General features: G+C 67.2%; 103 protein-coding genes, 1 tRNA gene, 1 pseudogene and 2 riboswitches (2 of these 107 cut by a window edge). Of the genes and pseudogenes, 37 read left to right on the top strand and 68 right to left on the bottom strand.

Annotation, left to right across the window (positions count from 1 at the left end):
• Positions 1-793, top strand: partial view of an MDR family MFS transporter gene (locus ACZF5Y_RS05760; RefSeq protein ID WP_497534858.1) — the end only. It extends 923 nt beyond the left edge of the window; only the last 793 of its 1,716 coding nucleotides appear in the window; its start codon lies beyond the left edge, outside the window; the stop codon is at positions 791-793.
• A 4-nt stretch (positions 794-797) separates the two neighbouring features.
• Entirely contained in the window at positions 798-1,286 is a 489-nt protein-coding gene (locus ACZF5Y_RS05755) for a MarR family winged helix-turn-helix transcriptional regulator (RefSeq protein WP_497534857.1), read from the top strand.
• On the opposite strand, the gene rsmA is transcribed toward ACZF5Y_RS05755, so the two are convergent.
• From rsmA to ACZF5Y_RS05735, 4 genes are read right to left on the bottom strand one after another with little or no spacing between them, the layout of a single operon-like run.
• Positions 1,276-2,184 (bottom strand): 16S rRNA (adenine(1518)-N(6)/adenine(1519)-N(6))-dimethyltransferase RsmA, encoded by a 909-nt coding sequence (gene rsmA, locus ACZF5Y_RS05750; protein ID WP_497534856.1) that lies wholly within the window; start codon positions 2,182-2,184, stop codon positions 1,276-1,278. The two genes, ACZF5Y_RS05755 and rsmA, sit on opposite strands and share 11 nt — an antisense overlap.
• Complete coding sequence (locus ACZF5Y_RS05745) at positions 2,181-3,104, bottom strand: TatD family hydrolase (RefSeq protein WP_497534855.1); 924 nt, start codon at positions 3,102-3,104, stop codon at positions 2,181-2,183. The genes rsmA and ACZF5Y_RS05745 overlap by 4 nt, the downstream gene beginning before the upstream one ends.
• A complete protein-coding gene (metG, locus tag ACZF5Y_RS05740) occupies positions 3,101-4,687 on the bottom strand; it encodes a methionine--tRNA ligase (RefSeq protein ID WP_497534854.1) in 1,587 nt (528 codons plus the stop codon). Before metG ends, ACZF5Y_RS05745 begins: the two co-directional genes overlap by 4 nt.
• A gap of 58 nt (positions 4,688-4,745) precedes the next feature.
• The gene (locus ACZF5Y_RS05735; RefSeq protein WP_497534853.1) at positions 4,746-5,219 is read right to left on the bottom strand and encodes an OsmC family protein; all 474 of its coding nucleotides are present in this window, start codon (positions 5,217-5,219) and stop codon (positions 4,746-4,748) included.
• A 49-nt stretch (positions 5,220-5,268) separates the two neighbouring features.
• Here ACZF5Y_RS05735 and ACZF5Y_RS05730 point away from each other — a divergent pair, with 49 nt between their 5' ends.
• Positions 5,269-6,639 carry an aminotransferase class III-fold pyridoxal phosphate-dependent enzyme gene (locus ACZF5Y_RS05730; protein WP_497534852.1) on the top strand — a complete coding sequence of 457 codons (1,371 nt, stop codon included), beginning with the start codon at positions 5,269-5,271 and terminating at the stop codon, positions 6,637-6,639.
• A 124-nt stretch (positions 6,640-6,763) separates the two neighbouring features.
• On the opposite strand, the gene ACZF5Y_RS05725 is transcribed toward ACZF5Y_RS05730, so the two are convergent.
• From ACZF5Y_RS05725 to prmC, 14 genes are all read right to left on the bottom strand, one after another.
• The gene (locus ACZF5Y_RS05725) at positions 6,764-7,780 is read right to left on the bottom strand and encodes a PP2C family protein-serine/threonine phosphatase (RefSeq protein WP_497534851.1); all 1,017 of its coding nucleotides are present in this window, start codon (positions 7,778-7,780) and stop codon (positions 6,764-6,766) included.
• A gap of 30 nt (positions 7,781-7,810) precedes the next feature.
• Positions 7,811-8,611, bottom strand: a complete 801-nt coding sequence (locus ACZF5Y_RS05720) for a YaaA family protein (RefSeq protein ID WP_497534850.1) — start codon at positions 8,609-8,611, stop codon at positions 7,811-7,813.
• A gap of 84 nt (positions 8,612-8,695) precedes the next feature.
• Positions 8,696-8,953 carry a F0F1 ATP synthase subunit epsilon gene (locus tag ACZF5Y_RS05715; protein WP_053351964.1) on the bottom strand — a complete coding sequence of 86 codons (258 nt, stop codon included), beginning with the start codon at positions 8,951-8,953 and terminating at the stop codon, positions 8,696-8,698.
• Positions 8,954-8,955: 2 nt separating this feature from the next.
• Positions 8,956-10,416: a F0F1 ATP synthase subunit beta gene (gene atpD / locus ACZF5Y_RS05710; RefSeq protein WP_497534849.1), complete on the bottom strand. Its 1,461-nt coding sequence runs from the start codon at positions 10,414-10,416 to the stop codon at positions 8,956-8,958.
• Between the two features lie 22 nt (positions 10,417-10,438).
• Positions 10,439-11,329, bottom strand: a complete 891-nt coding sequence (locus ACZF5Y_RS05705) for a F0F1 ATP synthase subunit gamma (RefSeq protein WP_497534848.1) — start codon at positions 11,327-11,329, stop codon at positions 10,439-10,441.
• Positions 11,330-11,410: 81 nt separating this feature from the next.
• Positions 11,411-13,039 carry a F0F1 ATP synthase subunit alpha gene (atpA, locus tag ACZF5Y_RS05700; protein ID WP_497534847.1) on the bottom strand — a complete coding sequence of 543 codons (1,629 nt, stop codon included), beginning with the start codon at positions 13,037-13,039 and terminating at the stop codon, positions 11,411-11,413.
• Between the two features lie 54 nt (positions 13,040-13,093).
• Positions 13,094-13,870, bottom strand: coding sequence for a F0F1 ATP synthase subunit delta (locus ACZF5Y_RS05695; protein ID WP_497534846.1), 777 nt, complete (start codon positions 13,868-13,870; stop codon positions 13,094-13,096).
• Positions 13,870-14,421 (bottom strand): F0F1 ATP synthase subunit B, encoded by a 552-nt coding sequence (locus ACZF5Y_RS05690; protein WP_053386473.1) that lies wholly within the window; start codon positions 14,419-14,421, stop codon positions 13,870-13,872. Before ACZF5Y_RS05690 ends, ACZF5Y_RS05695 begins: the two co-directional genes overlap by 1 nt.
• A gap of 39 nt (positions 14,422-14,460) precedes the next feature.
• Entirely contained in the window at positions 14,461-14,688 is a 228-nt protein-coding gene (atpE, locus tag ACZF5Y_RS05685; protein ID WP_010157574.1) for an ATP synthase F0 subunit C, read from the bottom strand.
• Between the two features lie 51 nt (positions 14,689-14,739).
• Positions 14,740-15,564, bottom strand: coding sequence for a F0F1 ATP synthase subunit A (atpB, locus tag ACZF5Y_RS05680; RefSeq protein ID WP_156316549.1), 825 nt, complete (start codon positions 15,562-15,564; stop codon positions 14,740-14,742).
• A gap of 163 nt (positions 15,565-15,727) precedes the next feature.
• Entirely contained in the window at positions 15,728-16,198 is a 471-nt protein-coding gene (locus tag ACZF5Y_RS05675; protein ID WP_497534845.1) for a Cg1360 family ATP-synthase-associated protein, read from the bottom strand.
• Positions 16,191-17,399 (bottom strand): MraY family glycosyltransferase, encoded by a 1,209-nt coding sequence (locus tag ACZF5Y_RS05670; RefSeq protein WP_497534844.1) that lies wholly within the window; start codon positions 17,397-17,399, stop codon positions 16,191-16,193. Before ACZF5Y_RS05670 ends, ACZF5Y_RS05675 begins: the two co-directional genes overlap by 8 nt.
• Position 17,400: 1 nt before the next feature.
• On the bottom strand, positions 17,401-18,066 hold the full coding sequence (locus ACZF5Y_RS05665) for an L-threonylcarbamoyladenylate synthase (protein ID WP_497534843.1): 666 nt from the start codon (positions 18,064-18,066) through the stop codon (positions 17,401-17,403).
• Positions 18,067-18,134: 68 nt separating this feature from the next.
• Positions 18,135-19,037 carry a peptide chain release factor N(5)-glutamine methyltransferase gene (gene prmC, locus ACZF5Y_RS05660; protein ID WP_497534842.1) on the bottom strand — a complete coding sequence of 301 codons (903 nt, stop codon included), beginning with the start codon at positions 19,035-19,037 and terminating at the stop codon, positions 18,135-18,137.
• A 204-nt stretch (positions 19,038-19,241) separates the two neighbouring features.
• On the opposite strand from prmC, the gene cysK reads away from it, so the two are divergent.
• Positions 19,242-20,177, top strand: coding sequence for a cysteine synthase A (gene cysK, locus ACZF5Y_RS05655; protein ID WP_497534841.1), 936 nt, complete (start codon positions 19,242-19,244; stop codon positions 20,175-20,177).
• Positions 20,178-20,199: 22 nt separating this feature from the next.
• Entirely contained in the window at positions 20,200-20,769 is a 570-nt protein-coding gene (gene epsC / locus ACZF5Y_RS05650; protein WP_497534840.1) for a serine O-acetyltransferase EpsC, read from the top strand.
• 33 nt (positions 20,770-20,802) lie between these two features.
• Here the strand turns inward: epsC and ACZF5Y_RS05645 are convergent, their stop codons facing one another.
• The 9 genes from ACZF5Y_RS05645 to ACZF5Y_RS05605 all read right to left on the bottom strand — a co-directional run bounded on the left by ACZF5Y_RS05645 (position 20,803) and on the right by ACZF5Y_RS05605 (position 32,795).
• Positions 20,803-22,194 carry an MFS transporter gene (locus tag ACZF5Y_RS05645; protein WP_497534839.1) on the bottom strand — a complete coding sequence of 464 codons (1,392 nt, stop codon included), beginning with the start codon at positions 22,192-22,194 and terminating at the stop codon, positions 20,803-20,805.
• Positions 22,195-22,254: 60 nt separating this feature from the next.
• Entirely contained in the window at positions 22,255-22,794 is a 540-nt protein-coding gene (locus ACZF5Y_RS05640) for a GNAT family N-acetyltransferase (RefSeq protein WP_497534838.1), read from the bottom strand.
• Between the two features lie 38 nt (positions 22,795-22,832).
• Complete coding sequence (gene prfA, locus ACZF5Y_RS05635) at positions 22,833-23,906, bottom strand: peptide chain release factor 1 (RefSeq protein WP_053386479.1); 1,074 nt, start codon at positions 23,904-23,906, stop codon at positions 22,833-22,835.
• A gap of 109 nt (positions 23,907-24,015) precedes the next feature.
• Complete coding sequence (locus tag ACZF5Y_RS05630; RefSeq protein ID WP_497534837.1) at positions 24,016-26,052, bottom strand: hypothetical protein; 2,037 nt, start codon at positions 26,050-26,052, stop codon at positions 24,016-24,018.
• A 152-nt stretch (positions 26,053-26,204) separates the two neighbouring features.
• Positions 26,205-27,158, bottom strand: a complete 954-nt coding sequence (gene thrB, locus ACZF5Y_RS05625) for a homoserine kinase (protein ID WP_497534836.1) — start codon at positions 27,156-27,158, stop codon at positions 26,205-26,207.
• A complete protein-coding gene (locus ACZF5Y_RS05620) occupies positions 27,155-28,474 on the bottom strand; it encodes a homoserine dehydrogenase (protein ID WP_497534835.1) in 1,320 nt (439 codons plus the stop codon). The genes thrB and ACZF5Y_RS05620 overlap by 4 nt, the downstream gene beginning before the upstream one ends.
• Before the next feature lie 70 nt (positions 28,475-28,544).
• Positions 28,545-29,978: a diaminopimelate decarboxylase gene (lysA, locus tag ACZF5Y_RS05615; protein WP_497534834.1), complete on the bottom strand. Its 1,434-nt coding sequence runs from the start codon at positions 29,976-29,978 to the stop codon at positions 28,545-28,547.
• Between the two features lie 242 nt (positions 29,979-30,220).
• Entirely contained in the window at positions 30,221-31,648 is a 1,428-nt protein-coding gene (locus ACZF5Y_RS05610; RefSeq protein ID WP_497534833.1) for an APC family permease, read from the bottom strand.
• A 43-nt stretch (positions 31,649-31,691) separates the two neighbouring features.
• Positions 31,692-32,795, bottom strand: a complete 1,104-nt coding sequence (locus ACZF5Y_RS05605) for an alcohol dehydrogenase catalytic domain-containing protein (RefSeq protein ID WP_053386484.1) — start codon at positions 32,793-32,795, stop codon at positions 31,692-31,694.
• A gap of 156 nt (positions 32,796-32,951) precedes the next feature.
• Here ACZF5Y_RS05605 and ACZF5Y_RS05600 point away from each other — a divergent pair, with 156 nt between their 5' ends.
• Positions 32,952-34,388 (top strand): PucR family transcriptional regulator, encoded by a 1,437-nt coding sequence (locus tag ACZF5Y_RS05600; RefSeq protein ID WP_497534832.1) that lies wholly within the window; start codon positions 32,952-32,954, stop codon positions 34,386-34,388.
• Positions 34,389-34,403: 15 nt separating this feature from the next.
• Here the strand turns inward: ACZF5Y_RS05600 and ACZF5Y_RS05595 are convergent, their stop codons facing one another.
• The gene (locus ACZF5Y_RS05595; RefSeq protein ID WP_497534831.1) at positions 34,404-35,171 is read right to left on the bottom strand and encodes an LmeA family phospholipid-binding protein; all 768 of its coding nucleotides are present in this window, start codon (positions 35,169-35,171) and stop codon (positions 34,404-34,406) included.
• Between the two features lie 14 nt (positions 35,172-35,185).
• Positions 35,186-36,856 carry an arginine--tRNA ligase gene (argS, locus tag ACZF5Y_RS05590; protein ID WP_497534830.1) on the bottom strand — a complete coding sequence of 557 codons (1,671 nt, stop codon included), beginning with the start codon at positions 36,854-36,856 and terminating at the stop codon, positions 35,186-35,188.
• 105 nt (positions 36,857-36,961) lie between these two features.
• On the opposite strand from argS, the gene ACZF5Y_RS05585 reads away from it, so the two are divergent.
• Positions 36,962-37,034, top strand: a tRNA-Arg gene (locus ACZF5Y_RS05585).
• A gap of 137 nt (positions 37,035-37,171) precedes the next feature.
• On the opposite strand, the gene ACZF5Y_RS05580 is transcribed toward ACZF5Y_RS05585, so the two are convergent.
• The 5 genes from ACZF5Y_RS05580 to ACZF5Y_RS05560 form a co-directional block, all read right to left on the bottom strand.
• Positions 37,172-37,492: a hypothetical protein gene (locus tag ACZF5Y_RS05580; protein ID WP_497534829.1), complete on the bottom strand. Its 321-nt coding sequence runs from the start codon at positions 37,490-37,492 to the stop codon at positions 37,172-37,174.
• 38 nt (positions 37,493-37,530) lie between these two features.
• Positions 37,531-38,199: a Pr6Pr family membrane protein gene (locus ACZF5Y_RS05575; protein ID WP_497534828.1), complete on the bottom strand. Its 669-nt coding sequence runs from the start codon at positions 38,197-38,199 to the stop codon at positions 37,531-37,533.
• A gap of 76 nt (positions 38,200-38,275) precedes the next feature.
• The gene (locus ACZF5Y_RS05570; RefSeq protein WP_497534827.1) at positions 38,276-38,695 is read right to left on the bottom strand and encodes a GNAT family N-acetyltransferase; all 420 of its coding nucleotides are present in this window, start codon (positions 38,693-38,695) and stop codon (positions 38,276-38,278) included.
• Between the two features lie 70 nt (positions 38,696-38,765).
• Complete coding sequence (locus ACZF5Y_RS05565) at positions 38,766-39,764, bottom strand: proline racemase family protein (RefSeq protein ID WP_497534826.1); 999 nt, start codon at positions 39,762-39,764, stop codon at positions 38,766-38,768.
• Entirely contained in the window at positions 39,761-40,783 is a 1,023-nt protein-coding gene (locus ACZF5Y_RS05560) for an Ldh family oxidoreductase (RefSeq protein ID WP_497534825.1), read from the bottom strand. The genes ACZF5Y_RS05565 and ACZF5Y_RS05560 overlap by 4 nt, the downstream gene beginning before the upstream one ends.
• 102 nt (positions 40,784-40,885) lie before the next feature.
• Between ACZF5Y_RS05560 and ACZF5Y_RS05555 the strand changes: the two genes are divergently transcribed.
• On the top strand, positions 40,886-41,581 hold the full coding sequence (locus ACZF5Y_RS05555; protein WP_497534824.1) for a GntR family transcriptional regulator: 696 nt from the start codon (positions 40,886-40,888) through the stop codon (positions 41,579-41,581).
• 18 nt (positions 41,582-41,599) lie between these two features.
• Here ACZF5Y_RS05555 and ACZF5Y_RS05550 read toward each other — a convergent pair whose 3' ends face one another.
• A complete protein-coding gene (locus ACZF5Y_RS05550; protein ID WP_497534823.1) occupies positions 41,600-42,556 on the bottom strand; it encodes a GlxA family transcriptional regulator in 957 nt (318 codons plus the stop codon).
• A gap of 110 nt (positions 42,557-42,666) precedes the next feature.
• Between ACZF5Y_RS05550 and ACZF5Y_RS05545 the strand changes: the two genes are divergently transcribed.
• Together ACZF5Y_RS05545 and ACZF5Y_RS05540 are read left to right on the top strand one after the other, a co-directional pair.
• Complete coding sequence (locus ACZF5Y_RS05545; RefSeq protein ID WP_497534822.1) at positions 42,667-43,263, top strand: cysteine hydrolase family protein; 597 nt, start codon at positions 42,667-42,669, stop codon at positions 43,261-43,263.
• Positions 43,264-43,340: 77 nt separating this feature from the next.
• A complete protein-coding gene (locus ACZF5Y_RS05540; protein WP_497534821.1) occupies positions 43,341-44,147 on the top strand; it encodes a DUF1206 domain-containing protein in 807 nt (268 codons plus the stop codon).
• A gap of 21 nt (positions 44,148-44,168) precedes the next feature.
• Here ACZF5Y_RS05540 and ACZF5Y_RS05535 read toward each other — a convergent pair whose 3' ends face one another.
• From ACZF5Y_RS05535 to ACZF5Y_RS05505, 7 genes are all read right to left on the bottom strand, one after another.
• Positions 44,169-44,822 (bottom strand): dihydrofolate reductase family protein, encoded by a 654-nt coding sequence (locus tag ACZF5Y_RS05535; RefSeq protein WP_497534820.1) that lies wholly within the window; start codon positions 44,820-44,822, stop codon positions 44,169-44,171.
• Positions 44,823-44,864: 42 nt separating this feature from the next.
• Positions 44,865-46,256 (bottom strand): MFS transporter, encoded by a 1,392-nt coding sequence (locus ACZF5Y_RS05530; protein WP_497534819.1) that lies wholly within the window; start codon positions 46,254-46,256, stop codon positions 44,865-44,867.
• 62 nt (positions 46,257-46,318) lie between these two features.
• A complete protein-coding gene (locus tag ACZF5Y_RS05525) occupies positions 46,319-47,746 on the bottom strand; it encodes an L-serine ammonia-lyase (RefSeq protein ID WP_497534818.1) in 1,428 nt (475 codons plus the stop codon).
• 16 nt (positions 47,747-47,762) lie between these two features.
• The gene (gene gcvH / locus ACZF5Y_RS05520) at positions 47,763-48,149 is read right to left on the bottom strand and encodes a glycine cleavage system protein GcvH (protein WP_053351930.1); all 387 of its coding nucleotides are present in this window, start codon (positions 48,147-48,149) and stop codon (positions 47,763-47,765) included.
• A gap of 53 nt (positions 48,150-48,202) precedes the next feature.
• Positions 48,203-49,333 (bottom strand): glycine cleavage system aminomethyltransferase GcvT, encoded by a 1,131-nt coding sequence (gcvT, locus tag ACZF5Y_RS05515; protein ID WP_497534817.1) that lies wholly within the window; start codon positions 49,331-49,333, stop codon positions 48,203-48,205.
• 8 nt (positions 49,334-49,341) lie between these two features.
• A complete protein-coding gene (gcvP, locus tag ACZF5Y_RS05510) occupies positions 49,342-52,191 on the bottom strand; it encodes an aminomethyl-transferring glycine dehydrogenase (protein WP_497534816.1) in 2,850 nt (949 codons plus the stop codon).
• Between the two features lie 45 nt (positions 52,192-52,236).
• Positions 52,237-52,339: riboswitch (glycine riboswitch) on the bottom strand.
• A riboswitch (glycine riboswitch) is annotated at positions 52,340-52,441 on the bottom strand.
• Positions 52,442-52,534: 93 nt separating this feature from the next.
• Entirely contained in the window at positions 52,535-54,085 is a 1,551-nt protein-coding gene (locus ACZF5Y_RS05505) for an amino acid permease (protein WP_497534815.1), read from the bottom strand.
• 217 nt (positions 54,086-54,302) lie between these two features.
• Between ACZF5Y_RS05505 and ACZF5Y_RS05500 the strand changes: the two genes are divergently transcribed.
• The 6 genes from ACZF5Y_RS05500 to ACZF5Y_RS05475 all read left to right on the top strand — a co-directional run bounded on the left by ACZF5Y_RS05500 (position 54,303) and on the right by ACZF5Y_RS05475 (position 59,831).
• Complete coding sequence (locus tag ACZF5Y_RS05500) at positions 54,303-55,673, top strand: glutamine synthetase family protein (RefSeq protein ID WP_053351926.1); 1,371 nt, start codon at positions 54,303-54,305, stop codon at positions 55,671-55,673.
• A complete protein-coding gene (locus tag ACZF5Y_RS05495; RefSeq protein WP_497534814.1) occupies positions 55,654-56,472 on the top strand; it encodes a gamma-glutamyl-gamma-aminobutyrate hydrolase family protein in 819 nt (272 codons plus the stop codon). The genes ACZF5Y_RS05500 and ACZF5Y_RS05495 overlap by 20 nt, the downstream gene beginning before the upstream one ends.
• Positions 56,469-57,824, top strand: coding sequence for an aldehyde dehydrogenase family protein (locus tag ACZF5Y_RS05490; protein ID WP_497534813.1), 1,356 nt, complete (start codon positions 56,469-56,471; stop codon positions 57,822-57,824). Before ACZF5Y_RS05495 ends, ACZF5Y_RS05490 begins: the two co-directional genes overlap by 4 nt.
• A 43-nt stretch (positions 57,825-57,867) precedes the next feature.
• Positions 57,868-58,659, top strand: a complete 792-nt coding sequence (locus ACZF5Y_RS05485) for a 3-oxoacyl-ACP reductase (RefSeq protein WP_204374521.1) — start codon at positions 57,868-57,870, stop codon at positions 58,657-58,659.
• A gap of 98 nt (positions 58,660-58,757) precedes the next feature.
• Entirely contained in the window at positions 58,758-59,486 is a 729-nt protein-coding gene (locus tag ACZF5Y_RS05480) for a FadR/GntR family transcriptional regulator (protein WP_497534812.1), read from the top strand.
• An 81-nt stretch (positions 59,487-59,567) separates the two neighbouring features.
• The gene (locus ACZF5Y_RS05475) at positions 59,568-59,831 is read left to right on the top strand and encodes a hypothetical protein (RefSeq protein WP_497535358.1); all 264 of its coding nucleotides are present in this window, start codon (positions 59,568-59,570) and stop codon (positions 59,829-59,831) included.
• Here ACZF5Y_RS05475 and ACZF5Y_RS05470 read toward each other — a convergent pair.
• The 3 genes and pseudogenes from ACZF5Y_RS05470 to ACZF5Y_RS05460 all read right to left on the bottom strand — a co-directional run.
• Positions 59,730-60,035, bottom strand: a pseudogene (locus tag ACZF5Y_RS05470) (VanZ family protein); the annotation flags it as partial. The gene ACZF5Y_RS05475 and the pseudogene ACZF5Y_RS05470 sit on opposite strands and share 102 nt — an antisense overlap.
• Positions 60,036-60,097: 62 nt before the next feature.
• On the bottom strand, positions 60,098-61,177 hold the full coding sequence (locus tag ACZF5Y_RS05465) for a sensor histidine kinase (protein WP_497534811.1): 1,080 nt from the start codon (positions 61,175-61,177) through the stop codon (positions 60,098-60,100).
• Entirely contained in the window at positions 61,174-61,884 is a 711-nt protein-coding gene (locus ACZF5Y_RS05460; protein ID WP_497534810.1) for a response regulator transcription factor, read from the bottom strand. Before ACZF5Y_RS05460 ends, ACZF5Y_RS05465 begins: the two co-directional genes overlap by 4 nt.
• An 86-nt stretch (positions 61,885-61,970) precedes the next feature.
• Between ACZF5Y_RS05460 and ACZF5Y_RS05455 the strand changes: the two genes are divergently transcribed.
• Positions 61,971-62,621, top strand: a complete 651-nt coding sequence (locus ACZF5Y_RS05455) for a M15 family metallopeptidase (protein WP_497534809.1) — start codon at positions 61,971-61,973, stop codon at positions 62,619-62,621.
• A 29-nt stretch (positions 62,622-62,650) separates the two neighbouring features.
• Here ACZF5Y_RS05455 and ACZF5Y_RS05450 read toward each other — a convergent pair whose 3' ends face one another.
• A complete protein-coding gene (locus tag ACZF5Y_RS05450) occupies positions 62,651-63,613 on the bottom strand; it encodes an NAD(P)H-dependent flavin oxidoreductase (protein ID WP_497534808.1) in 963 nt (320 codons plus the stop codon).
• Positions 63,614-63,663: 50 nt separating this feature from the next.
• On the bottom strand, positions 63,664-64,410 hold the full coding sequence (gene trmB, locus ACZF5Y_RS05445) for a tRNA (guanosine(46)-N7)-methyltransferase TrmB (RefSeq protein WP_497534807.1): 747 nt from the start codon (positions 64,408-64,410) through the stop codon (positions 63,664-63,666).
• 138 nt (positions 64,411-64,548) lie between these two features.
• On the opposite strand from trmB, the gene aroQ reads away from it, so the two are divergent.
• Entirely contained in the window at positions 64,549-64,989 is a 441-nt protein-coding gene (aroQ, locus tag ACZF5Y_RS05440) for a type II 3-dehydroquinate dehydratase (RefSeq protein ID WP_497534806.1), read from the top strand.
• A 21-nt stretch (positions 64,990-65,010) separates the two neighbouring features.
• Here the strand turns inward: aroQ and ACZF5Y_RS05435 are convergent, their stop codons facing one another.
• Both ACZF5Y_RS05435 and ACZF5Y_RS05430 read right to left on the bottom strand, forming a co-directional pair.
• Positions 65,011-65,892: a CPBP family glutamic-type intramembrane protease gene (locus ACZF5Y_RS05435; protein ID WP_497535303.1), complete on the bottom strand. Its 882-nt coding sequence runs from the start codon at positions 65,890-65,892 to the stop codon at positions 65,011-65,013.
• Positions 65,893-65,924: 32 nt separating this feature from the next.
• A complete protein-coding gene (locus tag ACZF5Y_RS05430) occupies positions 65,925-66,311 on the bottom strand; it encodes a hypothetical protein (RefSeq protein WP_497534805.1) in 387 nt (128 codons plus the stop codon).
• A 125-nt stretch (positions 66,312-66,436) separates the two neighbouring features.
• Between ACZF5Y_RS05430 and ACZF5Y_RS05425 the strand changes: the two genes are divergently transcribed.
• Positions 66,437-68,791, top strand: a complete 2,355-nt coding sequence (locus ACZF5Y_RS05425) for an ATP-binding cassette domain-containing protein (protein ID WP_497534804.1) — start codon at positions 66,437-66,439, stop codon at positions 68,789-68,791.
• 13 nt (positions 68,792-68,804) lie between these two features.
• On the opposite strand, the gene ACZF5Y_RS05420 is transcribed toward ACZF5Y_RS05425, so the two are convergent.
• Positions 68,805-69,851: an LOG family protein gene (locus tag ACZF5Y_RS05420; protein ID WP_497535302.1), complete on the bottom strand. Its 1,047-nt coding sequence runs from the start codon at positions 69,849-69,851 to the stop codon at positions 68,805-68,807.
• A 92-nt stretch (positions 69,852-69,943) separates the two neighbouring features.
• Here ACZF5Y_RS05420 and ACZF5Y_RS05415 point away from each other — a divergent pair, with 92 nt between their 5' ends.
• Positions 69,944-71,428: an RNB domain-containing ribonuclease gene (locus ACZF5Y_RS05415; RefSeq protein ID WP_497534803.1), complete on the top strand. Its 1,485-nt coding sequence runs from the start codon at positions 69,944-69,946 to the stop codon at positions 71,426-71,428.
• A gap of 9 nt (positions 71,429-71,437) precedes the next feature.
• On the opposite strand, the gene ispG is transcribed toward ACZF5Y_RS05415, so the two are convergent.
• From ispG to rsmI, 5 genes are all read right to left on the bottom strand, one after another.
• Entirely contained in the window at positions 71,438-72,589 is a 1,152-nt protein-coding gene (gene ispG / locus ACZF5Y_RS05410) for a flavodoxin-dependent (E)-4-hydroxy-3-methylbut-2-enyl-diphosphate synthase (RefSeq protein ID WP_497534802.1), read from the bottom strand.
• A gap of 75 nt (positions 72,590-72,664) precedes the next feature.
• The gene (locus ACZF5Y_RS05405) at positions 72,665-74,089 is read right to left on the bottom strand and encodes a M50 family metallopeptidase (protein WP_497534801.1); all 1,425 of its coding nucleotides are present in this window, start codon (positions 74,087-74,089) and stop codon (positions 72,665-72,667) included.
• A 62-nt stretch (positions 74,090-74,151) separates the two neighbouring features.
• On the bottom strand, positions 74,152-75,240 hold the full coding sequence (dxr, locus tag ACZF5Y_RS05400) for a 1-deoxy-D-xylulose-5-phosphate reductoisomerase (protein WP_497534800.1): 1,089 nt from the start codon (positions 75,238-75,240) through the stop codon (positions 74,152-74,154).
• A gap of 96 nt (positions 75,241-75,336) precedes the next feature.
• Positions 75,337-76,380 carry an FKBP-type peptidyl-prolyl cis-trans isomerase gene (locus tag ACZF5Y_RS05395; protein ID WP_497534799.1) on the bottom strand — a complete coding sequence of 348 codons (1,044 nt, stop codon included), beginning with the start codon at positions 76,378-76,380 and terminating at the stop codon, positions 75,337-75,339.
• Positions 76,381-76,535: 155 nt separating this feature from the next.
• Positions 76,536-77,354, bottom strand: a complete 819-nt coding sequence (gene rsmI, locus ACZF5Y_RS05390) for a 16S rRNA (cytidine(1402)-2'-O)-methyltransferase (RefSeq protein ID WP_497534798.1) — start codon at positions 77,352-77,354, stop codon at positions 76,536-76,538.
• 113 nt (positions 77,355-77,467) lie between these two features.
• Here rsmI and ACZF5Y_RS05385 point away from each other — a divergent pair, with 113 nt between their 5' ends.
• From ACZF5Y_RS05385 to sufU, 4 genes are all read left to right on the top strand, one after another.
• On the top strand, positions 77,468-78,526 hold the full coding sequence (locus ACZF5Y_RS05385) for a DsbA family protein (RefSeq protein ID WP_497534797.1): 1,059 nt from the start codon (positions 77,468-77,470) through the stop codon (positions 78,524-78,526).
• A gap of 38 nt (positions 78,527-78,564) precedes the next feature.
• The gene (locus tag ACZF5Y_RS05380) at positions 78,565-79,866 is read left to right on the top strand and encodes an MFS transporter (protein WP_497534796.1); all 1,302 of its coding nucleotides are present in this window, start codon (positions 78,565-78,567) and stop codon (positions 79,864-79,866) included.
• Between the two features lie 97 nt (positions 79,867-79,963).
• Positions 79,964-81,283, top strand: coding sequence for an aminotransferase class V-fold PLP-dependent enzyme (locus ACZF5Y_RS05375; RefSeq protein ID WP_497534795.1), 1,320 nt, complete (start codon positions 79,964-79,966; stop codon positions 81,281-81,283).
• Positions 81,280-81,750 (top strand): Fe-S cluster assembly sulfur transfer protein SufU, encoded by a 471-nt coding sequence (gene sufU, locus ACZF5Y_RS05370; RefSeq protein WP_497534794.1) that lies wholly within the window; start codon positions 81,280-81,282, stop codon positions 81,748-81,750. The genes ACZF5Y_RS05375 and sufU overlap by 4 nt, the downstream gene beginning before the upstream one ends.
• Positions 81,751-81,791: 41 nt before the next feature.
• On the opposite strand, the gene ACZF5Y_RS05365 is transcribed toward sufU, so the two are convergent.
• Positions 81,792-82,757 carry a LysR family transcriptional regulator gene (locus ACZF5Y_RS05365; protein ID WP_497534793.1) on the bottom strand — a complete coding sequence of 322 codons (966 nt, stop codon included), beginning with the start codon at positions 82,755-82,757 and terminating at the stop codon, positions 81,792-81,794.
• Positions 82,758-82,834: 77 nt separating this feature from the next.
• Here ACZF5Y_RS05365 and ACZF5Y_RS05360 point away from each other — a divergent pair, with 77 nt between their 5' ends.
• Positions 82,835-84,625, top strand: a complete 1,791-nt coding sequence (locus ACZF5Y_RS05360) for an FAD-dependent oxidoreductase (RefSeq protein WP_497534792.1) — start codon at positions 82,835-82,837, stop codon at positions 84,623-84,625.
• Positions 84,626-84,862: 237 nt separating this feature from the next.
• Complete coding sequence (locus tag ACZF5Y_RS05355; protein ID WP_497534791.1) at positions 84,863-86,209, top strand: DUF4192 family protein; 1,347 nt, start codon at positions 84,863-84,865, stop codon at positions 86,207-86,209.
• On the opposite strand, the gene ACZF5Y_RS05350 is transcribed toward ACZF5Y_RS05355, so the two are convergent.
• Genes ACZF5Y_RS05350 through ACZF5Y_RS05330 form a run of 5 tightly spaced genes read right to left on the bottom strand, consistent with a single transcriptional unit; the run spans position 86,178 to position 92,296 of the window.
• Positions 86,178-87,398, bottom strand: a complete 1,221-nt coding sequence (locus tag ACZF5Y_RS05350; RefSeq protein ID WP_497534790.1) for a cysteine desulfurase family protein — start codon at positions 87,396-87,398, stop codon at positions 86,178-86,180. The two genes, ACZF5Y_RS05355 and ACZF5Y_RS05350, sit on opposite strands and share 32 nt — an antisense overlap.
• Complete coding sequence (nadC, locus tag ACZF5Y_RS05345; protein WP_497534789.1) at positions 87,395-88,243, bottom strand: carboxylating nicotinate-nucleotide diphosphorylase; 849 nt, start codon at positions 88,241-88,243, stop codon at positions 87,395-87,397. Before nadC ends, ACZF5Y_RS05350 begins: the two co-directional genes overlap by 4 nt.
• Positions 88,237-89,985, bottom strand: a complete 1,749-nt coding sequence (locus ACZF5Y_RS05340; protein WP_497534788.1) for an L-aspartate oxidase — start codon at positions 89,983-89,985, stop codon at positions 88,237-88,239. Before ACZF5Y_RS05340 ends, nadC begins: the two co-directional genes overlap by 7 nt.
• The gene (gene nadA / locus ACZF5Y_RS05335) at positions 89,982-91,313 is read right to left on the bottom strand and encodes a quinolinate synthase NadA (RefSeq protein ID WP_497534787.1); all 1,332 of its coding nucleotides are present in this window, start codon (positions 91,311-91,313) and stop codon (positions 89,982-89,984) included. Before nadA ends, ACZF5Y_RS05340 begins: the two co-directional genes overlap by 4 nt.
• Positions 91,310-92,296 (bottom strand): NUDIX hydrolase, encoded by a 987-nt coding sequence (locus ACZF5Y_RS05330; RefSeq protein ID WP_497534786.1) that lies wholly within the window; start codon positions 92,294-92,296, stop codon positions 91,310-91,312. The genes nadA and ACZF5Y_RS05330 overlap by 4 nt, the downstream gene beginning before the upstream one ends.
• A 318-nt stretch (positions 92,297-92,614) precedes the next feature.
• On the opposite strand from ACZF5Y_RS05330, the gene ACZF5Y_RS05325 reads away from it, so the two are divergent.
• From ACZF5Y_RS05325 to ACZF5Y_RS05310, 4 genes are all read left to right on the top strand, one after another.
• Positions 92,615-92,818: a cold-shock protein gene (locus ACZF5Y_RS05325; protein WP_053386532.1), complete on the top strand. Its 204-nt coding sequence runs from the start codon at positions 92,615-92,617 to the stop codon at positions 92,816-92,818.
• A 157-nt stretch (positions 92,819-92,975) separates the two neighbouring features.
• Positions 92,976-95,003 carry an oxidoreductase gene (locus tag ACZF5Y_RS05320; protein ID WP_497534785.1) on the top strand — a complete coding sequence of 676 codons (2,028 nt, stop codon included), beginning with the start codon at positions 92,976-92,978 and terminating at the stop codon, positions 95,001-95,003.
• Positions 95,004-95,037: 34 nt separating this feature from the next.
• Positions 95,038-96,384: a M20/M25/M40 family metallo-hydrolase gene (locus tag ACZF5Y_RS05315; protein WP_497534784.1), complete on the top strand. Its 1,347-nt coding sequence runs from the start codon at positions 95,038-95,040 to the stop codon at positions 96,382-96,384.
• The gene (locus ACZF5Y_RS05310) at positions 96,381-97,862 is read left to right on the top strand and encodes an MFS transporter (protein WP_497534783.1); all 1,482 of its coding nucleotides are present in this window, start codon (positions 96,381-96,383) and stop codon (positions 97,860-97,862) included. Before ACZF5Y_RS05315 ends, ACZF5Y_RS05310 begins: the two co-directional genes overlap by 4 nt.
• An 18-nt stretch (positions 97,863-97,880) precedes the next feature.
• Here ACZF5Y_RS05310 and ACZF5Y_RS05305 read toward each other — a convergent pair whose 3' ends face one another.
• Positions 97,881-98,441 (bottom strand): TetR/AcrR family transcriptional regulator, encoded by a 561-nt coding sequence (locus ACZF5Y_RS05305; protein WP_497534782.1) that lies wholly within the window; start codon positions 98,439-98,441, stop codon positions 97,881-97,883.
• Between the two features lie 129 nt (positions 98,442-98,570).
• On the opposite strand from ACZF5Y_RS05305, the gene ACZF5Y_RS05300 reads away from it, so the two are divergent.
• From ACZF5Y_RS05300 to ACZF5Y_RS05285, 4 genes are all read left to right on the top strand, one after another.
• The gene (locus ACZF5Y_RS05300; RefSeq protein ID WP_497534781.1) at positions 98,571-100,220 is read left to right on the top strand and encodes an ABC transporter substrate-binding protein; all 1,650 of its coding nucleotides are present in this window, start codon (positions 98,571-98,573) and stop codon (positions 100,218-100,220) included.
• 42 nt (positions 100,221-100,262) lie between these two features.
• Positions 100,263-101,306, top strand: coding sequence for an ABC transporter permease (locus ACZF5Y_RS05295; RefSeq protein ID WP_497534780.1), 1,044 nt, complete (start codon positions 100,263-100,265; stop codon positions 101,304-101,306).
• A 77-nt stretch (positions 101,307-101,383) separates the two neighbouring features.
• Positions 101,384-102,187 (top strand): ABC transporter permease, encoded by an 804-nt coding sequence (locus ACZF5Y_RS05290; RefSeq protein WP_497534779.1) that lies wholly within the window; start codon positions 101,384-101,386, stop codon positions 102,185-102,187.
• The gene (locus tag ACZF5Y_RS05285; protein ID WP_497534778.1) at positions 102,184-103,716 is read left to right on the top strand and encodes an ATP-binding cassette domain-containing protein; all 1,533 of its coding nucleotides are present in this window, start codon (positions 102,184-102,186) and stop codon (positions 103,714-103,716) included. The genes ACZF5Y_RS05290 and ACZF5Y_RS05285 overlap by 4 nt, the downstream gene beginning before the upstream one ends.
• A gap of 17 nt (positions 103,717-103,733) precedes the next feature.
• On the opposite strand, the gene ACZF5Y_RS05280 is transcribed toward ACZF5Y_RS05285, so the two are convergent.
• Together ACZF5Y_RS05280 and ACZF5Y_RS05275 are read right to left on the bottom strand one after the other, a co-directional pair.
• Positions 103,734-104,615, bottom strand: coding sequence for an SDR family oxidoreductase (locus ACZF5Y_RS05280; protein ID WP_497534777.1), 882 nt, complete (start codon positions 104,613-104,615; stop codon positions 103,734-103,736).
• A 51-nt stretch (positions 104,616-104,666) separates the two neighbouring features.
• Positions 104,667-104,933 carry a DUF7218 family protein gene (locus ACZF5Y_RS05275; protein ID WP_497534776.1) on the bottom strand — a complete coding sequence of 89 codons (267 nt, stop codon included), beginning with the start codon at positions 104,931-104,933 and terminating at the stop codon, positions 104,667-104,669.
• 305 nt (positions 104,934-105,238) lie between these two features.
• Between ACZF5Y_RS05275 and ACZF5Y_RS05270 the strand changes: the two genes are divergently transcribed.
• On the top strand, positions 105,239-105,787 hold the full coding sequence (locus tag ACZF5Y_RS05270) for a DUF6098 family protein (RefSeq protein WP_497534775.1): 549 nt from the start codon (positions 105,239-105,241) through the stop codon (positions 105,785-105,787).
• Positions 105,788-105,797: 10 nt separating this feature from the next.
• Here the strand turns inward: ACZF5Y_RS05270 and ACZF5Y_RS05265 are convergent, their stop codons facing one another.
• The 4 genes from ACZF5Y_RS05265 to ACZF5Y_RS05250 form a co-directional block, all read right to left on the bottom strand.
• Positions 105,798-106,745, bottom strand: coding sequence for a DNA topoisomerase IB (locus tag ACZF5Y_RS05265; protein ID WP_497535301.1), 948 nt, complete (start codon positions 106,743-106,745; stop codon positions 105,798-105,800).
• A gap of 103 nt (positions 106,746-106,848) precedes the next feature.
• The gene (locus tag ACZF5Y_RS05260) at positions 106,849-107,997 is read right to left on the bottom strand and encodes a carboxylate-amine ligase (RefSeq protein ID WP_497534774.1); all 1,149 of its coding nucleotides are present in this window, start codon (positions 107,995-107,997) and stop codon (positions 106,849-106,851) included.
• A 2-nt stretch (positions 107,998-107,999) separates the two neighbouring features.
• A complete protein-coding gene (locus ACZF5Y_RS05255) occupies positions 108,000-108,218 on the bottom strand; it encodes a hypothetical protein (RefSeq protein ID WP_497534773.1) in 219 nt (72 codons plus the stop codon).
• A gap of 128 nt (positions 108,219-108,346) precedes the next feature.
• Positions 108,347-110,650 carry a bifunctional alpha,alpha-trehalose-phosphate synthase (UDP-forming)/trehalose-phosphatase gene (locus ACZF5Y_RS05250; protein ID WP_497534772.1) on the bottom strand — a complete coding sequence of 768 codons (2,304 nt, stop codon included), beginning with the start codon at positions 110,648-110,650 and terminating at the stop codon, positions 108,347-108,349.
• 149 nt (positions 110,651-110,799) lie between these two features.
• Between ACZF5Y_RS05250 and ACZF5Y_RS05245 the strand changes: the two genes are divergently transcribed.
• Positions 110,800-112,332 carry a SulP family inorganic anion transporter gene (locus ACZF5Y_RS05245; protein ID WP_497534771.1) on the top strand — a complete coding sequence of 511 codons (1,533 nt, stop codon included), beginning with the start codon at positions 110,800-110,802 and terminating at the stop codon, positions 112,330-112,332.
• Positions 112,333-112,427: 95 nt separating this feature from the next.
• On the top strand, positions 112,428-113,337 hold the 5' portion of the coding sequence (locus tag ACZF5Y_RS05240; RefSeq protein WP_497534770.1) for an AAA family ATPase. Its footprint extends 80 nt past the window's final position; the window shows 910 of its 990 coding nt (coding positions 1-910); it begins with the start codon at positions 112,428-112,430; its stop codon lies beyond the right edge, outside the window.

Genomic DNA, 113,337 nt, shown 5'->3' with positions numbered 1-113,337 from the left:
CACGCCCACCCAGGCCGGCATCATGACGATCCCGATGATCGCGGGCCTGCTGCTCGCTTCGATCGGCGTGGGCGCCCTCATCACCCGGTTCGGCACGTGGAAGCCGTACTTGATCGTCGGCGCCGTGCTGCTCATCGCTGGCTCGACGCTGCTCTCGACAATTCACTACGACACCAATTTCGCGCTGGTTTCGCTCTACATGTTCCTGCTGGGTGCCGGCGTCGGTATGACGATGCAGAATCTGGTGCTCGTCGTACAGAACACCACCAACCCTGAACAGATTGGCGTCGCGAGCTCGGGAGTCACCTTCTTCCGCAGCCTCGGCGGCACCATCGGGGTCTCGGTGATGGGTGCGGCTCTCGCGACCAAGGTCGCCGACCTCATGGGATCGGACTCGATCCTGGCGAAGATGGCTGCGGCGATCAAGTCGCTCGGTGAGGAGGGTGCGTCCGTCGCCGCCCAGTTGCAGTCAGGAACGCTGCCCGAGGTTTCGAAGATGCCGGAGGCCGTTCGAGTGATCATCGAGGACGTCTACGCGCAGGGCATCTCGCACTCGTTCTTGATCGCCGTGCCGTTCGCGGTGCTCAGCCTCCTTGCGATCATCTTCCTGCCGAACGCGCCGCTCACTCGCATGACGAACTCCGAGCGCGCACAGGCTGCCGAAGCCGACCTCGCCACTGTTTCGACCGCCGAGGGCATGGCCGTGCTCACCGCCACGGGCAGTGTTCCCGTGGTCGGCGAAACCGGCGAATCCGCAGGTGCAGCCCGGTCGGCACAGTCGAGCGAGCGGTAACGTCATGACACGCACTCCGGCGCCGTCACCCATCACCGCTCGCGGCGATGGGGGCGGCGCCCGTCTCCAGGCGTTCGAGGCGCTCGAGCGCGAATTCGAAGACCTGTTCAACCAGTTCCGCCGCTCGGCCATGGCGAACGCCGCTGCGGTCAGCGAGGGCATGCTCCCCGGCTCCTACAAGGTGCTCACGTCGATCTCGCGATGCGGCACCGTGTCGCTCTCGGAGCTCACCGAACTGCTCATGACCGACAAGGGTCAGCTCAGCCGCACCGTGCGAGACCTCGATGAGCGCGGGTTGATCGACCGCGCACCGGACCCCTCGGACGGGCGGTCGATCCGACTCTCGATCAGCGACTTCGGGGCTGAGCGCCTCGCTGCCACGCGCGGCGAGAAGGAGCACGAGCTCCGCGACGCGATGCAGGCGTGGTCGGTCGCCGACATCACGCGATTCACAGAACTGCTGCACGCACTGTCGACCGGGCTTACTCCGTGAAGTTCGCCGCGGCCCGGGCGATCGCCAGGTAGTCGTCGATGCCGAGCTGCTCGGCACGCACCTGGGGGTCGATTCCGGCGGCGGTGAGGATCGCCACTGTGCGATCAAAGTTGCCGAGTACGGGCTGCACGGCCTGACGCAGCATCTTGCGACGCTGCGCGAACGCGGCGTTCACCAGATCGAAGGTCGCACGGCGCTCCGCTTCGCTGCCTCGCGGCGATTCACGGCGGTCGTACCCGACGAGCACCGAGTCGACGCCCGGCACAGGCCAGAAGATCTTGCGGCTCACCGTGCCGGCGATGCGCCACGGCCCGTACCATGCCGCTTTCGCGCTCGGCGATCCGTACTCCTTCGAGCCCGGCTGCGCCGCGATGCGGTAGCCGACTTCTGCCTGCACCATCACCAGGCCGCTGCGCAGCTCGGGAATCAATTCGAGCAGGTGCATCAGGATCGGCACCGACACGTTGTACGGCAGATTCGCGACCAGGTGCTCAGGCGGATGCGGGAAGTCGCCTGCCGTGACCTCGAGAGCGTCGCTGCGCACGACACGGAGGCGCGGATGCGCGGGATCGGCAAAGACGTCCGGTTGCATCGCACGCGCCGTCGCCGGAAGCTCGGCCGCGAGGCGATGGTCGATTTCGACCGCGGTCACATAGGCGCCGATCTCGGTGATGCCGAGTGTCAGCGACCCGAGACCCGGGCCCACCTCGACCACGCGCGCTCCCGATTCGATGCCCGCGAGCCGCACGATCTTGCGCACTGTGTTCGGGTCGATGACGAAATTCTGCCCGAGCTTCTTCGTCGGCGACACCCCCAGGCGCTCGGCGAGCTCACGGACCTGCGTCGGGCCGAGCAGCCCGGCCGAAGACGCGTCGTGGGAGGGTTCGAGCGGGCTCATGCGTTCGCCTGCGTTTCGACTTCGGCGTCCCAGGTGCCGTACACGCGCTCCGTGTTGGCCGCGAGCAGGGCGCACAGCTCGTCGAGCGGCGTTCCGAGCGTCTCGGCGAGGCGGCGCACCGTGTAGGGCAACAGGTAGGGCGCGTTCGGGCGCCCGCGGTACGGCTCGGGCGTCAGGAACGGCGCGTCGGTCTCCGCGAGCAGCAGCTCCGGCTTCGCGATCGCGAAGGCTTCGCGCAGTGCCGGGGCATTTTTGAACGTCGTGGTCCCCGCGACGGAGAGATACCAACCGTGCTCGTTGCAGAGCTTGGCGAGGCGGGTGTCGCCCGAGAAGCAGTGGAACACGGTGCGCTCGGGTGCCCCCACGCGCAGCAGCGTCGCCACGACCTCGTCGTGTGCATCGCGGTCGTGAATCTGCAGCGCGATGCCGTTCGCCTTCGCGATGTCGATGTGTGCCTCGAACGACTCGATCTGAGCCTCGCGCCCGTCTTCTCCGGTGCGGAAGAAGTCGAGGCCGGTCTCGCCGATCGCGCGCACCCTCGGCTGGGCGGCGAGGCGCGAGAGCTCGGAGAGCTGCTCGCAGAGCAGCCCCTGCGCAGCGACGCGCGGCGCCTCGTTCGGATGCAGCGCGACCGCCGCGAGGACTCGGGGATCGCTTGCCGCGAGTTGCGCACTCCACCGGCTCGTCTCAAGATTCGTGCCGACTTGCACGACTCCGCGAACGCCGACCTGCTCGGCCCGCGCGAGCGAGTCGAGCGGATCGAGCTGGTCGACCCCGTCCTCGAACTCGAGGTGCGTGTGGTTGTCGTAGATCGCGACGGGCAGCGGCTCCGGGGGCTCGGGGCGCGTCAGGTCGCGGCCGCTCGCACTCGTGCGCTTCCGGATTCCCCCGGTTGGCACCGCTGCGGATGCGTCGTTCACTTGCTTGACTCGTCCGTTTCGATGCGCGGGAAGAGCACGGCGAGCGCGTGCTGCTCAGTGCCTGCGGGCAAGGCGCCCCAGACGCCCGCTTCGCGAATCGGGCGCGCATCAAGTGCACCGAGCGCTGCTTCAGCGCCGAGCGCCGCCCAGAGCTTTGAGGTTGCAAGCGGCACCACCGGAGCCAACAGCTCGGCGAGCACGCGCAGGCCCTCGGTTGCCGTGTAGAGCACCGTACCGAGACGCTCGCGCTGCGCCGGATCTTTCGCCAGTGCCCACGGCTCCTGGTCGGTGATGTACCCGTTGAGAGCGTCGACGAGCTCCCAGACGGCGGCAATCGCCTCGTGGATTACGAATGCCTCGATGCGCGCGTCCGCGCGCTGGGCAACCGACCCGGCCAGCTCACGAATCGCTGCGTCAGCGGGCTGCTCGGCCCCTGCCTCGGGCACGCGTCCGTCGAAGTACTTGGCGTTCATCGCGAGCACCCGGCTCGCGAGATTACCGAAGCCGTTGGCAAGTTCGGCCTGGTAGCGCGCCGCCAGGTCTTCCCAGCTGAACGAGCCGTCTTGCCCGAAAGAGATGGCGCGCATGAAGTAGTAGCGGAACGCGTCGGAACCGAAGGTGTCGGTGATCTCGTTCGGAGCGATACCCGTGAGCTTCGACTTCGACATCTTCTCGCCGCCGACAAGCAGCCAACCGTGCGCGAAGACGTGCTTCGGCACCTCGAGACCGGCCGCCATCAGCATCGCGGGCCAGATCACGGCGTGGAAACGGAGGATGTCTTTGCCGACGAGGTGGTTCGCGGGCCACCGGCGGTCGAACTCGGCGTCGTCTTGGCCGTACCCGATCGCAGTGACGTAGTTGAGCAGCGCGTCGAACCACACGTAAGTGACGTGCGATGCGTCCCAAGGAATCGGAATGCCCCAGTCGAACGAGGTGCGCGAGATCGACAGATCTTCAAGCCCCTGCTGCACGAATGCGATGACCTCGTTGCGCGCGCTGGCCGGCTGCACGAAATCGGGGCGCTCCTCATAGAGCGCGAGCAGGCGATCTTGAAATGCACTCATCTTGAAGAAGTAGTTCTTCTCCTGGAGCAGCTCCAGCGGCTTCGAGTGGATGGCACACACTTTCTGGCCCTCGAATTCACCCGTGCCGTCGACGATCTCGCTCTTCGGCTTGAACTCTTCGCAGCCGACGCAGTAGAGCGCCTCGAACTCGCCCGCGTAGACGTGGCCGTCGTCGTAGAGCTTCTGCAGAAACTTCGCGACGCCCGCTTCGTGGCGCGCATCCGTTGTGCGAATGAAGTCGTCGTTCGAAATATCGATGAGATCGAGCAGCGGCTTCCACGAGGATTCGACAAGCCGATCAGCCCACTCCTTCGGCGCGACCCCGTTCGCGGTCGCCGTGCGCAGGATCTTCTGGCCGTGCTCATCAGTACCCGTGAGGAACCACGTGTCGTCGCCCGACTGCCGGTGCCAGCGAGCCAGCACGTCGGCGGCTACCTCGGTGTAGGCGTGCCCGATGTGCGGAGCGTCGTTGACGTAGAAGATCGGGGTCGTCAGGTAGAACGGGGAGGGGTTGGCCATGGGTTCCATTCTATTGGCAAGCAGCCGAGCCGGCTGTCCGCGCGGCTCTGGCTGAGCACTACGCAGATGCCACGACGATTTCGGGTTCATGGCGAACCGGGAAGTTCACGGAACTCGCGATAAAGCACGCAGCGTAGGCATCGGCATGAGCCGCGCGAGCCGCCTCGACCATCGAAGCGTCGGTGATGGTCACACGCGGATGCAGCACCACCTCTTCGAACGCTCCCCCGACGCCGCTCTGCCGCATCGTTCCCGTCGCGGCGTCGGTGTACGCGGTCACCACGACCCCGGCGCGCACCGCCATGTGCAAATAGGAGAGCATATGGCACTGTGCGAGCGCGGTGACGAGCAGCTCTTCGGGATTCCAGCGATCCCGATCTCCATGGAATGTTGGATCTGCGGACGCCTCCAGCGCCGCTTTTCCGTCGGCATGAACGAGGAGCTCGCGACCGTACTCCCGATAACCGCTGGTGCCGCTCCCCCGGTTGCCCGTCCACTCGATGCCAACCCGGTACTCGTGCAGATCCTTCATGTGTCCAGACTAAACGGAACCCCCGACACGCGAGAGTAGGATCGACTCCATGAGTTCAGCGACCAGCACCGCAGCAGTCCGCACCGAATCCACCGTGCCGCAGGAGCGCCTCGTGCGCACCGCGATCCCCGGCCCCCGCTCGCAGCAGATCCATGAGCGACGTCGCGCCGTGGTGCCGCCCGGAGTGCACAGCGTGCTGCCGGTCTACATCGAGCGCGCCCACGACTCGATCCTGGTCGATGTCGACGGCAACCAGATCATCGATGTGTGCGGAGGCATTGGCGTCACCACGATCGGGCACACCGACGACCGCGTGGTGGCTGCCGCGACTGAGCAGCTCCAGAACGTCACCCACACGCTCTTCACCATGACGCCGTACGAGCCATACGTCGCCGTTGCCGAGCACCTCGCGAAGCACGTGCCGGGTTCGACCGCTGCCGCACCGTACAAAACACTGCTCATGAACTCGGGCGCTGAAGCCGTGGAGAACGGCGTAAAGATCGCGCGCAAGTTCACCGGCCGCCCGGGCGTTGCCGTGCTCGAGCACGCGTATCACGGGCGTACGCTCCTCACGAGCAGCATGAACCACAAGGCCGCGCCCTACGCGCTCGGCTACGGCCCCCGCGTCGGCGACATCTACAAAGCACCGAACTCGTATCCCCTCCACGACGGCCTGAGCGGCGTCGACGCCGCGAAGCGCACGATCGCCTACCTCGAAAAGCAGGCCGGCGCATCCGATCTCGCCTGCCTCGTGGTCGAGCCCATCCAGGGCGAGGGCGGCTTCATCGTGCCCGCCGACGGATTCCTCCCGGCACTCGCCGAGTGGTGCCGCGCGAACGGCATCGTATTCATCGCCGACGAGGTGCAGGCCGGCATGGCCCGCACCGGCTCCGTCTTCTCGATCGAGCAGTTCGGCGTCATCCCAGACATCGTGCTCTCCGCCAAGGGCATCGCCGGGGGCCTCCCGCTCGCCGGCATCACCGGCCGCGCCGAGATCATGGATGCATCGCAGCCCGGCGGGCTCGGCGGAACCTTCGGCGGCAACCCGGTGTCGTGCGCCGCGGCCGTCGCGGTGTTCGAACAGATCGAAGAGCTCGACCTGCTCGCAGAGGCACGCCGCATCGAGGCGAATTTTGGAGGCGGCCTGCGCGAACTGCAGCAGCGCTTCCCCGCAATCGCCGAGGTACGCGGCAAAGGCGCGATGCTCGCAATCGAGATGACGCGACCCGGCACGCTCGAGCCTGACGCTGAACTCGTCGCCCGCGTGATCGATGCGGCGGCGCAGCGCGGCGTGCTACTGCTCAGCAGCGGCGTGCACAACCAGGCGATCCGATTCTTGCCCTCGCTCAAGATCACCGACGAGCTTATCGCGGATGTGCTCTCCGTGCTCGACGAGTCATTCGCCATCGCGAGCCAGTAACTCCCGATTGACGACAGAGCGCCCCGAGCCGTGACCGGCTCGGGGCGCTCTGTCGTTTCAGGAGTACTGCAGCACAGTTGCCCGGCGAGTGCCGCACGCGCAGGCCCGTACGGTGAGTGCTGGCTTAGGCCCGCTCAGCCGTCGGAGTATCCGGGAGAACCACGGGCTCAGTATCGGCCGGCTCCTCATCTGCGGCGTCGGCTTCTGCATCAGGTGCGGCTGGGCGGGCTTCTCCCGATTCGGCGCCGTCGCGTTCGGGAGTGGACACCGTACCGTCGTCACCCGACACAGGGGCCTCTGACACCGGCTCATCTTCGAGTTCGATGCCGGAACCTGCGAGGCTGCCAGTGTCGACGACATCGCCGACCGCGTGCACGTCGATCACGACGACCGTGACGTTGTCGCGACCGGCGTTATCGAGCGCGTGATGCACCAGGGCCCGAGCCGCCGCCTCGGCGGTCGGCTCAGTCGCGAGGAAGTGCTGGATGCCGATATCGGTGAGCTCTTTGGTGAGCCCATCCGAGCAGATCAGCAGCCGTTGGCCGGGAATCAGCGCGAGCGACGTGTAATCCGGAATCGGAGCCTCATTGAACCCCACCGCCCGTGTAATCACGTTCGCGTGCGGGTGCACCTCGGCTTCTTCTTCGGTGATCGCACCCGTATCGATGAGGTGCTGCACAACCGAGTGATCCACGGTGATCTGGCTGAGCGCGCCCTTGAAGTACTGGTAGACCCGGGAATCCCCGATGTTGAAGACTTTCCAGGTCGGATCGGCGTCGGTGCCGAGCACGACACCGGTGACCGTCGTTCCGGCACCCAATTCGGTGTCGCCGGCATCGAGCTCGATATCGTCGACCGCATCGCCGAGCGTGTCATCGATGTCGGTCTCGGAAACCGTTTCTCTCCCGCCGAGCTCGGCGAGCCGCCGCACGACGGCAGCTGACGCGATTTCACCCGCGGAGTGCCCACCCATGCCATCGGCGATCGCGAACACCGGTGGCGTGGTCACGTAACTGTCTTGGTTCGTTTCTCGCCTGCGACCGACATCGGTCAACGCGAACCACGAGAGCTCGAGTTCGAGGTCGCCGCCGGCGCGGTAGTTCAGACGACGTCGAACGCCGTTCTCTCCGCGAGCCGTCACAGCTTCCCTCCCATAGACACCCGAGCCATACTACCCTGCCTCAGACGCACGCACGGAGGCCCGGCCCGGAGCCCCGTGGTCGGTGACCAGGGTCACGACGGCATTTGCAACGTCGATATGCATCTCCAACTGCTCGGCAGCCGCCCAGGCGAGCAGCCCATCGATGTCGTCGATGCGCGCGGCCGAAGTGGCGAGCCGACGCACGAGATGCCCCTTCGCCGACTTGTTGAAGTGGTTGAGCGCGCGCACTTCACCGTTTTCCGCACGTTGCGCAACGTGCAAGAACCAGCCTTCACCTTCCGGCAGCGGTGCGAGCGCAGCGTAGTCCTGGGAACGGAGATCGAGAATGAAGTCGCTCTCCGTGTGCCAGCCCGCATGCTCATGCGCCTCAGCCCAGATCCGTTTCATGGGCGCGCTGAGCGTTGGGAGCCGCGAGCTCGCCGAGAGCCGGTAGGCCGGGATCGGATCGCCAGCACCGATCAATCCGAACAGCGCGGACTGCACCGCGACGTGCGCATGCAACCATGCGCGCGCCTCCGCGTCGAGCGACGCAACATCGAGCGCATCGTAGAGCACTCCGGTGTACCGCTCGATCGCCGGGAGTACACCGCTCGACTCGAGCTCGAGGTTGCGTTCCGCCTCATCGCGGTTCTTCACGCCGAGTTTCAGCGCCTTGACGGCGCTCTCCGGGTCGCTGCTCACCGTTTCGAGCGCACCGCGCACACGTTCCCGCGCCGATCGCAGGGATTCAGCGTGACGTAGCGCGGTCGGATCGAACGCGCCGGATCCACCGGTGCGCTTCGTCTCCGATGGCGGAAGCAGGAGGAGCATGGAGAACCTTTCTGGCGTGCACACACGTGAGGCCGGCCGCCACTCCCGGAGGAGGGCGGTCGGCCTCAGTGTGGTGATATCGGGTTACGCGACGGTGGCGCGACCCGCGACGATGGTGATCGTGTCGTGGTCGACCGAGAGAAAACCGCCCTCTGCCTCGACCGAGACCTTCTCGCCACCTGCGGTGGTCACTCGCACCTCGCCCTGAGCGAGCAGAGCAAGGAGCGGCTCGTGACCCGTGAGGATGCCGATCTCGCCTTCGACCGTCTTCGCGATAACCTGGGAGGCTTCGCCCGCCCAGACCTGTCGCTCAGCCGAGACGACGCTGACGTTCAACGCCATGCTTATGCCAGGTCCTTCTGCATCTTCGCCCAGTTCTCTTCCACATCGGAGATACCGCCGACGTTGAAGAAGGCCTGCTCGGCTACGTGGTCGAACTCGCCCTTGGCGATGGCGTCGAACGACTCGATGGTCTCCTTGAGCGGAACCGTCGAACCCTCGACACCGGTGAACTTCTTCGCCATGTAGGTGTTCTGCGAGAGGAACTGCTGGATGCGACGCGCACGCGCGACGGTGATCTTGTCTTCCTCGGAGAGCTCGTCGACACCGAGGATCGCGATGATCTCCTGGAGCTCCTTGTTCTTCTGCAGAATCGCCTTGACGGTGGTCGCCACACGGTAGTGATCCTCGCCCAAGTAGCGGGGGTCGAGAATACGCGAGGTCGAGGTCAGCGGATCGATCGCGGGGTACAGACCCTTCGATGCGATCTCACGCGAGAGCTCGGTCGTCGCATCGAGGTGCGCGAACGTCGTGGCCGGAGCCGGGTCGGTGTAGTCGTCCGCGGGGACGTAGATCGCCTGCAGCGAGGTGATCGAGTGACCGCGGGTCGAGGTGATGCGCTCCTGGAGGATGCCCATCTCGTCGGCGAGGTTCGGCTGGTAGCCCACAGCGGAAGGCATGCGTCCGAGCAGCGTCGAGACCTCGGAACCGGCCTGCGTGAAGCGGAAGATGTTGTCGATGAAGAGCAGCACGTCCTGCTTCTGCACATCACGGAAGTACTCCGCCATGGTCAGAGCCGACAGCGCGACGCGCAGACGCGTTCCCGGCGGCTCATCCATCTGGCCGAACACGAGGGCGGTCTTGTCGAAGACGCCGGCCTCTTCCATCTCGTGGATGAGGTCGTTGCCCTCACGGGTGCGCTCGCCGACACCGGCGAACACCGACACACCACCGTGATCCTGCGCCACGCGCTGGATCATCTCCTGGATCAGAACGGTCTTGCCCACACCGGCGCCACCGAACAGACCGATCTTTCCACCCTGCACGTAGGGGGTCAGAAGGTCGATCGACTTGATGCCGGTCTCGAAGAGCTCCGTCTTCGACTCGAGCTGATCGAATGCCGGCGGGGTGCGGTGGATGCCCCAGCGCTCGGTGACCTCAATGGTCTCGCCCGCGGGCAGGTTCAGCACGTTACCGGCAACGTCGAAGACCTTGCCCTTGGTGATGTCACCGACGGGAACGCTGATCGGGCCAGCGGTGTCGACCACTTCCTGGCCACGGACGAGGCCGTCGGTGGGCTTCAGCGCAATAGCGCGGATGAGGTTGTCGCCGAGGTGCTGCGCAACCTCGAGCACGAGCTTCGACGACTCGGTGCCATCACCGAAGTCGACGGTGGTCTCGAGTGCGTTGTAGACGGCGGGGATGGCATCGTGGGGGAACTCGATGTCGACGACGGGCCCGGTAACTCGAGCGATCCGCCCGACAACCTTGGTGGCCTCAGTCGCCACTGCGGCGGTTTCGGTCATGATTCTCTCTCTTCGTGCTGTATTAACCGGACAGCGCGTCAGCGCCGCCCACGATCTCGGAAATCTGCTGGGTGATCTCCGCCTGACGCGCGTTGTTCGCGAGGCGGGTGTAATCCCGGATCAGCGAATCTGCGTTATCGCTCGCGGACTTCATCGCCTTCTGCGTCGCTGCGTGCTTCGCGGCCGCCGACTCGAGCATCGCGTTGTACACGCGGGACTCGATGTATGCGGGAAGCAGACGATCGAGCACAGTATCTGCGTCCGGCTCGAACTCGTACAGCGGTGCCGGCCCATCAGAGGCCTCGGCGACACCCTCGACGATCTGCAGGGGCAGCAGGCGGTGCACCTGGGGCACCTGGCTGACCATGCTCACGAGGCGGTTGTAGACGAGGTGGATCTCCTGCGCTCCACCCTCGGCCGCTGAGCGACCGAAGATCTCGAGCAGTGCTTCCGCGACCTCGGCACCCGTCTCGAACGTCGGGTTCTCGGTATCTCCGGTCCAGACGCGCTCCGAAGGGCGGCGACGGAATGCGAAGTAACCCTGCGCCTTGCGTCCGAAGAGGAAGTACACGACTTCCTTGCCCTCGGAACGAAGCAATTCGCTCAGCTCTTCGGCTTCACGCAGCACCTGCGAGTTGAAGGCGCCGGCGAGGCCGCGGTCCGACGTGAAGATGACGACCGCTGCGCGTTCGACCTTGTCGGCCTCGGTGAGCAGCGGATGATCGGTGTTCGAGTGCGTGGCGACGGCCGACACGGCGCGAGTAATCGCCGTGGCGTAGGGCGTCGAAGCCTCAACGCGTGCCTTCGCCTTCTGGATGCGAGATGCCGCGATCAGCTCCATCGCACGGGTGATCTTCTTGGTCGTCTGGGCAGAACGAATTTTCTGCCGGTAGACCCGAAGTTGCGCTCCCATGTCTCTCCTGTAGTGGTTGGGGCTGGCTGGTGATCAAGGTTCGGGACCGGGGCGGCGGCTCACACCGCCGCCCCGGAGGCCCTACTTCTTGGTGACGACCAGCTGCTCCTGCTGGATCTCGGCTTCGTCGATGGCGTCGAACTGCTCAGCGAGCGTCTTGCCGCTCGCGGTGCGGAACTCGCTCGAGAACTTCGCGATCTGGCTCTCGAGCTCGGCCACGATGTCGTCATCGAGCACGTTGGTGCTGCGAAGCTTCGACAGTGCCTCCGAGTTACGCCCGAGGTAGTCGAGGAACTCGCGCTCAAAGCGCAGCACGTCTTCGACCGGAACCTCGTCGAGGAAGCCCTTCGTGCCGGCCCAGATCGAAACGGTCTGCTCTTCGACAGGGTACGGGGTGTACTGCGGCTGCTTGAGGAGCTCGGTGAGGCGAGCACCACGAGCAAGCTGCTTGCGGCTGGTCGCGTCGAGGTCCGAAGCGAACATCGCGAACGCCTCGAGCGCGCGGTACTGCGCGAGCTCGAGCTTCAACGTGCCCGAAACCTTCTTGATCGACTTGACCTGAGCGTCGCCGCCCACACGCGACACGGAGATGCCCACGTCGACGGCGGGGCGCTGGTTCGCGTTGAAGAGGTCGGACTGGAGGAAGATCTGGCCGTCGGTGATCGAGATCACGTTGGTCGGGATGTACGCCGACACGTCGTTGGCCTTCGTCTCAATGATCGGGAGACCGGTCATCGAGCCTGCGCCGAGCTCGTCGGAGAGCTTTGCGCAACGCTCCAGCAGACGCGAGTGCAGGTAGAAGACGTCGCCCGGGTATGCCTCGCGTCCCGGCGGACGGCGAAGGAGGAGCGACACGGCGCGGTACGCCTCGGCCTGCTTCGACAGGTCATCGAAGATCACCAGAACGTGCTTGCTCGCGTACATCCAGTGCTGGCCGATGGCCGAACCGGTATAGGGAGCGAGGTACTTGAAGCCTGCGGGGTCAGATGCGGGCGAAGCGACGATGGTGGTGTACTCCATCGCGCCAGCGTCCTCGAGCGCGCCCTTCACCGAAGCGATGGTCGAGCCCTTCTGGCCGATGGCGACGTAGATGCAACGCACCTGCTTGGAGGTGTCGCCCGACTCCCAGTTGGCCTTCTGATTGATGATCGTGTCGATCGCGATGGCCGTCTTACCGGTCTGGCGGTCGCCGATGATGAGCTGGCGCTGGCCGCGGCCGACGGGGATCATGGCGTCGATCGCCTTGATGCCGGTCTGCAGGGGCTCGTGCACCGACTTGCGCTGCATGACACCCGGAGCCTGGAGCTCGAGAGCGCGACGCCCTTCGATGCCGGCGATCTCGCCGAGACCGTCGATGGGCTTGCCGAGGGGGTCGACCACGCGGCCGAGGTAGCCCTCGCCCACGGGAACCGAGAGCACCTCGCCGGTGCGGGTGACGGGCTGGCCTTCGGCGATCGCGGTGAATTCGCCGAGCACGACAACGCCGATCTCGTTCTCTTCCAGGTTCTGGGCGAGGCCCAGGGTGCCGTCGGCGAAGCGAACGAGCTCGTTCGCCATGACGCCGGGGAGACCCTCGACGTGCGCAATGCCGTCGGAGGCGTCGACCACGGTGCCGACCTCAGTCTTGCCAGCGTCGGTCGGCTCGTAGGACGCTGCGAAATCCTTCAGCGCGTTACGGATCTCGTCCGGGCTGATTGAGAGTTCTGCCATTTCGTTTCCTCTGTCTGTTCCGGAAGCGCCGCCCCCGGGTGTGAAAAGTTGTCGCTACGCGGCGAGCTGCTGGCGCAGATCGTCGAGTCGGGCACGGACGCTACCGTCGATGACGTTGTCACCGATCTGCACGCGGATGCCGCCGACGAGCTCGGTGTCGATCACGGTGGTGATGCGCACGGGGCGTCCGGCGGACTGCTCGAGAGCTCGAGCGAGGCGATCCTGCTGCGCAGCAGAAAGCGGCACGGCGACGGTCACCGTCGCGAGTTCGCTCCCGGCTTGGTCGGCCGCGGTGTGCGCAGCCTGACGCAGCGTCGCATCGAGACGACGACCGCGCGGGCTGGTGACCAGGTGCGAGACCACGGCGAGCGATGCCTCCGAGGTCTTGCCTCCGAAGAGACGCTGCACGAGTGCGGCCTTCCCTGCGGGGTCGGCCAGCTTGCTGCCGAGACTGAGCTGCAGATCGTGGTTGCGGTCGATCACGTCGACCACCGCGAGCAAATCGTCCGAGAGAGACGGGTTCGCCGCGCCCACGGCGCGAATTCCCAGCTCTTCGACGCCCGAGACGAACTCGTCGACATTCGACCAGCGTCCCTGAACGGCTGCGGCGAGAACAGAGCGCGCGCCAGCGGAGAGACCGCTGAACAGCCGCTCGACCACCTGCGTCTTGGCCTGCACATCGGCCGAGGCGTCGCCGAGCGCCGCAGCGAGCGCAGGGCTCCCCGCGATCTTGCGAGCGGCTGCAAGCAGCTCACTCCCGGCGTTCGAGTCGAGTCCGGCTTCCAGCGCGGTGCGCGCCTGAGCCAGTGCTTCGCGTGACGCGCTGCCCATTACTGTGCCGCCTTCTCGGATGCTTCGAGATCAGCGAGGAAGCGATCGACGAGCGCCGAAGCCTTCTGATCATCGGAGAGCGATTCGCCGACCACGCTCGAAGCGAGGTCGATCGCGAGCGAGCCGACGTCCTTGCGGAGCGAGACGACCGCGCTCTGGCGCTCGCCCTCGATCTGCGCCTGAGCCGCGTGAACGATGCGGGCCTGCTCGGTCGTCGCGTCGTCCTTCGCCTTGGCAACGATCTTATTCGCGTCAAGGCGAGCCGACTCGCGAATCTCGCCGGCTTCCTGGCGTGCGCTGGCGAGCTGCGCGGTGTACTCCTGGAGTGCGGCTTCGGCCTTCGCCTGAGCCTCGTCGGCCTTGGCGATGTTGCCCTCGATCGCCTCTGCACGTGCATCGAGCATCGTCTGCATCTTGGGGAGGAAGACCTTCCAGAACGCGACGAGGATGATGACGAAGACGACCGCAGACCACACGATGTCGTACGTCGCGGGGAGGAGCGGGTTGTGGTTCGCGCCCTCTTCCGCAGCAACGAAGACTGCGTTATTCATCGAGCCTCCCTTTCGAGACTAGGGAAAGGTGGAATCGGATTACGCGGCGAAGATGAACGGCGTAGCGATCGCGATGAAGGCCAGGGCCTCGGTGAACGCGATACCGATCCACATGAGGACCTGGAGGCGGCCGGCGAGCTCGGGCTGGCGAGCGACACCCTCGATGGTCTTGCCAACGACAATACCCACGCCGATGGCGGGGCCGATAGCGGCGAGGCCGTAACCGACGGTTGCGATGTTGCCCGAGATTTCAGCGAGAACAGACACGGTATGTGTTTCCTTCCGTATGTGAGTGCGGCGGTTGCCGAACCCGTGGGTTTAGTGCTCTTCAGCCAGCGCGAGCTGGATGTAGACGGCGGTGAGAAGTGCGAAGACGTAGGCCTGCAGAACGGCGACGAGAATCTCGAAGAGCGTGAACGCTGCGCCGAAGGCGAAGGTGCCGACGCCGAAGAGCTTGAAGAAGCCCTCTCCCGAGAAGAGGAAGAACTGCGTCGCTGCGAACAGCAGCACGAGCAGCAGGTGGCCGACGAGCAGGTTCATCATGAGTCGGAGGGTCAGCGTGACCGGACGGATGATGAAGGTCGAGATGAACTCGATCGGGGTGACGATGATGTAGATCGCCTTGGGCACACCCGAAGGGAACAGCGCGTTCTTGAAGAAGTTGCCGGGGCTCTTCTTGACGCCCGCGTAGATGAACGTCACGTACGAGACGACGGCGAGCACCAACGGGTAGCCGATGACCGACGTGCCGGCGATGTTCAGGCCGGGCACGATGCCGGTGATGTTCAGCGCGAGGATCGAGAAGAACATCGCGGTGAGAATCGGCAGGAAACGACGCCCGTCTTTCTTGCCCAGCAGATCTTCGGCGATGTTGACGCGCACGAAGTCGAGCGCCATCTCCGTGAGCGACTGGCCACGGGTGGGAATGACCCGCATGCGACGGGTGCCCAACCAGAACAGAACGAGCAGCACGACCATCATGAGGACGCGGATCATCATGATCCGGTTCATGGCGAACGGGGTGCCTTCGAAGAGCACGATGTCGGGGAAGAACTCGGCCATCGTCGGCGCGTGGAATTCACCCTCTTCGGCCGCAAAAAAGACGGGGGCCACGAGGTGCAAAGCGTTAGCGAACAGCGCCATTCTCCTGACTTCGGTGCGGCATCAGCCTGCACAGTGTCGAACGGTGGTCATACCCCGGGGCGTCGTAGGCACAGCTCAAGCCAGCCCTGCAGGGAACGTAACCGAGTCTACCAAGAATTCCGCTCCAGGAGAAACCCGAAACGGCTTGGTGTGATGAAGTCGGTTACGACTGAGTCGGTGCGGAGAGAATCGGGATGCGTGAACGAGTGATCACAACGACGTCGAGCGCCAGGGATGCGATGACGCTGGCGATCACGCCGAAGAACATCACCCGCGTGTCGAGCCACTCCGCGTCGCGCAGCAGTACGACCACGACAATGAAGACGATGAACTTGAACACCCAGCTGCCGAGCACGATGCCGAAGAACGCGGTGATGTAAAAGTCGCGCTCGATGAATCGGTTCGCGAACGCGATGCTGCCGACCGTCATCATGAGGAACAGGCCGCCGAGCGCTGTTCCGATGATGCCTCCCCAGAGACCGGCCGTGCCGCTGGCGAAGTAGCCGATCACGGCGAAGACGACGACGAGTGCGCCGATGACGACGAGCCCCCATCGCAGCGCCCGCAGCAGCACGGGCTGCGAAGCCGGCATCGGCCTCGGCTCGATTTCGTCGGGCTGCACGGAGTCACTCACTCTGGGGTCCTTTCAGCGGAGTCTTCCTGGCGAGCGATTCGGCGCGTGCTGCGTCGGCTCGGGAGCTCCGTCTGCTCAACGGTACCAAGTGACGGCGCGCAAGAGCTGCGCGCACTCGATTCGCCGGGAATCGTAGTAGCGCGAAGGTCGCAGCGGTACCTGCGGCGAGCACGACGCCCGGAAGGAGAAAGGCTTGGGTCGTGAACACCAAGAGCACCGCGATCGAAATCGTCGCGGTTCCCGAGTAGAAGATGCACACGGCCTGGATGGGCGAGTGGCCCATGTCGAGCAGGCGATGGTGCAGGTGCAGGCGATCCGCGGTGAATGGGCTTGTCCCGGCACGGAGTCGGCGGAAGACCGCGAGTGAGAAGTCCGCGAGCGGAAGCGCGAGCACCGCGATCGGCAGAATGATCGGGATGTAGCTCGCAAGCACCAGCTTCTGGTCGAGTGCCGCCGGGTTCAACTGGCCGGTCACCGACACCGTCGACGTCGCCATGAGCAGCCCCACCAGCAGCGCCCCAGTATCTCCCATAAACATGCGCGCGCGGTGCCAGTTGAATGGCAGGAAGCCGATGCAGATGCCGACAACCACGATTGCGATGAGACTCGCGAAGATCACGGAATCGACGCGACCGATCTGATCGTTCAGCAGCAGCGTGTAAACGAAGAAGAGCGCATTGGCGATGATGGCGACGCCGGCGACGAGTCCGTCGAGGCCGTCCACGAAGTTCACCGCGTTCATCACGAGCGTCATCAGAAAGACCGTGATGACGAAGTTGACGAGTGGCGACCCGATGATGAGGGTATCGCCGAACGGCAACGACACGATCTGCACACCGTTCCAGGCGAGCAGTCCCGCCGCAGCGAGCTGCGCGGCGAGCTTGATCATCCAGTCCAAGTCGAGCAGATCGTCGAGCACACCGACAACGGCGATGAGCGCGCAGGCGCCAAAAAGCGCCCACATCTGGTTGCTGCCCGAAAACAGCGATGCGAACTCCCGCTGAGTCGCAGCGACGATGAACGTGGTGATAATGCCGACGAACATCGCGATGCCGCCCAGTCGGGGGGTAGGGGCCTGATGCACGTCTCGCGCACGCACTTCAGGGGCAAGGTTGAAGCGCCGGCTGAGGCGCAGCACCCCCCAGGAGGCTGCCGCAGTGACGAGCGCGGCAACCGCGACGACCGTCACGTAGGCGAGCATGTCACTCCCCGAAAACAACCTGCGGCAGCAGCTCCGCGATGGCCTCGCGCGACACCCCACCCTGACGCAGAATTCGAATCACTCCGCCGGCTTCGGTCAATCCGGTCGCATCGACGATCGTGGAGGCAACCCCATCGGCCCCCGATTCGCCGGCTTCGAGGTACACGGCGACCGCATCGCCGAGCATGTCTTGCGCGGCGGCAGCGGTGCGGGCTGCGGGCTCGCCGGTGAGGTTCGCCGACGATACCGCGAGCGGCCCCGTTTCGCGCAGCAGTTCAATGGCGAGCGGCTGGTCGGGAATGCGCAGGGCCACCGTGCCGCCCGTCTCCCCCAGATCCCAGCTGAGCAGCGGATTCGCGCGCGTGATGATGGTGAGCGCACCGGGCCAGAACGCCTCTGCGAGCGCCTGCACGGGGGCGACGACCTCAGCGGCGAGGGCAGCGAGAGTGTCGGTGTTCGGAATCAGCACGGGTGGCGGCGATTGCCGCCCTCGGCCCTTCGCATCGAGCAACCGCTGCACGGCATCCGGACTGAACGCGTCAGCCGCGACGCCGTACACAGTATCCGTGGGCATCACGATGAGCTCGCCGCGTCCGATCGCCTGCCGAGCGGTGCGGGTACCCGCGAGCAGTTGCGTGTTGTCGGTGCAATCGAAGACTTCGGCCATAACGCGCCAGTCTACTCTCGCTCACGGGTTGGTTTCCGAGTGCTCTCCGACCGCCGGCTCCGGCAGGCTCAGCGTATCGCCGTCGTCGTGCGATCGCGCCCGGTGAGGTCGACATGGGTTTCGGGTTGCTGCCACCCATCGGCCGCGAGCAGTTCACGAATCGCCCGCCCCTGCAGCTCGGCGTGCTCGAGCACGAGAATCCCGCCCGGAGCCACCCACTGCTGTGCCGAGCGACTGATGACCCTGATGAGATCGAGCCCGTCGACTCCGCTGTACAGCGCGAGCTCGGGGTCGTGATCGCGCACTTCAGGGTCGCGAGGCACCATGCCGCTGGGCACATACGGCGGATTCGAGACGAGCACGTGCACCTTGCCTCGCAATGCTGCGAGCTCGGGCAACGCGTCGAGTTGCTCGACGTCGCCCAGAAGCAACGCGACGCGGCCGTCGCCCCACTCATCGACGTTGCGCTGCGCCCACGCGTGAGCTTCTCGACTCTTCTCCACCGCCCACACGCGCGCCCGCGGCACTTCGTGGGCGATTGACAAGGCAAGCGCTCCGCTCCCCGTGCACAGATCCACGACGATGGGCTGGGGATCCGGCACCCGCATCGCGGCATCGATGGCGAACTGTGCGACCGTCTCCGTCTCGGGTCGGGGCACGAAGACGCCTGGGCCGACGGAAAGCTCGATGGAGCGGAACGGCGCTCGCCCGGTGAGGTGCTGCAGCGGTACGCGTCGAGCCCGTTCATCGGCGATCGCGCGAATGCGGGCCGCGTCGTCATCGGATACCGCATCTGCCAGTATCGCCAACGCCTGGATCCGTCCCCGCGTCACGCCGAGCACGTGCCCGACGATCAGTTCGGCGTCCGTCCGCGCATCGACGACGCCGTTCGCCGCAAGCTGGGCCACGATCTCGTCGAGCAGTCGAGAAACCGGAGTGCCGGCATCGCCGGTCGCTGGAGTGTGCTGCACTCCCCCAGACTCGCACACGTCACCGACACTCCCGAATCGGCATCGAGCGACGCGCCGCACCTGTCATCTCACGTCTTACTGCATAACCCATTCGAACGACTCGAATAAGGAATCGATATAATTTGAGGCGGCCCCGGGGCGTCTCGCTGCCGGAACATCGATGCGGCCGGAACCCCATCCCAGACCTCAGGAGGATGCAGCACCATGGCACGGACCTACGACAACATCACGCAGGCATTTGGCAACACTCCCCTCGTACGCCTCAACCGGGTCACGGAAGAGGCCGGCGCAGAGGTGTTCGCGAAGCTCGAGTTCTACAACCCCGCAGGTTCGGTGAAGGATCGCATCGGCATCGCCATCATCGACGCCGCCGAGCAGTCGGGCGCTCTGCAGCCCGGCGGTACCATCGTCGAAGGCACGAGCGGCAACACCGGAATCGCGCTCGCGTTCGTCGGTGCGGCGCGCGGTTACCGCGTGATCCTCACCATGCCCGAGACCATGAGCATCGAGCGCCGCAAGCTGCTGCTCGCCTACGGTGCCGAGATCGTGCTCACCGAGGGCCCGCTCGGCATGAAGGGCGCTGTCGCCAAGGCGCAGGAAATCGCAGAGAGCACGCCGGGCGCGATTCTCGCGCAGCAGTTTGCGAACCCCGCGAACCCCGCGATCCACCGCGCCACCACGGGCCCCGAGATCTGGAACGACACCGACGGCAGCGTCGACATCTTCGTCGCCGGCATCGGCACCGGCGGCACCATCACCGGCGCCGGCGGTTACCTCAAGGAGCAGAACCCCGGGGTGCAGGTCATCGCCGTCGAGCCGATCGACTCGCCGCTCCTCACCGAGGGCACGGCAGGCCCGCACAAGATCCAAGGACTCGGCGCGAACTTCGTGCCCGACATCCTCGACCGTGAGATCTACGACGAGGTCATCGATGTCACGCTCGCCGATTCGATCGCGAAGGCTCGTGCATTGGGCGCCGAAGAGGGCATTCTCGCAGGCATCTCGGGCGGCGCAGCCGTCTGGGCCGCCACGCAGGTCGCGAAGCGCCCCGAGAACGCGGGCAAGAAGATCGTGGTCGTCGTACCCGACTTCGGCGAGCGCTACTTCTCGACCGTGCTGTTCGAGGATCTGGGCGCCTAGTCCCGATCCCCGGAGTTCTGCAGTGAGCGCGTTCTCCCGCATCCGCGAAGACATCTCCGCCGCCCGCGCGCACGATCCCGCTGCGCGCGGTTCGGCGGAGGTGTTCTTCGTGTATTCGGGACTTCATGCCGTCTGGTGGCACCGGGTCTCGCATACCCTCTGGCGGCGTGGTCTGAGATTTCTGCCGCGCGCGATCTCGCAGATCTCACGCTTCTTCTCGGGAATCGAGATTCACCCGGGCGCCACCATCGGGCGGCGCCTCTTCATCGACCACGGCATGGGCGTAGTCATCGGCGAAACCGCCGTCGTCGGCGACGACGTGCTGATCTACCACGGGGTCACCCTCGGCGGCACCGGCCACGACCGCGGCAAACGACACCCGACTATCGGCGACCGCGTCGTCATCGGTGCCGGGGCGAAGCTCCTCGGCAACATCGAACTGGGCCACGACAGCGCTGTCGGGTCGAACGCCGTCGTCGTGCGCTCCGCTCCCCCGTGGACGACGCTCACGGGCATTCCTGCACAGGGTCGGCCGCGCCGCGGGGCCCCGATCATGGAGCAGCCCGACATGGCAGACTTCTACGTCATCTGAACGCAGCGCCTCACCGGGTCGGTTCGAATCAGCTCAGCGCAGCGTGCGCCCGTTCTCGTCCATCCACCCCTTGGTCCGTCGCTGCTCGATGAGCACCATCACGATACCCAGGAGCCAGAACGGGATCTGCACGGCGAATGCCACCTGGAACGCGTGCAGCGAGTAATTCTCGGGTGATCCGGCACCCTGCAGGTCGAGCACGAGGCCGATCAGCAGAATCACGAGCAGTGAGGCCGTGAATCCGCCCGTGTTGACGAGGCCGGTGCCGAAGCCCGAATAGCTGCGCGGCGTGTGCGAGCGCGACACTTCGAACGAGATCATCGAAGCCGGCCCGCCGAGCGGGATGACCACGAGCAGCACGATGATGAGTGCCATCGGCGGCACGCCGGGCCACAGGATCACTGCGGTCCAGACCAGCGCGATCAACACCGTAATGCTCAGGTTGAACCAAACGCGACGCTCGATGAACCGCGAGCTCAGCGGCCCGAGCACCACGCTCGCCACCATGGACGACACGACGGTGAGGCTCAACAGTCCGCGAGCGGCAGCTGGGTCGAGCCCGAGCCCGCCGACGAGAAACGGGGTGCCCCACAGCAGCAAAAACACGTTCGACGCGAACGGCGACGCGAAGTGCAACCAGTACGCCAGACGCACTCCCGGCAACCGCAGCAGCTTGCGCGCACGGTTCCAGAACCCGAGACCGGGCAGCTTCGTCTCCGCGATGATCGGGATGAGCTCGGTCGACGGTGGTTGCATGGCCTTGAGCGCCGCCGTGTTGGTTTCGGCGAACGATTGCGCGTTCTCCGTCGTTCGGCCGCGCCGCCGGAGCAACCGTTCGAGCGGGGTGGCGTCTCCAGGGGCGTTGCGCAGCACTGCGCACCCCAGGATCACGACGAGCAGTGCGAGCGCGGCAAGCCCGAGGAAGCCGCTCATCCACCCGGCCGCGCCGACGAGGATCGCCAGCGGCACGACCGACACGAGTTGCCCCGCTTGCCCGATGAGGCCGGTCACCTGGCTGATCGTCGGCAACTGCCGCAGCGAGAACCACTCGGGCAGCATCCGCATCACGCTGATGAATGTGCACGCGTCACCTGCGCCGACGAGTACGCGGGCGAGAATCGCGAGCCACACCTCAGGCACCGTCGCCATCGCCACCTGACCGGCAATCATCGGGGCGCCGCCGATCAGAATCATCGAGGTCGCCCCGATGCGGTCGAGCAACACCCCGACCGGAATCTGCAGGCCCGCGTACACGAGCAGCTGAATCACCGGAAAGATCGAGAGCGTGGTGGCGTCAATACCGAAATGATCTTGCGCTGCCGGGCCGAGCGCCGACAGCGACGACCGATTGATGACGGCGACCGCATACGAGATCGCAGCGACTCCCCAGACCACCCACGGGAGGAATGGTCGAGTTGCACGCATAGTGCCATGCTACCGCCGCGCCACCGCTCGATCGCGCATCGGCGCGGCGCAGCGAGAGACTCAGGAACGCTGCGGCAACGGCGGACCGTCGGGGAAATCAGAACGCGTGAGGTCCAGGAACATCGCGTCTTCCAGGTGCCCGCCCGGCCGCACCTGGTAGTCGCGCAGCACGCCGATGCGGCGGAAGCCGAGGCGCTCATAGCTGCGAATCGCGCCCGCATTGTTCACGTTCGGATCGAGCGTAACGCGCGTCACACCATCGGCGAACTCGGCGCCGATCGCGAGCGCCAGCGCTTCCTCGCCGATGCGGCGCCCGCGGAAGCGCGTGCCGATGAACAGATGCATCACTGTGGTCGGATACTCGGGATCGTCCCCGCGCAGCACGAACATCGCTCCAGCTGTCTCTCCCCCGACCTCGATGATGCGGGCGACATCTGCGGCATCGATGAACTCGGCCTGCACGCGCTGCGGGGTGTACCCCACCCACCACAGCGACACCTCGGGTTCGTCGAGGATCGCCACGAGGGGTTCGAGATCAGCCGTCTGCGGGCCGCGGAGAGTAACGAGGGGGCCCACCAGGGGCTGCACTGCATCGGACATAGCTTCAGAGTAGCGGGTGCGAGCCGGGCCCGACGACTCTACTGGCCGAGGTCGGCCAGCCGCGCCTCTTCGTCCATGCGAATGCACGATTCGATCACGGCGTCGAGTGCGCCGTTCATCACATGGTCGAGGTTGTAGGCCTTGTAACCTGTGCGGTGATCGGCGATGCGGTTCTCGGGGAAGTTGTAGGTGCGGATGCGCTCCGAGCGGTCCATGGTACGGATCTGGCTCGAACGGTGGGCGCTCGCCTCCGCGGCGACCTCCTCCTGCTGCTTCGCGAGAATGCGAGCGCGCAACACGCGCATCGCCGCTTCACGGTTCTGCAACTGGCTCTTCTCGTTCTGCATCGCGACCACGATTCCGGTCGGCAGGTGCGTGATGCGCACGGCGGAGTCGGTCGTGTTCACCGACTGACCGCCGGGGCCCGACGAGCGGTACACATCGATCTTGAGGTCGTTCTGGTTGATCTCGACTTCTTCGGGCTCATCGACCTCGGGATACACCAGCACGCCGGTCGTCGACGTGTGGATGCGGCCCTGCGACTCGGTCACGGGCACGCGCTGCACCCGGTGCACGCCTCCCTCGTATTTGAGGTGCGCCCACGCGCCCTGCGAGGGGTCTGACGGGTTCGCCTTGATGGCGACCTGCACGTTCTTGTAGCCGCCCAGATCGCTCTCGTCTTTCTCGAGAAGCTCGGTCTTCCACCCTTTCGACTCGGCGTAATGCATGTACATGCGCAGCAGGTCGGCGCCGAACAGCGCGGATTCCGCACCGCCTTCACCGCCCTTGATCTCGAGGATCACGTCGCGTGCGTCATCGGGATCGCGCGGGATCAGCAGGCGCCGTACGCGCTCCTGCGCCTCGGCGAGCGCGGTTTCGAGCGCGGGAATCTCTTCGGCGAAGGCCTCATCTTCTTTGGCGAGCTCGCGAGCGGCTTCGAGGTCGTCGCCCACCTGCTGCCAGTGCTCGGACGCAGCCTTGATCTTGCTGAGCTCGGCATAGCGGCGATTGACCTTCTTCGCGCGCGACGCGTCAGCGTGCAACGCGGGATCGGCCAGTTCGTCTTGCAGCTTCGCGTGCTCGGCGATCAGCCCTTCGACCTGTTCGAACATCTTCTTTCCTCACCTCTCGCAGCCGCGACGTCGTCGCGCCCCAATCTACCGCCGGGATCCGGCAATGGCTGAGCCCGCCCCGGAGGATTCCAGGGCGGGCTCAGGTGCACTAGGACAGCGTGCCGGAACGCTGCAGCTCGACGAGCAGCGCCGCATTCGAGGCGCTCGCAGCCAGGCGCTCACGCAGGCGATCCTGCGCGCCCTCCTGCGTCAGCTCGGCGCGGAGGCGCGCAAGCACACCGGCTTCGTCGGCGCCGAGCACCGATTCTGCCTGGCGCGTGCGCGAGGCCGCGAAATCAACCTCGGCCGCGAGACCCGGGATCGCCTTCGCGATGCGCACTTCGCTGTTGACGACGGCAAGCACCTCGCGCAGCAGGAACTTGTCTGCGGACAGACCCGTCTTCGTCTGCACGGTCGCCACGACCGTCAGCGAACCGCCGTTCTCGACGTTACGTGCGGCCGAGAGCAAGCGCTTGATCTGGGCGAGCGCGAACTCGTCGATCTCCTCGAGCCCCGGGCGGCTCTGCGCATGCTGCGCCTGGGCGTAGGCGCGAGCGAAGCGGTTGAGCGAGTCGACGAGCACGACGACATCGTGCCCGAGCTCAACGAGACGCTTCGCACGGTCGATCGCGAGCTCCGCGATCGTGGCCTGGTCTTCAGCGCTGCGTTCGAAGGTGGCCGCGACCACTTCGCCGCGAACGGAGCGCTGCAGACGTGTCACTTCTTCGGGCTGCGCATTGGCGAGCACGAGCAAGAGGTGCGCGTCGGGTCGGTTGGTGCTGACCGCTTCAGCGAGTTCGCCGAGCAGTGCGGTGCCATCTGCACCCGCCGGGAGCACGAGCGCGGTGCGCTGGCCGAGCCCTGCGGGAGCCACGAGATCGATCGCGCGGCCGAGCACGCCCGACTGCGCGGTCTCGAAGCGCAGGCGCTCTTGCGGGTAGATGGGCGTCAGCTCCGCGATGTCTGCGCGCTGCTCCTGCTCGTCGACCGAACGACCGTTGATCGTATCGATCTTGACAATCGCGTTGTACTTCTGACGGCTCGCACCGTCGTTGGCGCCGGGCTGGCGAATCGCGCCGACCACGGCATCCCCGCGGCGCAGCCCGTACTTCTTCACCTGGCCGAGCGATACGTACACGTCGCTGGTGCCGGGAAGGTACCCGCTCGTGCGCACGAATGCGTAGTTGTCGAGCACGTCGAGAATGCCTGCGATCGGCAGCAGCACGTCGTCTTCGGTGATCTCGGGCTCAAGGTCGTCGCCCTGACCGCGTCGCTTGCGGTCGCGCTGACGGGTACGGCTGGAACGGTTCGAGTTGTCGCCGCCCTTGTCGTCCTTAGGTCCGTTCTGTCCCTGGCTGTTCTGGCGCTGCGCATTCTGGCTGTTGCCGCCCTGACCCTTGCCGTTCTGGCGGCTCTCGTTTTCGTCGTCAGCGGAGACCTCGGTCGATTCCGCGCCCTCGGCGTCGTTCTTCTGGCCGCGTCCACGGCCGCGACGATTGCGGCTGGGGCGCTCGCTTTCGCCGGCCTCCGTCTGCTCGGCGGCTTCTCCTGCCGATTCTGCTGGCGCATTTGCGGCGGGCTGTTCGGCCGCCGGCGTCACAGCGCCCTCGGCTTCGGCGGACTCAGTCGTCTGCGGTGCCGCGGTCGCGGCCGACGCACGGCGGCTGCGCGTGCGCTTCGCCGGCGCCTCGGGCGCCTCCGATTCAGCCGTGTCGGCAACGGGAGCAGCGGCGTCTGCAGCGGGAGCCTCAGCCGAGGCGTCGGCTGCAGGAGCCTCAACCTTCTTGCGGCTGCGCGTCGCGCGCTTCTTTGGCGCCTCAGCGGACTCGGCCGCTGGTGCCTCTGCAGCAGCGTCGGCGGCCGCCTCGGCGTCGGCTGCAGGAGCCTCGACTTTTTTGCGGCTGCGCGTCGCGCGCTTCTTCGGCGCCTCGGCGGCCTCTGCAGGAGCAATCTCTGCTGCCGGGGCGGCTTCCGCCCCCGGAGCAACCGCGGCAGCGGGCGTCTCGGTCGCAGCCGGCTCGCTCGCGACCGCAGCGCCTGCGGCAGCGCTCACGCGGCGCGAGGCACGACGGCGCGGCGCCGTCTCGGTCGGTGCTGCGGCGTCAGCTGCAGCAGGGGTGGTGGTGTCGTCAACGTTGGATTCCACGTTCTTCCTTTCGGAACGCCGCCAGAACAGCGCGCGCATATGGCCTCGCCCTCCCGCGGTGGTGCACTGATGTGCTTCGGGATCACCGTGCGATGTCTTCACGGTGAGATAACGATCCACAGTTCCGCATGAGCGGACATCGACGACTTCGGCTAGTGCGCAGAACCCGCGGGGATCGCCTCCACTGTAGCACCCTTGGTATCGACCGCCAGGGTGAGCACACGCCAATCCGGGTGCGTTTCGGTGACCTGGTCGGCCGCTTGCATACGGTCGAGCGGCCCGTTCGAGAGCACGAGCACGGAAGGCCCGGCACCCGACACCACTGCGGCGTGACCGGCGGATCGCAGTTCACCGATGAGGTCGCGCGTGGCCGGCATCGCGGCTCCGCGGTAGTTCTGGTGCAGGCGATCCTCGGTGGCTTCGAGCAGCAGTTCGGGGCTCTGCGTCAGCGCCGCGATGAGCAGTGCCGAGCGTGAGACGTTGAACACTGCGTCTTCGTGCGGCACCTGCTTCGGTTGCAGGCTGCGTGCGAGCTCCGTGGACATGGTGAAGCTGGGCACGAGTACGAGCGGCGCGACCCCGCGGTGCACCATGAGTCGTTTGAACCGGGGGCCCTGCTCGGTGGTCCAGGCGATCGTCAGCCCGCCGAAGAGCGCCGGTGCGACGTTGTCGGGGTGCCCCTCGAGTTCGGTGGCAAAGGCGAGCAGCTGCTCCTCGCTCAACTCGAGCGGCGCGACCGGGTCGCTCTGCAGCAGGCCTGCTGCGATCATCACGCCCGCGACGATCGCAGAGCCCGATGACCCCATGCCGCGGCCGTGCGGAATCCGGTTCTTCGCCGAAACGTCAAGCCCGGGCATGTCGCGCCCCAGCTGTGCGAAGACGTGCGCGGTCGAGCGCACCACCAAGTTGGTCTCGTCGGTGGGCACCTCCCCCTCGCCGACGCCTGACACAGATACGCTGGCCCCGGGCGCGTCGCGCACGACGGCGACGAGCTCGTCACCGTAGGCGAGAGCGATGCCGAGCGTGTCGAATCCGGGGCCGAGGTTGGCGCTGGTTGCAGGAACGCGAACCTTGACGGCGCGGCCGACGCCGCTCGCCGCGCTCACGCCTGACCCTCGAGTCGCAGCACGCTCGTGACGTCGGTGACGACGTCGGCGGCGCGCAACGCCTCGACCGTCGCTGCGAGGTCGGCCTCACGCGCGCGGTGCGTGCCGATGATGAGCGCGGCGCTCGGTTCAGCGCCTTCCGCGCCCTGCGCGACGGTCTGCTCGACGCTGGCCGCGGAGACGCCGTGTTCGGCGAGAATGCCGGCGATGCTCGCGAGCACGCCGGGCTGGTCGCGAACGGCGAGCATGATCTGATAGGCCGTCGTCACCTCGCCGACGGGCAGGATCGGCAGTTCGGCGTGGAGCGAACCCGGGATGCCGGGCCCACCGACCACGTGTCGACGCGCCGCGGAGACGACGTCGCCGAGCACGGCCGAGGCCGTCTCCGCGCCGCCGGCACCCGCGCCGTAGAACATGAGCTCACCAGCGGCTTCGGCCTCCACGAACACGGCATTCTTGCCGCCGTAGACCGCCGCGAGCGGGTGGTCGCGGCGGATGAGTGCCGGGTAGACGCGCGCAGAAACGCCCGAGGTGCCGTCGGCGGCCTCCAGGCGCTCCGCGATTGCGAGGAGCTTGATGACGTAGCCGGCGTTCTTCGCCGCGTCGATCTGCGCCCCGGTGATGCTCGTGATGCCCTCGCGGTGCACGGTGTCGACCGGTACCTCGGTATGGAAGGCGATGCTCGCGAGGATCGTGGCCTTCTGCGCGGCGTCGTAGCCTTCGACATCGAGCGTCGGGTCGGCTTCGAGGAAGCCGAGTTCACTGGCGACGCGCGAGGCGTCTTCGGCACTGTCGCCGAAGCGGTCCATGCGGTCGAGGATGTAGTTCGTCGAGCCGTTGACGATACCGAGCACCCGGGTGATGTGGTCGCCGGCGAGGCTCTCGCGGAGGGGGCGCAGGATCGGGATCGCCGCGGCGACCGCTGCCTCGTACGACAGCTGCGCGCCGACTTGCTCGGCGACCTCGGAGAGTTCGGGCCCGTGGGCGGCGATGAGTGCCTTGTTCGCGGTAACGACATCGGCGCCGCCCTGCAGTGCCTGGGTGATGAGCGCGCGAGCGGGCTCGATGCCGCCCATCAGCTCGATGACGATGTCAGAACCCTGCACGAGGCGCTCGGCATCCGTCGTGAAGAGCTCCTGAGGCAGCTCGACATCGCGCTTGCCGTTCACGTCGCGCACGGCGATGCCTGCGAGCGTGAGGCGCGCGCCGATGCGCGCTGCGAGCTCGTCGCCGTGCTCGAGGATGAGTCGTGCCACTTGCGCGCCCACTGAGCCGCAGCCCAGCAGTGCCACGCGAAGGTCGCGATATCCGTTCATCTGTATCTCCTTGAGGGGTGTGGTTCGGGATCGCCGCTTGCGGCGCACTGGTGAGGTCTGAGGCAGTTCGTCAGTCTGCGCGGGCCGGGGCCACCGGCGCCGGAATGACCGACTTCGCCAGCAGCTCGTCTTCGGTTTCGCCGCGCACGATGATGCGGGCCGCGCCGTCGGCGACCGCGATGACGGGCGGACGGGGCACATAGTTGTAGTTACTCGAGAGCGACCAGCAGTAGGCGCCCGTCGCGGCGACGGCGAGCGTGTCGCCCGGCCGCACGTCACCCGGCAGCACGTCGCGCTGCACGACGATGTCACCCGATTCGCAGTGCTTGCCGACGACGCGGACGAGCGCCGGGGCGGCGTCGCTTTCACGGTTGGCGATCCTGACCTGATAATCGGCGCCGTAGAGCGCCGGCCGCGCGTTGTCACTCATGCCGCCGTCGACGCTCACGTAGAGCCGTTCCGGGAAGCCGAGATCGGCCGGATCGGCTGCGGCATCGGAGCCGGCGAGCGCGACGGGCTTCGTCGTGCCGACGGTGTAGAGCGTGACACCGGCCTGTCCGATGATGGTGCGACCGGGTTCGAATGCGAGCTTCGGAATCGCGATGCCGACTTCAGCGGCGGTCTCCGCAATGATGTCGGCCAGTTCGGCGGCGATGCGCGCGACGTCGGGCGCTTCGTCGGCCTGAGCCGAGGTGTAGGCGATGCCGAAGCCACCGCCCAGGTTGAGTTCGGGAATGGGGCGCCCGGCGATCCGCTCGAGCTCGGGGTAGGCGCCGAGCAGTCGGCGCGCCGATTCGCGGAAGCCGTCGGTGGCGAAGATCTGCGACCCGATATGGCAGTGCAGGCCGACGAAGTCGAGGCTGTTCTGCGCCAGGATCGCCGTCACGAGTCGCGGCGCATCGTCGAGGGGCTGCCCGAACTTCTGGTCTTCATGCGAGGTCGCGAGGAAGTCGTGCGTGGAGGCGTGCACGCCGCTGTTCACACGCAGGCGCACGCGCTGCTGCCGGCCCGCAGCGCGTGCAGCCGCGGCGATGCGCTCGGTCTCGATCTCGCTGTCGATGATGATCGTGCCGACGCCGGCCTCGACCGCGCGCCGGATCTCACGCTCCGACTTGTTGTTGCCGTGGAAGCCGATGCGCGCCGGATCGACGCCCGCGGCGAGGGCCACAGCCAGTTCGCCGCCGCTCGCAACGTCGACCGCGAGCCCCTCGTCGACCATCCACTGCGCCACCTCGACGCAGAGGAAGGCCTTCCCGGCGTAGTAGACCGTCGCACTCGTGCCGACGCGTTCCGCTTCGCGCTGCAGCGCCTCGCGCACCTCGCGCGCACGGGCCCGGGCAGCAGACTCGTCGATCACGTAGAGCGGCGAACCGAACTGCGCGGTGAGATCGGTGGCGCGCACGCCTCCCAGCTTGAGCTGGCGGCATTCGCTGCCTCGACGGGCGGACGGCGGGAACACGCGCGCATCGATCGCGTTCGGGTTCGCGGCGTTCGCCTCGGCCATGTGTGCTCCTGGGGTCTCGATCTCGTGTCCGTCGGGCTCGCGGGCCGCGAGAGGGCGACCGATGGCGAGCGGACCCGGATTGGCCCCTGAAGCCGTGCGCGCGGAGGAATCCTCTGAACGAACCCGTTCAGCTTACCGGGTGAGCCACGTGGGCCGGGCATACGCCGAGGGCCGGCGACGACCCTGACGGTGCAGGATCGCGGCCGGCCCTCGAGCGAGTACCGTGCAGTCGGGTCGTGGGGCTAGCCCACGCCCTCGAGCATGTCGGTCTCAGTGTTGCCGATGTTCGCGATGACCTCGGGACGGCGCTTGCGGAGGAACACGAACCACCCGAGCGCGACGACCATGGTTGCGAGGAACAGGTACGGAATCACGTTGAGCGGGAAAGCCGGCACCGGGTACACGTTCGCGAAGAAGACGTAGACCATGGCGACGACGGCGATGAACGCGCAGATGCTCACGAGTGCGCTGCGCATCCCCTCACGACGCACCCACGCGACGCAGGCGATCGCGACCAGTGCGTAGGCGACCATGTATCCGAACGTGCCATAGGTGTCGACCCACACCACGATGTCCATCGGGTGCGTGCCACTGACGAGCAGGATCACGTCGAGCAGAATCGCGAGCGGACCTGCAATGAGCAGCACGCGGTGCGGGGTCAGGTGGGTGTCGTGCGTGCGGCCGAAGCGCTCGGCCACGACGCCTTCCTTGCCCATCACATAGATGATGCGTCCGACCACGTTGAGCGGTGCCACGACGACCGCGAAGAACGACGCGGCGACGCCGAAGGTCAGGATGGGGGTGAACCAGCCGGGCATGCCGATGCGCTCCGAAATGGCCTGCAACGGGCTCGCGACCTCGCCGAGATCATCGCCGAGCACGGCGATCTGCGTGTATGCGGCGAAGACGTACAGCACACCGACGACTACGGCGCTCCACATGATGGCACGGGGAATCGCGGTGTAGGGGTTCTTGGCTTCGCGCCCGAGCGCATCTGCCGAGGAGAAGCCGACGAAGCCGAGGATGCCGAGCACCATGCCCGCCGCGACGCCTTGGAACGGCACGCCTTCGAATGAGAACTGCTTCGGGTCCCAGGCGTCGGGTCCGATCGCGATGAGCGCCGTGACGAGCAGGATGAGGATGATGGCGACCGAGGCGAGCTCGAGCACGAGCGAGACGCGCGCGGAGATGCGGATGCCGCGAATCGTGAAGAACGTTGCGAGGCCGCCGATCACGATGGCGAGCGCGACGAGCCAGATCTTGCTCGACGCGGGCAGGCCGAACGACACGAGCAGATCAGACATGTACGAGACCGCACCGCCCAGCGAGCCGGCGGCGATGCCCCAGCAACCGATGATGAGCGCGACGCCCGCGATGTACGCACCGGTCGGGCCAAGGCCCTTCGCGACGTAGGTGTAGAGGGATCCGGCCGACGCGTTCTTCTTCGCGAAAACCGCGACGCAGTAGCCGACGCAGACGATGACGATCGTCGCGAGGATGAACGACAGCATCGTGCCGTTTCCGGCACCGATGAAGATCGACGCGGCGGTGAACGCGATGACCGCGCTCGGTGCGATGTTCGCGATGGCCTGAGCGGCGAGCTCGGGCCCCGACATCACGCCGCGGCGCAGGCCGGCATCGACCGGAGCCTGCTGGGTAGTGGTGGTCATATGAGTGACTCTCCTTCGAGTGGGTGGGTGATCCGCGAACGGATTACGGGATGAGCAGGGTGCGCAGCACGCCGCCCGTTTCGAGATCGTCGAGCGCTTCTGCGGCCTCGGCAAGGGGGCGCCGGCCCGAGATCAGCGGATCGAGCTTGAGCTGTCCGTCCATGTAGCGGTCGACCAGCGCGGGAATGTCGATCGACGGACGCACCGATCCGTAGTTGGAACCGAGAATGCGCTGGTCGGCTTCGGCGAGCACCAGCGGCTCGAACGACGCTTTCGCGCCGGTCGGCGGCAGCCCCACGATGACGGCTGCGCCGCCGAGCCCGAGCATGCGGATCGCCTGTTCCGTGGTTGAGGTGCGGCCGATGGCATCGAATGCGTAGTCGACACCGTCGGGAATGAGCTCGAAAAGCTGCTCCACAGCGTCACGGTCGGAGGCATCGATGCGATCTGTCGCACCGAACTGCAGGGCCATTGCGGTCTTCTCGGGCACCACGTCGACGGCGATGATGCGTTCGGCGCCGGCAAGCTTCGCGCCCTGCACGACGTTGAGGCCCACGCCACCGCAGCCGATGACGGCGACGGTCGAGCCGGGCTCGACGCCCGCAGTGTTGAGCACGGCGCCGACGCCGGTCGCCACCGCGCAGCCGACGACCGCGATGACGTCGAGGGGTGCGTCATCGCGCACCTTGATGGCGCCCGAGACTGGTACGACGACCTCTTCGGCGAAGGAAGAGACGCTGAGGTAGTGGTGAATGGGCTCGCCCGTGTCGGTGCGGCTGAGGCGCGAGGTGCCGTCGAAGAGCGAGCCGTGGGTGTTGTTCACCTCGACGACCTTCTGGCAGCGGGCCTCGTGCCCCTGCAGGCAATAGCGGCACTCCCCGCACGGCGGCACCCAGCTGAGCACGACGTGGTCGCCGACGGCGAGCGACGTCACGCCCTCGCCGAGCTCGACGACGACGCCGGAGCCCTCGTGCCCCATGACCATGGGAGCGGGAGCATCCCACTCGCCGCGCTTCACATGCAGGTCGGAGTGGCAGACACCGGCAGCGGCGATCTTCACGCGGACCTCACCGGCTTTCGGCGCCGCCAGTGTGACGTCGGTGACCTCTGCGCGGGTCGAGGGATCTCGGAACACGACAGCTTGCATGCTGCACTCCTTCGTTCAACGGATTCGGAACGCCTCGGATCACAGCGTGCGACCGCGATGGCGACTCAGATGAGGCTACGGAGCAGCGATGGCGCTTGTCATTGTGCCAAGTAACGATCTTCGCGCCTTATCTTCACCACTTGGTACACTCTCGACATGGCTCTCGATCTCTCCGCGGTGGTGCGCGCGGTTGGCGGGTCGGTTGCCGCTGGGCGGTTGCCGGATCGCACGCCCGTCGACGGCGTCGCCGACATTGACGGGTACGTCGTCATCGGCAATCCGGCATACGCCACGCTCGTCACCGGCCCTTCCGAGAAGTTGCTCACTGGCCTCGACTCCCCCGGAGACCGGCGCGAGACACTGCTCGGCGCGGTGTTCGTCTCCCCCGAGAACGACGAATTGCTGCGCTCAGCGCTGCAGGCGCACGGCATGACCGCGATCCTCGGCACGGAGCCCTCGGGTACGACGCTGCACGCCGCGCTGCGCGCACTGATCGCCGACGACCGCGCCGCCGCCGATCGCCTCGTCACCGCCGGCATGAACGTGCTCACCCAGGTCGCGCGACGCGGAGGCGTGACGGCGGTCATCGCCGAACTCGCCCACCGCATCGACGGCTGGGCCGTGCTGCTCGACGCGCACGGCCAGGTCATCGCGAGCGCAGGGGCCGGGCGCCTGCATATCTCAGACGCCGCAGCATTCGCACTGGGGCGCCCCGTGCGCGTGCGGCACGATGGCCTGCAGCTGCACCGCGTCGGATCGGATCAGGATCTCGCCGGTTCGCTCGTGATCGCGACGCGCTCGAGCCGCACGAGCCACGCCCGCGATCTGTCATCGCTTGCCGCCGCGCTCTTCGACCTGCTGCTGCGGAGCCACGACCCGTCGCTCACCGAGCATCTCGGTCGCGGCGCCCTCCTCGACACGCTCGTCGCAGGCGGAGATCGCGCCGAGCAGTTGCTGCACCGCTGGGGAGTGCATGAGCGCACACTCACCGCGTTCGAGCTGGGTGCGCGCACACGCACGATCGATCTCGAGCGGCTGCTGCGGCGCTGGTGCGACGAGCTCGGTGCCGAGCACGTCTTCGCCGCAGATCACGGCCACATTCGCGGATTCGTGCGGGACGATCTCGCTGCACACTTGCACGCCCGTGTGCTGGAGTTCGCCCCCGTCGGCGGCCTGCGCGTGCACCTCGGCGTCGGCGACCCCGCTCCGGTCACCGCGCTCGCCCAATCGGCGACGCAGGCGCACCAGGCGCTCGGTGCCGCCCTCGATGACGGCCGCCCCGCCGTGCGCTACGCCGAGTTGCCCACCGTCGACCTCGTGCTCTCCTCCCTGCAATCCGCGAACCGCGGCGGCCTCACCGTACTGCTCGATCCGTTGCGCGAAGCCAATGGTGAGCATGGCGAACTCACCAGCACGCTGCGCGTATTCCTCTCGGAGCATGGAGCGCACCGGTCGAGCGCGACGCGCCTCGGCATCCACCGGCAGACACTCGTCTCACGGGTGCGCCGCATCGAGGATCTCACCGGGCTTTCGTTCGATCGCGCCGACGACCGGGCCGCCGCGTGGCTCGCGCTGCGGGCTGCAGGATTGTAGACGTCTTTACTGACGTTAGCCGCAGGTACCCTGCTGCTGCTCGGCAGAGTCAGAGATGATGCCGGGTGCGAGCGAGGCTCGCAGGGTCACTGAACCCGTGCTCGAGAGGACGATGTCGGTCAGGGTGATCCCGCGCGGCAATTGGTCGGCGATGCAGACGGTCTGCGGCTTCAGGATCGGGTCGAGCAGCGAGCCCGTCGCCTGCGCGAGCTGCTCGGTCGAGAGGTCGAAGCCCGCAGCGCTCAGGCCGAGCGGATCGATCTCGACCGCTCCATCCACCGCTTTCACACCGAGTCGTGCCGAGATCGTGAGCTCCTGCCCGAACGTCTCCACCGAGCGACCGACGACCAACTCACCGTTCTGCACCGCTCCGGTCTGCGCGACGCCCTGGGTGAGCAGGGCGATCACCGGGGCGAGCTGATCCTGATCGAGTGTGAGATCGACCGTGCCGTTGGTGATATCGCCCGACGTCGGATTGAACGGCACGAGATCGGCGTGCAGAGTGCCGTCGGCCTGTATTCCGTCCATCACTGGCGCATCTGGAACTTCAACCGTGACGTCTCCGACTCCGCCGCGCACCGCATTCAGCAGCGTCGAACCGCCGAGTGACACGTCGACTGGATGATCATCGGTCAGCTTCAGTTCCGTGCGCACGGCACCCGCAATGACACCCGGAATGATGAGGCGCAGCGCGAACTCCGCTGCAGCCCCCAGCAGCCCGACAACCACCACGACCGCGATGAGCTTCGTCCACCATCTCGACCCCCGCCGCTCGGCCCCCATACCGAAACTCCGCTCTACAACCGCTCGGGGGCAGTCACGCCGAGCAGATCGAGCCCATTGCGCAACACCTGACCCGCAGCGTCGTTCAGCCACAACCGCGTGCGATGCAGATCTTCGACTGGCTCTTCGCCGAGCGGGATCACGCGGCAGCTGTCGTACCAGCGGTGGTAGGCCGCAGCGAGTTCTTCCAGGAAGCGCGCAATGCGATGGGGTTCGCGCAGCTCCGCAGCGCCCGCGACGATGCCCGGGTACTGCTGCAGCTTGCCGAGCAGTTCGGTCTCGGTCTCGTGCGTCAGCAACTCGGGTGCGAACGCGCTGCGGTCGATGCCGGCAGCTGCCGCGTTTCTGTCGACGGCGCAGGTACGTGCGTGCGCGTACTGCACGTAGAAGACCGGGTTGTCATTCGTGCGACTGCGCACCTGCTCACCGTCGAGCGCCAAGGGCGAATCGGCCGGGTAACGGGCAAGCCAGTAGCGCAAAGCGTCAGAGCCGAGCCATTCGAGCAGGTCGTCGAGCTCGATGATGTTGCCCGCGCGCTTCGAGAGACGCGCGCCATTCAGGTTCACGAGCTGCCCGATGAGCACGGTGACGTCGGTCTCGATGTTGTCGCCCGCGGCGCCCGCGATCGCCGTCAGACGACCGATGTACCCGTGGTGATCGGCTCCGAGCAAATAAATCTTCTCACCGAACCCGCGATCCATCTTCGACAGGTAGTAGGCGGCATCCGCAGCGAAGTAGGTGTAGATGCCGTTGCCACGGGTGAACACGCGGTCCTTGTCATCTCCGAATGCGGTGGTGCGCACCCAGATGGCGTCGTCTTCCTCGAAGACGTGGCCCTGTTCGCGCAGACGGTCCACCGCCGCAGCGATGGGACTCGGCGAGCCGTCGGCCCCCTCGGTGTGCAGCGTGCGTTCCGAGAAGTACACATCGAAGTGCACGTTGAAGCGTTCAAGTGAGTCTTTGATTTCGGCGAGCTGAATCTGGTAGCCGAGTTCCTGCGCCTGCTCGAGCGCCGCGTCGCGGTCGCTCCGTGCGAGCTCGGGCAGGTTGGGCTCGCGCTCGAGAATCTTGCGGCCGAGTTCCTGGATGTAGGCACCCGGGTACGCGTCTTCGGGTGCCTCTTCGCCAAGCGCCGCAGCAAGCACCGACCGGCCGAACTTGTTCATCTGCGCACCGGCGTCGTTGATGTAGTACTCGCTCGTGACCTGCGCGCCCGCGGCTCGCAGCACGCGCGCCGTCGAGTCGCCGAGCGCGGCCCAGCGGGTGTGGCCCATGTGCAACGGGCCGGTCGGGTTCGCGGAGACGAATTCGAGGTTGATGTTCTGGCCGGCAAGCATGTCGCTGCGGCCGTACTGCTCACCCTGCTCGACGACGCGACGCGCCGTCTCACCCGCACTCGCGGCATCGAGCGTCAGGTTAATGAAGCCGGGGCCCGCGACCTCGGCCTTCGCGACGCCGTCGATCTCGAGTGCGCGCGCCACAATTTCCTCGGCGAGTTCGCGCGGGTTCGCCCCGATGCGCTTCGCGAACTTCATGGCGGCATTCGACGCCCAATCGCCGTGCTCGCGGTTCTTCGGTCGCTCGACCTGCGTGTCCTGCTCGGTGACGACGATGTCGGAGCCACGGGCGGCGACGAGGTCGGAGAGGATGGCGGCGAGTGCGGTAGCGAGTTCTTGAGGCGTCACGAGCATCGATTCTAGTCGCCGCGGCGCACCCGGCCGTTCAGGTCGGGGTCGCCCAGTACGGAAGGTCAGGGGTTGTGCGCTAGGCTGGTCGGGTTGCATCTGCTCGCCTCCGTAGCTCAGGGGATAGAGCGCCGGTTTCCGGTACCGTAGGTCGGGGGTTCGAATCCCTCCGGGGGCACCGCAACATCAGCTCCCATCGCGTCAGCGATGGGAGCTTTTTTCATGTGCGCGGGCTTTCGTGTGATGCCCACAGCGACACGAGGCCGACATGCTGCTTGCGAGATCGCTCGGCACCTGAAGCGATCCGGCGCGGTCTCAGCTCCAGGCCCCCGTCAGCAACGCGATAATCAGGATGACCTGCAGGCCGCCCAGCACGATGCCGGTGATCGGCCAGGCATAGGTGCGCCTGGCCGAGATGGCGAAGCAGAGTGCGACGATACCGAGCACCGCACCGACCGCGCCGATCAATGCCGACAACGGCATGACGATGAGGAGCAGCCACCCGTAGTTCTGATCGATGGTGACCATCAGCAGGATCACGATCGCGATCAGCAGAATCCCGGCCGCCGATACGACGGTCGCTGCAAGCCCCCAGCCGAAGGCTCGACGATCAGGGCGAAGCTCGAGTTGGGTCATGCGCCCAGCATAATGAGCGGATTGGATAGGGCAAGAGGTTACGCGCGCGGCTGCAGCTTCCGGCTCACCCACACGACGATCGCGTCGAATCCAAGAATCACGATGGCGATCACGACGACGTAAATCGCAACGATGCCATACCCACCGATGCGTTCGGGATTCAGGAACGGGTAGGGGTACCATCCGGTCGCAGCGCCACGAATCAGCGTGTAGATCGCCCAGACGATCGGAAAAATCGCGGCGACACGCAGGTGGCGGAACGTGAGTGCTCCCCGCCCCGGAGCGAAGATCCAGGCGGCGACGACAAGAATCGGACCGATGAGGTGCAGCACCTCGTTCGACCAGCCGAGCGTCGCCTCTTGATCGAGTGAGATTTGGCGCAGCAGCGTGTTGTAGACGATGCCGGTGGTCGCCATATAGGTGGCGACGGCACCGAAGAACGCCGTGAACCACGCAGGATCAGACGCGCGTGTCGACGAGAACCATGCGGCCTTGATCAGTGCGATGACAGCCAGCACGTTCGACAGGATCGTGAAGAAGCTGAAGAAGTTCGTGTAGAAAAAGGCGCGGTCTGCGGGACCGAAGCTCAGGCTGTACACGAGTTGCCCAACGATGGCCGTGAGAATCAGGAGTGCAACCGCTGCGGCGAGCACCGCGAACAGGCGGCGTCGGGCGGTGGCGTGCGCGGGAGCGTCGGTCTGCGTCATCGGGGTCCTCACGTCTGAAGGTGAACTCCCCTATTCTGCCGCAGGCGTTGACCTGCCCACCACGAAAAATCGAGCGTCACCGGCGTTCTGCGACCAGCACCTGATGCATTCCTGAAGCCCCCTCTTGGGCGAAACCCAGAGATTCGTACACTCCAACCGCATCGTCACTGGCGAACAACCCCACGAATAATTCGACGTCGCCGGTCGGCCGCAGCAATTCGAGCAGTCGTGCAACCAGGTCCGTTGCGATCCCCCGCCCGGCACACTCGGGCGCGACAATCACGTCTTGCACGTACGCATACTGCAGCCCGTCGCCCACGGCGCGCGCCATTCCGATCACTCTGCCACCATCATCGACGCAGACAGCTCCTGCCAGTGAGGCTCGCAGCGAGGACGCGCGCACTTCGTCGTCGAAATGGTGCTGCCAGCCGACTGCTGCGGCGAGAGCCGCATGCTCAGCGGGAGTGGCGACGCGGTCGAGGATGCGGTGAGACATAGCGGTACCGTATCCGCTTGCCATGCGAAGGGGCGAGGGCCTTGCGATCCCGGCGCGGTCTCGCCTCAGCTCACAACGTGAACCCCGCGGGGAACGGGTCCTCGGGATCGAGCACGAATTGAGCGAACGAGGTGATCCATGCGCGTCCCGTAATGGTCGGGATCACCGCTTCCCGGTCGGCGATGGTTGTTCGATCGACCAGACGCCCCGTAAAGCTGGTGCCGATGAACGAGTCATTGATGAAATCGCTGCCGAGCGGGAGCTCGCCGCGAGCGTGCAGCAGTGCCATGCGTGCGCTCGTTCCGGTACCGCCCGGTGACCGATCGATCCATCCCGGGTAATTGACGAGCGCGTGGCGCGTATGGCGGGCATCGGATTCGGGCGCAAGAAACACCACGTGCTCGCACCCCGAATAGCCGGTGACCGGGTGCACCGGAAGCGCCTGAGCGTTGACCGCAGCCATGACCTCGCGGGCGGCCGAGATGAGCTGATCCGCCGCATCTCGTTCCCAGGGAATGCCGAGCGATGCGAGACTGACGAAGGCGTAGTAGTTGCCGCCGAAGGCGATATCGACGCTCACCGCCCCATGGGTCGCTGTTTCGATCACAACACCCTGCTGCTGCACGAACGACGGCACGTTCGTGATCGTCACCGACTGCGCCTTGCTGTCGCGCACTGAGACGTCTGCTGCGATCAGCCCGATCGGGGTGTCGAGCGTCACGCGGGTGACCGGCTCTGTCACATCGACCATGCCGGTATCCACGAGCACGGTGGCAACGGCCATCGTTCCGGCGCCGCACATGGGTAGCACCCCCGTGACCTCGATGAACAGCACTCCCCAGTCTGCATCCGGGTGGGTCGCAGGCTGCAGAATTGCCCCCGAAAGCGCCCCGTGCCCGCGCGGCTCATTCAGCAAGAACGTGCGCAGGTGGTCGGAGTGCTCAATGAACCACTCGCGCCGTTGCTGCATCGTGGTGCCCGGAAACGCAGGCACGCCTCCGGTGACCACGCGCACTCCCAACCCGGCGATATGGGCATCGACTGTATGAATCGTACGCGTGCTTCTCACGAGGCGAAGTCCCCCACCACCTCGGTGCCGTGCCCCGCCGCTTCCGTGAGCACATCGAGTACCGCGACCGGGATGTCGAACGTGTCTCGATCGGGCTTTCGCCGACCGAAGTCGGCACCGTGCCGACGCGCGAGATCGGCGAGGCGCTCTTCGGAACGGTCGATGTACGTCTCGTCGAATGCCAGGGGATCGATCGCGATGACGAAGAGTCCGAGGCGGGGTGACATCGTCTCACGGTCGGGCGACGACTCCTCGGTGATCGGTGCGGCAGCCGCACTCAACGTTGCAAGAAGTTCCACCATGAACGCGAGGTTGGCGCCCTTCGCGCCGCCGAACGGGAGCAGGGCGCCTTCGAGCGCGGCCGTCGCGTGCTCCGTCGGATCGCCGTGAGCGTCAATTGCCCAGCCACCTGGAATCCTCCCGTCACCGCTGGCCGCGTCGCGAACATTGACCCACGCGGTGACGCTCGACGCCTGATCGAAGAGTCGTGGTCCCAAGGGGTGCGGAATCGCGAATGACAACGGGTTGGTCCCCAGGATCGGACTGGCAGAACCGAGCGCTGACATCAGCGGCCTCGCATTGCTCGCCGCCAGAGCTAGCAGCCCTTGCTCGGCGATGTGCTGGGAGTAATAGCTGAGCGCTCCGGCACTGAAGGCGTTGTACACCGACAGAGCCGCGATTCCGAAGCCGCGCGCCCGTGCCACGAACGCGGGCGCGACCTCATCGAACGCACGCTGCACCGCCCCACTATCGGCGTCGACCTGCGTGACCGCCGGCCGCGACATCGAGATCACCGGATTCGGTGCACCGTTCATTCCGCCGCCTCGCAGCGCTTCGAGGTAATCGAGCAGATGCGACGCTCCGACTTCTCCACGCCCGCGCCGCTCTGCGGCGATCGTTGCAGCCGCAACCGACTCGCAGGTGGGGGCATCGGCCCCGGCTGCTCGCAGAGCCGCTCGGCACACCTCCCCGAACTCCTGTGCGGTGATCGATACGGACGTTCGCTGCGCAGTCTCCATGAGGCCCCCACGCTATCGCAGCAGCGGTATCGCGCAAGATCTTGTATGCGAAAGCATCATATTTCGGCATGTGGTCCTTTAGGATCTAATCAGGAGGATCACATGCCCATTCCCGCTTCATCGAAGCCCAAGATCGCGCGGCGGCTGCTGCGCGATGAAGCACACGATGCGATTCGAGACGCCATTCTCGACGGAACGCTCGCCGCTGGCGAGCAGCTCGACGACGCCAGCCTGCAAGAGTGGCTGGGTATTTCCCGCACTCCGATTCGCGAGGCGATCATCGCCCTGCAGGTCGAAGGCCTCGTCGAAATCGCCGCGCAAACCCATACTCGGGTTGTGCAGCCGAGCCGAGAGAGCGTCGAGGACGCGATTCAGACGGTGGGGGTGGTACTCGGCGGTGTGATGCGCACTGTTGTGCCCGCGCTCACCGACGAGAGCCGTGCGACGATGCTCGCCTTCACCGACCGCGCACAGGCGGCCATCGACGCCAATGATGTGCGCGGCCACATGGCGGTCGCCGTCGAGCTCTACGACTTCCTCGTGCAGCAGTGCCCGAACCCGACACTGCAGAGGCTCGCGGCGGGCACGGTCACCTCGCTGAGCTTCCAGTACCGCATCACGATCGATTCGCGCACCCCGAACTGGGAGCTGCTCTCAAGCGGCTGGCGTCGCATGCGAGAGGGCATCGAAGCCGCAGATCCGATCGCCACCGAGCTCGCGTTCGAAGACATTCACCGCCTCCCGCTCCCCGGGCCGGCGTGGGCCCCGGCGACCTGGCACGAACCCGCCGAATCCTGACGGCTTCGACGTCGGCGATCACGCCGCCTCGCGAAAAGCGGCGCGGTAGTTCGCCGGCGTCGTGCCCGTCTCCGCATGAAATCGGTCCCTGAGTACGGCGGCATTGCCGAACCCGCAATGACCGGCGATCTCCTCGATCGAGGCGTCGCTCGTCTCGAGCCACTCGCGGGCCCGTACGACCCGCTGCTGGGCGACCCACCGAGAAACAGTCGACCCCGTGCGCTGCCGAAACGCGCGCGTGAACGAACTCCGGCTGGCGTGCACCTGGGCCGCCAGAGCATCGATCGTGAGCCGTTCATCGAGATGGTCGAGCGCCCAACTGCATGCACGCCCGACCGGATCGTCGATCTCGGGCACGATGGGCGACTCGATGAATTGCGCTTGGCCTCCCGGCCGGTGCGGTGCAGCAACGATGCGTCGCGCGGTGCGGTTCGCGATGTGCTGCCCGCTTCTCGAGGCCAAGAGATGCAAACACGTGTCGATTCCCGCACTCGCACCTGCTCCCGTCAACACCGACCCCTCGTCGACGTAGAGCGCAGATGGGTCGAGGCGCACTTCAGGAAAGCGAGACCGAAACACCTCGGCCCATTTCCAGTGCGTCGTCGCCGCCCGAGTATCAAGCACGCCTGCATCGGCCACCACGAAGGCCCCTAAGCAGAGCCCGACGATCATCGCGCCACGGTCGTGAGCGCGCCGGATCGCAGTGACGACAGGGACCGGGGCAGCCTCGTGCGGTGCACCCCACCAGGGCACGACGACGACGTCGACGTCTTCGAGCAGGTCCAGGTCGTGCGGCACCACGATGTCGAAGCCCGCACTCGTCGGCAGGGGGCCAGCCTGCTCTGCGCAGATGCCGATCGCCCAGGGCTCCGACTCCCCCGCGGGCGTCTCGGGCCCGAGCACCAGAGACGGCACGGAGAGGTGGAACGGGCTGATCACGGGAAACGCGATTACCGCGACACGTGGTGCTGACATGCGATTGACCCCGCGCTTTCGTCCATTTTCCATGCAGTGCGACCCGATCGCATCTGTTCCGGTGCAATCGGCCGAGTCACACTGTACGTGACGCAACCGAAAGGATCATCATGACCGCATCATCAACCCTCCGCGAGCTCAGCGGGCTCCCCACCGAGGCCGCGACCCTGGCAAACGCCACCGTCATCCTCGTCGATTACCAGAACACCTACACCACCGGGGTAATGGAGCTCGACGGGTGGGCCCCCGCACTCGACGCGGCCGCAGACCTGCTCACCCGAGCGCGGGCGGCCGGATCCACCATCATTCACGTCGTGCACGACGATGGCCCCGGCTCCCCCTACGACATCAGCTCAGAGATCGGAGCGATTCACGAGCGCGTCGCCCCGATTGACGGCGAGGCCATCGTTGTCAAGGGGGCACCGAACGCGTTCGTCGGCACCAACCTCGGCGATCTCGTCGATGCTGCCGGCAACGAGGAGGTCGTCATTGGCGGGTTCATGACCCACATGTGCGTGACGTTCACCTCGGAGGGCGCGTTCTTGCGCGGCAACCGCCCCACGGTAGTCGCCGACGCGACCGCGACCCGCTCACTGCCGACGGTGGGTGGCGGGGTCGTGCCGGCTGCCGAACTGCACCGCAGCGCACTCGCGACGATCGGCGACATCTACGCGGTCGTCGTGCCGAGCGCAAGCGACCTGAACTAGGGCGCGTCAACGGCAGCCCCTGCGCGCCCGTGTCCAGGGGCTGCCTCGCCTGTTCCCACTTCCATTACGCTCGACGCATGGATGATCGGATCCGCGAGGCGGCGCGTCAGACCGAGCGGTCGACCGCGTTTCGCGTACTCGCGCGCGGCGGGTACGTCGCCAGTGGTCTCGTGCACGCACTCGTTGGGGCGCTCGCGATCTCCGTTGTGGTGCGGAGCGGAAAGGCGGAAGCCGACCAGGTCGGCGCACTCTCGGCTATCGCCGCCGTTCCGCTCGGCTTCGCTGCACTGTGGATCGTCGCTGCGCTCCTCTTCGCGTTAGGGGTGTTCCACGTCGTCCACGGTTTCGCCCTCGATCTCTCGTCGCGCCGCAAGCGCTGGGGTCGCCGGCTTGCCGAGTGGGGCCAGGGCATCGCCTTCTGCGTCATGGGCGGCATCTCGGTCGCAGTGGCGTTGGGGGCCCGCCCGGACCCCGACGAAACGACGCAGCAAGCGAGTCGCGGCCTGTTGACGTTCCCCGGCGGTTCCGTGCTGCTGGTCATCGCCGGGATCGGCGTCGCCGTCGTCGGCGGTGCCTGGGTGTGGATGGGGGTCGCGCGGAGCTTTCGCAAGCAGATGGCCCTGCCTCAGACCGCCGCGGGTCACGCCATCGCGGCGCTCGGGGCCATCGGCTTTGTCGGCAAAGGTGCGGCTCTGCTGACCGTCGGTGGTGTGCTCGCGCTCGCCGGGCTCGAACGCGATTCGACATCGGCGGGAGCACTCGACGCCGCGATTACCTCGCTCTCGAAATTCCCCGGCGGCAACATCGTGATCGTGTTCATCGGGGCGAGTTTCATCGCGTACGGCGTCTTCTGTCAGTTCCGGGCACGGTTTGCCGATCTGTAGCAGCTGAAGCCCGCACTGCCCTCAGCGTCGCGTGAACGTGAGGTGCGTGACTCCGCTAGGTGTGGTCTCCGAGGCGACGTCGAATCCCTGTTCCCACCCCTCGAGGCCTTCCCACAGATGCGACCCACGGCCGAGCAAAATCGGAACTTGCACGACGTGCAGCACGTCGATCAGGTCGGCGGCCAAGAACTCGCGCACCGTACTCGGGCCGCCTCCGATGCGGACGTCTTGCCCGGCCGCCGCTGCGAACGCTTCGGCGAGCACGTCGTGCGGAGTCGCGTCGCGAAAGTGGAACGTCGTCTCGCCGCGGGTGAGCGATGCGCGCGGTTGGTGCGTCAGCACGTACACCGGCGAATGAAACGGCGGCTCGTCACCCCACCAGCCACCCCATTCCGCATCGTCGTGCCAGCCCGGAGGGCCGTACTTGCCCGCGCCCATGATTTCAGCTCCGATGTTCTGCCAGGCGCGGCGCGCGTGACGATCATCAGGTTCCGTCGCCGGGTCGACCGCCTGCCGCTCGCGATCGCCAGAAAGCGCCTGAAAGGTCGCGGTCGGGAAAAACCACTGCATCAGCCGCATACCGGCGTGACCGAATGGCGCATCGAGCGACTGGTCGGCGCCCGCTCCATAGCCGTCGAGCGAGATGGCAATATTGTGTGCGCGTGCGAGAGGCATCAGTGGCTCCATTCGTTCGGGGTTCGAAGAGTGCGATGAGCGTCAGCGGTCGTCGAGGGCGCGGCCCTTGCGGTCGACGAGCCCCCAGGTCGCCCCCGCGGCGATCACGAAGAACACCGCGAACACGGCGAACGTCAGGGCAGACCCCCCGGCGATCAGCAGGGCGGGCACGAGCAGAGGCGCTGCGATCGAGGCGATGCGCCCCACCCCCGCTGCCCAGCCCGCACCGGTGGCGCGCGCCGACGTCGGGTAGATCTCAGGGGTGACCGCATACAGCGCACCCCAGGCGCCCAGGTTGAAGAACGACAGCGCCATCCCAGAAGCAATGATCGCGGCTTCCGTGTGCACTGTGCCGAACACGATCGCGGAGGCAGCCGAGCCGACCAAGAAGACCGACAGCGTCAGGCGGCGTCCCCACACCTCGATCAGCCACGCGGCGACTGCGTACCCTGGCAGCTGCGCCAGCGTGATGATCAGAGTGAACCCGAACGAGCGCACCAGACTGAACCCCGCATCGACCAGGATGCTGGGGATCCAGATGAATGCGCCGTAGTAAGCGAAGTTCACGCAGAACCAGACGACCCAAATCGACAGGGTGCGGCCGCGGTACTCCGCAGACCAGAGTGTCGCGAGACGAGATACTGATGATGCGACAGCTGCGGGGGCCGCCTCACCGTCGGGGTCCTCGGGCACCGACGGCGCGCCTACGTTCGATCGCGACGGTTCGACGTTGACCGGTGATCCGGCAGCCGCTTCGAACAAGGCGACAATCTGCTCGGCCTCGGCCGTGCGCCCTCGACCGGCGAGCCAGCGGGGCGACTCGGGCAGCGCCCAGCGCACGACGAAGGCGTACACTGCGGGAATCGCCCCGAGCGCGAACGCCCACCGCCAGCCATTTTCGGATGCCGGCACGACGAAGTACCCGATCAACGCGGCCGCCGTCCACCCGACCGCCCAGAACGCCTCGAGAATCACGATGAGTCGGCCTCGGATGCGTGCCGGCGCGAACTCGCTCACATAGGTCGAGGCCACGGGCAGCTCCGCACCGAGTCCCAGTCCGACGAAGAAGCGCAGCACGAGCAGAACGGCGATGCCGCCCACCAGCGCACTGGCCCCCGTCGCGATCCCGTAGACGAGCAGGGTGATCGCGAAGACGTGGCGGCGGCCGAATCGATCTGCCAGCAACCCACCGAGACTCGCACCAATCGCCATACCGGCAAAGCCGACCGAGGCGATGAGGCCGCTCTGCCCTTTGTCGATGCCCCACTGCTGCGTGAGCGCAGCAATGATGAACGAGATCAGCCCCACATCCATGGCGTCGAGCGCCCAGCCGATGCCAGAGCCTCCGAGAATCTTGCCGTGCTTGCGAGTGAACGGGAGCGCGTCGAGGCGCTGCGCGAGCGAGCGGCGCTCGCCCGTCGAGGTTGCGGTCATGGGTTTATCGTAGGGCTCACCACCCACAATGCGCAGCAGTCGGTTGGCGAAGGCCGTCGAGGTCAGCAGGCCACCACGTTGACCGCAAGACCGCCCATCGCGGTTTCCTTGTATTTGTCGCTCATGTCTTTGCCGGTCTCGCGCATCGTCACGATCACCTCGTCGAGGCTGACGCGATGGTCACCGTCGCCCATCAGCGCCATCTTCGCGGCGTTCACTGCTTTCGAGGCGGCGATCGCGTTGCGTTCGATGCACGGAATCTGCACGAGCCCGCCGATCGGATCGCACGTCAGGCCGAGATTGTGCTCCATCGCGATCTCGGCCGCGTTCTCAACCTGCTCAGGGGTGCCCCCGAGCACCTGGGCAAGACCTGCCGCAGCCATCGACGAGGCGGAACCGACTTCCCCCTGGCAGCCGACCTCAGCGCCCGATATTGACGCCTGCTCCTTGTACAGCACGCCGACTGCGCCGGCGGCGAGCAGGAAGTCGGCGACCGCGTGCTGCCGGTGCTCATGAGTCCACGATGCCGCCCCGGGCGCGTAGTGCGTCGCGTAGAAGAGCACGGCCGGAATGATGCCGGCGGCACCGTTCGTCGGCGCGGTGACCACGCGGCCGCCAGAGGCGTTCTCCTCATTGACCGCGAGCGCGACAAGATTGATCCATTCCTGCCAGTACACGGGGTCGCGGTGCGGATCGCGCTCCGTCAGTCGGCGATGCCAGTCGGGCGCGCGGCGTCGCACCTCCAACCCGCCCGGCAACACGCCGGTGCGCTCGAGTGCTGAGTTCTTGCAGGCCTCCATGACGTCCCAAATGTGCCCGAGCCCCTCGCGCACCTCGCGTTCGGTGCGCGAGACGCGCTCGTTCGCGAGCATGACCTCGGCGATCGAGATCCCGGCACTGCGGGCGTGCGTGAGGAGTTCAGCCGCTGTAGTGAATGGAAATGGCTGCTCGGCGGCCCGGTGGTCGCGTTGATCGTGTAGATCGTGCTCGCTGCCTTCGCCGTCGCCGTCGCGCACGATGAACCCGCCGCCGACCGAGAAGTACGTCTCCGACGCGATCACGGCGTCGCCGGCATCGAGCACCGTGAAACGCATCCCGTTCGTGTGCTGCGGCAGCACCGTGAGCGGCCGCAGCACGATGTCGGCGACACCGAAGCGCAGCACATTCGGGTCTCCGTCGAGTTCGCCCCCGAGGCGCAGCTCACCACTCCCCTCCTGCCGTGCGAGCGCCGCATCGACTTCCTCGGGGAGCACGGTCTCGGGGTCGAATCCCTCGAGACCGAGCAGTACCGCAGTGAAGGTGCCATGGCCGTGCCCCGTCGCCGCGAGCGACCCGAAGAGGTCGACTCGGAGTTCGCGCACGCTCCCGACCCCGCAGGAGCGGCGGGCGAGCCCGGCAACGAACGCGCGCGCAGCGCGCATCGGGCCCACCGTGTGCGAGCTCGAAGGCCCGATGCCGACCGTGAAGAGGTCGAAGACGCTGACGGCCATGATGACATCCGCGAGGTTACGCGGCGGAGATCTCCGCGCCGTTGTCTGCGGCGTACTGCGCGGCGTCGAGCAGGGGGCCCTCAGCGGTGACGGCGACTTTGAACAGCCACGCGGCGCCGTACGGGTCGGAGTTCAGCAGGGCCGGGTCGTCGACGACTGCGGAGTTGACCTCGACGACCTCTCCGGCGACCGGTGAGAACAGTTCCGAGACCGACTTCGTCGACTCCACTTCACCGACGACGGCTCCGACCTCGATCGTCGCGCCCACCTCGGGCAGGTCGACGTAGACGATCTCGCCGAGGGCATCGGCCGCGACCTCGCTGATGCCGACGATGGCGGGGCTGTCGCCGGTGATCCATTCGTGCTCGGCGGAGTAGCGGAGTCCTGATTTGACGGTGCTCATGATGTGGGTTCCTTTACGGGTCAGGGGTGATCGGGGGAAGCGTGGAGGATGGCTCAGGCGCCGCGCCGGTAGAACGGAAGCTCGACGACGGTGAACGGTTCGGCCTTGCCGCGCAGATCGACATCGAGGCGGGTGCCGGCCGCGGCGTGCTCGGGCGTCACGTAGGCGAGCGCGATCGGGTAGCCGAGCGTCGGGCTCGGCTGGCCGCTCGTAATGCGCCCCACGGTCTCCGGGCCAGAGAGCACGGCGTACCCGCCGCGACCGGCGCGTCGTCCATCGCCCCGCAGACCGACGAGCACGCGCTCGCCGGGAGCATCTCGGCGCGCCTCAAGGGCCTCGCGGCCGACGAAGTCTTCGGTCTTCTTGAACGACACCACCGGGCCCAGCCCGGCATCGAACGGAGTGACGTCGCGGCTGAGCTCGTTGCCGTAGAGCGGCATGCCGGCTTCGAGTCGTAGCGAGTCGCGCGAGGCGAGCCCGGCGGGCACGAGCCCGTGGTCGGCTCCCGCGGCGAGCAGTGCGCGCCAGAGCGCCGGGGCTTCGGCATTCGGCACGTAGAGTTCGAACCCGTCTTCACCGGTGTACCCGGTGCGCGCGAGCAGCACGGGGATCTCTGCGATTACGGCCTGTTCGGCGGCGTAATACTTCAGATCGCCGACGAGCGCACGCTGCTCTTCGGGCACCAGGGTATGCAGGATCGCCACGGCATTCGGCCCCTGCACGGCGACGAGGCTGGTGTCTGCCGACTGATCCGTCACCTCGACGTCGAACCCGGCTGCACGCTCGATGAGAGCGTCGGCGACGGTCTGCGCATTGCCGGCATTCGGCACGACGAGGAAGACGTCTTCGGCGAGACGGTACGTGATGAGATCGTCGATGATGCCGCCGTCTGCCGCGCAGATGAGCGAGTACTTCGCACGCCCCACCGCGATCGCGGCAAGATTGCCGACGAGGGCGGAGTTCAGATACGTTGCGGCGTCGGGCCCCGCGACACGCACCTCCCCCATGTGCGAGAGGTCGAAGAGACCGGCGGTCTCGCGCACCGCGCGATGCTCGGCGAGCTCTGAGCCGTACTTCAACGGCATGTCCCAACCGCCGAAATCGGTGAACGAGGCGCCGAGTGCCGCGTGCTCGTCGTGCAGAGCGGTGTGCTTCTGGGTGGAGTTCTCGGGTGCTGCAGTCATCTTCGGCCTCAGTTCTCGAACGCTTCGGGCGCCGGGCAGGCGCAGATCAGGTTGCGGTCGCCGTAGGCGCCATCGATGCGGCCCACGGGCGGGAAGTACTTGTCGATGCGCAGCGCGTCGACGGGGTACGCGCCCGTTTCGCGGGAGTAGGCGCGGTCCCACTCCACGGAGATCAGGCTCTCGGCGGTGTGCGGTGCGAGTCGGATCGGCGAGGCTTCGACGGCGATCTCACCCGCCATCACCGCATCGATCTCGGCGCGGATGGTGACCATCGCTTCGATGAAGCGGTCGATCTCGGCCAGGTCCTCGGACTCGGTGGGTTCGACCATCAGCGTGCCGGCGACCGGGAACGCGAGCGTCGGGGCATGGAAGCCGAAATCAATCAGACGCTTCGCCACGTCTTCCGCGGTGATGCCCGATTGCGCGGTGAGCTCGCGCAGGTCGAGGATGCACTCGTGGGCGACCAGCCCCGTCGCTCCGGTGAACAGCACCGGGAAGTGCTCGGTCAGGCGCGCCGCGATGTAGTTCGCCCCGAGCAGCGCCGTCTTCGTCGCGAGCGTGAGCCCCTCGCCGCCCATCATCGCGATGTATGCGTACGAGATCGGCAACACGCCGGCCGACCCGAACAGGGTCGCAACGACCGGTACGCCGCCGCTCACCGAGTACGTGCCCGTTGGGTCGTTCGGCACGAAGGGCAGCAGATGCTCGGCGACGCCGATCGGGCCCACACCGGGCCCGCCGCCGCCGTGGGGAATCGCGAACGTCTTGTGCAGGTTCAGGTGCGACACGTCGCCCCCGAACCGGCCGGGCTGCGCAAGGCCCACGAGCGCATTCATGTTCGCCCCGTCGATGTACACCTGCCCGCCCGCGGCGTGCACCTGGTCGCAGACCTCGCGCACATCGTCGTCGTACACCCCGTAGGTGGAGGGGTAGGTGATCATGATCGCCGCGAGCTCGTCGCGGTGGGTCTCGATTTTCGCGGTGAGATCGTCGAGGTCGATGTGCCCCGAGTCGGTGTTCTTCACCACGACGACGCGCATGCCCGCGAGCACCGCCGACGCCGCGTTCGTGCCGTGCGCCGAGGCAGGGATAAGGCACACGGTGCGCTGCGCGTCGCCGCGCGACCGGTGGTACCCGCGAATCGCGAGCAGACCTGCGTACTCGCCCTGCGCCCCCGAGTTGGGCTGCAGCGAGACGCCGGCGTAACCGGTGATCTCGACCAGGCGACGCTCGAGATCTTCGATGAGTTCACGCCACCCACGCGTCTGCGACTCGGGCGCGTACGGGTGGATGCCCGCGAACTCCGGCCACGAAATGGCTTCCATTTCAGCGGTGGAGTTCAGCTTCATCGTGCACGAACCCAGCGGGATCATGGTGCGATCCAACGCGAGGTCACGATCAGCGAGGCGCCGCAGGTAGCGCAGCATCTGTGTCTCGGAATGGATCGACGTGAAGATCGGATGCGTCAGGAAGTCACTTGTGCGGGTGAGCGCCTCTGGGAATCCGAAGTCGCCCGGCTCGACGGCACCGTCGAACGCAGCACCGAAGGCCCGCACCACCGCAGCGACGTGCGCGTCGGTGGTGGTCTCGTCGGTGGACACGCTCACGGTGTCGGCGTCGATGCGGCGCAGATTGATGCCCGCCTCAGCGGCTCCCGCAATGATGTCGTCAGCACGGCCCGGCACTACTGCACGCACGGTGTCGAAGAACGATTCGGAAGCCAGCTCGACACCGGCCGCGACCAACGACCGTGCGATGGTGCGGGCATGCGCATGGGCGCGGGCAGCGATCGCGGTCAGCCCGTCGGCACCGTGGTAGACGGCGTACATCGACGCCGTAATTGCGAGCAGCGCCTGGGCGGTGCAGATGTTGCTCGTCGCCTTCTCGCGGCGGATGTGCTGCTCGCGCGTCTGCAGTGCAAGACGGTACGCCTGGCGACCGGCACTGTCGCGCGATACTCCGACGAGACGGCCCGGCAGCGAGCGCTCGAGACCCGAGCGGATTGCGAGGTACGCGGCGTGCGGCCCGCCGAAGAACAGCGGCACCCCGAAGCGCTGCGTGTTGCCCACAGCGACATCGGCGCCCTGCTCGCCCGGAGGGGTGATCAGGGTCAGCGACAGCAGGTCGGCGATGACCGTGACCATTGCGCCGCGCTCCTTCGCCGCAGCGATCACCGACGAGTGGTCCACGACGGCACCGTCGTCGCCGGGCTGTTGCAGCACGACACCGAAGATTTCGCCCTCGGGCAGACCCTGCGACAGATCAGCCACTTCGACTGTGAAATCGAGCGCCTCTGCGCGCCCCTGGATCACGGCGATCGTCTGCGGGAACAAGTTGGCATCGAGCACCGCCCGGGCCGTCGCCGGAGCACGACCGGCACGACGCATGAGCAGCACGGCCTCGGCCGCCGCCGACGACTCGTCGAGCATCGACGCGTTGGCCACGTCGAGTGCGGTCAGATCCGACACCATCGTTTGGAAGTTGAGCAGCGCCTCGAGGCGACCCTGCGAGATCTCGGGCTGGTACGGCGTGTAGGCCGTGTACCAGGCCGGGCTCTCGAGCACGTTGCGGCGGATCACGGGCGGCGTGTGCGTATCGGAGAACCCCTGCCCGATCATCTGCGTCTTCAGCACGTTCTTCGCGGCGAGCGCGCGCAGGTCAGCGAGGATCTGCTCTTCGCTGCGGCCCGCGGGGAGGTCGAGCGGCTCGGTCTTGCGGATCGACGCCGGCACGGCCGCGTCGACGAGGGCGTCGAGCGAGTCGAACCCGATCGACGACAGCATGGTCGCTACGTGTGCCGGGTCGGTCACCCCGATATGCCGGTCGGGGAAGCTGCGGATTGCGGGGAATTCGGTCACGGGATCTCCGAAGGTAGTCGCGCGGTCGCGCGAACGAACTGGGATCCTCCCCGCTCTGTAACGGACCTGAGAGATTCAGACGCGGGATCACCTGCGTCCTTGCACCGTCGGTGAGCGAGCGTTGCCGCTCACTGCTTTCCAGAGTTGCCGCGCTGCAGCGGTACGGGTGCCTGAGAGATTCCCGGGGAGGGATTGCTCCTACGGCGCCAGGGCTCCGTTGCCGGACCATGGACTCTCCCGCCACAGCTTGATGGCCGATATTCAGAAGTCGTGCTCACTCTACCATCGGAGAGCGAGCTGAGGAGGTGCGGGTCGGGGCCGTCATGCGCCCCGACCCGCAGGCTCAGCGCTCCTCGTCGCGCCCGTCGAGCGCGAGCAGCTCTTCCTCGACCGCGCCGCCATACCCTTCGGTCTGCGGGTCGCCGTGCAGACCGCCTGAGACCGCGTATTCCTCCTCCGGGGAGAGGATCAGACGGTGGCGCGTGTACAGGCCGAAGATGATGAGCCCGACGATGTAGACGATCACGATCGCGACGATTGCGGGCCGGAACGTCTCGTTGAGCAGGAAGCCCACGAAGATGAGCGCGGAGATCACGGCCGCAGCCGCGGCGCCGAAGACGCCCCAGGGGCTGACATACGGACGCTTCGCGTTCGGATACTTGCGTCGCAGAATGATGAACGACAGCATCTGCATGAAGTATGCGAGCACGGCGCCCCACACCGCGATATTCAGCACGATCGCGCCGCCCACGCCGCTGTCGCCGCCCGTGAGTTCGACGACAATCAGCGCGACGAGCCCGATGACGGCACCGGCGATCAGTGCCACCCACGGGGTCTGGCGCTTTCCGGTGAGCGACAGCCATTTCGGGTAGTACCCGGCGCGCGACAGGGAGTACATGTTGCGCCCGTAAGCGAACATGATGCCCTGCAGCGACGCGAGCAGACCGAAGAGCGCGAAGAGCGCGAGCAAGCCGGCGACCCAGGCGAGGTCGTCGCCGAGAATCGCACGGAATCCGTCGAGCAGGGGCTCACCGGCGACTCCGGTCGCGGACGCACCCAGCACGCCGGTGTTCAGCACCAGCACCAGCAGGCCGGTGACGATCAGCGTGCCGCGAGCCCAGAGGCCGGCACGCGGAATGTCGCGGACAGGATTGTGCGACTCCTCGGCCGCGAGCGGCAGCTCCTCGATGCCGAGGAAGAGCCACATGGCGAACGGCATGGCGAAGAGGATCGGCAGCACGCCGTGCGGCAGGAAGACGCTCTGACCCGGGTCGGGCTCGATCTCGAACAGGCTGCCCCAGTCGATCGCGCCGCTCGCGAACGCCATCACGGCGAACAGCACGAGCACACCGATCGAGATGAATGAGACGATGATGGCGAATTTCAGGGAGATCGCGGCGCCCGCTGTGTTGAGGCCGACGAAGGCGGCGTAGAGAATGATCCACCACAACCAGGTCGGCAGACTGAAGCCCATCAACCCCTCGGTGACACCGTTCGCGTACCCCGCCGAGAAGTAGACGATCACCGCCGTCGTTGCGACGTACTCGATGGTTTCGGCGAGACCCGTGACGAAACCGCCCCAGGGGCCCATCGCCGCGCGGCCGAACGAGTAGGCGCCGCCGGTGTGCGGCATCGCGGCTGCCATCTCACCGATCGAGAAGACGAGCCCGTAGTACATGACGACGAGGATCGCGAACGCGATGAGCATGCCGCCGAACCCTGCAGCTTCGATGCCGAAGTTCCAGCCCGAGAAGTTGCCCGAGATCACCGCGCCGACGGCGAGCCCCCAGAGGCCCCAGACGCCGGCGGCGCGCTTCAGCTGCCGCTTCTCGAAATACCCGGATTCTGCAGTGGTGTAGGTGGCACCTGAGACTTTCAGGGTGTCCTTGGCCATGTCGACCTCTTTCACTTCGCTGTGATGGAACCGATCACTGCGATGATAGCCACCTATTGGTCGTTTCGCACCACCTTTATCGTTCTCACCCTTGCGCACTCACCGACACAGTGTGGTGTAATGGTCTTCTATCCGACCTTTTGAGCACCGTCGCCGCGACGTGTGATTGCAGGTCGGTGTCGCAATCTCAACTCGATGACGAGCCGAAGGAGAGCACATGATTCCCGCGAGCGGCAATCTCACCCCCGATGAACTGCGTGAGGCGGTGGCTTCGGGCGAGATCGACACCGTGATCGTCGCCTTCACCGATATGCAGGGCCGACTGGTCGGCAAACGCGTCTCGGCGCGGCTGTTCCTCGAGGATGTGATGTCGCACGGCGCCGAGTGCTGCAATTATCTGCTCGCGGTCGATGTGGAACTCAACACGGTCGACGGCTACGCACTCACGAGCTGGGAGAGCGGATACGGAGACATGGCGATGCTGCCGGATCTCGCCACCCTGCGACGCACTCCCTGGATCCCGGGCACCGCCCTCGTCATTGCCGACCTCACACTCGCGAGCGATCACTCGGGCATCTCGGTGTCACCGCGACAGATCTTGAAGCGCCAGATCGACCGTCTCGCGGCCCACGACTTCATCCCCTACGTCGGCACCGAACTCGAATTCCTCGTCTTCGAAGACGACTACCGCAGCGCTTGGCGCAACGGGTATCGCGACCTCACCCCCGCGAGCGACTACAACACGGACTACGCCCTGCACGCGTCGACGCGCATCGAACCGCTGCTGCGCGACATCCGCAACTCGATGGACGCCGCCGGCATGTACTGCGAAGGCGTGAAGGGCGAGTGCAACCTAGGCCAGCAAGAGATCGCGTTCCGCTACACTCACGCATTGCCCACCTGCGACAACCACTCCATCTACAAGAGCGGGTCGAAGGAGATCGCCGAGGCGCACGGCAAGAGCATCACCTTCATGGCGAAGTTCAATGAGCGCGAGGGCAACAGCTGCCACGTGCACACGAGTCTCCGCAACAGCGCCGGCGACCCGATCTTCGCCGACGACTCCGACCCTGACGGCATGTCGAAGATCTTCCGCCACTTCATCGCCGGCCAGCAGGCGGCCCTGCGCGAATTCACGCTGCTGTACGCACCGAACATCAACTCGTACAAGCGCTACGTCGATGGCAGCTTCGCCCCGACCGCCGTGGCCTGGGGACACGACAATCGCACGTGCGCCCTGCGCGTCGTGGGTCGCGGCCAGGCGATGCGCGTCGAGAACCGGGTGCCCGGCGGTGACGTGAATCAGTATCTCGCGGTCGCCGGCATGCTCGCTTCGGGCCTCGCGGGCATCGAGCAGGAGCTCGAACTCGGCGAACCGCTGCGCGGCAACGCATATTCGAGCGACGTGGAGCGCGTGCCCACCACGCTGCGCGAGGCCGCCGATCTCTTCGAGCAGTCGGCCCTCGCACGCGAGGTATTCGGCGACGACGTGGTCGATCACTACACGCATGCAGCACGGGTCGAGGTCCAGGCCTACGATGCCGCCGTCACCGATTGGGAGCGGGTCCGTGGTTTCGAACGACTCTGAACTCGGAACCGGCTCGCCAGGCGCCGCACCGGTCATCGGCATCACCAGCTATCTTGAGCAGGCGCAGACCGGAGTGTGGGATGTGCGCGCGTCATTTCTGCCGCAGGTGTACCTCGACGCGGTCACCGACGTTGGAGGCATCGCATTGGTGCTGCCCCCGCAGCCCGTCTCCCCCGAGATCGCGCGCGGCATCGTCGCGTCGCTCGACGGACTCATCCTCTCCGGTGGCGCCGACGTCGATCCTGCACGCTACGGTGCCGCCGCGCACGAGCGCACCGGAGCGCCGCGCACCGACCGCGACGCGTTCGAAGCCGCAGTGCTCGACGCCGCGATCGAGGCCGAGCTGCCACTGCTCGGCATTTGCCGCGGCGCGCAGGTCATCAATGTGGAGCTCGGGGGCACCCTGATTCAGCATCTCCCGGACCTGGTCGGTGACGATCGCTACCAGGCGGGGCAGGGCGTCTTCAATGAAATCGAGGTCGAGGTCGATGCGGGATCGCGGATCGCCGAAGTGCTCGGCGACGACCGCAGTGCACGCGCCCACCTCTATCACCATCAAGCGCTCGGCGATGTCGCCGACGGCCTCACCGTGACCAGCCGCACCGCCGACGGCATCATCGAAGCGGTGGAGCTCGACGCGCTGCCCTTCGGCGTCGCCGTGCAGTGGCACCCCGAGGAGAACCGCGCCGATCGCCGCCTCTTCCAGGGTCTCGTCGATGCGGCGAGCGCCTACCGCGCTGCACGTCGCGCCACCCCACCGTCGTCCCCGATTGAGCCCGAATCGAAGGAGCAGCCGTGAGCTACACCGTCATCAACCCCGCCACCGGCGAAGCCGTCACCGAGGTCGCGCACCTCGACGCCGCGGAAACCGACCGCGCCATCGAGGCGGCTGCCCGTGCCCAGCGCGACTGGGCTGCGGTCGCACCGGCCGACCGCGCGCGGGTGCTGCGCCGCTTCGCCGATGCGGTCGACGGCGACATCGAGCACCTGGCGCAGCTCGAAACCATCAATTCGGGGCATCCGATCACGCAGTCCCGCTGGGAGGCCGGTCATGTGCGTGACGTGCTCGAGTACTATTCGGGCACCCCCGAGCGCCTTATCGGCCAGCAGATTCCGGTTGCCGGCGGCATTGATGTCACGTTCCACGAGCCGCTTGGCGTCGTCGGGGTCATCACCCCGTGGAACTTTCCCATGACCATCGCCTCATGGGGGTTCGCCCCCGCGCTCGCCGCCGGCAACGCCGTCGTGCTGAAGCCCGCCGAGTGGACTCCGCTCACCAGCATTCGTTTGGGCGAGCTCGCCCGTGAAGCCGGGCTCCCCGAGGGACTCTTCCAGGTGCTGGCCGGCCGCGGTTCCGTCGTCGGCGACCGCTTCGTCACGAACCCGACAGTGCGCAAGGTCGTGTTTACCGGCTCCACCGAGGTCGGCAAGCGCATCATGTCGGGGTGCGCCGATCAGGTGAAGCGCGTCACGCTCGAACTCGGCGGCAAGAGCGCCAACATCGTGTTCGCCGATGCCGATATCGAACGCGCCGCCGCCACGGCACCCTATTCGGTGTTCGACAACGCGGGCCAGGATTGCTGCGCGCGCAGCCGCCTGCTCGTGCAGCGCAGCGTCTACGACCGTTTCATGGAGCAATTCGAGCAGTCCGTGCAGGGTGTCGTCGTCGGCGACCCGACACTTGAGTCGACCGAGGTGGGCCCGCTGGTGACGCAGGCGCACAAAGAGAGCGTCGCGTCGTTCCTCACGGAGGATGTGCCGGTCGCGTTCCGGGGATCCTGCCCCGACGGCCCCGGCTCGTGGTTCGCCCCCACCGTCGTCACTCCGGAGCGCGGCTCGCGCATTGCCACGGAAGAGGTCTTCGGGCCCATTGTCGCCGTACTCCCGTTCGAGGACGAGGCCGACGCGCTGCAACTCGCCAACGACACGGAATTCGGCCTCAGTGGCTCGATCTGGACCAACGACCTCGGTCGCGGCATCCGCGTCGCCCGCGGCGTCGAGGGCGGCAACCTCTCCGTCAACTCGCACTCATCGGTGCGGTACACGACCCCGTTCGGCGGCTTCAAGCAGTCAGGGCTCGGACGCGAGCTCGGGCCCGACGCCGCCGAGCACTTCACCGAGACGAAGAACGTGTTCTTCGCCAGCGAGTGAACCCTGTTTCCCATTCCTCCTTCTTGACTGCAAAGGACACCCCATGAGCGACATCACCCCCATCGATCTCACCCAGCGTCTCGCCGGCAAGGTCGCCGTCATCACCGGTGGCGCGAGCGGCATCGGACTCGCCACCGCGAAGCGCTTCCGCGCAGAAGGCGCCCGCGTCGTGATCGGCGATATGAACCCGGAGTCCGGCGAAGCCGCCGCGGCTGCGGTCGACGGCCTCTTCGTGCAGGTCAACGTCACCGACGAGGCTCAGGTCAACAACCTCTTCGACACCGCCGCTCGCGAGTACGGCAGCGTCGACATCGCGTTCAACAATGCCGGCATCTCCCCCGACGACGACGACTCGATCGAGATCACCGAGCTCCCGGCCTGGGAAAAGGTACAAGACGTGAACCTCAAGAGCGTCTACCTCTGCTCGCGGGCGGCACTGCGCCACATGACCGCGCAGGGATCCGGCTCCATCATCAACACGGCCTCGTTCGTCGCGGTGATGGGATCAGCTACCTCGCAGATCTCGTACACCGCGTCGAAAGGCGGCGTGCTCGCGATGACCCGCGAACTCGGCGTGCAGTTCGCTCGCCAGGGCATCCGAGTGAATGCGCTGTGCCCGGGTCCGGTGAACACCCCGCTGCTGCAGGAACTGTTCGCGAAAGATCCGGAGCGCGCCGCCCGCCGACTGGTGCACGTGCCCGTCGGCCGCTTTGCCCGCCCGGAAGAGCTCGCCGCCTCCGTCGCCTTCCTCGCGAGCGACGACGCCTCGTTCATCACCGCCTCGACGTTCCTCGTCGACGGCGGCCTGACGAGCGCGTACACCACTCCGCTCTAACGGGCTCTTGCGCTCGGCGCCGAGTAGCCTCACGCTCCCGACGCCGAGCGCGCGTACACTCGCAGAGTCACACCGCGCGACCAGTATCGGAGGTACCCATGACCGCGACCGGCGACGGTATCGAGCTGCTCGTGCGCGCGGTGCGCCCGACGAACGCCTACGAAGAAACCATGCAGCGCCTGCTCCAGTCCATTCGACTTGGGCTGATCGGTCCGGGTGAACGGCTCCCCGCCGAGCGCGACCTCGCGGCGATGCTCAAGGTCAGCCGAGATACCGTGCGCGAGGCGCTCGCGACACTCGCCGAGGCCGACTACGTCGTGTCGCGGCGCGGCCGATACGGCGGCACGTTCGTCGTAGATACCCTGCCGCGCGAATCGGCACTCGGCGCTCGGCAGGGCGGGTTCGGCCCCGCAGAGGTGGAAGACGTCACCACGCTGCGGCGGGTGCTCGAAGTCGGTGCGGCCCGCGAGGCAGCCGCACGAGACCTGACCGCTGACGAGCGCGCATCGCTGACACGCGCACTCGAAGATTGCTCGGGCTCGGCGCAGGCCGATCACCGCCGCCTCGACTCCCGCCTGCATTTGCTGATCGCGGAGCTGTCAGGATCCACGAGCCTCGTGCCGCTGGTCGCCAACCTGCGTACCCGCGTCAACGCGCTGCTCGAAGAGATCCCGATGCTTGCACCGAACCTCGCGCACTCGAATGCCCAGCATGAATCCGTCGTTGCGGCAATACTCGCGGGCCGACCGGAGTCGGCGGCCGAGGCCATGCTCGAACACATCGAGGGCTCGTCGGCGCTCTTGCGCGGCTTCCTCTCGAATCAGTAGGCGTCGCCCGGAGCGACGTGCACGTCGGGGAGCTCGGTGAACACCGTTCCTCCGTCGCTCTGACCCGGCATCACGGGCGCGGTGAACGCGACACCCACGGGCGAGGAGCAGACCGAGAAAGCCGGCCATCGTCGCGCGCAGCACGAGCAGGTCACCGCGACGACGCCAGAGCTTTCGCGAAACGGTGACGACGCCAAGCCCGATCGCGCCGCCGAGCGTGTTCATGAGTACGTCGGTGAGGTCGGAGCGCCCCACGGCGAACACGTACTGCGCGGTTTCCAGCATCACGCTGCCGAACATGCACGCGAGGAGTGCGAGACCACTCCTGCGCGGCCGATTCAGTAGCGCGAGCAGCACCCCGAACGGCACGAAGAGCGCGATGTTCGCCAAGAGTTCGAGCGGCGCGTTTCGCCCCAGACCGGCGCCTGCCACGAACGGCACGAGCTTGATCGTGCGCAGCGACCCGTCTCCGAACTGAGGGAGCTCAAGCTTCCAGACGATCACCCAGGTCAGCAGCGCGAGATATCCGATCAGCACGACGACGAGCATGCGCGGTGAAGGGCGCCGCGGGTGACGCTGGGTGTGCGCGAGTGGCCGGGGCAGTGTCGCAGTCACGATGCCACCGGCAACGATACGCGCACCAGCAACCCACCGGCGTCTCGCGCGGAGAGCTGCAGTTCTCCGTGATGGGCGCGCACAATGCTGCGCGCGATGGCGAGCCCCAGTCCATGGCCGTCACGACCATCTCGCACCCGCGACGCGCCGCGTTGAAACGGTTCCACCAGGGTACTCAGCACGTCTGCCGCGATGCGCTCGCCGGGATTCTCGACGGTGAGCTCAACCGCGTCTGCACCGCGCGCCGTATTCACGGTCACCCAACCATCATGCGGGGCGTTGTGCGCGACCGCGTTCTGCACGAGATTCGTCACGAGTTGCAGCAGCAGTGCCGAAGATCCCGGAGTGATCGCCGTGTCTCCGCGCACCTCGAGCGAGATACCGCGCTGCTCCGCGATCGGCAGCAGCGTCTCGGCGGCCTCCTCTGCAAGCAATGAGAGATCGACCGGCTCAGTGGTGAATGCGCGCTGGTCGGCCCGGCTGAGCACGAGCAACGCTTCGGTGAGATGAATCGCACGCGCGTTTACCTCGCGCAGTCGTCGAAGCATGGCAGAGCGATCGGAAGCGGGGTCGTCTGCGGCGACATCGATCAGCGCCTGAGTGATCGCGAGCGGGGTGCGCAGTTCGTGCGAAGCGTTGGCCGCGAAGCGCTGCTGCTCGGCGAGTTGGGATTCGAGCTGGGCGAGCATGCCATCGAAACTGTCCGCGAGTTCACGAAACTCGTCTTGCCTGCCGGGCATCGCGATGCGGTGCCCGAGCGAGCCGGCAGCGGCCTGACGCGTCGCTCGGGCGATCTGCGTGAGCGGTGCCAGCACGCGCCCCGCGAGCAGCCAGCCGCCGAGCGTGCTCGCAGCGAGCAGCGCCGCGAGCATCCATGCCGCCGGAGGGAGAAAAGCGCGGAGCAGATCGGTGCGCCCCGGAATCAACCCCTCCGGCCCGACGTATGCCTGCACCGGCACGTAGCGCAGGAGGAAGACGTAGACGATGGCGAGCAGCAGGCCGCCGGTCACCATGACGACCGCGACATAGCTCAGCGTCAGCTGCCAGCGCACGCTGAGGCCCGGAGGCCGCGTCATTCGGCGCGCTCCACCGTTGCGGCGCCCGTCTTCGAAGCAGTCTCGGGTTCCGATGCGATGCGATACCCGACGCCGGCGACCGTCTCAATGATGCCGGGCTCGCCCAGTCGCTTGCGCAGTGCCGACATCGTGATGCGTACGGCATTGGTAAACGGGTCGGCGTTCTCATCCCACGCCCGTTCGAGCAGCGTTTCGGCACTGACCACGCCGCCTTCGGCATCCAGCAGTACCTCGAGCACCGCGAACTGCTTGCGCGTCAGCGCGACGAACCGACCATCGCGCACGACTTCGCGGCGGAATGCGTCGAGCCGCACTCCCGCGAACTCGCGCACGGGGGGCCGTGCATGGATGCGTCGGCGTGCCAGCGCGCGCAGGCGCAGCACGAGCTCACGCATGTCGAACGGTTTCGTCAGGTAGTCGTCGGCGCCGAGTTCGAACCCCGTCGCTTTGTCATCGAGCCGGTCCGCCGCGGTGAGCATGAGAATCGGCAGCCCCGATTCTGACGCGACGATGCGTCGCGCGATCTCGTCGCCGTTCGGTCCGGGAATATCGCGATCGAGCAGGGCGACCTCATAGGCGTTGAGACTCAGCAGTTCGAGCGCGGTCTCGCCGTCGCCGGCGATATCCGCTGCGATCGCCGCGAGACGCAGCCCATCACGTATGGCCTCGGCCATGAAGGGCTCGTCTTCCACGATCAGTACACGCATGCCTCAATGCTAGAAGGGGCCGCCTATCGTCGGTGTATCGGAATTTGCATACGCTGCGGCAACATCCTCTGCGATGCACTGAGGGCATGAGCATTCCCTACAGCACGTACGTGGCACGCCGTCGCGCGGTCGCCGTGATCGTCACCGCAGCGGCCGCACTCCTCATCGCCGCCGTCGCGGTCACCGTCTGCGTCATCGCTGTGCGCGCCGCGACGGCAGACACCGGCACGGCGCGCTCCGATCTGCAGACCGCGGTGCGTTCCGTGCTGCCGACGGGCTCGCTCTCAGCAGCGGACGGTGACCTACCCGAGGACGCCCGAGTGACCGATACCGATCTGCCGGGGGTCGGCAATCTCGACCCCGCACTCCTGGCAGCGGTACAGGCCGCTGCTGTCGACGCCGCCGCGAGCGACATCGAGTTCACGGTGACGAGCGGGTGGCGATCCGCCGCGTACCAGCAGCAGTTGTTGGACGACGCCCTCACGCAGTACGGGTCGGCTGAGGAAGCCGCGCGGTGGGTGGCGACACCCGAGACGTCCGAGCACGTCGCCGGCCGCGCGATCGACATCGGAGACTTCGATGCGGCGTACTGGCTCGGTCTGCACGGCGCAGGGTATGGGCTCTGCCAGACGTATGCCAATGAATCCTGGCACTTCGAATTGCAGCCCGACGCTCCGGTCAACGGGTGCGCCGAGCCCTACGCCGATCCGACGTTCGATCCGCGAATGACGGGGTGAACCCGAGTACCCGCCCCGACGTCGTCGCTTCAGGTCAAGTCGGCGACGACCTCGGCTGCGGGGCGCACACGTGTCACGTACCCGACGCCTTCGCCGGCATCTACCGGAACGACGGAGTAGTCGCCCGCGGCGACTGCGGCACGGAACGCCGCGCGCGCTTCCGTATCGTGCGCCAGTTCCACTTCTCGCCCGTGCCAGCGATCAATGAACTCGGTGCGCACGAGACGCTCGGGGAACCGCGCCGGCCACGGGCGTTCCAGGGCGACGTCGTAGGCGCGCGTGACGACCGTATCGGCGCCCGTCGCCGCGATCAGCGCAGCACGGGCGTCCACCGACGTCAGAGCTTCCTCCGCCGCCGCGAATGCCGTACCGACCCATGCGGCCACGGCACCGGCATCGAGCACCCTCGACACATCGGCCGCCGATGAGACTGCGCCCGCTGCGATCACCGGCACGTCTACGGTGCCGAGCACTGCAGCGAGCAGGGAGTCGCGCGGCTCTCGGTGATCCCCGTGCCCACCCCCTTCGCTGCCGCGCGCGACGATCGCATCGACCCCGCTTGCGGCCGCGACCTCGGCCTCTCGCAAGGTCGCGACCTGCGTCACGGTGAGGATTCCGGCGTCACGGGCCGCCGTGACCCAGTGCCGTGCAGGCGCCGGTGCACTCCAATCCCCGAAACTCACCGAGAGAAGCGCGGGTGCGGCCGCGATCGCACGACTGAGCAGTTCGGGATCGCGCGCGATTCCCCATTCCACGAGTCCGATGCCGAAGGGCAGGCCGCCGGCTCCCCGCAGATCGTCGCCGAGCGCGGCCAATTCGCGCTCCAGCGCGGCCACCGATCCGGCGCTCCCCATGCCGATCATGCCCAGCGCACCCGCACGCGAGACCGCGGTGGCCAGCGCGCCGCCCGCGACGCCGCCCATGGGAGCGCAGATCAGCGGTGCGGTGAGCCCGAGTTCACGGGCCCATTCGGTCAGTCGTCGCTCGCTCATAACGTCTACGCTACTCCGCAGCGCGTCGTCGCGCGCGCGCCGCTTCGCGCCTACGCGCGGCGATACGTGAGGTCACGGATGTGGCGCCCCACATCGATGCCCTTCTGCTCGAACGCGGTCAAGATGCGCCCGTCGAAGCGATCCGCCCACTCGCCCGAGAAACCACGGGTGAACCCCTCGGCGGCGTCGAGCACCTCGCGCATCTGCTCGGCGTAGTCCTCCCAGTCGGTGGCGAGTCGTAGCACCCCACCGGGGCGCAACGCACGGTACGCGATACGGGCGAAGTCGTCGCTCACCAGGCGGCGCTTGTGATGACGCACCTTTTTCCACGGGTCGGGGAAGAACACCCAGATCTCGTCGACCGACCCGGCGGGCAGATACTTCTCGAGCAGTTCGGGAGCGTTCACCTCGGCGAGCTTCAGGTTGTCGAGCGCGGCGACCTCGGCACGAATCATGGTGCGCGCGAGACCGGCGCGGAACACCTCGACGGCGAGGAAGTTCGTGTCGGGCCGCTGCTCTGCGGCGTGCAGGATCGCGTGGCCCTGCCCCGAGCCGACCTCGACCACGAGGGGCGCCGTTCGACCGAAGATCTCTTCGGGGTCGCCGTGCACGCCATCGGCGACGCTCGTCGCGGCCGGCCCGTGCGCGATGTCGAGCACGTACGTCTCGTGGTGATCGGCCCACGCACGCTCCTGCGAGGGCGTCATGCGGCCGCTGCGGCGCACGAACGAGACGGGCTTCTTGCGGAACGTCGTCGGGTCGAAGCTCTTGTACGGGAGTGGCTGCTGCTCGGTCACCCCATAACGGTAGTCGGGCGACGGCGCACGGGCAAAGCGGAGGCGCATCTCAGTCGCGCGGCGATCCCGAGCTCCCCTCCGCGCCCCGATGTCGCCGCTACCATGGAACTCAACCGCATTCGAGCGAAGGGGCCCATCATGACCAGACGCATCCTGCTGGTGAACGGACCGAATCTCAATTTGCTGGGCACCCGTGAGCCCGAGGTGTACGGCACCGACACGCTCGCCGATGTGGAGGCGCTCGTCACGCGGGTCGCCGCAGACTTCTCGCTCGATGTTCGCGCCGTGCAGAGCAACCACGAGGGCGTGATCATCGACGCCATCCATGCGGCTCGCGATGACTGCGCGGCGATCATCATCAATCCGGGCGCCTTCACGCACACGTCGATTGCGATTCGCGATGCCATCACCGGCGTTGCGCTGCCGACGGCCGAGGTGCACATCTCGAACGTGCACGCCCGCGAAGAGTTCCGCCATCACTCGTATCTCTCGGGTGTGGCTGCCGCGGTCATCGTCGGGTGCGGCGTTCAGGGATACGATTTCGCGGTGCGTCGCATCGCGGCGCTGCTCGCCGGCTGAGCGGCTCCGCGGCGCACCCGTTCACCGCGCAGTCGGAAACCAGTCGAAAAGTTCGGGCTGGTGCGCATGCACGAGCACGGCGAAGACGACCGCGTCGAACAGCAGATGCACGGTCACGACGTAAGACAGCGACCGGGTGCGCAAGAAAATAATTCCCTGCACCAGCGCGAAAGGAATCGTGAGCCACGGCCCCCAGGCGCGATACCCCAGTTCCCACAGGAACGACACGAACACGATCGTCTGCAGCAGGTTCGCCGCCCACGCCGGAAAGTGCCGCAGCAGCAGCGCGAACACCGTGCAGATGAAGAAGAGTTCGTCCCAGATTCCGACGGCGCCGACGCCGACGAAGAGCCGGGCGATGAGCTCGGGGGTGTCGACGACGGGCCAGTTCGCGTAGACGCCCGATGAGATGAAATACCAGGGCAGGATCAGCCACGCGAGCACGAGCACCGCGACCAGCCAGGCCCAGTGGTATCTGCCCCAGCGCTCGCCTCGGGCGCTCCCCGCGCCGCGCCAGGGGAATGAGGTGGCGCGGTCGCGGTAGACGTACCGCGAAATGAGATACGGCACGGCGACGGCGCCCCCGAGCGCAAGCGTGAACTTCACCATCGACGCAGTGTCGAGGTGTGCTGCGAGCGGGATCACCCGCACGATCGACAGGCCGATCACAATGAGTGAGAGATCGCGCAGCAACGACGGAGGGCGCTCGCCGGCACGGGCAATTGCCCCTGCCGGCGTCGCGTCGTCGCGCCCGGCGCGCGATGTCCAGGCCGCGAGCGCGAGGCCGACGACGCCGAGGCCGACCCCGAGCCAAATCTCATGGATCACGAACCATGCGGGCGCCATCAGGCAGACCATCAGCGCTGCGCAGACGGCCGCCGGGCGCGTGCGCCGCGCGAGCATCAGCGTCTCGGCTCCGCCCTCGCGCCCGGGCATCAGCTGAAGTGCCCGCTCACGGGGCCCGGCGCGTCGGCGAGCAGCACCAGTCGATCGTCGATGGGGAACGGCAGTGCGAAGTTCGCGACCACGGCACCGATGTCTCCGAAGTCGTCTTCTTTCGCTCCGATGCCTTCGGGCGACACCTCGACGATGCGCGCGCGGATCCACTCGCCGGCATCGGTGCGCAGTGCGTAGATCTCCGCGAGATACCCGATGCCGATCTCTTCGAGTGCGGCTTCAGCGTCGAGCCAGTCGATCGGCGCGGTGGCACGAGGCCGCCCCAGAAGGTCGAACGGCACGAACCCATCGCCCTCGGGTTCGATCCAGCCGACGAGCTCTCCGTCTTCGCGGCGATGAGGAATCCAACTCTTGGGGAGGCTCATGCAGCGAGCCTAGCAAGCTGCTCCGCTGGGGTTCGAGTGCGAGTTCATATGCGGGTTCGCGCGTGCCGCAAGAGTCGATCAGGATTGAAGAAGTCAATGTCGGCGGCCCCCATTATTCTGGCTCCATGACCTCATCTCACGTTGCAGATTCGCACGACCGAATTCGAGTCCGGGGTGCCCGCGAGCACAACTTGAAAGATGTCAGCGTTGACTTGCCGAAGCGACGGCTCACGGCGTTCACCGGGGTCTCGGGTTCCGGCAAGAGCTCGCTCGTGTTCGGTACGATCGCGGCCGAGTCGCAGCGACTCATCAACGAGACCTACAGCGCCTTCGTGCAGGGCTTCATGCCGTCGCAGAGTCGACCCGATGTCGACGTGCTCGAAGGCCTCACAACGGCCATCATCGTCGACCAGGAACGCATGGGCGCGAACCCGCGCTCCACCGTCGGCACGGCCACCGACGTCAACGCGATGCTGCGCATCGTCTTCTCGCGCCTCGGGGCTCCGCGCATCGGGTCTCCGAATGCGTTCTCGTTCAACGTCGCCTCGATCAGCGGCGCGGGCGTGGTCACACTCGAGAAGGGCGGCAAAACGGTCAAGGAGCGCCGCAGCTTCGAGATTCTCGGCGGCATGTGCCCGACCTGCGAGGGCCGGGGCACCGTGAGCGACTTCGCGCTCGATGAGCTCTACGACGCTCAGAAGTCACTGGCCGATGGCGCCCTGAAAGTGCCCGGGTTCAGCATGGACGGCTGGTACGGTCGCATCTTCGCCGCGCTGCTGCCCATGGACACGCCCATCGGCGACTTCACCGACGAGCAGATGCACGTGCTGCTCCACGACGAGCCCCGCAAGATCAAGGCCGACGGTGTCAACGTCACGTACGAGGGCCTCATCCCGCGAATCCAGAAGTCGATGCTCTCGAAAGACCGCGAGGCCATGCAGCCCCACATTCGGGCATTCGTGGATCGTGCGATCGTCTTCCACGCCTGCCCCGACTGCGGCGGCACCCGCCTCAACGAGACGGCGCGCTCCTCGAAGATCTCAGGCAAGTCGATCGCCGATGTCTGCGCGATGCAGATCACCGACCTCGCCGAGTGGGTGCGCGGCATCGACGATCCGGGCATCGCTCCGCTGGTCGAAAAGCTCACCGACACCCTCGACTCTTTCGTGCAAATCGGGTTGGGCTATCTCAGCCTGGATCGCCCGACCGGCACCCTCTCCGGTGGCGAGTCGCAGCGCACGAAGATGATCCGGCACCTCGGCTCCCCCATCACCGATGCGACGTATGTGTTCGACGAGCCCTCGATCGGCCTGCACCCGCACGATATCCAGCGCATGAATCAACTCCTACTGAAACTGCGCGACAAGGGCAACACCGTGCTCGTCGTGGAGCACAAGCCCGAAATGATCGCCATCGCCGACCACGTCGTCGACCTCGGGCCGCGGGCAGGCACGAACGGCGGTGAGATCTGTTTCGAGGGCACCGTCGCCGAGCTCCGCACCTCAGGCACGCTCACGGGTCAGCACCTCGACGATCGGGCGCGGGTGAAAGATTCGGTACGCACCTCTTCAGGTGCCCTCGAAGTGCGCGGAGCTGATCGCCACAACCTGCAGAACGTCGACGTCGACGTGCCGCTCGGCGTACTGTGCGCCGTGACCGGGGTCGCTGGGTCGGGCAAGAGCACCCTGATCGGCAACTACGTCGCCAACCGTGACGACGTGGTCGCCGTCGACCAAGGCGCGATCAAGGGATCCCGACGCTCGAACCCGGCGACGTACACCGGGCTGCTCGATCCGGTGCGCACCGCGTTCGCGAAGGCGAACGGCGTGAAGCCCGCGCTCTTCAGCGCGAACTCGGAGGGCGCGTGCCCCGAGTGCAAGGGCGCGGGCATCATCTACACCGATCTCGGCATGATGGCCACGATGGAGAGCGTCTGCGAGGTGTGCGAGGGCAAGCGCTTCGACGCCGCAGTACTCGACTACACCTACGGCGGCAAGAATATCGCCGAGGTGCTCGACCTCTCCATGGCCGAGGCCAGTGAGTTCTTCTCCGCACCCGACACCAAGATCGCCAAGGCCGCAAAGATTCTCGACCGGCTCGTCGACGTCGGCATCGGGTACATCAAGCTCGGCCAGCCACTGTCCACGCTGTCAGGCGGTGAGCGTCAGCGTCTCAAACTCGCGATCCACATGCTCGAGGACGCCGACATCTACGTGCTCGACGAGCCGACCACCGGGTTGCATCTCGCCGACGTCGAGCAGCTGCTCGGCCTCCTCGATCGCCTGGTCGATGTGGGCAAGAGTGTGATCGTGATCGAGCATCATCAGGCAGTCATGGCGCACGCCGACTGGATCATCGACCTCGGCCCCGGCGCGGGTCAGCAGGGCGGCACCATCGTATTCGAGGGCACACCCGCCGACCTCATCGCCGCCAAGTCGACCCTCACCGGCGAGCACCTCGCGGAGTACGTCGCGGGGTGACGCCGCTCGCCCATCATTCCGCGGCCGGGGCGCTCTCCGACTCGTTGAGCGCACGGATCAGACGGTAGAGATCGCCGACCGCTCGCCGGCGAGGCGTGAAGACGATGCGGTGCAGATCGAGCGCATCGTGATCGGCGCGCTCCGAATCGAGGGGCTCGGTGCGCGCGATCTCGCCGGCTTCGCACAGTCCGGCAAAGCGACGGTTCAAGTCGGCGATCTCGGCATCGGTGGGGGCGGCGCGCACTCTCAGCACCAGCTGCTCGCCTTGCCAGCGCAGCGAGTCGTAGTTGCGCCAGAACCCGGTGACCTCGGCGATCGCGGCCTCCGGAGAATCAGTGATGAGCACGCGGTCGAGGTCATCGACGGAGATCAAGCCGGCGCCCGCCAGCTCCTCGATCACGAAGCGTGCGAACCCGCGCCAGTACGTGCCGCCCGCACGATCCAGCAACACGATCGGCATCGGCTCCATCTTGCCGGTCTGTTGCAGGGTGAGGAGTTCGAAGGTCTCGTCCATCGTGCCGAATCCCCCGGGCAGGCAGACGAAGCCGCGCGATTCTTTGACGAGCATGAGCTTGCGGGTGAAGAAGTACTTCATCGCGACGCGGTGCCCATCATCGGCCGGCTCGTCGAGCGGTGTCTCCTCAAACGGAAGTCGAATCGAGACGCCGAGCGACCGCTCGGGCCCCGCCCCCGTCGCGGCCGCCTCCATGATGCCCGGCCCGGCCCCCGTCACGACCATCCACCCGCGCTCGGCGAGCCCGCGTGCGGCGGCCTCAGCGCCGAGCCACAGCGGATCCTTCGACTGGGTGCGCGCCGAACCGAAAATCGTGACCTTGGGGATGCCGACGAACGGCGCGAACAGTCGGAACGCGGCGCGCATCTCCTCGACCGCGGAAGCCGTGATTTTCAGGTCGAGTCGGCTGGTTCCGTCAGATCCCAGGCCCAGTCCCGCGGTGAGAATGCGACGGATCAGCCCCCGCTGCGCCCCAGCACCGGCGGTCTCGATGATCGCGTCGAGCTGCTCGCCCACAGCTTCAGGGTACGCGGCAGCCGCCTCCACACATGTGCTCACGGCCTGCGGATCATCTGAGTGTTGCTGCGCTTCGGTACTCACGCTCACAGTCTAGGAGCGCCGACCAGTAGGCTGGCCGCATGCCGACACGGCGCGCTCATCTCTCCCCTCAGACCGCACATGGACAGCTTGCGGCGGCGCTCGCCGCGCTCCGAGAGGCGAACGCAATCCCTGACAGGTTCCCCGAAGACGCCGTTACCGAGGCCGCCGCCGCGCAGACGACGGTGCCCGATCTCGACCTTCGTGAGATCCCGTTCGTCACGCTCGACCCACCAGGGTCGCAAGACCTCGACCAGGCGTTCCACATCGAGCGCGCTGCTTCGGGGTACATCGTGCGTTACGCGATCGCCGACCTGCCCGGATTCGTCGCACCGGGCGGCGCACTCGATCGCGAAGCACGCGAGCGCGGTCAAACCCTCTACCTGCCCGATGCCCGGGTTTCGTTGCATCCGCCGGAGCTCAGCGAGGGACGGGCGTCGCTTCTCCCGGGTGAAGATCGCGTCGCCTACGTGTGGACCGTCGAGGTCGATGCCGCCGGCGCCGACCATTCCGGTCGTGTCGAACGCGCGCACGTGCGCTCGCGCGCCCAGCTCGACTACCCGTCGGCCCAGGCCGACCTCGATGCGGGCACCGCTGACGCGATGCTGCAGCTGCTCCCGGAAGTCGGCAAACTCCGCATCGCGCAGGAGCGCGCCCGTGGCGGAGCGAGCCTGAACATGCCCGATGAGGAGGTCGTGCGCGACCCTGACGGGTATCGGATCGTGCGTCGTTACGCGCTCCCCATCGAGGAGTGGAACGCGCAGCTCTCGCTGCTCGCCGGCATCACGGCCGGCCGCATGATGCTGGAGGCGGGTGTCGGCATCCTGCGCACCATGCCCGCCCCCGACGACGATGCGCTCGCCAGTTTCCGCACGAAGGTCGCCGCGCTCGGGCATCCGTGGCCCCGCGGCCTCGCGTACGGCGAGTACCTGGAGCAACTCGATGAGCACTCGCCTACGACGCCGGGCGTGCTGCAGGCCGCCGCGACGCTGTTTCGGGGTGCCGACTACACCCCCTTCGATGGCACGATTCCCGAGCAACCGCTCCAAGCGGCGATCGCCGCCCCCTACGCCCACGTCACCGCGCCGCTGCGCCGCCTCGTCGATCGGTGGGGCCTCGTCATCTGCGCCGCGATCTGCGCGGGCGAGCCGATCCCGAGCTGGGCACGCGATTCACTCGACGAGCTGCCCGCCCTGATGCGCTCATCGAATCAGCGTGCCGGGCAGATCGGTGCCGCGGCGATCGACCGCGTCGAGGCGGCGCTCCTGCGCGACCGCGTCGGCGAGGTACTCTCCGCAGTCGTCGTGGAAGTGCGCGGCGAGCGCGCACGCGTGCAGCTCGACGACCCGGCGGTCACCGCACAGGTCTCGGCGAGCGGCTTCACCGCCGGCACGCGCGTCGATGTGCGCGTCGCGGCTGCGGATGTCGCGTCGGGAACCGTGCAGCTGGAGCCCGCAGAAGCGCCGGAACCCTCCGCGGTAGACACGACGCCATCGAGTGCGACAACGCACCGCGCGAGCGCCTGACCACTCGGCTCAGGCCGTGACGACCTCCGGTGATCCGGAGCCCACCGATGCGGGCATCTCAGCCGCGAGTCGGTTCGCCTCCTCGATCAACGTCGCCACGATCTCGCTCTCGGGCACCGTCTTGATGACCTCGCCCTTGACGAAGATCTGCCCCTTGCCATTGCCTGATGCCACGCCCAGATCTGCTTCGCGCGCTTCGCCCGGCCCGTTCACGACGCAGCCCATGACCGCGACCCGCAGCGGCACGCTCATGCCCTCGAGCCCCTGCGTCACCTCTTCGGCGAGTGTGTACACGTCAACCTGAGCTCGGCCGCACGACGGGCACGACACGATCTCGAGCTTGCGCTCTCGCAGGTTCAGCGACTGCAAGATCTGCAGCCCGACTTTGACCTCCTCGACCGGGGGCGCCGAGAGCGAGACGCGAATCGTGTCGCCGATGCCCTCGGAGAGCAGGATGCCGAACGCCGTCGCACTCTTGATGGTGCCCTGGAATGCCGGGCCCGCCTCGGTGACGCCGAGGTGCAGCGGCCAGTCGCCCCGCTCGGCGAGCTGCCGGTACGCCTTGACCATGACGATCGGGTCGTTGTGCTTCACCGAGATCTTGAAGTCGTGGAAGTCGTGCTCCTCGAACAGCGACGCCTCCCAGACCGCGCTCTCGACGAGCGCCTCGGGAGTGGCTTTGCCGTACTTCTGCAGCAGTCGAGGGTCGAGTGATCCGGCGTTGACGCCGATGCGCAGGGAGACACCGGCGGCCTGGGCTCGACGCGCGATCTCGCCGACCTGGTCGTCGAACTTGCGAATGTTGCCGGGATTCACGCGCACCGCGGCGCAACCGGCGTCGATCGCCGCATACACGTAGTTCGGCTGGAAGTGGATATCGGCGATGACCGGGATCTGACTCTTCTTCGCGATGATCGGCAACGCCTCGGCATCATCACGGCTCGGGCAGGCCACGCGCACGATGTCGCAGCCGGCGGCAGTGAGCTCGGCGATCTGCTGCAGCGTCGCGTTGATGTCGGTCGTGGGGGTCGTGGTCATGGACTGCACGGAGACCGGAGCGTTGCCGCCCACGGTGACCGACCCGACCTGGATCGCCCGGGATGTACGGCGCGGGGCGAGTACTTCGGGGACCTGGGGCATTCCCAAATTGACTGCTGGCACGCTGCCGAGTCTACTCTCGCGAGATGCGCGCGACCCCCGGGTCCGGCGTGCACGCGCGACGGTCACAGCTGCCGGTCAGCCGAACAGCGACACCGGCTTCACGATATCCGCGTAGACGAGCAGCACCAACATGGCACCGATAACGACAGCGACCGCCATCGTGACCGGTGCCATTTTTGCGGTGTCGATCGGCCCCGGATCGGGCCGGCCCAGCAGTCGAGCGATACCGCGCTTCAGCCACTCGTACACCGCACCGATGATATGCCCGCCATCGAGCGGCATCAGCGGCACGAGGTTGAACACGAACAGCGCGACATTGAGCGACCCGAGCAGCCCGATGATGGTCTGGGCGCGCGCCGCGACCGGCGCGTCTTCGAGACTGACGATCTCGCCCGCCATGCGGCCGACGCCGACGACGCTGATGGGCCCGTTCGGGTCACGCGCTTCCGACCCGAACGCGGCGTTCCAGACATCGACCATGCGTTCGGGCATGCGCACGACGATTCCAACCACGCTCGAAACGTTCTCGCCCAGGAATGCAGGGACGGCAGTGATGGGCTGCTGCACGTTCTCGCTGGCCGGGGTCGCGCCGATCATGCCGACGACTTCGGTTTTCACGGTGCCGTCGGCGTTCTCGACGACCTTGCCCGACGCGTCGGTCACGGCGCGCTCGTTTTCGACCGGGGTGAGCTGCAGCGTCTGCTCGGCGCCGTCGCGCTCGATGCGCACCGCAAGCGACGTGCCCGGGGCGTCAGAGACGATCGATCGGAACTGTTCCCAGCTCGTGATCGCCGTGCCATTTACGGAGCGGATCGTGTCGCCCGGGCGCAAGCCGGCGGCGGCGGCGGGCGCCGCGGGATCATCGCTGCTGCACGAGGTCGCCGTACTCGATGCCGACACGAGGCACTCGCTCACCTGGCCGAGCGTGGTGCTGTTCTGCGGCACGCCGAATCCGACGAGCACGATCGCGAAGAACACGAACGCGAGCACGAGGTTCATCAGCGGCCCGCCGAGCATGATGACGATCTTCTTCCACGGCGCCAGCCGATAGAAGGTGCGGTGATCCTCGCCCTCGTCAATGGACTCCGCGCTCGCGAGCCGCGCATCTTCGACCATGCCGACGACGCCGCGCTTTGGCGCCTCATCGGTTCGCGCCTCTGAATGCTTACTGGCCACCGACGTGCCGAGGGCGGACCCGTCCTGAACTACTGTGTTCAAGAAACCAGTCGTTGACTCGCGGGGGGCCTCCCCCGGCTTGCCCGGAGGGAACATGCCGGTCATCGCGACATAGCCGCCGAGTGGGATCAGCTTGACGCCGTACTCGGTTTCGCCCTTCCGCTTCGACCAGATCGTGCGACCGAACCCCAGCATGTACTGAGTCACTTTGACTTTGAAGAGTTTTGCCGGCACCAGGTGCCCGATTTCGTGCAGGCCAATGGAGACGGCGAGCCCGACCACGAAGATCAGGATGCCGAGCACGTAGAGCAGAACCTCAGTCACTAGCTCAGATTACTGCGCGGTGCTGTGGGGTTTCGGGGAGCACCCCGGGGAGGAGCCGTGCGTCACCGGGTACGGTCGGAGATCGCCTGCTGCGCGCGCTCGCGCGCCTGGCGCTCGGCCTCGGTGAGCGTTTCGACTGTCAGTGTTGCCGGTGTCGCATGCGCCTCGACCACCTCGCGCACCGCGTCGACGATGTCGAGGAATCCAATACGCCCCGCATGGAATGCCTCGACTGCCTCCTCGTTCGCGGCGTTGTAAGCCGCGGGGTAAGTCGAGCGTGCCCGCCCGACCTCCTTGGCCAGTTCGACCGCGGGAAAGGTCTCGTCGTCGAGCGGCGCGAAGTCCCAGCTCGACGCGGAACGCCAATCGAGCGGTACCCCGACGTTCGCCATGCGATCCGGCCACGACAACCCCAGCGCGATCGGCAGCCGCATGTCAGGCGGCGACGCCTGCGCAATCGTCGAGCCATCGACGAACTCGACCATCGAGTGCACGATCGATTGCGGGTGCACCACGACATCGATGTCTCCGTATGAGACGCCGAAGAGCAGGTGAGCCTCAATGACTTCGAGCCCCTTGTTGACGAGCGTCGCGGAATTCGTCGTGACCACACGCCCCATGTTCCAGGTCGGGTGGGCCATGGCCTCGGCCGGAGTCACCTCGCGGAGTTCGTCACGAGTGCGGCCTCGAAACGGGCCGCCTGAAGCGGTGAGGATCAGCCGGCGCACTTCATCGCGGCTGCCCGAGCGCAGTGCCTGCGCGATGGCCGAGTGCTCGGAATCGACCGGCACGATCTGGCCCGACTTCGCAAGTCCGGTGACCAGGTCTCCCCCAACGATCAGCGACTCCTTGTTCGCGAGCGCGAGAGTGCGACCGGCCTCGAGCGCAGCGATCGTCGGCCCCAGCCCGACCGAGCCCGTGATGCCGTTGAGCACAAGGTCTGCCTGAACGTCATGGATCAGCCGCACGGCGTCGGCCGCACCGAGCGCCGTGTGCTCCACGTTGAATTCATCGGCCTGCTGCTGCAGCCGATCCGCCTGCGTGCCCGCGACGAGGCCCGAGACTTGGTACCTTGCCGGGTGCTTGCGAATGACGTCGAGCGCCTGCTCGCCGATCGAACCGGTGGAACCCAGAATGATGACGCGCTTCATGCGTCCAGGCTACTCGGCGACCGCGCAGCCTGCACGGAGCCCCCGCACAGCAGTGCCCCGATGCTCGAAAGCACCGGGGCACTGCGCATCCAGGGATTACTGAGTTGACGCGTCGGCGTGCACCGTGCCCAAGATGTCGAGCACGAACACCATGACGTCGTCGCTTTCGTGCCCCATTTGTTCAAGCCCTGCGGCACCGTACCCACCGTCTTCTGCGGGTACGATCGAAATGATCTGCGAGCCGACCTTTTGACCCTCGAGCGCTTTCTGGAATCCACCGATCACACCGTCCGTGGTGAAGTCGGTGGGAGCCCCTCGGCTCCAGCTCGAGTCAAACTCTTCGCCTGTGCGCCAAATGACGCCGCGGTAGTTGACGTACACGCGATCGCCAGGTTCGACGGTCTCGCCGTCCCCCTCAATGAGCGTCGCGATCTCGAGCTTCGACGGCGGGTCGACGTCCTTCGGAATCGTGATTGTGGGCTCGCCATCGTCGGCGAGCGTCACAGTCGGGTAGCCATCGGGAGCTGCGACCGTCTTGCCTTCGGCTTTCTTGAGCAACTGGTCGTCAGACAGCGTGCCAGGCTCACTGGCTGCTGCGGAATCATCGGCCGAAGCATCGGCGATCTCGCCGAACTCCATGACGATGACGAGCGAGTCATCTTTCGTCACGCCCTCGAGCCCGCTATCCGCGGGATCCGCATCGCCGAACACCTCAGCGTAGGGTGCAGCGAGCGCGATCTGCTCGCCCTTCGTTGCACAACGCAGGCCATCGTAAGCCCACTCCGTCAGGCCATCCTTGGCGACCGCAATCTCGCTCGCCGGCAGCTGCTGCAGTACCGACCCATCTGCCCCGTTGAAGAGCGTCATCGAGGTGAGAACGTTCTGCCCTTCCTTGACGACGTCGCCCGAGCCTTCCTTGAGCACGGAACGCTCGACCTTCTTCGCCGACACCGGTGTCTTCGAAGTGAGCTTGAGGTCTTCACCCACCGAGCCCGATACCGTCACGCCCGAACTGGCGGAACCACCGGCGAGGCAGTCGGCTCCCGAAGCATCGGCCTTTGCCGACCCGCCGGTGGTGCACCCGACCAGCAGCAGGGCGCCGACGAGGGCAGCGGGAGCGAGTACGCGCGTCAATTTCACAGTGGTAGCAGTCCTTTGGTTCGCGAGAGGCCGCGCGACCCGATCAGCGTGCTGCGATGCGAGACGGTCGGAGTGCGGCCATGAATGCTCTCCGAGTATGTCGCATTTCGCGCCGTTTCGGCTGAGAGGCGCCCGATGTTCCCCTGTGCGGAGTCTCAGCCGCGATCGGCGAGCGCCGCAGCGTACAACTCGCGAGAGGAGAGACCGGTCGCTTCCGCCACCGCTCGCGTCGCGTCTTTCAGGCGTTCGCCGCCGCGCACCCGCTCCTGTACCTCGGCGAGTGCGGTTTCCGGTGAGGTCTCGGCTTCGGGAGCGCCCCCGACCACCACGACGATCTCACCTCGAACGCCATCCGCGGCCCACGCGGCGAGATCGCTCAGGCCTCCACGACGCACCTCCTCATGCAGTTTGGTGAGTTCTCTGCACACCGCGGCGGGGCGGTCGTCACCGAAGGCCGAAGCCAAGTCGGTGAGTGATGCGGCGAGCCTCGTCGGCGCTTCGAAGAACACCAGGGTGCGTCGCTCGGTGGCGAGCTCGCGCAGGGTGCGGGATCGCTCGCCCGCCTTGCGCGGCAGAAAGCCCTCGAAGGCGAATCGGTCGGTGGGCAGCCCCGCAACGGCGAGCGCGGTGATCACGGCACTCGGGCCCGGGATCGCACTCACCTCGACCCCGCTTTCCGCAGCGAGCTGTACAACGCGGAAGCCGGGGTCCGAAACGGTGGGCATGCCCGCGTCGCTGACGAGCACGATGTCTTCGTCCCGTGCGCGCTCCACGAGCGACGCCGCACGCTCGTGCTCATTGTGGTCGTGCAGGGCGATGAGTTCTGGGCGATTCTCGATCTCGAGAAGCCGCAGCAGCTGGGCGGTGTGCCGGGTGTCTTCCGCCGCAACGACAGTGGCGGCCTCGAGCGTCGAGCGCAAACGCGTCGATGCATCACCGAGATTGCCGATGGGAGTCGCGGCGAGAATGATCATGCGTCAATCGTAGGCGCAGCCACCAGTCGCTGTACGCGGTGCCGCCCGCTGACGGCCTTCGGAAGACTCAGGCCTGAGCTTCGATATCGGTGGTCGCTGCCAGAATGGAACATATGAGCGATCCCCAGTTGCCGACCGCCCCACCTTCTCACCCCTACGCCGTCCCCGAGCGCCCCTCCCCGCGAGGCTCGGGCGCGCTGTCGATCGCGTCGATGGGTGCCGGCCTGGCAGGCATCGTCACCGCGGTGATCTCGCTGCTGTACTTCGCCCCGGGCGCGATCCTCGCCGCGCTCCTCGGCCTCGCGGCGGTCGTTCTCGGCATCTTCGGCCTCATATCTCGGCTGCTGAAGGTTCCCGCGTTTGTCGGGGTGATCTCTGGCGCGATCTCCGTGGTCGCCGCGATCATCGTGGGCATCATGCTGCTGATCGTGTCGGCGACACCGACCGCCGCCGGCGGCTCGATCAGCGCTCCCGGCCAGTCGGGCACTACTGCGGAGATCGTGTGGCCGCAGAACATGGCGACGGGCGCAGTCACCTTTACCGCAGACGGAGTGGTGCCCTCAGACGCCCCCGAGTCGGAGGTCCCCGAACCGACGGAGTCGATCGCGACGAAACACCGGGTGCAGCTGTACGTCGACTACCGCTGCCCCTACTGCGGCCAGTTCGAATCCACGAACGGCGCGACCCTCGATCAGGTCGTGTCGAGCGGCCAGGTCACACTCGAGCTCACCCCGCTCTCGTTCCTCGATCGCATCGGCACCGACTATTACTCGTCTCGTGCGGCCGGCGCGCTCGCCTGCGTCGCCGATGCCCAGCCCGAAGCGGCCTGGGACGTGAACCGACACCTCTTCGACCGGAGCGTTCAGCCCGCAGAGTCCACGCCCGGACTCGACAATGACGCGCTCATCGACGCCGTCGACGCCGGTGCCGGCGGGTTGAACGACGATGCGCGATCCTGCATCGAAACCGAGAAGTTCGTTCCGTTTGCGCAGGCGCTGAATAGCTGGGCGTTTGCCAACCCGGTGCCGCACGCCGAAGACCCTGATCTCGCGGTCACAGGCACGCCGTTCGTCGTCGTAGACGGGGTGCCCTACTCCGGCGCGCTCGATGATTCGGGCGCGTTCACGAAGTTCCTCGCCGGTCAGGGCATCGCAGTGGGCGCCGCCTCCTAACCCCACCGCCCGCAAACTCCTGGTAGAGTTGGTCGGCTATGCATCAGACGAGCGAGCACCCAGGTTCCAACGCGTCAGCGGCCACGCCGACGCTTTTCTCGCGAACCGGTAAGGCGTACTTTCCGCTGGCCCTGATCTCACGGCTTCCGTTCGCGATGATGGTGATCGGGGTACTCACCCTGGTCGTCTCGGCCCGCGGATCGGTCGAACTCGGCGGCATCAATTCCGCAATGGTCGGCCTCGGAGTCGCCTGCTTCGGACCGATCATCGGCGCCGCTGCGGACCGCTTCGGACAGCGACCGACACTCCTCGTTGCCGCTGCGCTCAACAGCGTGCTGCTCGGGGCGCTCGCCTGGATCGCGTTTTCGTCGCTCCCGATCTGGGTGCTCTTCGTGGGTTCGTTCCTGGCCGGCGCCACCGTGCCGCAGACCTCGCCCATGTCACGATCGCGACTCGTCACGATCGTGACGCACGAGCTGCCCGCCGCGCGCCGTCCGCGCATGCTCTCGAACGTGCTCGCCTACGAGTCCGCTGCCGACGAAGTCATCTTCGTGTTCGGCCCGGTCATCGTCGGAGTGCTCGCGACCGCGTTCGGCGCCTGGGCGCCGGTTGCCGGAGCCGGCGCCCTAACCCTGATCTTCGTCACCGCGTTCGCTCTGCACCGCACCGCAGCACCCGCGCAGTCCGCCGCGGAGCGCGCCGCGGTGCTCACGCCGGCCTCGCAACTCGCGCGCCCCGCCTTGCTTGTCACCGTGGCCGGCATCATCACGGTCGGGCTCTTCTTCGGTTCGATGCTGACGTCGCTCACCTCCTTCATGCAAGATCGCGGTGACCCTGAGCGGGCCGGTTTGATCTATGGCGCGATGGGCGTCGGGTCCGCGATCTTCGCGATCGGTGTTGCCGCACTCCCCCCGAGGTTCTCACTGCGCGCACGCTGGCCGGTCTTCGCACTCTGCATCATCGCGGGCACCGCGCTGCTCCAGTTCGCGGTCGACATTCCGACGATGCTCCTGAGCCTGGCGGTCATGGGCATCGGTGTCGGTCCGTTGCTGGTCACGCTCTACAGTTTCGGCGCGCAACGCAGCCCGATCGGCCGCTCGGCGACCGTCATGACCATGCTGGGTTCGGGTCTGATGGTCGGCCAATCCGCGGCTGCCGCACTCACCGGCGTCATCGCGACCGACCTCGGCACGCAGGCCGCGCTGGTCCTCCCACTGGCGTCCGCGCTGCTCGCCCTCCTCACGGGCGCCGTGAACTGGTGGCTGAGCGGCCCGGGCGACCGCGCCGGCAGCGGACCGAACACCGCACCCGTGCATATCGCGGCCTCCGCTGCCGAGTAACCCGGGGCGACCCGTCTGCACGACGGTGCACTCGGAATAGGCCGAAGCATCACGGCGTTGCACGGGAGACCAGCATCGCCACTCACCGAGTGGAAGAATGGAGATCATGCCTGCATCTGCACTCAACACAGCGCTCACCGCGGCCGACGTCACCGAGCTGCGGGCCGCATTCCCCTACTTCGCGGCGAATGACGCGCTCCCCTCTGCGCCGGCATATCTCGACGCGGCAGCGACCTCGCAGCGCCCCGCGCGAGTGCTTGACGCTGAGCGGCGATTCCTTGAGACGGCGAACGCCGCAGTGCACCGCGGTACAAGCGGGGCTGTGGGCGAAGCGACCGCGGCGTTCGAGGGCGCCCGCGCCGCCGTCGCCGCGTTCGTCGGCGCAGCGAGCGCCGAGCAGATCGTGTGGGCAGAGAATGCGACCGACGCGCTGAACATCGTCGCCCTCGGCATCGGCGAGGCCAATGCGGGGTTAGGCGTCCCCGGCAGCGATCGATTCGCGCTCGAGCCCGGTGACGAAATCCTGGTGACCGAGGCCGAACATCACGCGAACCTCATTCCTTGGCAGCGGCTCGCGGCCAAGACCGGTGCAACGTTCCGCTACATCCCCGCGCGCGAAGACGGCACCTGGACCCTCGACGACGCTCGCGAAGCTCTGACCGAGCGCACGCGTATCTTTGCGTTCGCCCACGTCTCGAACGTGACCGGGTTCATCGCCCCTGTCGCTGAACTCGCAGAACTCGCGCGAGCGGTCGGAGCAATCACGGTGCTCGACGCCTGCCAGTCCGTACCGCACATCCCGGTCGACTTCGCAGCGCTCGGCGTCGACTTCGCCGCGTTTTCCAGCCACAAAATGCTCGGCCCGAACGGCATCGGTGTGCTGTACGGCAAACCCGAGCTGCTCGATGCGCTGCCGCCGTCGCGCACCGGTGGCTCCGCCATCACGAAGGTGACCATGGAGTCGGCGCTGTTCATGCCCGCTCCCCAGCGCTTCGAGCCGGGCACGCAACCGGTGTCGCAAGCCGTCGGGCTCGGCGCTGCCGTCGCCTTCCTCGAAGAGATCGGCATGTCGCGATCCGCAGCGCGTGAGCACGAGCTCGTCGACCGTCTCGTCGCCGGTATCGAAGCGACACCGGGCCTGCGACTGCTCGGCCCCGCCGACACGACGCAGCGCGTCGCGCTCACCGCGGTGTCGGTCGAGGGCGTGCACGCCCACGACGTCGGGCAGTTCCTCGACGAGCAGGGCGTGCTCGTGCGCGTGGGGCACCATTGCGCCCAGCCGCTGCACCGCGCACTCGGCATCACGTCGAGCACGCGCGCCAGCGTGCACGTCACCACGACAGAAGACGAGGTCGATCGGTTCCTCGACGCGCTCCGCGGCGCCCAGCGGTACTTCGGAGCGGAGGTGTCGGCGTGAGCGCGCTCGACGGGCTGTACCAAGAGGTCATTCTCGATCACTCGAAACGACCGATCGGCAAAGGTGACCTCGCCGCGGCCGAGTCGGCGCTCACCGCGTCGCATCACGAGTTCAACCCCAGCTGCGGCGACGAGATCGATCTCTCCATCTCGGTCGACCCCGAGACCGGTCGGATCGACCAGGTTGCTTGGGAAGGCCAGGGGTGCTCGATCTCGATGGCGTCGGCGTCGATCCTGTCGCAACTCGTGCGCGACGATCAGCTCACCATCGACGAGGCGCGCGTTCGCGTTGACGCGTTCCGCGAGATGATCCACGCGCGCGGCGAGGGCGAACCCGACGAGGAGTTGCTCGGCGACGCCGTCGCGCTCCAGGGCGTGTCCAAGTATGTGATGCGTGTCAAGTGCGCGATGCTCGGCTGGGTGGCACTCGAGGCCGACCTCAAGCAGGTCGAGGCGCAGCGGGGCTGACATCGCGTGTCGTCACCGCGAGGCCAATCGCGGCGCTCCCGTCACAGCACACGCGTGACGAGACTCGACAGTTCGGCCCCGGGAGCGGTCACCCGATCGGCGATCTCGCGCACCACGGCCTGCAGCGCAGCGCCGGCTCGTGTCGGGGCCATGTCGGCGCGGCGAGCCAGACTGACGGTGCGGGCGAGCGCAGCATCGGCAAGGGGAGCCGTGCGCAGCGTGGGATGATCCGCCGCGACCATCGCGGGCACCACGGCCACACCGATGCCGCGCTCCGCGAAGCTCAGCGCCGCATCCATCTCGGCGCCCTCGACGGCGACCAGCGGCGTGAGCCCGTGCGCACGAAACGCCGCATCGACGGTGACGCGCAGGTCATAGTTCTCGGGGAACACGACCTGCGGCACGCGTGCCAGCTCGGCCATTTCGATCGGACGCACCGGCGCGTCAGATGAGGAGTCGCGTCCGAACGGATCGGGGCGGCTCGGATCCGACACCACGACGAGACGTTCGCTGAGAATCTGCTCGCGCTCGAGCACCGCGCGCGCCGCCCCGGAGGAGACGCTGGTCACGATGAGTGCGAGGTCGAGTCCGCCCTCCATCAGTGCGGTGATGAGGGATCGGGATCCGCGCTCGAGGATCTCGATGTCGATGCCCGGGTAGCGCTCGCTGAACTCGGCCAGCACGTCGGCGACAAGGCTCGTGCACAGAGTCGGGGTCGCGCCGAGACGGATGCGTCCACGACGGAGACCGGCAAGATCGGCCATCTCATCGCGCGCCGCGTCGGCGTCGGCGAGCATGCGTCGCGCGATCGGCAGCAGCCGCTCCCCTGCCGCGGTCAGCGCCACGTTGCCCCGCACACGATGCAGCAGTTCGACACCGAGGTCGGTCTCGAGCGTGGCGATCTGACGGCTGAGCGAGGGCTGAGCGAGGTGCAGACGCTCAGCCGCGCGGGTGAAGTGGCCGGTCTGGGCGATCTCAACGAAGCCGCGTAATTGCTCGAGGTTCATGACGATAGCCTACGCGCATGACGATCATCAGCTCTATTCATTGGAGTAATGGATAAGGCAGACCTAACGTGGTTCGCATGACCACCTCATCTCCCACCGTCGACGCCCAGGGCACCGCCCGCGGCGAACGTCTCCTCTCTACCTCCGTGCTCGTCATCGGCACGGGCGGTGCCGGGTTGCGCGCCTCCATCGAGCTCGCCGAACGAGGCGTGCAGGTGCTCGCCGTCGGCAAGCGCCGCGCCCACGACGCGCACACCACACTCGCCGCCGGCGGCATCAATGCTGCGCTCGGTACGATGGACCCCGAGGATTCTTGGGAGCAGCACGCAGCCGATACGCTGCGCGAATCGTACTTCCTGGCCGATCCCGCAATCGTGGAAACCGTGACGCGCAACGCCGCGCGCGGCATCGAAGACCTGGAGCGCTGGGGCATGCCCTTCGCACGCGAGGCCGACGGCCGCATCAGCCAGCGATTCTTCGGCGCGCACAAGTACCGCCGCACGGCCTACGCCGGCGACTACACCGGGCTCGAGATTCAGCGCACGCTCATGCGCCGCGCCTCCGAATTGCGCGTGCAGATCATCGACACCGTCTACATCACCCGCCTGCTCGTCAGCGACGGCAAGATCTTCGGCGCCTACGGCTTCGACATCGTCGACGGCGCGCCCATCGTGATTCACGCGGACGCCGTCATCCTCGCGGCCGGCGGCCACACGCGCATCTGGCGCAACACCTCGTCGCGTCGCGACGAAAACACGGGCGATTCGTTCCGCCTCGCCGCGCTCGCAGGCGGCAAGATCCGTGACGCCGAGCTCGTGCAGTTCCACCCGTCAGGCATCCTGGAGCCGGCCGACGCCGCCGGCACCCTCGTCTCGGAGGCGGCGCGCGGCGAAGGCGGCATTCTGCGCAACTCACTCGGCGAGCGCTACATGGAGCGCTACGACCCGGAGCGCATGGAGCTCTCGACCCGCGACCGCGTGGCGCTCGCGAGCTACACCGAGATCTCGGAAGGGCGTGGCACCCCGAACGGCGGCGTCTACCTCGACGTGTCGCACCTGCCGCGCGAGCAGATCCTCTCGAAGCTCCCCCGCGTCTACCGCACGCTCATCGACCTGCAGATGCTCGACATCACCGAGCAGCCCATCGAAATCGCTCCGACCGCGCACTACTCCATGGGCGGCGTGTGGGTGACACCCGATGAGCACAGCACCGGCGTCGACGGCCTGTACGCGATCGGCGAAGCTTCAAGCGGCCTGCACGGCGCGAACCGCCTGGGTGGCAACTCACTCATCGAGCTGCTGGTCTACGGTCGCATCACCGGTGGAGACGCCGCTGACTACGTGACCGGGCTCACCGAAGTGCGTCGCGATCCGGCTGCCGTGGCAGAGGCCCGAGCCGAGATGCAGAATCTGCTCGTGGGCGACGGAGCTGCGGGCAAGAGCACCGAGAGCCCGCGCCGCCTGCAGCGCGCGCTGCGCGACCTGATGACCGAGCACGTTGGCGTGGTGCGCAGCGAGGCCGGCCTCACCGCGGGCCTCGAGAAGCTCGACGCTCTGCAGGAGCGAGTGGATCGCGTCACCTCGCACCCCGATATCGCCGGTTTCGACGATCTCGCGCACGCCTTCGACCTGTACGGTTCGATGCTTGCCGCCCGCGCGACGCTCGAGTGCGCGCGCGAGCGCCGCGAGACGCGCGGCTGCCATAACCGCTCCGATTTCCCGGAGCAGGATGCGGCGCTGCAGGGCAACTTCGTCTGGACGCCCGAAGGCGGCGCGGTCTTCGAGCCGCTCCCCGAGGCGCCCGAGTCATTCCGCGACCTCGCCTACGCCGACGCCGATGATTCAGTGCAGGGCAAGCTCGTCGAGTAGGGATCGCACGTCACCATCTGCGGCCGCCGATGTGGCCGAGCACGTCTGCTCGGTCACGTCGGCGGCCGCAGGCGTGATGGGCCCCGCCGCCTCCGTCGATGCGCTCCGGCGCGGGTCGGAACCGTAGGCGATCGGTCATGCGCTCACAGCCGGGGAGTTTCCTGATTTCACCGGCCCCATCGTCGGCGTCCTGTGGACAACGCTTCGACGCTTTCCGCGGCCGCGCAGAATCGACGCATGACCCCAGACGTACTCGACTCACGCCCCGTGGTGCGGTGCCAAGGCACCGCCGACTTCCTCGCGGCGCTGCCGCATCTCACCGGCTTCACCGCGACCGACAGCATCTTTATCGTATGCTTCGACGGAAGTCGCTCCGGGCAGGCAGTGCGCGCAGACCTGCCGGCTCGCGACTCACCGAGCGACACTCTGGCGCTCCTCGACTTCATCAGCGGCCTGTCGCGCGACATCTCGACTGCGCGCGGCACGCGATGCGCACTCGCCATCGTCATTGCGACCAGTGAACGTTTCGCTGACTCGCCTGACTCCCCACCGCAGCAGCGGTTGGCGCGACGCATCGAACGCCGACTGCGTCGCGAGCGTGTGCCGGTGCAAGAGCTGTGCGTGCTTGCCGCCGACGCCTGGGTGAGTTTCTTCGACACGCGTGCGCCTCGCGAAGGCAGACCCCTCAGCGAGATCGCTGAGAGCCCGGTCGCGCACGAAGCGCGCTCCCACGGTGCCGAGCCCAGTGATTTGGCCCACCTCGGTGTCATCCCCGAGCCAGATCCAGATTTGGCGGAGGCGGTCGGTGCAGCACTCGACCGCGTTCTGCCCCACGATTTCCCGGTCTCGGCGGGTGTCCCCCCGCACCTTTCCGAGACCGGGAACCTCACCGAGTACGCGCTCGGTTGGATGACGGAGACGGCGGCGGTCACACGGTGGCTCCTCGAGAACGCCGACTTCGATGCCGACGCCGTGGCGCGGCTCATCCGCGCCACCGCGCATCCTGGGCGCTGGTTCGTGCTCGCCCTCGGATTGATCACCCGACCCGAATTCCCCGTCGAACTCGGGCGAGAACATCCGCTCGGCAACTTCATCGGAATTCCGATCGAGCTCGATGTCGACCTCGGAATCGCACCCGCCTCGCGCCCTCAGCCATCTGCCGCGAGTGCAGCCGGGTGGGTGGGGCGCTGCGCGCACGGCGAGCCTGACTCAGATGGAGTATGCCGCAGGGCGCTGCATGCGCCCCCACCGGGCTGGTCGGTCTATCGACTGCTGGCGAGCATCTGCCCCGAGTTCACCGCGCATGAGCGCCTCCCTGAGTTGCGCGCCCGGTTGCGCGAGGCAATCTCGCTCACTCCAGAGGCATTGCGCCCCGGGCTCCTGGGGCTCAGTGCCTGGGTGTGGTGGCTGAGCGGCACGCAGTCGGTGGCGCAACGGCAACTCGACGCTGCGCAGGCCATCGATCCCGATGATCCGCTGCTCCAAATGCTGCGTCGGCTGACCGACCAGCCGCTGTACGCGCGCTTCGTGGCCGGAGCGGCCGGTGGGCCGACTACGCCGCTGGTGGAGCCAGAGGCCGCATGACCGTTCGATCACTGACTTCTGACCGCAGCACTGCGAGCACGCGGTCGATCACCGCGCTCGGCAGCACCGTCGGTAATGTGAACCGAATCGCGGTCTGCGCCAGCTCGGGGGTGATGCCCATCGCCAGCAGCACCGGTGACGGCTCGTCAGAGCCGGCAGCGCAGGCCGACCCCGACGAAACGGCGACTCCGGCGGCATCGAGTGCGACGAGCAAGGATTCTCCGCTCACGCCGGCGATGACAAATGAGGCGTGGCCGGGGAGGCGCTCCTCGCGGTGGCCAGTGAGCTGTGCGCCCGGTATCTCAGCCAGCACACGCGCAATCAGCGTTTCCCGTGATCCCAGCAATGCGACGCCTCGTGACCCGACATCGGCGTGCGATGCACGCACTGCAGCAGCGAATCCAGCAATGGCCGCAACGCTCTCAGTTCCCGAGCGCCGGCCGCCTTCCTGCCCGCCTCCGTGCAGCAGCGGCTCCATCGCGAGCCCAGGCCGCACCAGCAACGCACCGATTCCCTGCGGCCCACCGAATTTGTGCGCAGCGATCGTCAACGCGTCAATGCCCGGTCCGGGCCAGGCATCGTGAGGCTGCCCCATGCCGAACGAGACCGGCAGCGATGCTGCCGCCTGCACCGCATCGCAGTGCAGCAGCGCGCCCTGATCTTCGGTAATCGTGGCGATGCTCGGCAGGTCTTGTACCGTGCCGATTTCAGCGTTGGCGAGTCCAATCGACACCAGTGCGGTGCGGTCGGTCACGCATCGTGCGACATCACGGGGGTCGACACGGCCGTCGGAGTCGACCGACAACACATCGCACGAGAAACCGAATACGCGCTCCAGGTACCGGCAGCTCTCGAGCACCGACGGGTGCTCGATCGCCGAGGTGACCACGTGTCGGCCACGTGGATTCGCAAGCGCGAGACCAATGATCGCAAGGTTGTTCGCCTCGGTTCCGCCAGAGGTGAAGACAACCTCACTCGGCCGAGTATCGAACGCACGCGCGATCTCGGCGCGAGCCGCGTCGACGGACGCCCGCGCTCGATATCCGGCTTGGTGCACGCTCGACGGGTTCGCTGCGCCAGCGTCGAATTCCGCCACCATCGCAGCGCGAGCCTCTGGGCGCAAGGGTGCGGTCGCGGCGGCATCAAGGTACCAATGACCCGTGGCACCCGCACCCGCATCCGCGTTCATGCGGCGTCGAGACCGATGTCGAGCGCACGGGCACCGTGCGTCAGCTGGCCCACCGAGATCACATCGACGCCACTCTCCGCAATCCCGGCGACGGTATCGAGCGACACGCCCCCGCTGGCCTCGGCGACCACGCGCCCCGCGATCCGCTCGACCGCCACCGCAAGATCATCGGTCGAGAAATTATCGAGCAGAATTCCCGTGACATTGGCATTGAGCACTGCATCGAGCTGGGAGAGGTCGTCGACCTCCACAATGATCGACGTCGTATGCCCTGCGCGTTGGCGCAGCCCTCGCAGCGCTGACGTGATCGAGTCTGCATCATGCGCACCGAGCGCTACCAGGTGGTTGTCCTTGATCATCATCGCGTCCGAGAGCCCGAATCGATGGTTGGAGCCGCCACCTGCACGCACGGCGTGCTTCTCCAGCGCCCGAAGCCCCGGAGTCGTCTTCCGCGTGTCCGCAATCCGTGACGACGTGTGCGCGACAGCGCTCACGAACTGCGCGGTGAGCGTCGCGATGCCGCTCAGTCGCTGCACGAAATTCAGCGCCACGCGCTCAGCCGTCAGCACACCCCGTGCCGGCCCCGCGATTCGCGCGAGTGTGTCTTCCGCTGCAAACGACGTCCCGTCTGCGACGAGGTCCGTCACGGCGACACGAGGGTCGAGCTGCCGAAACGCCTCGCGCACGAGCGCACCACCGGCGAAGACTCCCGCTTCACGAGCCACCAGACGGGTGTCGAGCACCGCGTCCTCCGCAATGGCGAGTTCGACAGTGAGGTCTCCCCACGGCGCGTCTTCGGCGAGTGCAGATCGCACGACCGATTCGATCAGGGCTGCTGTCAGCATGCGGAAACGCTCCTCGGTGCTTGAGCGGCAGATTCGCCGCTCACGAATGGGTGTGATCGATCGGACGCGACACGTGCCCCCGCTCCCGCACGTTCGACCCAGCACAGTGCGCGACGCGTCGCGTACCGCTCATCGACCTGCGGAAAGTCTGCGCGTCGATGGGCCCCGCGCGATTCCTCGCGAACATCGGCCGCCTGGGCAATCGCGGCGGCGAGCGCTGCCCGGTTCACAACATGCACATCATTCGTCTGCATGGCGTGCGCAGCGCTGCGACGCATCTCCGCGAGCCCCGAAGCCTCGCGCTCGATCCCGAGATGCGCTCCGACAGCCCCAGAGAGCGCGGAGAGCACTCCTGAAGCTTTGCCCCGCGCGACGTCGGGTGACTCAGGCGAGGTTCCACTGCGGTGATCGTCCAAGCGACCGCTCTCATCAGCTGTCATCTTGTCCGGTATCTCCACAACCGCCGCTTCGTCGATCAGTGCGGCCATTCCTCCGCCACGCACCGGCCACGGATCGAGTCGTGCGCGATAGGCGGCCGCAGCGGCACCCGCCCGGGTGCCGAAGACGAGGCCTTCGAGCAGCGAGTTCGACGCCAGACGATTTGCTCCGTGCACGCCGGTCGACGCGACTTCACCCGCGGCGAGCAGCCCGGGCACACTCGTGCGCCCGTCGAGATCGCTCGCGACGCCACCCATCGTGTAGTGCGCCGCGGGGGCGACGGGTACCGGCTCCCTTCGCCAATCGAACCCGAGGTCGGCCAGCACACGCGAGATGGCGGGGAACAGGCGAGCAAGGGTGCCTGGTCCTCCGTCTCTTTCGATCCCGGTTGCGTCGAGCCACACCGCAGATCGGCCGCTGCGGCGCAACGCACGGTGCGTGGCGAGTGCCACGACATCGCGCGGCGCCAACTCCGCCAGCGGATGCTGCCCCTCGAGAAAGCGAACGCCCGCGTCATCACGCAGCACCGCACCGGCACCGCGTACCGCTTCAGAAATCAGGAAGGAGCCGCCACCCGCAGCGACGAGTGCGGTCGGATGAAACTGCACGAACTCCAGATCGGCGAGCACCGCACCCGCCCGCGCGGCAAGCACGACGCCGTGCCCGACCGACGACGGATGGTTCGTGCTCACCGGAAACAGCGATGCGTATCCGCCGGTCGCGAGCACCACCGCGTCGTCGAACACCCGTTCCTCGCGCACCGAGCCAGTCGCCGCAAACTCCACGCCGCGCACGGTACCGGCATCGATCACGAGAGACCGCACCCGACGGCGCTCGATCAGCCTGAGCCGCCCGGCGCTCGCCGCAGCGCGAACCCGCGCGGCCAGGTGAGCGTGCAGCACGGCTCCCGTCCGATCGCCGCCCGCGTGCACAATGCGCGCGCGACCGTGGGCCGCCTCGAGCCCGAGTGCCGGCTCGCCGCCCGCTCGACTGTGCACCGGCACGCGATCGGCCGCAAACCCATCCGCCAGCAGCCCCCGCATGATGCGGGCTCCCTCGCGCGTCAGCACTTCGGCCGCGCCGGGGTCGACGAGCCCCGCCCCCGCCGCCAGGGTGTCGGCGAGGTGATCGGCGGGCCGATCCCCTGCGCCGATCGCCGCCGCGATACCGCCCTGCGCTCGTGGCGTGTTCCCCACGGGGTCGTGATCGAGGTCGCCTTCGGTGACAACCGTGACGTCTGCCTCGCGCTCGAGCGCGGCGATCGCCGCCGAGAGCCCGGCGACACCGGTGCCGACGACGATCATGGTTTCGCGGCGAGCATGCGCTCGAGCGCCACTCGCGAGTCACCCGCAACCGCGTCGCTCACGCTGATGCGGTTGGGGGTTTCGCCGGCGAGCAGCGACTCGAGCGTCCAGGCCAGGTAGGCGGGGTGGATGCGATACATGGTCGAGCAGGGGCACACGACCGGGTCGAGGCAGAAAATCGTGAGCTCGGGGTGCTGCTGCTGCAGTCGGTTGACGAGGTTGATCTCGGTGCCGATCGCGATGACGCTGCCGGGCTCCGCGTTCTCGATCTCGCGACGAATGTACTCGGTCGATCCGGCACCATCCGCGGCTTCGACGACGGCGGCGGGGCACTCGGGGTGCACGATCACGCGAACCCCGGGAAACTCTTCGCGCGCGCGGTCGATCTGGGCCACGGTGAAGCGCTTGTGCACGGAGCAGAATCCGTTCCAGAGGATCACGCGCGCATCACCGAGCTGCTCCGCCGTGTTGCCGCCCAACGGAAGGTGCGGGCGCCAGAGCGGCATCTGGTCTTCGCCGATGCCCATCGCCTTCGCGGTGTTGCGCCCGAGATGCTGATCGGGGAAAAAGACGACGCGCTGGCCACGGGCGAAGGCCCATTCAAGTACTGTGCGAGCATTCGACGACGTGCACACGATTCCGCCGTTGCGTCCGCAGAATGCCTTGATGGCGGCCGACGAGTTCATGTAGGTCACCGGGATCACCGGCTGCAGGCCGCCCTCCTCGGCCGGGGGCAGCGCCGCCGTGAGTTCGCGCCAGCAGTCTTCGACCTGCTCGATCGTCGCCATGTCGGCCATCGAGCATCCGGCTGCCAGGTTCGGCAGAATCACGGCCTGCTCGGGGCCGGAGAGGATGTCGGCGGTCTCGGCCATGAAGTGCACGCCGCAGAACACGAACGCCTCTGCTTCGGGGCTGCCTTTCGCCGCCTGCGCGAGCATGAACGAGTCGCCCACAAAATCGGCGTACTGCACGATCTCGTCGCGCTGGTAGAAGTGACCGAGAATCTGCACGCGGTGACCGAGTGCAGCCCGTGCGGCGACGATCCAATCGTGCAGTTCGGCATCGCTCGCCGATGTGTATCGGGCCGGCAGCGCGCCCTGGCGCGGCGCGTCACCGGGTATGACGTCGACGTTCGACGCCCCCGGCCCGTATCCGGGTGCGCGGTCGATGGCCCAGGGATCCTGCACCAGCCCGGAATCGCAGCTCGACGCTCCGGTCGACCGCAAGGCGATCGGCTTGCGGTGCGGCGACGTCGGAGCGGCGGGGCGCCCCGTCGCGGATCGCTCGCGCGCTGCAGCACCGCGGATCAATTCGTGCACGCTCGTCATGGTCGACTCCTCGGTTCGGGACGATCGGTGGGAAAACTTGGCGCCGCCTCCTCGCGGAAGCGATAGAGCCGCGCGGGTCGGTACGGAGTGCCCACCTCGCGCGCTCCGGTGTCGGTGAGGGTGCCTTGAGCGAGCATCTGCCGTCGAAAGTTCGCCGGCTCGACGGCGTGGCCCAGCACTGCCTCGTGCACGGCCCGCAACTGTGCGATCGTGAACACGGGCCCGAGAAAACGGTGCGCGACTGCGGCGTACGCGGTCTTGCTGCGCAATCGCGCCAGCGCGTAGGCAACGATCTCCGCGTGGTCGAAGGCGAGCTCCGGGAGCCGGTCGGCGGCGCACCACGCGACGTTTCCCGGCTCATCGGCGGCGTCTCGGTCTCGCGGCAGGGGTGCGGCGCGCACCGACGCACGCTTCGGTGCCGGATCATCCCAGCGCGGTGTTTCTCGGCCCTGTCCATCGTCCGCGCCCACTGCAGCGTCCGACGCTTCCGGAGTCGTCGCCGTAGTGGAGAGGGCATCGGCCGACGGCATCGACGGCGCGCTCACCAGATCGGCCTCGCCAAAGAGCGCCCAATAGGCGATCGTCACGAGACGCTGCGCATCGGCCGACCGTTCGACGCCCCCGAACGCGTACAGCTGCTCGAGGTAGCCGGGGTCGTGCCCCGCGGCGTCGCGTATCGAACGCAGGGCGGTGTCGGCGAGGGTCTCATCCCAGTGCGTCGGCCCTCCAGGCAGGGCCCATTGGCCACGGAAGGGCTCGCGAATGCGCCGCACGAGAGGAATCCAGAGCGACGGCGCGTCAGTGTCGAGTTCCCCCTCGATGTCCGGCAAACCACTCCCGCCGCATCGCAACGCGCCGGGGGGCGGCTGCAGCGCGAAAGCGACGCTCGACACCGCCACGGCAGGCGGCAGCGTGCGCCGTGCGCTCGCATTCACCTCTGCGTATTCCATCGCTGCTCCCGGGTTCGCGGTGACCTTGCGCACGGATCCCTGATGGCATCAGGCGATCGACGCGCGGCAGCCACTTAGAGTCATGGTGACTGTAAGTAGCATCACGCGCGATCGCGCAACTGTCAAGCCGAATGAACAATCGTCACCCAAGGTAACGATTACGTAGCCGACGCTCGCGCCATGTCACACCGTGGGATAGGCTCACAGAGTAAGACCAGTAATGCCGAACGTAGGGATTCTCCAGCACGTTTTATTTGCCGCAGCGATGCGGCACGCTACCAGTCTCCACGTCGGCGCCGTCGCCGTGGCACCCCGGTCGCATCTGCGACCAGCAACATGAAGGAAAACAGTATGGCCACCGGCACCGTGAAATGGTTCAACTCCGAAAAGGGCTTCGGCTTCATCACGCCCGATGACGGCGGATCCGATGTCTTCGCGCACTTCAGCGCGATCCAGGGCAACGGCCGTCGCGACCTCTTCGAAGAGCAGAAGGTCGAATTCGACGTCGAGCAGGGCCCCAAGGGCCTGCAGGCAAGCAACATCCGCGCACTCTAAGTCGCGCGAATATTCGAGGTGCGGGGGTGTCCCCCGCACCTCGTTTTTGTATATTCGGCACATTTGTGTCGACAGGTTTTCAGAGCATCGCTACATTCGGAGCATCGCGCTCGTGCCGCACGGCCGGGCGATCCGATCCGAGAACACCCGGAGCTCCATGTCGACGCAGACGTACCCGCACCTCCTCGCCCCACTGCGCCTGGGCGGCATCACCCTCCCGAACCGCGTGCTGATGGGCTCGATGCACGTGGGCCTTGAAGAGCTGCCCGGTGGCTTCGAACGGCTCGCCGCGTTCTACCGCGAGCGGGCCGTCGCTGGTGCGGGGCTCATCGTCACCGGCGGGGTCGCGCCGAATCCCGAGGGCCGTTTGACCGCTCATGCCGCGATGCTCACCGACGCAGACGATGTCGCCGACCACCGCCTGGTGACCGACGCGGTGCACGAGGTGGGCGGGCGCATCCTGCTCCAGGTATTGCACTCCGGCCGCTACGGTGCGCACGCCGATATCGTGGCGCCGAGCCCGGTGCAGGCCCCCATCTCTCCCATCGCCCCGCGCGAACTCAGCGACGCCGAGATCGAGCGCACCATCGACGATTTCGCTCGCACGGCTCGTCTTGCTCGCGAAGCCGGGTACGACGGTGTCGAGGTCATGGGCTCGGAGGGCTACCTCATCAACGAGTTCGCGGCGGCGCACACGAACCATCGTGAGGATCGCTGGGGCGGTGATGCCGAACGCCGCCGCCGCTTTCCGTGTGAGATCGTGCGGCGGGTGCGCGAGGCGGTCGGCGACGACGGCATCCTGATCTACCGCCTCTCCATGCTCGATCTCGTGCCCGACGGGTCCACGCTCGACGAAGTCATTGCGCTCGCGCTCGATGTCGAAGCCGCCGGTGCGACGCTGCTCAATACCGGTATCGGGTGGCACGAGGCGCGCATCCCGACCATCGCGAGCTCGGTACCGCGCGGCGCGTTCTCGTGGGTCACGCACCGGCTCATGGGTGCGGTGTCGATCCCGCTGATCACCACGAACCGCATCAATACTCCCGAGACGGCTGAGCGGCTGCTCGCCGACGGTTGCGCCGACATGGTGTCGCTCGCCCGCCCCTTCCTCGCGGACCCCGAGTTCGTGGCGAAGGCGGCCGCCGGTACTCCGGAGCGCATCAATACCTGCATCGGCTGCAATCAGGCCTGCCTCGATCACACCTTCGCGGGCAAGGTCGCCTCGTGCCTCGTGAACCCGCGCGCCGCTCACGAGACCGAGCTGGTCATCGCCCCCACCACCCGGCGCAAACGCATCGCGGTCGTCGGCTCGGGCCCGGCCGGGTTGGCGTGCGCCACCACGGCGGCATCCCGGGGCCACGAGGTGGTGCTCTACGAGGCCGACTCGCGCATCGGCGGCCAACTCAATGTGGCGCTGCAGGTTCCGGGCAAGAGCGAGTTCCGCGAGACCCTGCGCTACTTTTCGGGCCGGATCGCCGAGACCGGTGTCGAACTGCGCCTCGGCGAGCGGGTGAGCGCCGCCGAACTCAACGCAAGGGCATTCGACGAAGTCGTCCTCGCCACGGGGGTGCAGCCGAGACGGCCTGAGATCTCCGGGCTCGACCACTCGAGCGTCGTCGGCTATCTCGACGTGCTGCGCGATCGCGTGCCGGTCGGCGACCGCGTCGCGATCCTGGGCGCCGGAGGTATCGGCTTCGACGTCGCCGAGTTTCTCACGACCGATCACGTGGAAGACCCGCGGGATGTCTCGGGGTTCCTCGCGCACTGGGGCGTCGACGCGGAATACGCGCGCGCGGGCGGGCTCACCGTCCCAGTGGAAACTCGGCTGAAGCGTTCGGTCGTAATGCTGCAGCGCAAATCGGGGAAGCTCGGTGCCGGCCTCGGCAAGACCACCGGATGGATCCACCGCACCGAACTCGCGCGCCGCGGGGTGCAGATGATCGCAGGCGCCGAATACCTCGCGATCGATGACGCCGGGTTGCACATCAGCGTCGATGGTGCCCTGCGCACCGTGGAGGTCGACACCATCGTGCTCTGCACCGGCCAAGACCCGGCACGAGAGCTGCACGACGAATTGCTCGCGGCTGGGCGCGCGTCGCATGTGATCGGCGGCGCCGATGTCGCGGCCGAGCTCGACGCGAAACGGGCGATCGATCAGGGCACTCGACTCGCGGCCGCACTGTGACGGCCGCGGAACGACGATCGGATACGGTAATGCCATGACGAGCTCATCCGGTGCAGCGGAGCGCCTCTCGCGCATGATCCAGATTCCGACGGTGTCGGCGGAGATCGACGAGCGCGGGGCCGAACCCTTCGAGGCCTTCGTCGCGCTGCTCGAGGAGCTCTACCCGCGGGTGCATGCCGACCTGCAGCGCGAGCGCATCACCGATCTCGGGCTGCTCTTCCACTGGCGCGGTGCCGATTCCGCGCTCGACCCGGTGGTGCTGATGGCGCACTTCGACGTGGTACCCGTTGATGCGTCCGATGCCTGGACCCACCCCCCGTTCGACGGACGCATTGCCGACGGTTTCGTGTACGGCCGCGGCGCACTCGATGACAAGGGGCCGTTGCTCGTCGTCCTCGAGGCCGTCGAGGCACTCCTCACCGACAACTTCGTGCCCGCTCGCGACGTCTATCTGTCGTTCGGCGGCAATGAGGAGACGTTCGGCGAGGCGGCGCGCACCATTGCACAGACGTTCCAGGAACGCGGCATCACTCCCTGGCTCGTCCTCGATGAGGGCGGGGCCGTGGTCGATGCCCCGCTGCCCTTCGTGCGCGGGCAGGCCGCGATGGTTGGTGTCGGCGAAAAAGGCCCGATGACGGTGCGGCTGAGCGCCCGAGGAGACGGCGGTCACGCGTCAGCCCCTCCGTCGCTCACCGCGGTCGCACGCATCGCGCGGGCTGTCGGACGTCTCACACCAGGCACCTTCCCCGCGCACGCCCCGGAGGGGGTCACCCGCATGCTCGCGCGCTTCGCGCCGCGCTCGGGCGGTGCCGCACGACCGCTGTATCGTTTACTGGCGGCGAAGCCCTGGCTCACCGCACGGGTGTTCGCGCGGCTCGGGGGCGAACCCGCCGCGATGGTACGCACCACGGTCGCCCCGACGATGTTCGCGGGCGGCACCGCCGCAAACGTGCTCCCCTCGCAGGCGAACGCCACCGTCAATCTGCGCATCGCCCTCGGCGAATCGGTAGCGCGGACCACCGACCGTATTCGCCGCCGGATCGCCGACCGGCGAGTCACGATCGAGGTCGTCGACGGTGAGGAGCCCTCACCCGAATCGTCGAGCGAGAACACGCAATTCCGACTCATCGCACACGCGGTCGGCCAATCGCATCCGTCTGCCGAAACGGTGCCGTACATCATGATGGCCGCCACCGACTCGCGGCATTTCCATCGATTCGCCCCCGCGGTCTACCGATTCGCACCGCTCGCCATGTCAGCCGAGCTCCGCGCGACCATCCACGGCGTCGACGAACGAGTCGCTGTCGTCGAACTCGAGCGCGGCACCCGTTTCCACCGCAGCCTCATCGAGGGCCTGCCCGGCGGGGATTCGGCCGCATGACCCGCGTGCGGCTCGGCGTACTCGCCGGCATCGTCGGCTTTCTGGCGTTCGTCGAGTTCACAAGTGGGTTTCTGCAGGGCTATTACACCCCCATGCTCTCCAACATCGCGCGTCACCTCGATGTGCCCGATGCCGATGTGAACTGGCTTGAGGGCTCGCAGTTGATGCTGTCGGCACTGGTCGTGCCGGCGCTCGCCAAACTCGGCGACATGGTCGGGCATAAGCGGATCCTGCTCTGGTCGACCGCGATCACCGCCGTCGCCAGCCTTGCGCTGCCGTTCGCTCAGACCTTCCCGCTCTTCCTCGCAGCGTGGACACTGCAGGGCGTCTACGTCGTGTGGCTGCCGCTCGAAATCGCACTGATCTGGTCGCGTACCGCCGGCCGCGACGGCCGTTCGCTGCTCACCGCTCGCGCCGCCGGCATTCTCGTCGCCGCGCTCGAGACCGGCGCGATCTCGGGGGCACTCATCGGCGGGCAACTGATCGACTCGTTCCCGATCTTCGGCGTCCTGCTCGTACCGGGGATTCTCGTCACGCTGTGCTTCTTCGTGATCGCTTTCGGTGTCACGGAGTCGCCCGAGCAGCTCGGCGGCCGCCTCGATTACGTCGGTCTCATGCTCATCACCGTGGCGCTCCTGGCCTTCACCGGTGGCCTGAGCCTGCTGCGGCTGCAGGGCGTAGGAAGCGTGATCGCCTGGGCGGTCGTACTGCTCGGCCTCGTGCTCGTCGTGCCGTTCGCGCGCTGGGAGCTGCGCCATCCCGACCCATTGATCGACGTGCGCATGTTCCGTTCGCCGGCGCTCGCCCCGGTCTTCGTCACCGCCGCCCTCTTCGGTATGAGTGTGCTCGGGGCTCAAGCGCCCCTCTCGACGTTCATTCGCACCGACCCCGAGTCCGCGGGGTACGGCCTCGGCATCGGCGGCTTCGCGACTTCGCTTGTCATCGGGCTGTATCTCATTGCGATGGTGATCGGCGCATTGCTCTACCCGTTCGTCGCCCGGCTCAGCACGCCCCGCAACACGCTCGCGGGCGCCGCGCTGCTCGTCGCGATCGGATACCTGCTCTTCCTCCCGTTCCACGACACGTACACCCACATGGTCACCAACATGATGATCGCGGGCCTGGGCTCGGGCGCTTTGGTCGCCGCACTCCCCGCAGCGGCCGCGGCCGGTGCGCCGGATCATCTCACGGGCGTCGCGACCGGCCTCACCAATTCGACGAAGACCGTCGGCGGCGCCATCGCCTCCGCGATCTTCGGGATCGCCCTGATGCACGGTGTTGCGGGAGCTGCAGGAGCCGCGGGCGCTGAAGCCGGCGGGGGCACCGCGGGGTCGTTCACCGGCTATGTCATCGTGTGGTGCGTCTGCGGCGGATCAGCCCTGGTCGCTGCTATCGCTCTGAGGTTCATCGTGCCACAGCAGGCGTTCCGCGATCGGGAGAGTGTACCGGAGCCGGTGTTGCCGTCGCAGGCGGGGTGATCCCGCACCGCGATTCGTCTAGGCGAACACCGTGTCGGCCGCGTCGAGCGAGTCGAGCAGCAGCGCGTTGAGCTGGTGTCGCCCGGCTCCGAGGTGCGCCCAGCGCCAGACCGTGCTCACGAGCGCAGCTGCGTAGCCCGCTGCGTGGATCTCAGCGACCAGTGCGTTGACGCCGTCGCGTCGCAGTCGCGCGCCCACGAGGTCGGCAATACGGAGCTGGCGCTCTGCGCGACCGGCGGCCAGTTCTTCCTCCACGCCCATCGTGCGCGCTTCGGCGACGGCGAGTGCGAGCGTGTCAGGGTGCTCCCCCGCGGCGAACACGCGCAGTGCCGTTGCGACCGGTACCGAGGCATCGGCGAGTGCGGCATCGAGCGCCGCGATCCGGCGGTCGAAGACGTACCAGAGAATCTCTGATTTTGACGCGAAGTAGTTGAAGAAGCTGGATCGACTCACGCCCGCTCGGCGGGTCACCTCAGTCACCGAGGTCGCCTCGTACCCTCGCTCGAGAAAAAGCTCGCACGCGGCATCCGCGAGCATCTCGCGAGAGGAGGCGTGCGGGCGCCCACGAGTCGAAGACATGCTCTCACTGTATCGGCCGATCACCCCGGATTTCCCGTGCAGGTGCGGGCTTGCGCACAGATCGACTACACTCGGCTTGTTGAACTCAATCCAACAACAGTGGATCGCCCGAACCCGAGGAGCCGCCGCATGGCCTCGCAGCACCGCCCCCGCACACTTCCGCGCACGCTTGCCCTGACCGCCATCGCGGCGGCGAGCGCACTCACCCTCGCCGCGTGCGCCGGGGGCGGCACCGCCGCGGAACCGGAGACGGTGGATGGCGGCACGCTCGTCTACGCGACCGGCGACGCCGAACCCACCTGCCTCGACCCGCACGTCGGCGGCAACTACCCGCAGGCACTGATCTCGACGCAGTACCTCGAACCGCTCGTGGGCCGCGATGCCGACGGCACCATTACGCCCTGGCTCGCCACCGAGTGGACCACCAGCGCCGATGGCCTCACCTGGGACTTCACGCTGCAGAGCGACGTCACCTTTACCGACGGCACCCCGTTCGACGCGGAAGCCGTCAAGGCAAACATCGAGCACCTGCAGGATCCGGACACCGGGTCGTCAACCGGCGTGCTCGCCGTGTCGAAAGTGCAGAGCGTCGAGCCCGTCGATGCCACGCACGTGCGGTTCCACCTGTCGTCGCCGGACTCCGCGCTGCTCGAATCGCTGAGTCAGCAGTGGAACGCCATCGAGTCTCCTGCCGGCATCGCGCGCGGCATCGACGAGAACTGCCAGGCGCCCATCGGCACCGGCCCCTTCATCGTCGACAGCTGGAAGCCGCAGCAGAGCGTGACGCTCGTGCGCAACGACGACTACCGCACGCCGGGCCCCGAGGCAGACCATGAGGGTGCCGCCTCCCTGGACGCCATCGAATGGCGCTTCATCCCCGATGCCGCGACGCGTCAGTCGGCCCTCGCCTCGGGCGAGGTCGACGTGATCGACAACCCGCTTCCCAGCGATATCGTCGCCGCCGACGGCGCCGGCTTCACCCATATCGATGCTCCCCGCCCCGGCTCGGTGAACCGCATCGAGCTCAACACGGGCCAGGCGCCGTTCGACGACATCCGGGTGCGCGAGGCGTTCGTGCGCGCGGCCGACCCAGGCCCGGGCATCGTGTCGCTCTTCCAGGGCACCGCGACGCAGAGCTTCTCCCCCCTCGCCAGCACGGAACCTGCGGCGACCTCCGACGATGACCTCTTCGCCACCGACGCGCAGGCTGCGGCGAAACTGCTCGATGACGCCGGTTGGACCGCCGGCAGCGACGGCGTGCGCGAGAAGGACGGGAAGCGACTCACCGTGCGCTTCCCGGTGAGCACGAACCAGTCGGTCGCCGCGGAGCAGTCGCTCTTCGAGCAGGTCCAGGCGAATACGGCCGCGGTCGGTTTCGACGTGCAGCTTGAGCCCGTCGATCTGAGCACCTGGTACGGCAAGCTCGGCGCAAACGAGTACGAGGCCGTCGACGCGCCGTACACGAAGGTCGGACCGGACGTGCTGCGCTTCCTCTACCACTCGGACGGCATCACGCCGGCGCCGTCGGGCTACTTCGCGAATCACGCGCAGCTCAACGACCCCGAGCTCGACCAGCTCCTCGACGCAGCCGCCGCCGAGCAGGATACGGCGAAGCGCGACGCGATCTACTCCGACGCGCAGCAGCGCGTGCTCGAAAGCTACGCGATCCTGCCACTCTATGATCAGCAGAACCACTTCCTCGTGAACGGCGCGACCGGGGTGACGACGCTCGGCACGATCGCGACGCCGACGTTCATCAACGCGAAGCTCACGAAGTAACCGAAATCCCCTCCGGAGCCCTGAATACGGCACACTGCTGCAGTGAGCACTTCCGAGCATCCCCGCACATCGCGGGGCGCAGCACCGCGCGCCGATGCCTCACGCCTGCGGGCGCGTCGCATCGGCGGCGCGGTGCTGCGCCGCGTCGGCTCGGCGGTGCTCGTGGTCTGGATCACCGCAACCATTGTGTTCATCGCGCTTCGCGTGTCGGGTGATCCGCTTGAGGCAATCATGGGCGGCCCCGGCTCGCAGGCCACCCCCGAGGCCTTCGAGAGGGCGCGCATCGCCTACGGCCTGGACCAGCCGATCGCGGTGCAGTATCTGACGCAGCTCTGGAACACCGCGACGCTGCAGTTCGGGGACTCGTACGCACGCAAGCAACCGGTGAGCGGGTTGCTCGCGGCGAATTTCTGGCCGACAGTGCTCATTTCGACGCTTGCACTCGTCGTGGCCTGGGCATTCACTTTGGCCGGCGCGTTGCTCGGGGTGCTCGGCCGCGGACGCTGGGGGCGTGCTGCTCGGGCCGCACTTTCCGGGATCGCCACCGTTTCATCCGTGATTCCGCAATTCTTCCTCGGCGCCGTCGGCATCCTGATCTTCGCCGGCGCACTGCACTGGTTCCCCGCGACGAGCTCGAGCCACTCGCCGGCGTCTCTCGTGCTGCCCGTGCTGACCCTCGCGGTTCCGATCGCCGGGTATCTCGCGCACGTCATGCACGGCTCACTTGAGGAGGCCGGATCGCAACCGTTCGCCGCCACCGCTCGCGCTCGCGGCGCCAGCGAGACGCGCGTGCTCCTCGCCCACACACTGCGCCACGCCGCACTCCCGGCGATCGCGCTCTCGGGTTGGGCATACGGGTCGCTGCTCAGCGGCGCGGTCGTGGTCGAGGCGCTCTTCGCTCGCCCGGGACTCGGCCGCTTGCTGCTCGAAGCCGCGTCCGTGCGCGATGTGCCCGTGGTCATGGGCGTTGTCTCGATCATCGCGCTGCTGTACGTCGCCGTGATGCTGGTCGCCGATATCGCCGAACGGCTCATCGATCCGGCGGTGCGGGTGCGAGTGCGCACTGACAGCGAGGTGGCTCTGTGAGCGGCGGTTCGCTGAAGAGCACTCCTGGGAACCTCGCCCCGCGACGCGTCACCCAACGGCGCCCCCGCGGAGGCCAGGTGCGGACCGCACTCGGGTGGCCGGGAGTACTCAGCCTGCTCGTGCTCGCCGTCGCAGTGCTCGCCGTCATTGCGCCACAGGTACTCGCGCCCACGGACCCGCTCGCGATCCACCCGTCCGACGCGTTTCAACCGCCCTCCTGGGCGCACCCGTTCGGCACCGACGAATCGGGGCGCGACATCGCCGCCCGCATCGTGCACGGCACGAGCGCGTCGCTCGGCATCGGGCTCGCAGCCACCGCCATCGGCGTCGGCGTCGGTGCGGTGCTCGGCTTCGCGTCGGGCGTGGGCCCGCGATTGGTCGACGCGGCACTCGCGCGCGTGTTCGAGGTGCTCTTCGCACTGCCGACACTCGTGCTCGCCTTGCTCTTCATCTCGGTCATGGGCGGCGGCCCGCGCGCCTCGATTCTGGCAATCGGGCTCGCAACGATTCCCGGGTACGCGCGCCTGCTCCGCGGCACCGCGCGGCGCGTGGCTGCCAGTGGGTACGTGGAGTGGGCTCGTCTCGACGAGGTCTCGGCTCCCCGCAGGTTCGTGCGCCACATCGCTCCGAACGCGGCGTGGCCGCTCGTCTCGGCCGCGACGCTCGGAGTCGGGCAGGCGATCGTGTGGGTCTCTGCGCTCGGCTTCCTGGGGCTCGGCACGGAACCGCCGTCACCCGAGTGGGGCGCCATGCTGAACGCCGGCCGCGTGTATCTCACCACCGCGTGGTGGATGACCGTTTTCCCCGGTCTCGCAATCGTCGTGACTGCGACGGCGCTGACGGTGATCGGCCGCGCCCTGGCGAAGGGGGGCCGCGCATGAGTGCGGTCGCCGGCGCTGCTCCCGTGCTAGAGGTCGCCGGCCTCGAGGTCGGGCTCGGGCGAGGGCGCCGTCGCGTTTCGGTGCTCGAAGAGATCTCGTTCTCGGTCGCAGCAGGCGAGTGCGTCGCCGTCGTGGGGGCCTCGGGCGCCGGCAAGTCGGTGCTCGCCCGCGCGCTCCTGGGGCTCGTGCAAGCCGAGCCGGGCTGGTCGGTCGCATCGGATCGCCTCATCGTCGACGGCCGCGAGCTGAGAAACGCATCACAGCGAGCTTGGCGGGCCGTGCGCGGCAACGCGATCGGCCTCGTGCTGCAAGACGCGCTGCAGTCGCTCGACCCGTTGCGCACCATCGGGGACGAGGTCGGCGAGACCCTTGCAATCCGCCGGGTGCCGCGCAGCGAGCGTCGGTCGCGCGTCGTCAAGGCGTTGACCGAAGCAGGTCTGCCCGGCGCCGCCGACCGCCTGCGGCAGCGCTCTCCCGAGCTCTCCGGCGGCATGCGTCAGCGCGCCCTGATCGCGGCAGCCCTCTCGGGAGACCCGGCGATCCTCATCGCCGACGAACCCACGACCGCGCTCGACCCGACCACGGCCGCCCGCGTACTCGACCTCTTCGCTGAGATTCGGGATCGCGGCACCGGGGTGCTGTTCATCAGCCACGACCTGCGCAGCGTGGAGCAGCTCGCCGATCGCATCCTCGTCATCGACGACGGTCGCATCGTCGAGTCGGGGGCGACCGACGACATCTTGCACCGCCCGCAGCATCGCGCGACACGTGCGCTGGTCGCTGCCACCCCGCACGGACCGAAGCCCGGCCCCACCGGGCAACCCGGCGCTCCCCTGCTCGCGCTCAGCGCAGCGAGCCGGCAGTTCGCAACCCCGACGGGTGACCTCGCCGGAATCATCGGCGTGGACCTCGACGTGCGGCGCGGCGAGGCCGTCGGCGTGGTCGGCGAATCCGGTGCCGGGAAGACCACGCTCGCGCGCATCCTCGCCGGTGCCGAGCGCCTCGATGCGGGTCGCCTCGAACGGACCGATGCGGCTGCGCAGGTTCGCCTGATTCCGCAGGATCCCCTCGCGACGTTCGACCCGCGCTGGCGCGTGCGCCGCATCATCGAAACCTCCGTGCGCGCCGATGCGACGGGCGCCCGGCGCACCGCTGAGGAGCTGCTGGCCGAAGTCGGGCTCGGCGCCGATGTGCTGGACCGCTTCCCGATAACGCTCTCGGGCGGTCAACGCCAGCGCGTCGCGATCGCCCGCGCACTGGCGGCTCGCCCCGACGTGCTCGTCTGCGACGAACCGGTCTCGGCGCTCGACGTGGCGACGCAGGCCGGGATCCTGCGACTGCTGAGCTCACTGCAGCGCGAGCACGGGGTCGCGATCGTGTTCGTCTCGCACGACCTCGCGGCCGTGCGCACCGTCTGCGACCGGCTGATCATTATGCAGCACGGCGAGGTCGTCGAGCGCGGGGCGACGGAGGTGGTCTTCGCGAACCCGCAGCACCCGTTCACGCGCGAGATGCTCGCGCTCGTGTGAGGCGCGGCGGACCCCGGTTACAGGTGCTTGCCACCGGTCACGGGCACTACTGCACCTGACACGTATGAGGCTTCCTCTGAGGCGAGGTAGACATAGGCCCCCGCGAGCTCGGCTGGCTGTCCTGGGCGCCCGAGCGGGGTGTCTTCGCCGAAGTGCACCTGCTTCTGGTCCCAGCCCGTCGCCGGAATCAGTGGGGTCCAGATGGGCCCCGGAGCGACCGCATTCACGCGTACCCCGCGTTCGCCTTGCTGCTCGGCGAGCGCGTGTGTGAAGGCGACGAGGGCCGCTTTCGTCATGGCATAGTCGAGCAGATCGGGTGAGGGCTGGTACGCCTGCACGGAAGCGGAGACGATGACGCTGGCTCCCGGCTGCAAGTGCGGTGCTGCCTCGCGGAAAAGCAGGATCGGGGCTACGAGGTTGGTCGCGAACACCTGCTCGACCGCGTCTCGCGAGATCGCTGCGTTGTCTGCGCGCTCGCGCTGCGTCGCTGCGTTCAGTACCAGGATGTCGAGCCCGCCGAGTTCCTGGAAGGCGCGCTCAACAGTCTGGATGCAGTCTGATTCGCGACGCAGGTCGCCGGGCAGCAGCACGCCCTTCCGATTCGCCTGCTCAACCGCGGCCAGAGTCTGCTCAGCGTCCTCCTGCTCTTCGGGCAGATAGGCGATCGCGACGTCAGCGCCTTCTCGCGCGTACGCAATGGCAACGGCGCGACCGATGCCCGAGTCTCCGCCCGTGATGAGGGCGCGATATCCGGCCAGACGACCGCTCCCCCGATAGGTGTCTTCGCCGTGGTCGGGCTGCGGCTGCATTGGCTGGGTGAGTCCGGGCTGGCTGGGCTGTTCCTGCTGAGGCAGCGGCGCTTTCGGGTACTTCGTTCGGGGGTCGAGATTCGGGGTCATGCGTGCTCCTCTTCTTCGTGTCGTCGGCATGCTGTGCGTCAGCGGGGGACGTCAGTGGTCGCGCAGCAACTCGATGAGCTCTGCTTTGCGCAGCCCGGAGTAACCGCTGAGACCGAGCTCTTTCGCGCGATGGCGCAGTTCAGGCACGGTGCGATCCTCATAATCTTCAGCGTTGCCGCCGCGACGGCCAATCGTTGAACGGCCTTCTTTCGCGGCGGGATTCGAGATTCGGGCCGCCTTCTCGGCAGAATTGCCCTCATCGCGAAGACGTTCGTACAGCTCGGGATCCTTCACCTGCGGGGTGTTCGACTTCGGCATGCGTCATCCTTTCGTCGTCTGCACTCGACGCTACGCCGCGAATCGACCGCTCCGCAGGGCCTCGACAGGTCAGCGCGGCATTGTTAGCCTCCGGTCGTTCATCGCATGGGGCGCGAGATGGCACGTCCGACCGCGCGGAGGCGCAGACGGTAACTGCCTCGCGCGGTGGAACGCAAGGGGCTCGTCACGCCGGGGGCATCACTCGTAGCATCGAGACCACAGCAGCGATCGCAGCTCTCAATCAGTGCGCACCGCGCCCGGCCAGGTCGATGGTCAGCTCGAACGACACGAACGGGAGGTTCAGCGTGGGACTCGTGATGCCGGGAGGCGCAGCAGACGTACCCTTTGATTTCGGGCTCGAGTACCTCGAGCCGCTCGGCCACGATCACGCCTGGGTCGACGGACTCACGGCGCAGTCCACGCCCGAAGATGATCGACGCTCGCGCAGCATCGACTCGCTGTATGAAGTGGAATCTCTGCTGCGACGCCACCCCCAGTTGCACGTGCTCGCGGCACATGAGCCCAGCTTCAGCGGCCTCGTCAGCATTGATGCCGAAAGTGGACTCGCACTGCCCGGGCTGCCCGCTCACCCGCTGCAGCCGGAGGAGTGGTGGTATCGCCCGATCGGCGATTGGCTCGCCAGACAGGTCACTCACCTCGCAGAGCACCGGTTCGACGCCGACGCACTCTGGCTGGCGAGCGGACGGGTCGTGGGGCGTGGGCCCGATGGAGAGCCGCTCTTGGCCGATGCAGCGATCATCGGTGTCCTGGGTGAGCCCGCCATCGCGGAGGCCGGCGACCGCTATCGCCAACGGTTCGCGGACGCCGCGGGCTCCGCCAGCGCGGCGGAGTGAGCCGCGAAGATCACCCCTGCACGCGCCGCGCGAGCAGCACGAGCAAGCACTGTTCGTCCACGCTGAGATGCGCGCGCGGCCGCATCTTCGCTCGCGCCTTCCGAAGCCGAACTCGAGCCTCGGCGTCTTCCGCCAAGGCGAGCACTCTCGGGTCGATGTACGACGTACGAGTCACCGTCGGAGTGTTGCCCAGTCGCTCCGAAGCCGCCTGCACGGCCACTCGCGCTGCGGCTGAGGCCGCCCGATCGGTCGCGAACTCCGACTCATCCTGCTCCAGCAGCGCAGAAAGCGCGATCCGACTGCCGCCCCAGGTGCGAAAGTCTTTCGCCGTGAATTCCTCACCCATCACCCGCTTCACATACGCGTTCACATGGGTGCTCCGCACTCGCCGCGAAACGCCCGTGTCTTCGAGAAATCTGAACACCTCGGCTCCCGGAAGCTCCTCGAGGCGCGCGATCAGGCGAGCGACTCGAGCATCGGCGACGCGTCGCTCGTGCCGTTTACCGCTCTTGCCGACAAAGTCGAAGCGCACCGAGCTGCCAGTTGCCGAGATGTGCTCCTCGCGCAGCGTCGTCACGCCGTAACTCCCGTGCTGTTCGGCGTACTCGGCATTGCCGACGCGGAAGAATTCGAGATCGATCAGGTGAATCACGCAGGCGACCACCCGCTCGCGGCTGAGCCGACGACGGCGCAGATCACGGTCAACCCGCGAGCGCAATTTCGGGAGCGCGGTCCCGAAGCGACCGAGACGCGCGAATTTCTCGCGTTCTCGGCGCTGGCGAAACTTCGGATGGTAAATCATCTGCGTACGGCCGGCAGCGTCGATCCCGCGCGCCAGCACTTTCGCCGCGGGCGAGCGGGCGATGCGCACGTCATTCCAGGCGGGCGGGATCGCCAGTGCCTCGATTCGCGCGATCTCCTTGGCCGCAGTCACGCGCCGCCCGCCCCGACGGTAGATGAAGGCATCGCCCGATCGCTCGCGCGTGATCTGTTCGCCGCGGCGTCCGCGTCGGTGCGTCGCCCGGGATCGGCGGGGCCTCTCGGAGGCCCCGCCTGCCGCATCACCCATAGGGGGGCGAATCTGAGGGCGACTGCTCGGGCTCGGGCGCCTGACCTTGCGCCTCTTGATAGAGAGCAAGCAGCCCGTCCACACCGCCCTTGCGGAACGCCGCGAGCTGATGCTGCGCCGGCCCACCCATGATGCGCAGCTGCTCGAGATACGTGCCGACCCGCTCGGCATCTCCGAAGGCTTCGAGTGACGGGAGCGCGAATGCGAGCATCTCGTCGAGCATCGCCGACGCCGGTCGTGCGGCGCCGTCGACGGGGTCGATCAGCGATCCGGTGAGGCCATCGCGTGCCGCCATCCAGATCGCGCCGTCAACGAGTCCGGGAACCAGCGGACCGGGAGCGATCCCCGACTCGGCGTCGGTGAGAATACGATCGACGAGTCCGCGCACCAGGAGCGCGAACGACACCGAATCTTGCGCCCGCAACTGCGCGTCGGCAATGCGCAGTTCGATGGTCGGAAACCGGTCTGAGAGTCGCGCGACCCAGGTCACGACGCCGGAATCGATGAGTACCCCGGTGTCCACGAGCGTGCTGATCGCGCGCTCATACTCCGCACCGTTTGCGAACTCAGGCGGATATCCCGCGAGCGGCCACGACATGCTTTTGATATGCCGCCAACTCGCGAGTCCGGTCTCTTCGCCGCACCACACGGGCGAATTCGCCGTGATCGCCAGCAGTGTTGGAGCCCAACGGCCGAGTCCGCGCAACGCGATCACCCCGGCATCGGGCGAGGGCACGGCGACGTGCACGTGCGTCCCCGTGACGTACTGGTGCGCGGCTGCCGCGCGCAGTTCGGTGCGGATCTCGCGGTAGCGAGCTTTCGGCGTGACCGATCCCTCGTGTTCGCCGCCGACCGGTGGCAGCCCCGTACTCGCGAGCACAGCTCCGACCTCCGCCGCTGCCGCTCCGGCGACCGAGCGGAAGCGCAGCAGGGCTTCGTCGGCTTCCTCTCCCGACGTGCAGACCGGTGATGCCGTTTCGAGTTGGCTCGCGAAGAACTCGCGATCAACGTCGCCTCGCAGCTCCGGGCGCGACGCAACGACCTGTGCGGCGCGATCGACGGGGATGCCCGATTCGGCGTCGAGCAGCAGGTACTCCTCCTCGACGCCGAAGCTCCGCCGCGCGCCGTCCGCGCGGCCCACGCTCAGAGCGCCCCTCCGTCGGTGTCCTCAGCCCGGCGCGCGGGCGACGACGAGACATCTTCTCCCAGCTCTTCCAGCGCATCGCGCGGGTCATCGGCAGTGACCTCGACCGCCTGCTCCTCATCAGCGTCGACGAGCGGGCGATCCTCATCGCGATGATCCGTGACAACCAGCTCTTCGTCGCCGTCGATCTCGTCCGTGGGCTCCCACAATTCAGCCATGATCGTTCCCCTCTGCGTGAGCGTCGTCGGCAGTTCACCGGCGACGCATTCCTGTCACTCGATCGTAGAATTTCGCGGATCGAGTGTCAGCGGGGTTGATTTCGCCCGGCAGCGTGTGCCTGGGGTGCTCAGTCGGAGCCGATGACAATGCCCGTGCGCAGTTCGACCAATCGGGCGAGCACTGCGGCGACGGTTTCCGGGTCGGGCACGCGCCCGGTCGCCGCGGTGTCTCCTGGCCCGACCTTGATGCCGAGATCGTCGGGCCCCAGCACGGCGAACGCGTCTTCGTCGGTGACGTCATCGCCCAGGAAGAGCACAGGGCCGGTGGGCAGGGCTTCGCGAATGCTCTGCAGCACCGCACCCTTGTTCGACGCGCGCACCGAGAATTCGCGCACCTCTTTGCCCTCGCGCACGTGCAACCCCTCGGCGATGCCGAGTTCGACCGCCGCTGCCTGCAACTCGCGACTCTGGTCGGGGTCGCGCACTTCACGGGTGTGCACTGCGATGCCGAACGGCTTTCGTTCGAGTCGCACGCCGGGTTCTCCGCCGAGCACGCGTTCGAAGCGGCGATTCACCCGCTGCAGCCACTCGACCTCTTCGGCCGTGGGTGCTCCGCCGTCGGCCCCCGAGACGCCGGGCAGTTCAAGGCCGGTGAGTTCCGAGCCGTGCGATCCCGAGATGATCCACCCCTCACCCCCGGTGCCAGTGCCGGTTTCGGCCAGGCCGTCGAGCGAGCGGCCCGACAGCAGCGCGACACGCACCCCGGGCGCCGCATTCAGCAGTTCGAGGGCCTGGCGAGCGCGCGGCAGCATGCTTGCATCCTGCGGTCGGCGCACGATGGGCGCGATGGTTCCGTCGAAGTCGGTGGCGACAAGCAGCGAAGACGCAGTCGCGATGCGCCGCAACCGATCGCCGACGCTGCGCGGCACGAAGGCCGGGGGCACGATCGAGATCGGCCCGGTCATGCCGTCTTCTGGCCCGCCGGTGTGTGCCGTCGCGCGCGATTCCGAGATCGCGGTCATCGATCCCAAGAACCCCGACGCCCAGTGCGCCACATCGTTGTCGTGCACGGCGCGGCGCATGCCGTGCATGCGCCGGTGCTGCTCCTCCTGCGGCATGTGCACCGCCCGCAGCATCGCGGCCTTCAGTCCCTCGATGTCGTGCGGGTTCACGAGCAGCGCGTCGCGGAGTTCGTCGGCCGCGCCGGCGAACTCGCTGAGAATGAGCACGCCCTGCTCATCTTCGCGGCACGCGACGTACTCTTTGGCGACGAGGTTCATGCCGTCTCGCAGCGGCGTAACGACCAGCACATCGGCGGCCAAATACATCGCCACCATCTCTTCGCGCGAGTACCCGCGATGCAGGTAGACGAGCGGTGCGTGACCGATGGTGCCGTGCTCGCCGTTGATGCGCCCCACGGTCACCTCGACTTCGTCGCGCAGTTGCCGGTAGGCGTCGACGCGCTCACGGCTCGGGCTCGCGACCTGCACCAGCACGATCTGCGAGGCGTCGATCTCATCGTCGACCAGCAGCTCGTCGAACGCCTTCAGCCGATGGCGGATTCCCTTGGTGTAATCCAGGCGATCCACCCCCAGCATGACCGTCTTCGGGTTGCCGAGCTCGGCGCGGATCTGGCGGGCACGCTCCTGCGTCTCTGGGCGACGGGCGACCTCTGCAAACGCCGCGGCATCGATCGAGATCGGAAACTCTTGCGCCAGCACCGTACGGCCCGGGGCATCGGTGGTCGCCGGCAGCACCATCGTGTTGCCCAGTGCCTGCGTGTGCGTGTAGCGATCGGCGATCGTGCGGAAGCTGATGGCGTCGGGCACGCGCTGGAACCCGATGACATCGGCACCCAGCAGGCCCGAGATGATCGAGCGGCGCCAGGGCAACTGCTCGAAGAGGCCGCGCGGCGGGAAGGGGATGTGCAGGAAGAAGCCGATCGTCAGGTCGGGTCGCAGTTCGCGCAGCATCGCGGGCACCAGTTGCAGCTGATAGTCGTGGATCCAGGCGATCGCCCCCTCGGCTGCGACCGCGGCAACACGTTCCGCGAAGCGCTGGTTCACCTTGCGGTAACGATCCCACCACTGCCGGTGAAACTCGGGCGGGGCGATGACGTCGTGATAGAGCGGCCACAGCGTGCCGTTCGAGAAGCCCTCGTAGTAGAGCTCGACGTCGTCGGTGGAGAGTTCGACGGGTTCGAGGCGCATCCGCCCGATCTCGAACGGATCGACGTGTTCGTCGGCGCTGCCCGCCCAGCCCACCCACACGCAGCCGAGCTGCTCGACAATCGGCTCGACCGCGGTCACCAGGCCTCCCGGCGAGGTGCGCCAAGCCGTCGACCCATCGGCTTCGACGACCCGATCGACCGGCAAGCGGTTCGACACCATCACCAGCTCGCGCCCTCCGGTGAGTCCCTGCAATCCGGTCATCGCACCTCCCAGTGGCTTCACCCGAATTCTACTGATCGAGCCCGGGATCGCGCTGCCCCTTGACCCCCGATGACCGGTCATGGAACGCGCGTGCGATGGTTCGGCTTCGGCGCGATCAGACCGGTGCGTGCCAGAGGTACAGTAGTCCGGTGAACCGCACTCCCCTTGCGGCGCAGAACCGCGCCGCTGCCGAGCCCTCCGTGCTCGGCGCGCTCAGGTCGCCGCGCCTCCTCACTCGTGAGGTGCTCGCCGGTCTCGTCGTCGCGCTCGCCCTGATCCCTGAAGCCATCGCCTTCTCGGTCATCGCCGGGGTCGACCCCAAAGTCGGGCTCTTCTCCTCCTTCATCATGGCGGTGACGATCGCATTCGTCGGCGGTCGGCCCGCAATGATTTCGGCGGCCACCGGCGCCGTGGCGCTCGTGATCGCCCCCGTCGCCCCCACCTACGGCATGGACATGTTCATCGCCACGGTGATCCTCGCCGGCGTCTTCCAGATTCTCTTCGCCGTCAGCGGCGTCGCGAAGCTCATGCGCTTCATCCCGCGCAGCGTCATGGTCGGTTTCGTGAACTCCCTCGCGATCCTCGTCATGCTGTCGCAGCTGCCGCACCTCATCGGCGTGCCCTGGCTCGTGTACCCGCTGGTGGTATTCGGCATCGCGATCCTGCTCGGCTTTCCCAAGCTCACCACTGCCATCCCCGCACCACTCATCGCCGTGATCGTGGTCACCGTCGTCGTGGTCGTCGCGCGCATCGCGGTGCCGACCGTCGGCGATCAGGGCGAACTGCCGCAGAGCCTGCCCGAACTCTTCATTCCGCACGTGCCGTTCACCTGGGAAACCTTCGCCACGATCGCGCCGTTCGCGTTCGCGATGGCGCTCGTCGGGCTCATGGAGTCGCTCATGACGGCAAAGCTCGTCGACGAGATCACCGACACCCACTCGAACAAAACCCGCGAGAGCTGGGGCCAGGGCATCGCGAACATGATGTCAGGGCTGTTCGGCGGCATGGGCGGCTGCGCCGTGATCGGTCAGACGATGATCAATGTGAAGGCGTCGGGAGCGCGCACCCGCATCTCGACGTTCTTGGCCGGTGTCTTTCTGCTCGTGCTCGTGGTCGCCCTCGGCGACGTGGTCTCGCTGATTCCGATGGCGGCCCTCGTGGCCGTCATGATCATGGTGTCGATCGGCGCCTTCGACTGGCACTCGATCGCGCCCGCGACACTGCGGCGACTGCCCAAGAGCGAGACGTTCGTGATGCTTGCGACCGTCGCCCTCGTCGTCGCGACCCACAATCTCGCCGTCGGCGTCATCGGCGGCGTCATCGTCGCGTCCGTGCTGTTCGTGCGCCGGGTCGCGCGCGTCGTCGACGTGCAGCGCGAGGTGCACGAGAGCGATGCGGCGGGCGGGATCACCGAGCCGTCCGTGCGCTACACCGTCACGGGCGAGCTCTTCTTCGCCTCCAGCAACGATCTCACGACGCTCTTCGAGTACCACCGTGATCCTGCGCACGTCGTCATCGATTTGACCGGCGCGCACGTCTGGGATGCCTCGACGGTGGCGGCGCTCGACGCCATCGAGACGAAGTACCGCCAGTACGGGGCGACCGTTGAGTTCGTCGGCATGAACACCGTCAGCCGCGCGATGCACGCCCGTCTTACGGGCGAGCTCGGCGGCAGCGTGTAGCTGGCGGAGCACCAGAGAGACCTGAACCGCACATATCGCTCACTCGGACTCGTGTGCAATGCTTCCTGTGAACCGCGACGGGAAGGGCCGTGACGATGTCGACGACCGAGGTGGACGAGCAGACCGAACAAGCCGTGCCCGCAGCGCCCTCCCCCGCCGAGCTCGCCGCTCGACTCGCCGCCGCGCTCGGCCGCGCGATCCAGGGCCAGCCCGATGTCATCGAGACCGTCATCACCACGGTGCTCGCGCGCGGGCATCTGCTGCTCGAAGACGTGCCCGGTGTCGGCAAGACCACACTCGCGCAGGCACTGGGTCGTGCGATCAGCGCGAACGTGCGACGCATCCAGTTCACTTCTGACATGCTGCCCACCGATGTCACGGGTCTGTCGGTATACGACCAGGAAACGGGCCAGTTCGTGTTCCATCCGGGGCCGATCTTCGCGAACATCATCATCGGCGACGAGGTGAACCGGGCGACACCGAAGACGCAGTCGGCACTGCTCGAGGCCATGGAGGAGCAGTCGGTCACGGTCGACGGCCATACACATCGGCTTCCCGAGGTGTTCATCGTCGCGGCGACCCAGAACCCGCAAGACATGGCGGGCACCTTCGCGCTTCCCGAGGCGCAGCGCGACCGATTCATGACCCGCATCTCGCTGGGGTACCCCGATGCCGCATCCGAACTGCGCATCGCACTTGAGCAGTCAGGGCGCCGGATCAGCCAGTCCACCGCACCGGTCGCGTCTATCGCTGAGGTGCGCGCCGCACAGCTCGCCGTCGGCGAGGTGCACCTGTCGGACGCCGTCGGCGCGTACCTCGTCGACATCATTGCGGCGACGCGTGCGCACCCGAGTATCGCTCTCGGTGCCAGCCCGCGTGCGACCGTGCACCTGAGCCGCATGAGCCGCGCCCGCGCCGCCGTGCTCGGCCGCAGCTATGTCTCCCCCGACGATGTCGCACACCTCGCCGCGGCCGTGCTCGCGCACCGACTGGTGCCCCGCGGTC

Source organism: Leucobacter sp. WKLB1 (genome assembly GCF_059696215.1).
The sequence above is the reverse complement of the archived record's forward strand: the minus strand, read 5'-3'. Positions and strand labels throughout refer to the sequence as shown.

What these genes read in the sequence shown, in the direction of transcription:
- ACZF5Y_RS05320 (WP_497534785.1), top strand. Translation starts at nt 92,976, where the DNA reads ATGTCGACGCAGACGTACCCGCACCTCCTCGCCCCACTGCGCCTGGGC.
- ACZF5Y_RS05545 (WP_497534822.1), top strand. Translation starts at nt 42,667, where the DNA reads ATGACCGCATCATCAACCCTCCGCGAGCTCAGCGGGCTCCCCACCGAG.
- ACZF5Y_RS05255 (WP_497534773.1), bottom strand. Translation starts at nt 108,218, where the DNA reads ATGGCTGAATTGTGGGAGCCCACGGACGAGATCGACGGCGACGAAGAG.
- ACZF5Y_RS05355 (WP_497534791.1), top strand. Translation starts at nt 84,863, where the DNA reads ATGACCCCAGACGTACTCGACTCACGCCCCGTGGTGCGGTGCCAAGGC.
- ACZF5Y_RS05285 (WP_497534778.1), top strand. Translation starts at nt 102,184, where the DNA reads ATGAGTGCGGTCGCCGGCGCTGCTCCCGTGCTAGAGGTCGCCGGCCTC.
- ACZF5Y_RS05665 (WP_497534843.1), bottom strand. Translation starts at nt 18,066, where the DNA reads ATGGCCGAAGTCTTCGATTGCACCGACAACACGCAACTGCTCGCGGGT.
- rsmI (WP_497534798.1), bottom strand. Translation starts at nt 77,354, where the DNA reads ATGATCATTCTCGCCGCGACTCCCATCGGCAATCTCGGTGATGCATCG.
- gcvH (WP_053351930.1), bottom strand. Translation starts at nt 48,149, where the DNA reads ATGAGCACCGTCAAATCAGGACTCCGCTACTCCGCCGAGCACGAATGG.
- dxr (WP_497534800.1), bottom strand. Translation starts at nt 75,240, where the DNA reads ATGAAGCGCGTCATCATTCTGGGTTCCACCGGTTCGATCGGCGAGCAG.
- ACZF5Y_RS05480 (WP_497534812.1), top strand. Translation starts at nt 58,758, where the DNA reads ATGACCGCGACCGGCGACGGTATCGAGCTGCTCGTGCGCGCGGTGCGC.
- ACZF5Y_RS05550 (WP_497534823.1), bottom strand. Translation starts at nt 42,556, where the DNA reads ATGTCAGCACCACGTGTCGCGGTAATCGCGTTTCCCGTGATCAGCCCG.
- ACZF5Y_RS05340 (WP_497534788.1), bottom strand. Translation starts at nt 89,985, where the DNA reads ATGATCGTCGTCGGCACCGGTGTCGCCGGGCTCTCGGCGGCGATCGCC.
- ACZF5Y_RS05385 (WP_497534797.1), top strand. Translation starts at nt 77,468, where the DNA reads ATGAGCGATCCCCAGTTGCCGACCGCCCCACCTTCTCACCCCTACGCC.
- ACZF5Y_RS05540 (WP_497534821.1), top strand. Translation starts at nt 43,341, where the DNA reads ATGGATGATCGGATCCGCGAGGCGGCGCGTCAGACCGAGCGGTCGACC.
- ACZF5Y_RS05595 (WP_497534831.1), bottom strand. Translation starts at nt 35,171, where the DNA reads ATGGGGGCCGAGCGGCGGGGGTCGAGATGGTGGACGAAGCTCATCGCG.
- ACZF5Y_RS05250 (WP_497534772.1), bottom strand. Translation starts at nt 110,650, where the DNA reads ATGACCGGATTGCAGGGACTCACCGGAGGGCGCGAGCTGGTGATGGTG.
- ACZF5Y_RS05640 (WP_497534838.1), bottom strand. Translation starts at nt 22,794, where the DNA reads ATGTCCGATGCAGTGCAGCCCCTGGTGGGCCCCCTCGTTACTCTCCGC.
- ACZF5Y_RS05755 (WP_497534857.1), top strand. Translation starts at nt 798, where the DNA reads ATGACACGCACTCCGGCGCCGTCACCCATCACCGCTCGCGGCGATGGG.
- ACZF5Y_RS05450 (WP_497534808.1), bottom strand. Translation starts at nt 63,613, where the DNA reads ATGAGCGAGCGACGACTGACCGAATGGGCCCGTGAACTCGGGCTCACC.
- ACZF5Y_RS05690 (WP_053386473.1), bottom strand. Translation starts at nt 14,421, where the DNA reads ATGAATAACGCAGTCTTCGTTGCTGCGGAAGAGGGCGCGAACCACAAC.
- ACZF5Y_RS05485 (WP_204374521.1), top strand. Translation starts at nt 57,868, where the DNA reads ATGAGCGACATCACCCCCATCGATCTCACCCAGCGTCTCGCCGGCAAG.
- ACZF5Y_RS05430 (WP_497534805.1), bottom strand. Translation starts at nt 66,311, where the DNA reads ATGAGCCTCCCCAAGAGTTGGATTCCTCATCGCCGCGAAGACGGAGAG.
- ACZF5Y_RS05575 (WP_497534828.1), bottom strand. Translation starts at nt 38,199, where the DNA reads ATGACGCAGACCGACGCTCCCGCGCACGCCACCGCCCGACGCCGCCTG.
- nadA (WP_497534787.1), bottom strand. Translation starts at nt 91,313, where the DNA reads ATGACGAGCGTGCACGAATTGATCCGCGGTGCTGCAGCGCGCGAGCGA.
- ACZF5Y_RS05735 (WP_497534853.1), bottom strand. Translation starts at nt 5,219, where the DNA reads ATGAAGGATCTGCACGAGTACCGGGTTGGCATCGAGTGGACGGGCAAC.
- ACZF5Y_RS05695 (WP_497534846.1), bottom strand. Translation starts at nt 13,870, where the DNA reads ATGGGCAGCGCGTCACGCGAAGCACTGGCTCAGGCGCGCACCGCGCTG.
- ACZF5Y_RS05325 (WP_053386532.1), top strand. Translation starts at nt 92,615, where the DNA reads ATGGCCACCGGCACCGTGAAATGGTTCAACTCCGAAAAGGGCTTCGGC.
- metG (WP_497534854.1), bottom strand. Translation starts at nt 4,687, where the DNA reads ATGGCCAACCCCTCCCCGTTCTACCTGACGACCCCGATCTTCTACGTC.
- ACZF5Y_RS05600 (WP_497534832.1), top strand. Translation starts at nt 32,952, where the DNA reads ATGGCTCTCGATCTCTCCGCGGTGGTGCGCGCGGTTGGCGGGTCGGTT.
- ACZF5Y_RS05610 (WP_497534833.1), bottom strand. Translation starts at nt 31,648, where the DNA reads ATGACCACCACTACCCAGCAGGCTCCGGTCGATGCCGGCCTGCGCCGC.
- ACZF5Y_RS05375 (WP_497534795.1), top strand. Translation starts at nt 79,964, where the DNA reads ATGGAGATCATGCCTGCATCTGCACTCAACACAGCGCTCACCGCGGCC.
- ACZF5Y_RS05425 (WP_497534804.1), top strand. Translation starts at nt 66,437, where the DNA reads ATGACCTCATCTCACGTTGCAGATTCGCACGACCGAATTCGAGTCCGG.
- ACZF5Y_RS05705 (WP_497534848.1), bottom strand. Translation starts at nt 11,329, where the DNA reads ATGGGAGCGCAACTTCGGGTCTACCGGCAGAAAATTCGTTCTGCCCAG.
- ACZF5Y_RS05505 (WP_497534815.1), bottom strand. Translation starts at nt 54,085, where the DNA reads ATGGCCAAGGACACCCTGAAAGTCTCAGGTGCCACCTACACCACTGCA.
- ACZF5Y_RS05500 (WP_053351926.1), top strand. Translation starts at nt 54,303, where the DNA reads ATGATTCCCGCGAGCGGCAATCTCACCCCCGATGAACTGCGTGAGGCG.
- ACZF5Y_RS05310 (WP_497534783.1), top strand. Translation starts at nt 96,381, where the DNA reads ATGACCCGCGTGCGGCTCGGCGTACTCGCCGGCATCGTCGGCTTTCTG.
- ACZF5Y_RS05460 (WP_497534810.1), bottom strand. Translation starts at nt 61,884, where the DNA reads ATGCGTGTACTGATCGTGGAAGACGAGCCCTTCATGGCCGAGGCCATA.
- ACZF5Y_RS05275 (WP_497534776.1), bottom strand. Translation starts at nt 104,933, where the DNA reads ATGCCGAAGTCGAACACCCCGCAGGTGAAGGATCCCGAGCTGTACGAA.
- ACZF5Y_RS05360 (WP_497534792.1), top strand. Translation starts at nt 82,835, where the DNA reads ATGACCACCTCATCTCCCACCGTCGACGCCCAGGGCACCGCCCGCGGC.
- ACZF5Y_RS05605 (WP_053386484.1), bottom strand. Translation starts at nt 32,795, where the DNA reads ATGCAAGCTGTCGTGTTCCGAGATCCCTCGACCCGCGCAGAGGTCACC.
- atpD (WP_497534849.1), bottom strand. Translation starts at nt 10,416, where the DNA reads ATGACCGAAACCGCCGCAGTGGCGACTGAGGCCACCAAGGTTGTCGGG.
- rsmA (WP_497534856.1), bottom strand. Translation starts at nt 2,184, where the DNA reads ATGAGCCCGCTCGAACCCTCCCACGACGCGTCTTCGGCCGGGCTGCTC.
- ACZF5Y_RS05365 (WP_497534793.1), bottom strand. Translation starts at nt 82,757, where the DNA reads ATGAACCTCGAGCAATTACGCGGCTTCGTTGAGATCGCCCAGACCGGC.
- lysA (WP_497534834.1), bottom strand. Translation starts at nt 29,978, where the DNA reads ATGGCCGAGGCGAACGCCGCGAACCCGAACGCGATCGATGCGCGCGTG.
- atpA (WP_497534847.1), bottom strand. Translation starts at nt 13,039, where the DNA reads ATGGCAGAACTCTCAATCAGCCCGGACGAGATCCGTAACGCGCTGAAG.
- ACZF5Y_RS05620 (WP_497534835.1), bottom strand. Translation starts at nt 28,474, where the DNA reads ATGAACGGATATCGCGACCTTCGCGTGGCACTGCTGGGCTGCGGCTCA.
- ACZF5Y_RS05435 (WP_497535303.1), bottom strand. Translation starts at nt 65,892, where the DNA reads ATGCTCGCGCGGCGCACGCGCCCGGCGGCCGTCTGCGCAGCGCTGATG.
- ACZF5Y_RS05465 (WP_497534811.1), bottom strand. Translation starts at nt 61,177, where the DNA reads ATGACGCGGCCTCCGGGCCTCAGCGTGCGCTGGCAGCTGACGCTGAGC.
- gcvT (WP_497534817.1), bottom strand. Translation starts at nt 49,333, where the DNA reads ATGACTGCAGCACCCGAGAACTCCACCCAGAAGCACACCGCTCTGCAC.
- ACZF5Y_RS05570 (WP_497534827.1), bottom strand. Translation starts at nt 38,695, where the DNA reads ATGTCTCACCGCATCCTCGACCGCGTCGCCACTCCCGCTGAGCATGCG.
- atpB (WP_156316549.1), bottom strand. Translation starts at nt 15,564, where the DNA reads ATGGCGCTGTTCGCTAACGCTTTGCACCTCGTGGCCCCCGTCTTTTTT.
- ACZF5Y_RS05300 (WP_497534781.1), top strand. Translation starts at nt 98,571, where the DNA reads ATGGCCTCGCAGCACCGCCCCCGCACACTTCCGCGCACGCTTGCCCTG.
- ACZF5Y_RS05730 (WP_497534852.1), top strand. Translation starts at nt 5,269, where the DNA reads ATGAGTTCAGCGACCAGCACCGCAGCAGTCCGCACCGAATCCACCGTG.
- ACZF5Y_RS05305 (WP_497534782.1), bottom strand. Translation starts at nt 98,441, where the DNA reads ATGTCTTCGACTCGTGGGCGCCCGCACGCCTCCTCTCGCGAGATGCTC.
- ACZF5Y_RS05645 (WP_497534839.1), bottom strand. Translation starts at nt 22,194, where the DNA reads ATGCGTGCAACTCGACCATTCCTCCCGTGGGTGGTCTGGGGAGTCGCT.
- ACZF5Y_RS05380 (WP_497534796.1), top strand. Translation starts at nt 78,565, where the DNA reads ATGCATCAGACGAGCGAGCACCCAGGTTCCAACGCGTCAGCGGCCACG.
- aroQ (WP_497534806.1), top strand. Translation starts at nt 64,549, where the DNA reads ATGACCAGACGCATCCTGCTGGTGAACGGACCGAATCTCAATTTGCTG.
- ACZF5Y_RS05580 (WP_497534829.1), bottom strand. Translation starts at nt 37,492, where the DNA reads ATGACCCAACTCGAGCTTCGCCCTGATCGTCGAGCCTTCGGCTGGGGG.
- ACZF5Y_RS05525 (WP_497534818.1), bottom strand. Translation starts at nt 47,746, where the DNA reads ATGGCCGTCAGCGTCTTCGACCTCTTCACGGTCGGCATCGGGCCTTCG.
- ACZF5Y_RS05535 (WP_497534820.1), bottom strand. Translation starts at nt 44,822, where the DNA reads ATGCCTCTCGCACGCGCACACAATATTGCCATCTCGCTCGACGGCTAT.
- ACZF5Y_RS05715 (WP_053351964.1), bottom strand. Translation starts at nt 8,953, where the DNA reads ATGGCGTTGAACGTCAGCGTCGTCTCGGCTGAGCGACAGGTCTGGGCG.
- ACZF5Y_RS05670 (WP_497534844.1), bottom strand. Translation starts at nt 17,399, where the DNA reads ATGCTCGCCTACGTGACGGTCGTCGCGGTTGCCGCGCTCGTCACTGCG.
- ACZF5Y_RS05280 (WP_497534777.1), bottom strand. Translation starts at nt 104,615, where the DNA reads ATGACCCCGAATCTCGACCCCCGAACGAAGTACCCGAAAGCGCCGCTG.
- ACZF5Y_RS05530 (WP_497534819.1), bottom strand. Translation starts at nt 46,256, where the DNA reads ATGACCGCAACCTCGACGGGCGAGCGCCGCTCGCTCGCGCAGCGCCTC.
- ACZF5Y_RS05555 (WP_497534824.1), top strand. Translation starts at nt 40,886, where the DNA reads ATGCCCATTCCCGCTTCATCGAAGCCCAAGATCGCGCGGCGGCTGCTG.
- ACZF5Y_RS05350 (WP_497534790.1), bottom strand. Translation starts at nt 87,398, where the DNA reads ATGAACGCGGATGCGGGTGCGGGTGCCACGGGTCATTGGTACCTTGAT.
- nadC (WP_497534789.1), bottom strand. Translation starts at nt 88,243, where the DNA reads ATGCTGACAGCAGCCCTGATCGAATCGGTCGTGCGATCTGCACTCGCC.
- ACZF5Y_RS05315 (WP_497534784.1), top strand. Translation starts at nt 95,038, where the DNA reads ATGACGAGCTCATCCGGTGCAGCGGAGCGCCTCTCGCGCATGATCCAG.
- cysK (WP_497534841.1), top strand. Translation starts at nt 19,242, where the DNA reads ATGGCACGGACCTACGACAACATCACGCAGGCATTTGGCAACACTCCC.
- ACZF5Y_RS05455 (WP_497534809.1), top strand. Translation starts at nt 61,971, where the DNA reads ATGAGCATTCCCTACAGCACGTACGTGGCACGCCGTCGCGCGGTCGCC.
- ACZF5Y_RS05560 (WP_497534825.1), bottom strand. Translation starts at nt 40,783, where the DNA reads ATGGAGACTGCGCAGCGAACGTCCGTATCGATCACCGCACAGGAGTTC.
- prfA (WP_053386479.1), bottom strand. Translation starts at nt 23,906, where the DNA reads ATGTTCGAACAGGTCGAAGGGCTGATCGCCGAGCACGCGAAGCTGCAA.
- ACZF5Y_RS05415 (WP_497534803.1), top strand. Translation starts at nt 69,944, where the DNA reads ATGCCGACACGGCGCGCTCATCTCTCCCCTCAGACCGCACATGGACAG.
- ACZF5Y_RS05720 (WP_497534850.1), bottom strand. Translation starts at nt 8,611, where the DNA reads ATGCTCCTCCTGCTTCCGCCATCGGAGACGAAGCGCACCGGTGGATCC.